The following is a 91,445-nucleotide window of genomic DNA, read 5'->3' as shown; positions in this document are numbered from 1 at the left end:
AGAATCCACACCACCCGACAGCCCGACCATGACGGTGGGCCGGTGGGCAATCGGGGCTTGGACATTCTGGGGCATAAGGTTCGGATCCTGATTCACGGTGGTCGAGCTGATACCTGCTTGGCACACAGGCGGTAATCTGCTATCAGTTAGCATGACGAGAAAACGGGGGCGCGATTCCCGATGACCACTGAGATCACAGACTCCGCACCAACCGCCTTGATCGACCGCTTCGGCCGCCGGATCACCTATCTACGGATCTCGGTCACCGACCGGTGCGACTTCCGTTGTGTCTACTGCGTGGAGCCGGACCAGCGCTTCGCTCCCCGTGACCAGCTGCTCAGTCTCGAGGAAATCGCGCAGGTGGCCCGGACCTTTGTAGGCCTCGGCGTGCGCAAGGTTCGCCTTACCGGCGGTGAGCCCCTGGTGCGCCGCAACGTCCTGTGGCTCATGCGCGAGGTCGCCTCCCTGTCCGGGCTCGACGAGCTGGTGATCACCACCAACGGCGCCCGGCTCGCGGAACTGGCCGCACAAATCCGGGCGGCGGGCGTCAGACGTATCAATATCAGCCTGGACAGCCTACGGCCTGAACGCTTCCGGCGCATCACCCGCAAGGGGGATCTGGCCGCCGTGCTGCGCGGCATCGACGCCGCCCTCGCCGCCGGCTTCGAGCGCATCAAGCTCAATGCCGTTATCCTCAAGCACCGCAACCACGACGAGATCCTGGACCTGGTGCAGTTCGCCGTCAACCAAGGGATCAACATCAGCTTCATCGAAGAGATGCCCGTAGGACAGATCGGCGAACATGACCGAGCGCAGGTCTTCTATTCGAGCGACCGCATCCGTTCCGACCTCCGGTCCCGTTTCCAGTTGGTCCCCACCACGGAGACCACCGGCGGACCGGCGCGTTATTACCGCGTCCCGGGGACCGAGACCCGGGTGGGATTCATATCCCCCCACAGCCACAACTTCTGCAGTGATTGCAACCGGGTCCGGGTCACCGCCCAGGGTCGGCTGTTGCCGTGCCTGGGGCAGGAACAGGCCCTGGACCTGCGCCATATCCTACGCGAACACCCAGAGGATGAAACCAAGCTGAGCCAGGCCATCCGCGATGCGATGCAGCACAAGCCCAAAGGCCACGAATTCGGCCGCGGGGCGGATTCCGTCCTCCTCCGCCACATGAACATAACGGGGGGGTGAGTGAGGACCGTTTGTCCAGTGGGTGGGCGGCGAGGGCGCGCAGCCGCCCACGGGACGGACAGGACGTCCGTCCCGGACCAGCAAGCGGAGCAGGGATAGCGTAGCGCAGATGGAACGCAGCCGAGCGAACGCCCTTCAGGGATGAAGGGCCGGGAGATGCACCAGGGATGGTGTTCTCAACCATGCTCCGGACCGTCGGTCCAATGGGTGAGCAGCGAGGGCGCGTAGCCGGTTATCAGCCACGCTTTCGGGGGGATACGCTACGCTTTCCCACCCTACTTTCCGGGGTGTGCTCTGCCTGAAGAAACAGCGGAGCCGCACTAAGAGGCTATCTAAAAACTAACCCATTGATTTTAAGCCGGTAGGCTGAGTTGAGGGACGAGACCTAAGCAAACCAGGCTGACGGCTCTTAGCCCGTAGGATGGTTCCCTTTGAAGCAACCCGGAGGTCTTTCATGGCACTGATGGAATGCAATTTCTTCTCCGACACGCTAGGGCTCTGCTGTTCGGCCAAGGTGATCCTGCCGCAGTGCACGGTGTCTCAGATCGGTCTCAAAGGCGTCGTCGGGAGCGGCGAGTTCCCCGTTCTCTATCTCCTCCACGGCCTGAGCGACGATCATACGACTTGGCTGCGGCGGACGTCGATCGAACGCTACGCTTCCGAACTGGGACTGGCCGTGGTGATGCCGGCCGTGCACCGCAGCTTCTATGCGGACATGGCGTCCGGCTATCCCTACTGGACCTTTGTCAGCGAGGAACTCCCGCAGATCTGCAGATCGTTCTTCCGTATCAGCAGCGCGCGCGAACACACATACGTGGCCGGTCTGTCGATGGGCGGCTACGGCGCGTTCAAGTTGGCGCTGCGCTGTCCGCAACGCTTTGCCGCGGCTGCCAGTCTGTCCGGTGCGCTGGACCTGTCGCCAAGCGTGATGGACTGGGACGATCTCGGCAGCGACCTGCGCCTGGTCTTCGGCGATCCGAAGGGCTTCGACGGCAGCGGGCACGATCTCATGCGTCTGGCGCGTCAGCTGGCCGCGAGCGACGGACCCAAGCCGAAGCTCTGGGCCTGCTGCGGCACGGAAGATTCCCTGATCGAAGCCAATCATCGCTTCCGCGACCAGGTGCAGGAATTGGGTCTCGACTTCCACTATGAAGAAGGTCCCGGCAGTCATGACTGGGGCTACTGGGACGAGCAAATCCAACGCGTCCTCGCTTGGCTGCCGCTGCCCGCTTAACAGGCCGGTTCGCGGGAAATCCCATACGACTTCCTCAACTCCGCTGCCTTGACTGTGCCGAGGACGCGATGTACCTCCGGGACAACCACGAACGTTTCGCCAAGATCTTCGACGCCTGGAAAGTGGCGAACCGCGACGATCTTTTCAGCGTGGTGGGACTTGACAACTATGAAGAAAGCAGCAAACAGCAAGCCCCGCAGTCACCGCTGGCTCGGCCAACTGGTCCTGATCCTGGCGATCTTCATGGTCCTGCACTGGTGGCGATCGGAGCCCCTCGCCAGCGGCGATGCCCCGGCCCTGACCGGCGACCTCGCGGGCGGGGGGAGGTTCGATCTCGACGGCTTGCAGGGCAAGCCGGTCCTGGTGCATTTCTGGGCCACCTGGTGCCCCGTGTGCCGATTCGGTGATGACACCATCGCCGCCATCGCGGAGGATTTCAACGTCATCACGGTGGCCATCCAGTCGGGAGGAGCCGCGGAGATCATGGGGCATCTGAGCCGCGCATCCCTCTCCTTCCCCGTCATCCCCGATTCCGATGGAGTGCTGGCGACCGCCTGGGGGGTATCCGGCGTACCCGCCAGCTTTGTGTTGGACGGCAGCGGTCGCATACGATTCGCTACGGTCGGCTATACCACCGGAATCGGGTTGCGGGGACGCCTGTGGGCAGCCGGCATGCTGGATTGATCGGCCGGAAAGACCGAGCCATGCTCACATCTTGCCTCGACCCGCGCCCTGAATATAATGCCGCAGACTTAAGAAACCATTGCCATTTCTCAGGAGAACCATCATGCCCACTTACGATTATCGCTGTGACGCCAACGGCCGGGTGTTGGAGGTCAACCACCGCATGAGCGAAAGCCTGTCCACCTGGGGCGAGCTCTGTAAGTACGCCGGCATCGAGCCGGCCGGCACCCCGACCGATGCCCCTGTCCACCGCCTGGCTACCGGCGGCAGCCCCATCTCCAGCACCAATCTCGGCAGCGGCACCGCTCCCGCCCCTGCCTGCAACACCGGGGCCTGCTGTCCTACCGGCATGTGCGGCCTCAATTGAGGCGATTTCCTCAAAAAGGTCGGTCGGGTTAGGCATGGTTCCGGTGTTCGGTTGTCCGATCAACCCGGGCTTGTCATAGCCCGACTGCCAAGAAAACGACGCATCACGCGGATCTTCACGGATCGATTCGTGCCGATCCGTGCGATAACATCCCAGCGGTCCGCACCGCGGACCCGACCAATAATCAGCTGGTCAGCGTAGGGTCCGCTGCGCGGACCTTCGGAAGCTCGCATAGGGTGGGAAAGGCCAGGCGCCGTCCCGCAGGGAGCCTGGCCGCATCCCACCGCAAGGCGGGATGCGCTGCGCTTTCCCGCCCTACGGTCCTCAACCGAACACCCAAGCACGCGCCTAACCCGGCCTACGGACTACGGCTCGTAGCGTCTCCGAGACACTCCGCGCCGCGGAGAACATCAGGCTGGTGTCCACCATTGCGTATACACGGGAACCGAACCTGCCGGCGGTCCGGCGTTATCCGGTGCGGCCCACAAGGCGTCTGCTCTGACCGTTGCCGACAGCTGGTCATTGGGTGGGTAAGCCGTCTGAAAGACGGCGGTCCCAGCGTCCCCGGAACCGCCGACACTTTGTCGGCCCCTGGGACCGCCGACATTCTGTCGGCTTCTGGGATCGCCGACATTTTCTCGTTCCTATGCGCTGCGTGGGAACCAGAGACCGGGAGAGGGGCTTTTACGACACCCTCCCCAGGGGGCGAGGGAGCCAACCGGGCAAGTTCTTAGACAGTCTCTAACGCAACCGACACCCCAAGTGAGGTCCGCCCGAACAGGCCGCGCGGGGGATCATGTGGGTGTCGATTGCGTTAAGACGCCGGCATGACCTAAGCAGACGATCAGCACGCCTTGGTGCGTCGAATGCAACACGTCAACTCTCTCATCGACCTCCCACTGACCACTAAAGAAGGTCGGCGGGGGAGATTGGCCTCCCACGGGGTCGCGCCGCGAACCCGCTAGCTGACTATTCCTACGCCGACTTAGCCGGTATACCCCGCAATGCCATTAAGTTAAACGTCACCGGCGCCGTTTGTGATTGATCGATCCCTGTTTTTCGTTCGCCCTCTCCCCAATCCCTCTCCCGGCGGGAGAGGGGCTTTTGCGACACCCTCGCCGGGAGAGGGGCTTTGAGGCTTAACTTAATGGCATTGGTATACCCCGAACCTCGTGATTTCCACTCCGAATCACGCGAATCGACACGAATCCGTTCGCGTTGATTCGCGTGATTCGTGGTTTTTTCGACCATGGATATCAGATTAATCCGATGTTATTTCATTGCCGAGGGGCAATACTTTAAATATTCGCTTGGATCATGAGCGTCGTAATCTATTTTTCCTTCGCAGGATTGCGTTCCGAGTAAAAACGCAATAGTTGTGTATAGGATTAGGTTTATAAGCTCGTAAGATTTATCGCACTCGATTCGGATCTTATCATGCCGAAGAAATCTTCTCGGATGCTGTTTTTTAGGGGGTAATCCTTATGGTTGTTTTCCGATTTCTTTTTCTATCTCTTTGTTAAAACTAGTTTTTTTATATTCAAACTGATAAATGACGGTTTTGTTAAAATTCTTTTTATCCTATTGACAATGCTTCTACAAGGGCTAAACTCTTTAATTATCTTGAATGGATGAACGGATGACCGTTTGGTCCATGAGGTCCATTATGGAATGACCATTATCGAATAGGATATGTGGTCCGGAGTGCGGTGTAGTGGAGACGACCGTGAGACGGGGGGTCCGTACTAGTTACGGTCGTAGTTAATGCACTGTGTCATTAACATTTCGGGAAGGAGGAACCAGTCGTGGCATTGAATAGCTGTTATCAGGATCTGACGGTGACGGGCTCCGTGGTGGGTATTGATCTCGACAAACCGTCATTTTCCGTCAAGGCCCGTTCGGGTGATGTGTTCGAGGCTATAGTAGGACCGACTACCTGGTACCAGATGCTCTCCAACCTGGACCAGCTGGAACGTGACCGGGTGCCTGAGCCGGAGGGTGAAAAGAGCGGAGACGGCGTTCGCGATGACCTAAAGCGATACATGCAGGTGAATCGCACTGTCACCGTGAACGGGGTGATTTACAAGGACGACGAGAGGCAGCGCTACGAGGCGCGGGCGGTGCACCTGTTCGGTTCCGAGCCGGACACCTATGTCTATGAGGAGACCCACTGGTGGCTGTCCCAGCTGAGCCTGATGTCGGACCGCTGGTTGGATCTGTTGTTCGAGCACCGGCGCAGCTATGCGATCGACGATTTCTCCCACTTCTACCGCACCAGTCTCAACATCACCGGTCAGCCGCTGAGCGAAGACCAGGAGTGTGCGACCCTCTCGAGGCTCATCTATGGCCTATCCTCGGCCTATCTCCTGACCGGCCAGAACCGTTACTACCTGGCCGCCAAGGCCGGTGTCGCCTACCAGCGCCAGGCCTTTCGCAGCCTCAGCCACGATGGCCGCCACTGTTTCTGGGCCTATGGGCGCCGGCGCGACGCTGCCGGGGAGCGCCTCATCATCCCGTCGCAGAACGGGGATGACCATGACACCATCCCGCTCTACGAGCAGATCTATGCCTTGGCGGGCCTGGCCCAATACTACCGGATCACCTTGGATTGGGAGGTGCTGGAGGACATTCAACGCACCGTCAATACCTTCCAGGACTTCTACTGGGACCCCGAGTCCGAGCGCAAGGATGCAGGTTTTGCCGGTACCGGCGGCTATTACTCCCACCTGGATTTCGCCACCATGCGCCCGGACAGCCCGGGGCTCGGGGACAACCGCTCGCAGAAGAACTGGAACTCGGTGGGCGACCATATCCCGGCCTACCTGATCAACTTGATCCTAGCCTTGGATCCCATACCGCGCGGGGCCGCCAAGCTCGAGTTGGGTAAATTCTTGGAGATTTGCCAGGGCATCCTGGACGAGACCTCGCGCATCATCGCCGAACACTTCGAGGACCCCGACTCGGACTTCGTGAACGAGCGCTTTACCGACCAGTGGAAGCCCATCCAGGACTGGCGCTGGCAGCAGAACCGGGCCGTGGTCGGCCACGACCTCAAGATCGCCTGGAACCTCACCCGTTGCGCCTTCTACTGTCAGAAACGGGCCCAGGATCGCGACTACTCCGCCGAGGAGCGGAGCCGGTTACGGAAGCAGGCCGATACCTTCCTGGCCTTTGCCCAACGGCTCGGCGACCGTATGGCCGAGGTGGGTCTGGACAAGGTGCGCGGCGGTGTTTTCGATCTCGTCGAGCGGCAGCCCACCAATGATATGCCGACCCAGTTCGCCTACGGTTGCACCAAGGATTTCTGGCAACAGGAGCAGGGTATCCTGGCCTATCTCATCCTGCACGGTGCGACCGTTAACGACCGTAAATATCTGGAGCTGGCGCGGGAGTGTATCGGCTTCTGGAACCTTTTTTTCCTCGACCGCGGTCGCCAGGGGGTCTATTTCCGGACCACGGCCAACGGCCTGCCCGTCATCGAGGGCGGCTATGCGCACAAGGGCGGGCACTCGATCTCCGGCTATCACGCCTTCGAGCTCAACTTCCTCGCCCACCTCTACACCCGGGCCTTCGTGACTACGGACAATGAGGCCGACAACAACTTCTGTGTCTACTTCAAGGTCACCAACAACAGTGACCAGGAATCCATCAATGTGTTGCCGGACTTCTTCCCGCCGGATCTGTTGGAGATCCGGAAGATCACCTTCAACGGCATCGACTATACCGATGATCGCAAGCCCGCCGCCCGCAACCACTATCAGATCCGCATCGACGATGTCCCCCGGGGCAGCGACGGTACGCTGGAGGTCGTGGTGGAGTTTCGTCGTCGCGATCGTTGAGTGGTGCAGGGTGTCGGGTCCGGGACTGGAAGAGGGACAGGAAGATGACACAGCCTTTAGCGGGAAAGAAGATCGCGGTAGTCGTTGAGAGTCAGTACATACCGGGCGAGATCCGGATCTACCAGGAACGGTTCGCCGCGCACGGGGCCGAGGTCGAGCTGGTCTCCCGCCTGTGGGGACAGTCCTCGCAACGCTTCTACAGCACGGTCGAGCCGGGGGTCGTGGACGCGCTCGAGTGGTTGGAGGTAACGACCGATTTCGATGACATCGACCTCGAGGACTATGCGGCGGTCATCGTGTCAGCCAACTACACCAGCGTGCGTCTGCGCTGGAGCGAGCGCGAAGACCTCAATACCGACAATGCCGCCGAGGTGGCGCGCAGTGTCCCGGCGGCCGACTTCCTGCGCCGCGCCATGGCGGATCCGCGCATCATCAAGGGCCTGGCCTGCCACGCCCTGTGGCTGTTGACCCCGTCACCGGATCTGCTGGCCGGGCGCAAGGTGATCTGTAACAAGGTGGGGCTCGCCGACGTGATCAATGCCGGTGCCCTCTATACCCCCTGTCCGCCCGGCACCCCGGCCGAGCAGCAGGTGGTGGTAGACCGGGATCTGGTTACCAACAACTCGTGGCACGCCAGCGCGGCCCTGGTGGACGCGGTCAAGGACCGCATCCTCGATCCCCCGCCGGCCCCGCGCTATGAGCCGGTCCCGGCGGTGCCGGTAACCCCGGATCAACGCCGGATCCTGATCCTGCTGTCGGAATGGGGCTACTGGGGCGAGGAGCTGGTGGGTCCCCTCGGAGAGTTCGACCGGGCCGGCTATCGGGTGGACTTCTGCACCCCTACGGGGAAAAGGCCCAACGCCATCCCCGTCAGCATGGACCCGGATTTCTTCGACCCGCCGCTGCAGCGGCCCGTGACCACGGCCCAGATGGCCGCCCTGGTACGGGAGATCGACGACCCCACCACCGAGCAGGGCCGGCGGCTCGACGGCCCCATCAGCCTGGCCGACTGGTTCCCCGAACGGCCCTATTTTGCCGCCCCCACCTTCGTGCGGGGACTCGAGGCCTACAATCGGCAGCTGGTGGAGGCCGAACGCGAGCTCGAATCCTTCGACGCCCTGCTCATCGTCGGCGGCTCCGGGCCCATCGTGGACCTGGCCAACAACCAGCGGGTGCACGACCTGATCCTGGCCTTCCTACGGGCCGACAAGCCGGTAGGGGCGGAGTGCTACGGGGTGACCTGCCTCGCCTTCGCCCGGGACATGAACCTGCGTGAGAGCATCATTTGGGGTAAGCATGTCACCGGCCACTGCCTGGAGTATGACTACCAGGACGGTACCGCTTTCGTGGCGTCCCGCGGCCGCTTCCTCGACTTCAACATGGGGCCGCCGCCCTATCCCCTGGAGTTCATCCTGCGCGACGCCACCGGGCCCGAGGGCGGCTATCACGGCAACTTCGGTCACCCGACCAGTGTCATCGTCGACTACCCCTTCATCACCGGACGCTCCACCCCGGACAGCATCTTGACGGGGCAGAAGATGATCGAGGTCCTGGACGGCGATCCGCCGCTGCGGCGCTGGGGCTGGTAGCCGGCCGTCGGTAGCGGGCATTCAACACGAGGAACCTGGCATGGCGAATCCCACTGGTCACCGCAAGCTGTTGGAACAGCTGCACGCGGACGGCATCCGGTACCTGTTCGGAAATCCGGGCAGCAGCGAAGAGGGGCTGTTGGACGAGATCACCCGCTTCCCGGAGATCCAATATATCCACGGCCTGCAGGAGGCAGCCATCGTCGGTGTGGCCGACGGCTACGCCCAGGCGACCCAGCGGCCCGCGGTGGTTCAGCTGCACAGTGGGGTGGGGCTCGGGAACGGCACCAGCGGTCTCTACCATGCCCTGCGCAAGCAGACGCCCATGCTGGTGCTGGCCGGTGAGGCCGGCGTCTCGGTGGATGCCATGGAGGCCCACATGGCCGTCGACCTGGTGGGGCTGGCGCGTCCGGTCACCAAGTACGCGACCCGGGCCATCCATCCCGGCAGCCTGCTGCGCCTGGTGCGACGGTGCCTGAAGGTGGCGGCGACCCCACCCTGGGGGCCGGTGTTCCTCGCCATTCCCCAAGACATCCTCGACCAACCCAACGACGAGCCCGTGATACCGACCCTGGTGCCGGAGACCCGGGTGGTGCCGGAGCCGGCGCTGATCGCCCGCTGTGCGGAGCTGGTGCAGGGGGCCACCAACCCGGTCATCCTCATGGGTGACGGCGTCGCTCACTCACAGGCCCACGGGGAGCTGGCGCAGCTGGCGGAGGTCCTGGGCGCGCGCGTGTACGGCCTCATGGCCTCGGAGATCAACATCCCCTGGACCCATCCCCTCTACTGTGGTCTGACCGGCCATATGTTCGGCGAAGGGAGTCAGGCGCGGGTGCAGGACGCGGACGTGGCGATCATCTGTGGGACCTATGTGTTCCCCGAGGTGTTTCCCCTCCTGGAGAGCCCCTTCCGCTCCGACGCGCGCATCATCCATATCGACCTGGATGCCTACGCCATCGCCAAGAACCACCCGGTAACCCTGGGCCTGGTCAGTGACCCCAAGCTCACCCTGCGGGCCCTGGCGGACTCCCTCACCGACCACATGACCGCCGAGCAGAAGGCGGCCGCCGCGGCACGGGCCGCAACGATCGGGGCCGAGAACGCGCGCAGCCGGGCCGACACATTGGAGCAGGATCGCAGCCGGCGCACGAAAGTACCTCTGTATATGTCCGCCTTCGCCGAGGAGCTGGCGCAACAGTTGCCCAAGGACGCCATCCTCTTTGATGAGTCCCTCACCCATCTCCCCGAGCTCAACCGCTGGCTGCCGCCCGCAACGCCGGGCACCTTCTTCCAGACCCCCGGCGGCACCCTGGGAGTGGGGATCCCCGGCGCCGTGGGTGCCAAGCTCGCCCATCCCGAGCGTACCGTGGTCGGATTCACCGGCGACGGCGGCGCTATGTATACGCTACAGGCCCTGTGGACCGCGGCCCGCTATCGGGTCGGCGCCAAGTTCGTGGTGTGCAACAACCACAGCTACCGGCTCCTGAAGCAGAACCTGGTGGACTACTGGAGTGACCTGGGAATCGACTCGGCGGCCTTCCCGCCGGCCTTCGATATCGGCACGCCCGACCTGGATTTCGTCGCCTTGGCGGAAGGCCACGGGGTGCCGGGACAGCGGGTGGCACGACCCGAACAGATCGCGCCGGCGATCAAGGCGATGCTGACGCATGAGGGACCGTACCTCATCGAGCTGGTGCTCGAAGGCAATGTGCAACGCCCGGACGACCCGGTACGCGGTGCCTGCACCGGCGAGGTGCCCTGCTCCTGATGTCTAAAGCCCCTCTCCCGCCGGGGAGAGGATCTGAGTTGCTGGGTTTCGTACCTCAACCCAGCCTACGGACTGCGCACAAAGACCGGAAACAGGAACCACGGATGGACACGGATGGACACGAATGTATGCATTGGCCCAACAAGCCCCTCTCCCGCCGGGAGAGAGCTTGCCCCGAGCGCAGCGAGGGGGCTTGGGGAGAGGGGATCAATAGGTGAGTTGCCGGGTTTCGTACCTCAACCCAGCCTACGAGTTGAAGGAATGAAAAAAGACACTGGAGTCGGGTGCCGATATGAACGAGATAACCATTACCGCTCCCCCCGAGGCCCTCACGCGGGAGGAAGTCGAGCGCTTCGCGCGGGACTGGTACCGCAAGCTGGATATCCATGCACCGCCGGAAGAGCTGGTAGCCATGGTCGCCACGGAGGGCTTAGCGTTCGATCTGCCGGAAGGTGCGCTGCATGGGGTTGCGGCCTTCCGGGACTGGTACGAGGGGGTCGTCCGCATCTTTTTCGATGAGGTCCACGTGCTCGACCGCGTCGAGGTTGCGTGGGAGGGGCCGCAGGCGCTCGTCAAGGTACGGGTCAACTGGCAGGCGCGCCGCTGGCAGGCGCCGGCCCCGCACAGTGAGTGGATCGGGTTCGATGTCGATCAGGATTGGGTCATGGAACGTTCGCCCGCGACGGGACAGCCGGTCATCCTGCGCTATGTCGTCAATGCGCTGCGTCCCATGCCCGGTTCGCCCCGCCTATAGGGCAATTTCAATACCACAGGAGAGGAAGGAGAGATGGCAAACACAACCAATCAGGAAGCCAACCTGGCCCTCGTGCAACGTATGTACGATTGCTTCAACAGTGACGATCTGGACACGATACGGCGGGAGGTCTTCGCGCCCGATCTGGTGTGGAACCTGCCGGGCCGTCATCCCCTGGCGGGCACCAAGTACGGGGCGGAGGAGGTGCTCGCCTTCTTCGCCGAGCTCAGGCAGGCGAATATCAAGGTCACCCTGGACCCCCAAAGCGACCCTGCCACCGGCATCGACAGCTTCGGCGAGACCACCGTGGTGGAGGTCCATCGCGGTCGCGGCACGACCAGTGTGAGCGATGCGGGCGGCAACCAGGTTCAGGTCACCCTCAATGCCCTCAATTGCACCCACTACCAGATCAAGGACGGCCGCATCGCCGAAGTGCAGGTATACATCAGCGACCAATACGCGGTGGACAACTTCTTCAACGCGGTCTACCAACTGGCGCCGATCCCGGACCGGTTGGCCCGGGACTGAAGGCAAGATGAGGATAAGGATATGGCGCTGATTACCGCAGAACAGGTTAAGGCCGCCTACGATGCCCTGGCTACGGGCGAACGGGACCGCATCGCCGAACACTGGGCCGAAGACATGCGTTGGCTGGTACCCGGACACAACCGCCTTTCCGGTTGGAAGGACGATCTGGACGCGTTCATCGGCTTCATGGCCGAGGTGGGCCGGCTGTCCGGCAACAGCTTTCGCATGGACCCCATCGCCGTCATGTTCGCCGACGACTTCTCGGCCGATGTGACCCATAACCGGGGGAGCCGGGCGGAGGAGCCGGATCGCGTCTTGAATATCGACGTCGTCCACTTTCTCAAGTGGCGGGACGGCAAGGTCATCGAAGGCCGCGGAGCCATCTTCGGTGATGGGACCACCCAGTACGACGCCTTCTGGGCCTGACCTGTCGGAAAACGCCTTGAAGGATTCAAGGTGCCCAAACGGGGCAGGGATGCCCCACCTAGTCGAATGACCTCTGGCTCCCACGCGCCTCTGGCTCCCACGCTCCAGCGTGGGAGCCAAATCCAGACGCTCCAGCGTCATAAAACCTTGTCCCGAGCGGAGCCAGGGATCTCGGCCGCTGGAGCGGCCACAACGGCAAAAAACACCTTGAAGGATTCAAGGTGCCCAAACGGGGCAGGGATGCCCCACCTAGCCGAATGACAGCGAATCGAAAGTGACGCCAAGGGAAAGGAACATGGATACCCAAAATATCATCGAGAAATACTATGACTGCGTTAATCGCGGGGCCTGGGAGGAGTGGCTGACCCTGTTCAGCGACGATGTGGTCGGTGACGAACAGCTGGCCGGACACTTCGCCGGCATCGACGTCCTGCGGGGCGCTATCGATGCCATCTCCACCGGCTACTCCAAGTTCAACATGTACCCCCAGCGCCTGGTCGTCGAGGGAGACGCCGCCTGCGTGATCTGGCGGTGCGAGGCAGCCAACGCCGCCGGCACGCCCATCGCCTATGCCGATACGCCGGAACGGCAGGTCATCGGCGCCAATTACTTCCAGGTGCAGAACGGCAAGATCGTCTATATGCGGACGATCCATGACAGCGTGCCGTTCCGGCCCTTTACCGATCAATAAATTCCGAGCAGCCGGAGCAAAGTCTATGGATACCTTCGATTACATCGTGGTCGGCGCCGGTTCGGCGGGCTGTGCGGTCGCCGCGCGTCTGAGCGAGGACATTGGGGTTCAGGTCGCCGTGGTGGAGGCCGGCAGTCGCGAGGTGCCACCCCAGGTGCAGGAAGACATCGCCACGCCCTGGCGCTGGGGCTTCGTCCAGAACTCGCCAGTGGACTGGGCCTACCAGAGTGTGCCCCAGCCGCACCTCAACGGGCGTCGGATACCGGAGCCGCGCGGCAGGCTGCCCGGCGGTACCAGCAATCTCTATATCCTCATGCACATCCGCGGCCACCGCTCGGACTATGACAATTGGGCCTATAACGGTTGTCCGGGCTGGGCCTACGACGACGTCCTGCCCTATTTCCAGAAGCTGGAGGATCAGGAAGACGATACCAGCCCCATCGCGGGCAAAGACGGCCCCTTGCGCCTGCAGGCGGCGCGCCTGCACGAGCCGAATCCGACCTCGGAGGCGTTTCTTACGGCCTGCGACGAGCTCGGCTTTGGGCGCACCGAGGACTTCAATGGCCCGCAGCTGGAAGGGGCGGGTTGGCACCATCTCAACATCAAGGACGGCAAGCGCCACGATATGGCGAATGCCTACCTATATCCGGCGCTGGAAAGCCGCCCCAACCTGACCCTCATCGACGAGGCGCAGACGACGCGGCTCACCTTCCAGGGGCGCCGCTGTACGGGTCTCGAGTACCGCCAGAGCAATGAGACCAAGCAGCTGGCCGCACGTGCGGAGGTGGTGGTCTGCGCCGGTGCCATCGACTCGCCGAAACTCTTGTTGCTGTCCGGCATCGGTGACGGCGAGCAGTTGGCCCGGTTGGGTATTCCGCTCCTGCACCATCTGCCCGGCGTCGGGGAGAACTTCCACAATCATATCCTGGTTCCGGTCATCGCCACGGCGAGCCGGCGCATCCCCGACCCGGTCCAAGGTATGAGCGAGGCGGCCCTGTTCCATAAATCCGATCCGGGTTGGCCCGGCCCCGATTTGCAGATGGCCTTCGTTCACGGCGACCCCCAACAAGCGGGCGAGCCGGACCGGGCGAGCGTCATGGTGATGTTGCCGGGGTTGGTGCGGCCGGTCTCGCGTGGTTGGCTGCGGCTCGCGAGCCCTGATCCGCTGGTGCCGCCGCTCATCGATCCGAACTACCTGGCGTGCGAATCCGACTTTAAGCGCCTCACCGATGCGGTAAGGCTATCCAGACGCCTGTACGGGACCCGGGCCTTGAGCGAGTGGGTACAGGCGGAGGTGCTGCCGGGGCCGGACTATCCCGACGAGCAGCTAGGAGACTATGTGCGCCGGTTCGCCGAGTCCTACCACCACCAGTGCGGCTCGTGCCGCATGGGCCTCGATGCACTGGCGGTGGTGGACCCGCGGCTGAAGGTGCACGGTATCGAGGGTCTGCGCGTCGCGGACGCCAGCGTCATGCCGGCGGTGCCGTCCGGTAACTGCCACGCCGGCATCGTCATGATCGGCGAGAAGGCCGCGGATCTGGTCAAGGCCGACGGGCGGCAATAGCGGATGTAGGGTGGGCTGTGCCCACCGTGTACTGTTGGCTCCCACGCTCCGGCGTGGGAGCAAACTTGTCCCGACGGAGGAGGGATCTTGACGCTCCAGCGTCGACCAGCGACCAGGTAGGTCGGCATCAGCCAATCCCCTGTCAGCCCAGAGAGGCACAGTCCGCTGGAGCGGACAAGACGACATTCCCACGCTGGAGCGTGGGAACGAGCGCGAACCGACTAGAGGGAGACAAACATGGCCGATTTGAGGTTCCACCATATCTCGCTCACCTGCCAGGACCCGATCGCGACCGAGCGTTTCTACACCGAGCACTTCGGCTTCACACGCGCGCGGGTCGTGCCCCTAGGTGAGGACAATCGGATCGTCTTTCTACGCGGCCCCGGCGTCTACCTGGAGCTGTTCCGCGCCACGCTCGGGAATCCGCTGAGGCCGCCGAGCAATGACGGCTACCCCTGGCCGGGGGTGCGTAACTTCTCGTTCGAGGTAGCGGACCTGGACGCCAAGCTGGCGGCCATGGGCGGGGATGCCGACCTGGCGTTCGGGCCCCTGAGCTTCGACGATTTCATTCCGGGCTGGCGCTCGGCGTGGCTGAGAGATCCCGACGGCAATCTGGTTCAGATCACCCAGGGCTACCGGGATCAGGAAGACCCGCCACCCTTGTGACCGGCGTGGGCCTGCAAGTTCCATTCGTTGAACCAGCAGGATCTTCATGGAAGATTTAGCCGCAAATGAACGCAACCAGATCAAGAGGTAATCGTTCAGCCCCCACCGCGTCATTCCGGCAGGGAATGCCGGAATCCAGGTGCCAGGGATGGCAAACCAGTGGGGGTCTGAATCATTACGACGTAAGGGTGTTGTTTGGGCATAAGATTTCTCGCTGCGCTCGAAATGACAAGCAAGGGGTTGCGTTCGCATTGAACTGAAATCCGGAGGGGGCTGAACGGTTACGTCGATGATAGTGAACCGATTACGACCGATTTGCGTTCATTGGCGTTCATTTGCGGCAAAAAATAATTCCCTTGTTATCGCTGCTTCGGTACGGCTGTGCCGGACCGATTTCGACAGGATAACTTCATCAATTCGGAGGATGCATCCATGGCACTCATTCCAGTCCATTTCGAATATCGTACCGGCCTTAAGCCGCAACTCTTCACCAATGCGCGCTTAGGCGGCACCTGGGACAGCTCCGGCCGCCTTGCCGAGGATTGGCGCTTTACCCCCATGCAGGAATTCACGGCCAACGACGGTTGCCCGGCCTTCCGGGTCACCGTCGAGCTGGACGACAGCCAGATCGGGCAGATATTTCGGTGGGGGGTCTCGGTCGACACGGCCACTACCCCGGACCGTTGGGGTATCCCCACGGAGGTGAGCGCGACCGATGCGGACGCGCGCGAACAGGTATTCACCCTGCAGGGCATCGACCAGACCGAATGCTATTACCTCACCCACTGCCGTCGCCTCGGCGCCAACAAGCTCTTTATCGAGGATCGCACCAAGCCTGCAATCCGCTTCGCCGTCTGGGCCCCCCATGCGCGGGAGGTGGAGCTGGTCTTCGGCGATCGGGAAAGCGGCTATATCTACCCCGATGGCCGCGGCATCAACGAGCGGTTTCCCAGGGTTGCCCTGCACAAGGAAGACGAAACCGGTATCTGGTTCACCGACGGCGCGGTAGAGCCCGCATTGGCGGATTTCGCCGCGTTCGACCACCAGCCCTATATGTACCGCATTACCCGCGATGACGGCTCGGTGGCCTACCGCACGGACCTCTATTCCCGCTGCCAGATCGGCACTGGTCGGGTGAATCCCGCGGACGATGCCCCCTGGAACGGCAACCGCTCCGAGGTGGACGGCACCAAGAGCTGCTCCGTGGTGGTGGACCCGGAGGGCGTGTGCCGGCCGTTTCGGCAACTGGACGCCCAGGGCCGGCCGGTATGGCCGGAGACGGACTGGGTAGAGGAAACCGACTTCTGGAAAGACGAGTTCGATCCCGAGAAGCCCCTACCGACCCGGTTGCAGGATCTGGTCATCTACGAGCTGCACGTGGACGGCTTGGGGTTCGGTCGGCGCGAGCGTGGGTTGCTGGAGGACGCCATCGACCTGCTGGACTATCTGGTGGAGCTCGGGGTCAACTGCGTGGAGCTGATGCCGACCTCGGAGTTCGAGGGCTGGTCCGGTTGGGGCTACGGCACCTCCCACTATCTGGCGGTGGAATACGCGGCGGGTGGACGCGACCAGTTCAAGCACTTCGTGCGCGCGTGCCACCGGCGCGGTATCGCCGTGCTGCTGGATGTGGTCTACAACCACTATACCCACGACGGTGAGCGCGCCCAGTGGGCCTATGATTCCACCGCTCCGGAGCGCAATATCTACTACTGGTACGAGGGTCGGCCCGACGACTATCCCAGCGCCGACGGCGGCTATATCGACAATATGTCGACGGGTTACGCACCGCGCTATTGGGAAGAAATGGTGCGCAAGCTGTTCATCTCCTCCGCCGCCCAGCTGGTGGCCGAGTTCCACCTGGACGGCTTCCGCGTCGACCAGACCACCTCCATTCACAGCTATGCCGTCGTGCATGCCGACGGACGGGCGGCGGACAATGCCCGCATCTTCGGGGCCAAGTTCCTGCGCGAATGGACCCGTACCCTTAAGCTCATCAAGCCCAACCTCTTTCTCACCGCTGAGGACCACTCGGGTTGGCCCCTGGTCACCGCGTCCAACGAGAACGGCGGTCTGGGCTTCGATGCCGTGTGGTTCGCCGATTATTACCATCACCTGATCGGCGACGCCCAGAATGACGCCAGTCGCGCCCGACTCTTGAAATTCGCCGGCTACGGCGACGATCGCAGCCTCAACATGAGCTGGTTCGCCGGGGTCTTGGCGGCGTCGGCGCAGCAGCGGGTCGTCTACCACGAGTCCCACGACGAAGCGGGTAATTCCTACTATCAGGAAGGCGGTCAGGAGGTGCATTCGGCCCGTACCCTGGTGGTCGCCGTCAACGGCGCTCAGTTGACGGGCGAGACGCGGCGCTATGCCGAGGCCCGCACCTGTTTCGCCGCCGGGGTCACACTGCTCGGCCCCGGCGTGCCCATGTTCCTCATGGGAGAGGAAGTCGGCGCCTCCGAGCCCTACCGCTACGACGACTTTCTGGCGCACCGGGAGGATTTTCAAGCGCTGCGGCAAGGGGTCGGTAGTCGGCTGTTTCGCTTCTACCAAGACGCCATCAGGCTGAGACTTAGGTCACCGGCCCTGCGGTCGGCCAATATCGAGGTCGTCTATGTGCACGATGCCGACCGCCTGCTGGTGTTTCGCCGTTGGGATGGTCCCGAGGATTTCTTAGTCGTCGCCAGTCTCAGCAATCGGGATTTCCCCGCTGGCTACGAGATACGCAACGGCAGCATCGCCGACGGCACCTGGCGGGAGCTATTGAACAGCGACGCCTCGGTATACGGGGGCAGTGGCCTGGGCAACGCGGGCGGAATCCGTTCCTTAGGTGGGGTGTTCACACCACGCCTGGCGGCCAACAGCGTACTGGTCTTCCAGCGGCAATAACCGCGGTTATCCGATTGCGCACAAAAACCGGAAACAAGGACCCCGAATGGACACGAATCGTTGCATTCTCTCGTTCCCACGCGCTGCGTGGGAACGCGGAAGCTCCGCGCCGCGGAGTGTCTCGGAGACGCTATGAGCCGTAGCTGCTGCCCTATTGTCGAGCCGCAAGCGCCGCATTTCATGATGGCTCGTTCCCACGCTTCAGCGCCTGCCTGTGCGTCCCTGCATGCAGACAGGTGGGAATGCCGTTGTGGCCGCTCCAGCGGCCGAGATCCCTGGCTCCGCTCGGGACCAGGTTTCATGACGCTGGAGCGTCTGGATTTGGCTCCCACGCTGGAGCGTGGGAGCCAACGGCAGGCCTGCGGGAACGCCCGGGGCCTGCCCTGTCCCTGGGCCTATCGAGTGAAACGGAGGGTGTCATGCGTATTGCAGGTGAATCGGTCGAGAGAGAAGTCCCGTCTCGAGAAGGTGCTGTATATATAACTACAAGGCACGTTTACAAAGTATTCGGGGGTAGGACCAATCCTTACAACGTATTGGGCATATACAAAATCGCCGAGGCCAAAGGAGTGCCGGTTCCGAATACGGCGAAATTTACCGCGCAATTACAGGACGGCACTCATACGAGAACCATTGGTGGACTGCGTTCTACGCGCGTATCCGGCCGTTTTTTTCAGCTGAGCAAACCGGGTGGAGAAAGAATATTAATCAATGAGATTAGAAAGATTACAAATCGCAAGTTACTGGAGACTGTTATCGAGGGTTTGAGGAATGCGAGCAGGCACGGTGTCGTGGACCCTCAGGGCTTTATCGATGTGAATAGAAATCCTCCTCTTACCTTTATCGATCTCCATAGCCGGGGGACGCCCAATACGGCTAGTTTTGAAGAAGTTTTGGAGGCAGCGGAAACACAATTGAATGAACTGGCGGGCACCCCGAGCAGATCGAGGACGCCTGGCCGGTAGTAGTAAATGTTCGGCTTTCGGCTCAACAACCAGTACGGCGTGTAATCGACTGACAGGAAATAGGCCTATGAAAATCGCAGTCATCGGAACCGGAATCGTCGGCAAGACACTGGCCGGCAAGCTCGCTACCCTGGGCCACCAGGTCACGCTGGGCACGCGTGATCCCAAGGCCACCCTGAAACGCACCGAGCCCGATCTGTTCGGGAAACCGCCGGTCGCGGTCTGGCGCAAGGACTATCCCGCGGTTGGTCTCGAGCCCTTCGCCCAGGCGGCAGGCGGCGCCGAGCTCGTCATCAATGCCACCCTGGGCATCGCCTGTCTGGAGGCTCTGGAGGCCACCGGGGCAGCCAATCTGGACGGCAAGCTCCTGATCGATGTCTCCAACCCCCTGGACTTCTCGCAGGGTATGCCCCCCTCACTGGCGATTTGCAATAAGGACTCCCTGGGTGAGCAGATCCAGCGCAAATTCCCACTTGCCAAGGTCGTCAAGACCCTGAACACCGTGAACGCGGCCTTGATGATCGAGCCGGGTCAGCTGCAGGGCGGCCAACACACCATGTTCGTAGCCGGCAACGACACCGAGGCCAGGACCGAGGTGAGTGGCTATCTCAAGGAATGGTTCGGCTGGCAGGATGTGCTTGATCTGGGGGACATCACCAATGCCCGCGGCATGGAGATGTTGCTGCCCTTGTGGATCCGGATCTACGGCGCTACGGGAAACCCGATGTTTGCGTACCGCATTGTGCGCTGAGGAAAGTGTCGCAAGCGAGAGGAAGAGGCTGCTTAACAAAAGGCTCCGGACTGCCTCAACTCTCATCACTTTTCACTAAGACAAGGAAGGAGCATGACCATGGCAAACAACGACACCATGATGCAGTACTTTCATTGGAATCTTCCCGCCGACGGGACCCTGTGGAACCAAATCGAGAGGGAGGCCGGCAATCTGGCGGCGGCCGGTATCACGGCACTCTGGTTGCCTCCGCCCACTAAGGGTACGAGTGGATCGGATGTCGGCTACGGCGCCTATGATCTGTGGGATTTGGGCGAATTCGACCAGAAGGGCTCGGTGCGTACCAAGTATGGGACGCGGGCCGAGCTGGAGGCCGGGGTGCGGGGGGCCCATGCCGCAGGGCTCCGGGTCTATATCGACGTGGTTTTCAACCATAAGGGAGGTGCGGACGCCACCGAGCGGGTGCGCGGCACCCCGGTCAATCCCGACAACCGCAACCAGACAGTGGGGGAGGAACGGGAGATCGAGACCTGGACCGTCTTCGACTTCCCCGGTCGCGGTGATCGGTATTCCAGCCTCAAGTGGCGCTGGTGGCATTTCGATGCCGTGGACTATGACCAGCTCACGCGCTCCATCGGTACCATCTATCGGCTGCGTGAGAAAGGCTTCGATACCCCCGTAGGCGGGGAGTTCGGCAACTACGACTACCTGCTGTTTGCCGACATCGACATGGATTCCGAGGAGGCGCGCGCGGATCTGCACGCCTGGGGCGAATGGATCGTGCGTACCCTGGATGTGGACGGCTTCCGCTTCGACGCGGTCAAGCATGTCCGGTCCTTCTTCTTCAATGAATGGCTCGATGCCTTGCGCAGACGTTTCCCCGCCAAGGCGTTCTTCTCCGTAGGTGAGCACTTCACCGGGGATCCGGCGACCCTCGGTCGCTTCCTGGAGCAGACCGGCCAGCGCATGTCCCTGTTCGATTTTCCGCTGTTCTTCAATCTGCGCGCGGTCTCCCACGGCAACGGCAGTTTCGATATGCGCAACCTGGTGCACAACACCCTGGTGGCGCAGAGCCCTGAGTGGGCGGTCACCTTCGTCAGCAACCACGACGTCTTCCGTAATCCGGACGAGGATGTGGCCGATTGGTTCAAGCCGCTGGCCTATGCCTTCATCCTGTTGCGGGATCAGGGCTACCCCTGTGTGTTCTACGGTGACTACTACGGAACACCGGGACGGACCTCGCACCGGGTGGTCCTGGATGCCCTGTTGGCGGCCCGTCGTGACCACGCCTACGGCCCGCAACAGGACTATTTCGATCACGAGAATGTGGTCGGCTGGACCCGCCTGGGGGACGAGGAACACCCCAAGGCCATGGCCGTGGTCATGAGCGATGGCCCCGGCGGTGACAAGACCATGTTGGTCGGTCGGCACAATGCCGCGTTTCGAGATATCACCGGCCATATCACCGACACCATCACCAGCGATGGGAACGGCAGTGGGGTGTTTCCCTGCAATGGCGGGTCGGTGTCGGTGTGGGTTGAGGTATGAGCCTGATCGCCGGGCTCGGATAGGTAAGGTAAAGAACCGACTAGGATGGACAACGAGAAGGATATCGAGAACAAGGGGAGTTAACTGAGATGAGTAACGAAAAGGGTCTTGAGGACAACAAGGAACTGGTGCGCCGCTGCGTCCAGGAGGTGTGGAACGGTGGTCGGGAGGAGGTGATCGGCGAGCTGATCCACCCGAACTTCCGCCGTCATCATCCGCGCAATTCCGACTTCGACACTTACGGGCAGGACGGTTGCACGGCCTGGGTGAACCGGGTCCGTTCCGCGCTTCCGGATCTCCACCTGGCCGTCGAGCACCTGTTTGCCGAAGGCGACCGGGTCGTGCTGCACCTGCTCGGAACCGGCACCCAGCGGGGTCCGCTCTATGGCGTGTCGGCTTCCGGAACGGCGCTCCGGTTTACGGTCACCGGCGTGGTGCGCGTCGCCGAGGGCAAGATCGCCGAAGGTTGGGCCATTCCCGATGAACTCGGCATCCGGCAACAGCTCGGCCTGGTAGCACCCCTCGGTTAAATCCAACTACTCGGCATGGAGGTGACAACTCATGAGTAGCGAAGACAACAAGCAAGTGGTACGGCGCTTTTACGATGAGGTGATGGGCGCAGGTCGGGTGGAAGTACTGGACGAGGTGATGGTGGAAGACTTCATCGATCACGGTGAGGCCTTGTTCGGTAGCCCCCGGGGCCGGGAGACCCTGCGCCAGAGCATTGGGGCGGTCCACGGCATCCTACCGGGTCTGTACGTGAGCCTGCACGAGATCATAGCCGAAGGAGATCTGGTCGGGGTACGGGGGACGATGCGTTGCCGACACGGAGGGAATTTCCTCGGCGTAGCGGGAACCGGCCACGAGCTGAGCTGGGAAGGCATCGCCATCTTTCGCCTCGCCGCAGGCCGGATCGCCGAGCGCTGGTTCAACTCCGACAGCATCAGCATCTTCCGGCAGCTTGGTCTCGCGCCGTCCGGCGCGGCGGTCGCCAGTGAACTCGGATAAGGAGGCAAGACCATGACATCCATGCTGCCGACTCTCAACGAAGGGTTCACCACGGCGAGCCTCGAGGGTGCCTACGCCGTGACCAGCGTAAGCACCGGCGGGCACGGTGAGAGTGCCGCCATCGGGGTGTTCCGTTTCTCCGGTACGGGCCGATTTACCGGCAATATCACGGTAAACGGCGTCGGGCAATTATTCGGTGAACGTCAAGTGATGCAGGCCTCACTGGAAGGTACTTACGTGGTGGACGAAAACGGCTCGGGCTACGGCTCCTCCCGTGCGACCGTGAGTTTCACGCAAGGTTTCACCCGCGAGGTCACGACCACCATCCTCATCACCAAAGCCGAGCTCGTGGGCGAAACCCTGGTTGCCCAAGAGCTTTCACTGATGGAGGACGGCTTCGAACCGGTGACAGGCGCCTTGAACATGGTGCAGGCAGTCCGCTATCCCGACGGCGGCGAGTTCTCGCTGGCGAGCTTCCAGGGGACCTACGGCGGACCTGGCATCGGCCGTGGTAGCCGGACGCCGGCCGCCGCCATCGGGATCGGCGCGGTCAACTTCGATGGCCAGGGCCGTTTCACGGCGGTCGACATCCAGAACCTGCCGGGCTCCGGCTTTCGCGAACGCCGCAATGCCACCTTCGACACCTCCGACGGTCGCTATACGGTCAATCCGGACGGAACCGGCATGATCATCGCCCCCGGCGGTCAAGCCCATCTGGTCATCAGCCGGGCCCGCGCCGACGGCGATCTCAAGGTCGCGCTGGAGTATTTCTTCATTACCAACGACCTGCATCCGCTGACCGGAGATCTGGTCATCACCAGGGTCTCCAAGCGACTGCCCGGTAAGCCGGCAAGATAGCCCTAGGATGCCCCTTATGGAGATAGGCATGCAGGGAGATTGATTAACCGCTTGAGACGCACAGGGCGCAGGGCGTTTGCGACCAGGCTGCGGTTGGGCTGTGGATAGGGGGTCGGCTGGGTTGAGGGACGAAACCCGGCATGGTCGCTGTGCCCGAGTGCGGAATCCTTTTTTCGGCTCGTTCCCACGCTTTAGCGTGGGAACGCAAGTGTGGCCGCTCCAGCGGCCAATCCCCCCTTCGTCGGGACAAGGGTTACATGACGCTGGAGCGTCAAGGATTCGCTCCCACGCTGGAGCGTGGGAGCCAGAGATCGCGTTCTCTGCGTCCTCAGCGTCTCTGCGGTTATACGCTCAGGTGTGCCGGCCGCAAGAATGGAGGAATCGAGGTGACTGATTATGTTTTCACAGCTGCGAGCCTGACCGGGACCTATGCGGTCGCAATGGAGGGAGAGGGTGGCTACGCGCCCTATGCGGCCCTTGGCCTGATCAGCTTCGATGGGACAGGCACTGTCAGTGGTTATTTCACGGAGAGTCGGGTCGGCCCGACCTTCGGCGAGCGGGAGCTTGTGAGACAACCCTACCGGGGACGCTACCGGGTAAACGCCAATGGATTGGGCACCCTTCACCCCGAGGACTCGGATGAGGTCGACTGCTACCTCGCGGTGCGGGAGGTCACCGACCACCCTTCCGGCCCCGGCGTCCGGGAGATCGCCCTCATCTTTCGGACCTTGGATCCGGCCAGCGGTAGCCTGCGGACCGGCGTCGGATGGCTGCGGCCCGCGGAGGCCCGGTACGGCAATGCCAGCCTGGACGGTCGTTACACCGGTTTTGCCGTCGGTCGCGGCGGCCAAACGCCGATGGCCGGTTTCGGTGTGCTGCGCTACGACGGCTCAGGGGAGTTCTCGGAGGAGAATGTGTCCAACGGACAAGGAGAGACGGTCGCTCTGCGGCAGTTCGTTCCGGGTACCGACGCCGGACGCTATACCATCGCTGATAACGGCACCGGGACCCTAGCCGGGGGTGGTGTGTTGCTGCTGATTACCCGCGTCAGCCTCAGCGCAGGCCAGGCCCGGGCCGAGGAGTACCGTTTCATGGTGCGCGCTCCGGTCCCGATCAACGGCGCGCACTTTACCGGCGTCGTGCGGCGGATTTCGGACTGAGACCAGGCCGGCTGGATCGGGATCGGTGCGCATTCCTGCATTGCATCGGCGAGTGAGCTCGAACGTGCCTTGGCCTGATCTACAGGGCCGGACCGTATCGGGTGTCGCCGTTTGCGATACCCGCCGATAGGCGGAAAGTTCGGATGAGGATGAACACGGAAAAAGCCGTAAGGTGAATATTTTGGAGGTTTGCTATGGTGAAGTCGGGAGCATTCAGTAATGCCAGTATCCGAGGCCTGTACGCGTTGACCAGCCTTGCCGAAAGAGGTCGGGTGCCGGGCGCCTCGATCGGCATGCTTCGGTTCGAAGGCCAAGGAAACATTTCGGGGCAGATCATTACCAATATGCCTGGGCGGACCTATCAGGAACGGCAGGTTCAGGAAGGTTCGGTGGAGGGAACCCTTACCGTCGATGAGTCCGGCTTGGGCTTTGGCCGGGCAGAAATCGTGTACCGTTATGGCGACGGCATAGTGTTGACCACCGCCGCCCGGTTCATGATTAATCAGGCCGAGACCTCGAGCACCGAGGCCATGGCGCAAAGCCTGACAGTAATGCAAGAAGGCCTTGATCCCGCGACAGGGGGCCTTGTCACGACGTTCCTGACGCGCTTGCCTGATGAGGGTGTGTTCGGGCTCGAGAGTCTGCGCGGCACTTACTCGGGCGTCGGGTTCGCCTACGGTGGCCTATCCCCTGTCTCAGGTACTGGGTATATCACTTTCGATGGTCAGGGCGGAACCAACGCATCCAATGTCCAGAACTTCCCTGGGGCGAACTTCGGTGAGCGGGTTTTCGTCACGTTCGACACCCCAGCGGGGCAGTATACGATCGGTGAAAACGGCATCGGCACCATTACCTCGGCACAGGAGTATGAAGTCGGAGCAGTCGCCGATCTGGTGGTCACTCGCGCGAAGGTGATCGGCGGCGTCAAAGTCGCCCAGGAGTATTTCTGGTTCCTGAGGGACCTATTACCCACGGGCGGTCTGGCAACCAGCCGCATCAGCAAACAATTCCCTGATTAAGCTCGCCGCGCCCGGAGGGAGCCCCCCAAATGTGCCGAGGCGGCGTTACAGCGCTTGGCGATAAGGAGAACGTCGCCAACGCACAAGGAGAGACGGTCACTCTGCGGCAGTTCGTTCCGGGTACCGACGCCGGACGCTATACCGTCGCTGATGACGGCACCGGGACCCTAGTAGGTAGGTTGGGCAAAGCCGCCAGGGACGGCGGCGTGCCCAACAAACATAGGTATTGGGTACAGGCCATAGAAGGAGAAATCAATGAGCAAACAGATTCTATTCGTATTGTCCGAATGGGGCTATTGGGGCGAGGAGCTGGTGGGACCCCTGGAGGCCTGTGATGCCGAAGGTTACGGGGTCAGCTTCGTCACCCCCACCGGCCAGCGGCCCTTGGCGCACCCGGTGAGCATGAGCCCCGGCTTCATCGACCCACCCCTCGGGCGCTCGGTCGTCTCGGAAGAAATGGCGGAGAAGACCCGTGCCATCGAGGCCTCCGACCGGCTTCACAACCCGCTGAACCTGGCGGAGTGGCTCCCGGTCCGGCCCTATCCCAGCTCGGCCACCTACCTACGGGACATGGAGGCCTACTATGCCCGCCGCGAGGAGATTCGCGAGCAGGATCTGGCCCGGTATGACGCCCTGGTGATCGTCGGCGGCAGCGGCGCTTTGGTGGATCTGGCCAACAACCAGCGCCTGCATGACCTCATCATCGGCTTCGTGCAGCTGGACAAGCTGGTGGTCTGCGAGTGTTACGGCGTCTCCTGCTTGCCCTTCGCCCGCGAGATCGACGATCGGGAATGCCTGATCCGGGGCAAACAGGTCACCGGCCATGTCATCGAGTACGACTATCTGGACGGTACCGCCTTCGCCGGACCCCATGATGTGGACGGCACCAACCGGGGCTTCGGCGACGGCTTCATCAACTTCGGCCCGCCCTTCTATCCGTTGGAATACATCCTGCGCGACGCGGTTGGCCCGGAGGGCGGCTTTCACGGCAATGTCGGGCGCCGTACCTCGGTCATCCTGGACTGGCCCTTCCTCACCAGCCGTTCGACCGCCTCTTCCGTAGAGTGCGGGCGCGTCCTGATCGAGGCCCTGGAACGGGGCCTGCGGCGACACGGGTGGTGAAGGGGATAATGCCATTGCAGGCACCGCGTGGTTGTCTGTCGGTAGGTGTTGCCGGAATCCCAAGTGCCATGGATAGGTACCATGGATGGCAAAACGATGGAGGTGTTGAACAATTACGGCAGAAAATTCGGATGCTGGGCAGAGACGGACTAGACTAGTGACTCGGGTGCCGACCTGAAGGGTCCGCCAATCACGCCAAGAAAGAAGATCGGATAAATGTCATGACCCAGCCCATGCTTACCGAAACCACCGTTCGCGACTTGATCCGTCAGGAACTGCCCGTTCTGTTACAGGAAGACCGGAAAATCTGCGACTCGATCACCGAGCTTGGCCGAGAACGGTTCGCCGATCGTGACCGCACCGACGGACGTATCGAACAGATGTTGGACGAACTGCGCCGCGATCGGGAACGGAGCGACCGCAAGTGGAAAGAGCAACAGGCGGAAGACAAGCGAAGATGGGAAGAGAATACCCGTAGGTGGGAAGAGCAACGGGCGGAAGACAAGCGAAGAGAGGAAGAAAATACCCGCAAGTGGGAAGAGAATGCCCGCAGGTGGAAAGAGCAACGAGCGGAAGACAAGCGAAGATGGGAGGAGAATACCCGCAAGTGGGAAGCGCACGTCCAGGAAAACAAGCGGGAATCCGAACGGCTGCATGAAGAAATCATGGCCGTTGTTGCCAAGGTCGACCGCAGCATCGGTGCCCTTGGAGCACGCTGGGGGCTCAATACCGAACGCTCCTTTCGTGATGCCTTGGCGGCGATCCTGGAAAAGAGTTTCGGGGTAGCGGTCATCAACGTCAACGAATTCGACGACGAAGGGACGGTGTTCGGGCGGCCCGAGCAGGTGGAGCTGGATGTGGTCATCCATAACGGCATCCTGATCCTCATCGAGATCAAATCATCCGTCAGTAAGGCCGATATGCATATCTTCGAGCGCAAGGCGCGCTTCTACGAGCGTCGCCACGAGCGCCAAGCGCAACGGCTCATCGTGATCTCACCCATGATCGACCCACGGGCCAAAGAGGTCGGTAAAGACTTGGGGATCGAGCTCTATGCCGATTCCATGGAGGTACCGGTCCGATGAGGACCCCCCACTACCTTGCGACTAATAGGATCTTCACGGAAGCGTTAGCCGCGAATAACGCAAATGAACACAATGGGGTAGTGGTTAAGGTTCAAATGGAAACAGTGCCACTCGCAGTGGGTTGGGCACGCCATACGTTACGCTCCCTCTCCCACCGAGGGTATCGTAAAAGGTGACGCCCGACGCGGTCATTCTCGTTCCCACGCGCTGCGTGGGAACCTGGAAGCTCCGCGCCGCGGAGCGCATCAGGCCGGTGTATACACGGGAATCAAACCTGCCGGCTGTGCGGCGTTATCCGGTGTGGCCCGGAAGGCGTCTGCTCTGAGCGTTGCCGACAGCTGGTCATGGGGTCCGTAAGCCGTCTGAAAGACAGCGGTCCCAGCCGGACTCGCGTCCCCGGAAGCGCCGACATCTTGTCGGCTCCTGGGACCGCCGACATCTTGTCGGCCCTTGGGACCGCCGACATTCTGTCGGCTCCCGGGACCACCGATATTTCGTTGGCCCTTCCGGCTATCGGGTAAAACCTGAATGCCGAGTTGCCGGTCCAACTGGTCATCAGTCAGGCTTAGTTTTATCGTTCCCAGGCGCCGCGTGGGAACCAGAGACCGGGAGCGGGGCTTTTGCGACGCCCTCGCCGGGAGAGGGGTTGGGGAGAGGGGATCAAATCAGACAATGGGGCATGATGAACCGCTCTACGCCAACCATTTAGAAATTTACCACTACCCACGAAGGGACGCTGTTCGGGCGGCCCGGGCAGGTGGAGCTGGATGTCGTCATCCATAATGGCACCCTGATCCTCATTGAGATTTTCACTGAAAATTGCCGGGAGGAAATTTTTCAAGCTTTCTTGAGAGGAGCGAGACGCCCACGCACCATGATCCGCACAGGTATCGTCCGTTGCGATACCTACCGGTAGGCAGGAAGTTCAAATCGGAATGAACCCGGCGGTGTTACCGCCGTGGCCACGCATCGAGGAGGATAGGAACATGTCACTCACTGTCCATTTCAAACGCCCCGTCGGTTGGGGTGAGGCCATCAACGTCCACCATTGGAATACGGCACCAGGGGATGCACCGACCACCTGGCCGGGGGTGCCCATGACGGCGGAGGGGAATGACTGGTTTGCATTTACATGGCAAGGCGCGGACGCCGCTGACATGGTTTTCAACGACGGCGCCGGCCGCCAGACCGGCAACCTGCGCCGGGAGCGGGACGGCTGGTTCTTCACCGGCAACACCTGGTACGACGAAAACCCGGAGCGGCCCCAGATCCCGGTAGTGCGGGCGAGCCTCCGCGGCGGACTCTACAACCGGGCCCAACAGGTCATCCTCGAAGGCTCGAACGACGACGACAGCTTCTTCTACACCCTGGATGGTACGGAACCCACGACCGCATCCCCACGCTATGCCGGACCCATTAGCGTCGATCGAACGGCAACCCTGGCAGTGATCGGCGTCAACAGCGCGGGCGAGCAGGGTCAGATCCGCACCTTCACCTACACCATCGACCCGAACGCCGACCTGGAGCGCCCGGTCATCACCTCGAGTCACGACAGTGGGACCCATGCGGACCCCATCGATGCGGTGTTTACCGTGCGCGACAACCGACCCGCGCCCATTACCGCCTACTTCACCCTCGACGGCAGCGAGCCTGGCCTATCCGCATCCGTCTATGTGGCAGGAAACGCCGCGGACGGATTGGCCGGCCCGGCCATACCCATCACCGCCACCACCAGCGTGCGGTTCCTGGTGGTGGACGGCGCCGGCAACCGGACCCGGCGCAGCTTCTACTTCAACATCGGTCCCAGCGTGGCCCCCGGTGATTTCCGCGCGGAGACCATCTATTTCCTCATCACCACCCGCTTCTACGACGGCGACCCGAGCAACAACTATTTCTGCCGCGACCGCATCCGCTTCAACCTACAAACCGGCGAGGCGGAAGACCCCCACTGGCGGGGCGACTTCCGCGGCCTCATCCAACGCCTGGATTACCTCCGGGATCTCGGCTTCACCGCCATCTGGATCACGCCGCCGGTAGAGAACCGCTCCGGGCTGGACTACCACGGCTACCACGCCTATGACTGGACCCGCATCGACCCGCGGTTGGAGTCCCCCGATGCCACCTATCAAGACCTCATCAACGAGGCCCACGCCCGCGGCATCAAGATCATCCAGGACGTGGTCATCAACCACTCCTCCCAGTACGGCATCCGCGGCCAGGTGTGGATCGACCACTTGCCCATCAAATACTACGTGCCCCAGGGCTCCCAGCAGGGGCGCATCGACAACGGGCCCTACCAGGGCAATCTCGGCGATTACACGCACCCCGCCCGGGCGGACAACGACAATCCCGTGGCCCCTGCCTGGTTCCGTGAGCGCCAGGAGCGGGACCCCCAGGGCACCGAACCCCTGACCGATCCCCTGACCGGCGCCCGCGTGCCCAACCCGGGTTACAACCCCAACCGCTTCTTCGGCATCGACGCCACGCGCCTGGACCCCACCTGGTACCACCAGGAAGGCTTCGTCATGGGTGGCGATTGGGAATCCCAATGGCCCCTGCAGAGCCGTCACATGGCCGGCGACTGCATCGACCTCAACACCGAGAACCAGGTGGTCAAGGACTATCTGATCGGCGCCATCAACCGCTATCTCGACATGGGCGTCGACGCCCTGCGCATCGACACCGTCAAACACATCGAGCGCGGCAACCTGCTCGAATACGTCAACGCCTGGAAGGCCCACAAGCCGGGGCTGTTCGTCTTCGGCGAGAACCTGGTCAAAGGCACCGGCTGGGGCGACCTGTTCGGCGATGACAATGGCCCCTCGACCATCCGCCCCTGGTGGTACACACGCCTGGGGGGCGACCCGCGCAATCCCAATTCGGGCGGGGACTCGGGTTTTTCGGTGCTCGACTTCGGACTCTTCTCCACCTTCCGCGACAATGTGAGTCGCGGCCACTACGGGGGCATCGGCGGCATCCTCGCAAACGACTGGGTCTACGGCGATGCTACCCAGCTTGTAACCTTCCTCCAGAACCACGACGTGGGTCCCGACAACGACTTCCGCTTCCGGTTCCAGGGCGATGACTGGATGGCGGCCGCCGCCTACAACCTACTCTGGACCATCCGCGGCATCCCCTGCCTCTATCAGGGCGAGGAGATTGCCTTCATGCGCGCCGCGCCCCAGGACATCATCAGCAACAATGACACCCTGGAGACCACCGGCCGCGCCTACTTCGGCGACCAGCTGACCGATGAGCGCCTCCCCGAGACCCAAAGCCATTCCCTGTACCGGCATATCCGGCGCCTCAATCAGATCCGCCGGGCGATCCCCGCCCTGCAGAAGGCCCCCATGAGCCGCGTGGGAGAGTGGGGCAGCGGCATGAGCTTCGTGCGCGACCACAACAACGGCGAGAGCTATTGCGTGGTCGGGCTCGCCGTCGGCTCGGATCAGAACATCAGCGTCGGCAACGTCCGCAACGGTACCTACCGGGACGCCGTCACCGGCAATGAGCTCCGGATCGGCGGTGGTACCATCTCCTTCCAGGTGCGTGCCAACTCCGCCGGTATCTATGTCCTCAACGGCCCGGGACGGATCGGCGAAGAAGGCCCGTACTTGCGTTAGGACTTCGAAAAAAAACGACGAATCACGCGAATCGGCGCGAATCCATTCGCGAGGATTTGCGTGATTCGCAGCGATCGATTTTCCGATTACCGGAATTTAGCCTGGTGGACACAGCCCACCCTGCGGGCTGCCACCCGGCGGGTGACGGCGCGCCCACCGCCGCTGCAATCACGGCGCCTGGCCCACGCGCCTGACCCGCCCTACGGGCTGGGTTTCGCTCCTCAACCCAGCCTACCACTTGTCATTCCGAGCGCAGCGAGGGATCTGATTGGGCACGCCGTCTGCCTGCCGGGAGGTACCCATCATCGATGGGCATGCGGCGCTTGGTGCATCCGATCAAGCCGTCGCGGCCGGGAAACTTCCGTGGCATAACCGCACCTTGAAATCACCCTGATCGGCGCTTGTTTTGCCCATCCTACGGGCTGCCATCCGGCGGGTGACGGCGCGCCCACCGCCGCCACAATCGCGGCGCCTGGCGCACGCGCCTGGCCCGCCCTACGGGCTCGATTGATGCGGTTCGCGCGGCTAGGGTTTACACTGGCCGGCAAGCCCAGAACCACCGTGCTCACCGCATCCTACGTTACTGGTTCTGAACCGCCGAAGCCGGTAGGATGGGGTGAGCCGCCGGGCGCGGGACGCACCCGGCGGCGAACCGCATCTTTGGACGGTGGAGGTGTCCAACACTCGTCCCGACCGTAGGGAGAGATCTCTGTGTCGGCACGGACTATCCAAAGATACGGTTCGCTACGTTCACCGCATCCCACAGGTTTTGCCCGATCCATGCTGCTACCTTAGGGGTGCAAAGAGGGTTTTCGGCATTCCGTGGGGAACGCATGACTACGCATAACGACTGCTCCGAGATATCCCGGTCACAGCTGTCCGTGGAGGAGGCCCTTGAGCTCCTGTTGGCCCAGTCCCGGCCCATCGCGGACAGCGAGCGGGTCCCCACCCGGTCCGGGCTCGGGCGGGTGCTGGCCGAGTCCGTGGTGAGCACTATCGACGTACCCGGCTGGGACAACAGCGCCATGGACGGTTACGCGGTCCGTAGCGCCGACCTTGCGGCCAGCGGCGGCCGGTTGCCCGTCTCCCAGCGCATTCCGGCCGGCGTCGTCGGGCCATCCCTGGAGTCCGGCACGGCGGCGCGCATCTTCACCGGCGCCCCCGTACCCGCGGGTGCCGATACGGTGGTCATCCAAGAGTCGTGCACCACCGATGGCGATTGGGTTCGGGTCCCCCCGGACGTCAAGGCCGGCGCCAACATCCGCCGTACCGGCGAGGATATCGCCGCCGGCTCCCAGGTCATCTCGGCCGGTATCCGTCTCAGGGCCCAACACCTGGGACTCGCCGCCTCGGTAGGCGCCGCCGAGCTGACCGTCCGCCGCCGCCTGCGGGTCACCGTCTTCTCCAGCGGCGACGAGCTGGTCATGCCCGGTACCCCTTTGGGACCTGGGCAGATCTACAACTCCAACCGCTTTACCCTGATCGGCTTGCTGGAAGAACTGGGCTGTGAGGTCCGAGATCTGGGTATCGTCCGGGACACACTGGACGCCACTATGGAGGCCCTGGCCGAGGCGGCCGAGCGCTCGGATCTGATTCTGGCCAGCGGCGGTGTCTCCGTGGGCGAGGAGGACCATGTCAAGCCGGCGGTGGAGCGCCTGGGTAGCCTGGACCTGTGGCAGATCGCCATGCGTCCCGGCAAGCCGTTGGCCTTCGGCCACATCGGTGGCCACAGCGGCACGGGGCGGACCCCCTTCATCGGCAGCCCTGGCAATCCCGTCTCCCTGTTCGTCACCTTCTGCCTGTTCGCCCGGCCCTTCATCCGACGCATGCAGGGTATCGCGGGCTCTGTCCGACCCGCTGCGGTGACGGCCGAGGTGGGCTTCACATGGCCGCGACCGGCCAAGCGCCGCGAGTTCCAGCGCGCGCGCCTGGAGCCAGATGAGGGTGGCCGACCCCGGGTAAGCCTCTACCCCAACCGCTCTTCCGCTGTGCTCTCCTCCGTGGCCTGGGCCAACGGTCTGGCCGTCATCCCCGAGGGTCGGGTCTTGCAGGCGGGAGATCCCATCGAGTTCATTCCCTTCAGCGAGCTCACCGGATGATCAAGATCCTCTACTTTGCCCGCTTGCGTGAACAACTGGGGACCGCCGGCGAGGAGCTCCCGGCCGCGGCCGAACTGACGACAGTCGGCGACCTTATGGCCTTACTGCGTGATCGCGGCGGCGCCTGGTCTGAGCATCTGGCGGAGGGCGAGACTATCCTGGCAGCGGTCAATCAAGAGATGGCCCGTCCTGAGACGCCAATCAAGGACGGCGACGAAGTGGCCTTCTTTCCGCCGGTTACCGGGGGATAGGCCTCAGGGCGACCGAACAAGGAATTATTCCGACATGGCACAGGGGTTGAGTTCGGCAGGGACCGGCCACCGATCGCCACTCGTAATGGCCGCCTTCCCGCCGTTGATCCTGCTATTCGCCGCAACCGCCGGCGCCGCAACCAGCGTCTATCGCTGCGTTGCTTCCAATGGCAATCTCGAGTTTCGCCAAACGCCCTGCACCAGTGGTGCCGAGGGGCAGGAGATGCGGATCGAGGACCGCAGGACAGGTTGGAAACCGGCACGGACCAAGATCGAGCGGAAACCCAAAGGCCCGCCCGCCGCCGCTACCCGCAAGCGCAGAACGGAGAAAAGAAACCCCCCGGCGCTCGCCCGACAAGCGGAAAAATGCTGGAAGAGGCGCCGGCTGGTGGAAGCGATCAATCGGCAGCTCAGACACGGCTACAAGCCCGCTACGGGTGAAAGGCTGCGGCACAAACGGCGGGTTCACGAGGACTACATCCGTCGGTTCTGTAACTGATCGAAGAGTTTGGTCGAGATTATGCGAGTTACTTTGCGATTTTGGAGCTCATTTTGAGTTTGGCTTTCAACCAGAGGTAGTGGTAAACCTATAAGTGAAAAAGTAGAGCGATTCATCTTTTTGATCCCCTCTCCCCAACCCCTCTCCCGGCGGGAGAGGGGATATAGTAGCCAGTACCGTTGGTCATGTTATCACTTATACATTAGCCATTACCCAACCAGAGATAGCAGCTGTGGGTAGGGGTTCGATCTTCGCGCCTTACGGCTCAATCGGCCGGCAGGATGGCGTCGGTGGTCTGGGACAGGGCCGTGACGACGCGGTCGGGGACCACACTGGCGCAGCACGGATCGTCCTCGCGTAGGCGCAGGGAACGGGCGTCACCGGCAAACAGGGCGGTACGGCAACCGGTCAGGGACGCCGGCCAGATGTCGTTGCGCAGATCGTTGCCGACATAGAGCACCTCGCTCGGTGCAATGCCGTGGACCCGATCCAGGCCGGTAAGGGCTACCTGGTAGATGCGGGTGGAGGGCTTGGCCTCCAGCAGGCGGTAGGACCAGGCGCAGCACTCGGTATCGAATCCCAGGTCGGCGAGCGGGGCGCCGAGAAAGCCCTCCAGCATCAGGGGGGTGTAGAACTGGGCGTTGGATACGATGCCTAGCACCAGGGGACGTCGGCGCAGGTCTGCCAGCAGCCGGGCCAGACCCGGCATGGGCCAGACCGGGTTCACACGACACTCATACTCCACCGCCAAGCGTGCGAGCTTGTCCTGCGACGCCGGCACCTCGCCCCCCAGTACTTCGGCCCAGACAGCCAGGATGTCCACCTCCGGGAACTCGGTGCCGGCGGCCTGGCGCTGCGTATGAGAGGCACGGATGGCCTGCTCGAGCCGGGCCGGACCGGCAGTGGCCGGGGCCCTTATGCCGGCGGCGTCCAGGGCCGCGGCGAAGGCGCTGGTGGTATCCCGCTCCCCGGCCAGCCCGATGTCCCCGGAGGCGGAGATGACGAGGGTGCCGTAGACATCGAACAGCACCGCTCGGATTCCAGGCAGGGGATCGAGCTGGGGGGCGACATCCGTCGGACAGGGTTCCAGGGGGGTGGATAGATACCGGATGCGACCGACCAGGTAGTCGGGTATGGGCTGGGACATAATGATTCGTCAGGTTCTCAGAAGCAACAGGCGCTCGGGGGCCAGGAACCGTTCGAGCAGGACCGTCCCATCGGCGGCGCCCAGATTGGAATCGAGGGTTGCGTCCAACAGCGACCGATAGATGCGCTCGAGGCGGCGGCCATAGCCGGCGATGGAATAGTCACGCTCGGCCCGGGTCCGGTTGTGTGTGATGCGGTCCGCGGGAGTGGTGTCGGGCAGGCGCGCGGGGCGCAGGGAGGCGCGGTCGTGGGGATTGGAGGCCAGGTGACGGATGACCTCCTCCTGGGCGGTTTCGTCCAGGCGCCCGAAATCGATGTGCCCGTCGCGCACGGCGCTCGCCCACAGACGCCCCAGGTCGTCGGGCGTCTGGGGGCGGCCATACGCAGCCGCCAGGTCTGTGAGGGCCTGGTCCATGGCTCCGCGCAGGCGGTCCCGGTCGAGCCAGTCCAGGGGGACCTCCAGGCGTTCGTAGAGCCCCCCGAGGTCGAGCCCGGCCGCTACGAAGTCGCGGGTGATCTCGGGCAGGTCGCGGCCGACCAGGGGACGTCCCGCCAGCCAGGGTTCGAGGAAGGCAAGACCGAAGCCCTCGGCGACGCTGGTGGTGACCAGGGCGTGGGCCGAGGCGAGGAGGGCGGGGAAATCATCGATGCGGTTTCCGAGCTCGAACTCCAGGCCGAGCCCCAACGCTTGCGCCAACGCCACCCAGCGCCGGTAGCGGGGCTGTTCGGCCGGGTTTTGGGGGGCCTGGGTGGTTGCGAACAGGTCCTGCTCCGGGGCCAGCGTCGCCCAGAGCAAGAGCTCGCCCAGGTTCTTGCGCCGGATGGCACGGGTGGGATAGAGCCAGAGTCTAAGGTCCGGAAACGGGTCGGCGGATCGATCCGCCGGCGGCGACAGGTTCACCGCATTCGGCAGCAAATGCAGCCGGTCGTGGGGTATGCCCGCGGCGGCCAGGAAGCCGCGATCACGGTCATTGAGGACCGCATAATGCAGGTGCGCGGCCTGGGGGTAGAGCAGAGCGGAGAGTCGCGCCCTATCTCTCCCACCGAGCTCCTCGATCAGCCTGGCATAGAGGCCCGGGCGACCGTCCTCGGCGAAGTCGTGGGGCTGCAGCAGTAGGCGCTGGCCCTGCCGTGCCAGCGTGCACAGGGCCTCGGGGAGGGCCAGGTTCTTGCCCAGGCAGTGATTGTGGATATGCCACAGATCCGGCACATCCCCCAGCCCCGCCCGGGCCGTCCGCACCAGCTCTGCCGCGAGCTCCGCGGGACCCACCGCGGGCCGGTGTTCCTCGTAGGCAAGCGCCGGTACCGGGGCGAAGCCCACGCCTTCCGGCAGGGGCTGTCGGGGCGGCTCCCCGGCCACGACCAGCACCCGATGACCCGCCGCCGCAAGGGCCGTAGAGGCGTGCTCGATCACCCGGCTGACGCCGCCGGTCTGCAGGTGGAAGTGACTGATGAGGATGCGCATTCGGGACCTGACAGATGGGACGCTATGAAATGGTTTTGCTCGACACTTGCGCCATTATTTGGGACGCTTTAGAGCCTTCCAAATTAACCCAAAAAGCTAAAAAAGCTATTAAAGCTGACCAAAATTTGAGGGATGCAACCTTAGTAGAAACTATTTGGTGAAGGGCATAACGGGCAATAGGGAGCGTGGGAGCCAGATACAGCGTCTTGTCAGGCTATCAAATCTCCGGTTATTGTGGATTCGCTTGTAGGGTATCGGCGAACATATCAGTCGCCCATTGGTTGATACTCTTTCCACTAACTTCAGCCGCCAGGGCAATCGCGGCGTGAACTTCTGGTGGAATGCGCAACATAAGATTTCCGGAATAGGGTTTTTGCGGCGGGCGATTCAGCTTTTCACAAGTTTCAAGATAATCATCAACTGCTTCTTCGAAAGCAGTACGCAGTTCTGCGACGGATTCGCCGTGAAAACCCACGACATCATTGATACCTGCAATATGACCGATAAAGCAGCCATCGTCGTCACTATAGTCGATTCGAGCTGCATATTCTCTATAAGTCATTGTGTTCATAGTGCTATTCCTACCTGCTGTAGAAAACGTCGGGCATCACGCACTTGGTATGGCTTTGCCTCTTTCTGAGGATGGGGACGGTGGAAAGTGGCGACAACATTATTCAGTTCAAACCGTACCCGCGAACCTCTCCCCTCAATGGATCTGGCGCCAAGTGCCATGAAAAGGGCTTCAATATCCCTCCATTCCAATGTGGTAGGAACTGGCGTTCTGAAAATATCGCTTAAAGTGTTCCGATGCCGTTTATTCATTCATTTTCTCTATGATAGCAAAATGTGCTATCATGTGTCAGTATTTTGTGATGATATTCGATTCGACACTTCTTGTGTTCCAGGATCTTTCATCGCAACACGCATATAATGCAACCGTGAAAATTTCTTAGGCAGGATCGCTGCAGGAAACTAGGGTCGATTATAGACTGCTAATGCACGACCATGAAAACGCCGGAAAACATCGGTTTTGTCTCGACCCGATTCGCGGGTACCGACGGCGTCTCCCTGGAGGCGGCGAAGTGGGCAGAGGTACTCTGGCAGGACCAGCACGTAAGCTACTGGTACGGAGGGGTGCTGGACCGGGATCCGGAGATGAGCCTATGTGTCCCCGAGGCCTTCTTCGGGCATTCGGAGAATCGCTGGATCAACGAGCGACTCTGGGACCGCACGAGTCGCGGTCAGGAGGCCAGCCGGCGCATCCGCGAGCTGGCCGAATATCTCAAGGGTACCCTTTACGAGTATCGGGAACGGTTCGAGCTGGACATCCTGATCCTGCAGAATGTACTCACCATCCCCATGCATATCCCGCTCGGGGTGGCCGTGACTGAGTTTCTGCTCGAGACCCGGATGCCTGCGATCGCCCATCACCACGACTTCCATTGGGAGCGCCAGCGGTTCCAGATCTCGGCCGTGGGGGACTATTTGGAGATGGCCTTCCCGCCGCGCATCCCGCATCTGCAGCACGTGGTGATCAATCAGGCGGCGAAGGATCAGCTCGGGTGGCGCAAGGGGATCTCCAGTCTGCTCATCCCCAACGTGCTGGACTACGAGAACCCACCCGATCCGATCGACGACTATGCCGCCGATGTCCGTGAGGAGATCGGGCTCGCTCCCGGCGATCTGCTGATCCTGCAACCGACCCGGGTGATTCCCCGCAAGGGCATCGAGCACGCCATCCACCTGCTGCGGCGGATCGAGGATTCGCGCTGCAAGCTGGTGGTGTCCCACGCGGCTGGGGACGAGGGGCTTATCTACTGCAAGGAACTCTGCGCGCTGGCACGGGATGAGAAGGTGGAATTGATCCTGTTCGAGGCCCGGGTCGCCGACCGCCGCCAGCTCAATGAAGACGGGCGTAAGATCTATGTCCTCAAGGACCTCTACCCCCATGCCGATCTGGTGACCTTTCCGAGCCTGTACGAGGGCTTCGGTAACGCCTTGCTGGAGGCCATCTACTTCCGCAAGCCGCTGGTGATCGGAAACTACTCGGTCTATAGCCGCGATATCGTACCCAAGGGGATCTCCCTGCCGACCGTCAAGGGCTTCATCGACCGTGATCTGGTGGAGGAAACCAGGCGCATCCTGGAGGACCCGGACTACCGGGAACAGCTGGTGGAGCACAACTACCGGGTTGCCGAACGCTATTTCAGCTACCGGGTGTTGCGGAACAGTCTGCGCCTGATCATCGCCAACATTCGTAACCTGACGGAGTGAGCCATGCTGGTCGTCGATCGCACCGTCTATCAACGCCTCAGGACGCACCTGTCAGCGCTTTACGGACAGGATGAACTGCCGCGAATGCTGAGCCGAATCCACCTGCTCGCCGGGCGTTACGGGGTCGGCACCTGCCCGGATGAGCCCTGCGGCCGCGTCCGCTGGGACCAGCGCGACGCCGTGCTCATTACCTACGGGGACATGGTGCGCGGCGAAGGGGAACCGCCCCTGCGCTCCCTGCTGCGTTTCCTGGAGAATCATCTGAGCGATACCCTGTCCGCGGTCCATGTGCTGCCCTTTTTTCCCTCCAGCTCGGACGACGGCTTTGCGGTCATCGACTATCGGCAGGTGGATCCGGCCCTCGGTGATTGGGAGGACATCGAGGCCCTGGGCGCGGACGACCGGTTTCGGTTGATGGTGGACCTGGTCATCAACCATGTCTCCAGCCAGAGCAATTGGTTCCGCAACTTCGCCAACGGGATTGCCCCGGAACGGCACTATTTCATCGAGGTGGAGCCGGATACGGACTTAAGCACCGTCACCCGTCCCCGCACCTCGCCGCTGCTGCGCCCGGTGCAGACGCCGTCCGGCGAGCGGCTGGTATGGGCGACCTTCAGCCACGACCAGATCGACGTGGACTTCAGCAACCCGGACGTGCTGTTTGAGTACCTGGATATCCTGTTGTTCTACGTGCGCAACGGCGCCCGCATCATTCGCCTGGATGCCGTCGCCTATCTGTGGAAGACGGTCGGTACCAACTGCATCCATCTGGAGCAGACCCACCTGGTGGTCAAGATCCTGCGCGATGTGCTGGATCTGCTGGCACCGGGGATCATCCTGCTCACGGAGACCAATGTCCCGCACCAGGAGAACATCGGCTATTTCGGTGCCGGGGACGAGGCCCACATGGTCTATCAGTTCAGCCTGCCGCCCTTGTTGCTGCATGCGCTGGAGACCGGAGAGTCCCGCTATCTCATGGACTGGGTCACGGGGCTCGAACCTCCGCCGCTGGGTTGCACCTTCTTCAACTTCACCGCCTCCCACGACGGTATTGGCCTGCGCCCCCTGGAAGGGCTGTTGCCGGACGCCGAGTTCGAGGCGCTGGTAGAGCGGATGCAACAGAAGGGCGGGCAGGTCTCCTGGCGGGAGAACCCGGATGGTTCCCGGACGCCCTATGAGCTGAACATCACCTACTTCGATGCCCTGAGCGCCCCCGGACGGAAGGACAGCGATGTCGGCATCGCCCGGTTCCTGTGCTCCCAGACCATCATGCTGAGCCTCCAGGGAGTACCGGGTATCTACTTCAACAGCCTGGTCGCGGCCCCGAACTGGCTGGCGGGGGTCGAAGAAACCGGCCGCGCCCGCACCATCAACCGCCGGAAATGGGGGTTGGCGGAGCTGGAGGACCTGCTCGGAGACGCGGTCCAACCGGCGAGTCGGGTCCTGGCCGAGTACCGGCGCCTGCTGGGGATCCGGCGCGCGCAGGCCGCATTTCATCCCGATGGTCCCCAGCGGGCCTTACAGCTACCGGCGGGGCTGTTCGGCATCGAGCGGACGGTACCCGACGGCTCCGAGCGGATTCGGGTCCTTGCCAACCTCACCGCCGAGCCGCTGGAGGTCCAGCCGCAGCAGATCGAGCACGACTTCGAGCAACGGCAGTGGAGCGAGCTCATCCAGGGTTGGTCCGGCGCGGGTGCCGAGCTCGGGCCGCTCCAGCTCGCACCTTATCAAGTCATGTGGCTGCGGGGATAAGCACCGGGAGGGGCGATTTGAAAACACCTGCGACCCCTATCTCCGTCACGCTGGGGGGATTGCCCCGGCATGCCTCGTGGTCGGTGCTACTCCTAATGGTTGCGCTCGGCCTCGGCGGGTGCGGCGGTGGTGGTGAGCGTTCGACGCGAAACAATTTCTTACCCGTGCATTGCCTGGACAAGCCGGACCCCGGACCCTGCAAAGCATCTGTTATCCGCTACTTTTACGATTACCGCTCCGACAGGTGCTATGGGTTCCGATATGGGGGCTGTGGGGGGTGGGTCCCGTTCGAGACCTTGGCGGCCTGCGAGGAGACCTGTAGCGCGGGCGGTCCGTAGCGATCCGCCTTGCAACAAGAGTTCATCGAACATTTAAAAAGCAAACCTAATCACCCGTTTTCTTTTGTGAAGACCGGGAAAATTCTGTTATTCTAAAACTCCCTTTCACCACCGAATTCCCGCGCATCGGGGCCCCCAATGTACCGGCTGATCGCACTGTTTTTACTGTTGCTGTCATTACCCCTCCAAGCGCAACAAGTGGATGTCCGTGGTGCCCGCATCTGGACGGCACCCGATCGCACCCGGTTGGTACTGGATACTGCGGCGCCGGTATCTCACAAGATCTTTCCCCTCGAGCATCCCTACCGTTTGGTCATCGATGTCCCGGATGCCCGGCTCAAGGACAAGCTGCCGACCATAAAGGCCAACGAGCCCCTGCTGATCGGTCTGCGCAGTGGGGTACGTGCAGGCGATGATCTGCGTCTGGTGCTGGACCTCAAGCAGCAGGTCCGCGCCAAGAGCTTCCTGCTGCAACCCAACGAGCAGTATGGTCATCGACTGGTGGTGGATCTGGTTCCGATCAGGAAGGGGACGGGGGGGAAGAAGGCCAAGGGCGGCAAGCCACGGCCTCCTGTCCGGACCCGGCTGAGGGATGTCACCATTGCCATCGACGCCGGGCATGGGGGCGAAGATCCGGGCGCCGTCGGTGCCAAGGGCACGCGGGAGAAGGACATTACCTTGCGGATTGCCCGCAGGCTGGCGCGGCTGGTGAAGAAAGAGCGGGGTATGCGGCCGGTGCTGATCCGCAATGGCGATTACTTTATTCGCTTGCGCAAGCGCATGGGGCTGGCGCGCAAGCATCGGGCGGACCTGTTCGTTTCGATCCATGCCGATGCCTTCCGCGATCGGCGGGTGCGCGGCTCGTCCGTCTATACCCTTTCCCACCGCGGGGCCAGTAGCGAGGCCGCCAAGTGGCTAGCGGACAAGGAAAACCGTGCCGACCTCATCGCCGGCGTCGATCTGAGCGAGAACGACAGCCTCTTGGCCACCGTACTCCTGGACATGACCCAGAACGCCACCCTGGAGCACAGCAACCTGGCGGCGGAGCGGGTGCTCACCAACCTCCAAAAGGTAGGGGCGGTTCACCAGGGCAAGGTTCAGAAGGCGGGCTTTGTGGTCCTCAAATCGCCGGATATACCTTCCATCCTGGTCGAGACTGCCTTCATCTCCAACCCGGAGGAGGAGAAGCGTCTGCGCAGCAACGAACATCAGGCGAAGCTTGCCGGTGCCATATTGGCCGGCATCAAGTCCTATTTCACCCGCCATCCACCGCCGGGAACCAAACTTGCCGGTAGAGGTAGAGGCAAGGGGCGTCGTCACGTGATCAACCACGGCGACACGCTCCTGGAGATTGCCAAACATTACGACGTGAGCCTGACTTCCCTGCGCAGCGCCAACAACCTCGAGGGTGACCGCATCCGCGTCGGTCAGGTGCTCACCATCCCTTAGATCTGTTGACATTTAGCGAACCGCATCCGCCAGGTAGCCAGAGCTCGTAGCTCGTAGGGCGGGTAAGACCAGGGATGGTCGCAACCCGCCGGAAGACTTTTGGCGGGATGCGCTGCGCTTTCCCGCCCTACGCGGACCAATGCTGGGGTTCGCAAGCTCACCCCAGCCTACAGGATTGATTCTTCTGATAAATTTTCTCAATTGAGAACGCTCCCTGGCGCAACGGATCAGTGAATCTCGATGAAGCGCCAAGCTGTACCGCAATTGGGTGTATGCTCCTTTAGGGCTTCCTCAAGTGCCGGCAGAAAGTCCTCGATGCGGTCCGGCTCGCCCAAGTGCTGCGGCAAGGTCACACCTCGGCACCAGAGGGCGAGTATAAGATCCGTTCCAGGTGCACTGGCCTCGTAGCCTGTTAGCCCCACTTCGGCGCCGACGTACAAGAGCCGATTAAACGCCTCGGGTGGTGCATAGACCTCGCCTGCGGAGCCGATATAGAAGGCGTACAGCCGCCCCGAAGCCTGGTCACTGTTGCGGAAGGCAACCCTGAAGTCGTCGCCGGTGGTGTAGTGGCCACTAGGATGGTTGGGCACGATGGCGAGTCGCCGCGCGGTGGAATAGGGGCCTATCAGCTTCAGTAGGGGGCACAGAGGGCGCGGTACCACCGATACGCCACTGATGTCGATCCTAGCCTGGGCGATTGCGCCCAACTCGGCATCCAGTCGCCTAAGATCGGTCTGACCGGCGACGTGACCGCTGATTGCGTAGTCGCCTTCCGCAAGCCTCTCTACTTGCAGTGGAGTGCAGTCGAAGCCCTCAAGCACATCGGCGATTGGTTGCGCCGGGGTAAGTGGTGCCGGAGATGGCTTGGAAGGTATCACCACTGTTGGTGGCGCGGCTACTTCCGCGTGTGGGCTGGGTTCCTGTCCCGGTGGTGGCGTTGAGTCATCCCTGGTCGCTGATGCGTCGGATTCCGGGCTTTGGGATGAAGGTGCCGGCACCGGATCTTGGTAAGACTGCTCGGGTGGTCGGGCTTGCCCGGGGATTACCCCGCCACCATTTCGTTCGACCCACAACCAGGCCAGCAGCGCCATGATTCCCGTTACCACCACAAGCGACAGGGCGCTCAGCCAATGGGTCCTCCACCAATCGGCACGCTTGGACCGCGACTCGTCTCCGGCCGGGTCGGAGCGGCCTGGATCTACGGCAAGTGACCGGCCTATGACTTCCGGGTCCGGGGGGGTGGATAGAACGACCGTGGGCGAATCCGCTTGCCCCTGCTGGTCAGGCCCCGGTTGCGGCATGACGATAGTTGCCTCCGAGTCACCGCTCGGGGTTCCATGTCGCGTCTCGAGCGGATCGGTCGTGCTCCGATCCGGCCCCAAGCCCAACGACGAACGCCACTCGGCGACGGATTGCGGTCGCTCTCGGTAATTCAGCTCCAGGGCCTCATCGAGGCCGCATAAGAAGCCGTCCGTGTACCGGCCCTGCAACTCGTCGGCGAGTCGAGGGCGCGCCGCTGCAACGGGGTCCGGCTTGCGACCGGTGAGCGCATAGAACAGGGTTGCGGCGAGGCTGTAGATGTCCGTCCACTTTCCATACTGACCATACTGTTGCTCCGGCGGTGCGAAGGCCGGCGTCAGCTGTACATATTTGGACAGGTCCTGGTCGCCGGAGACCCGACGTGCCGATCCGAAATCGATCAAAACGGGCGTGCCGTCAGGTCGGATCAGGATGTTGCTCGGCTTGATGTCCCGATGCAGCACATCCGCGTTGTGGACATGCTCCAACCCGGCGAGCAACGCATCCAGAAGCCTGCGCAGAGGTTCCTCGTCCCAGGGCGGCTCGCGCTTGAGGACGGCCTCCAGTGCTTCCCCCTCCTCCCACTTCATGACGAAATAGGAGGTACCGTTCTTCTCGATGACGTGCCGGACCTGGATGATGTTCGGATGCGGCTCCGGCTCGGCCAATCTGCGGAGCGTCTTCGCCTCGCTGACGAAGCGATCCAGCGCCCAGGCAAACTCCTCCGCGTGATCCTGCTTCGGCGTAACCTGCCCGGTGTCGACGCGATCGGCGATATCCCGCGGAAAAAACTCCTTGATGGCGACCGGGTCTTTGAGTACGTGTCCCTCGGCACGATAAACGATACCGAAGGTGCCGGATCCCAGGGTCTGGGTGATATCGTACCCGCCGATATCCGAGCCGTTGGGAAGGGGGGGGTGCTGAGATATGTTTGGGTCCATAGGTGACATTTTAGGTCCGGCAACGACTGCCTAGGAGTCAAACGGTCATCGGCTCGCGGTGGACACCGGTCGGTGGTAGTAGTTAAGGTTTAGGCTCTTTATGGATTCTGGACTGATCTCTCCTCCACCCCCCGGCATGGAGCCGTAGGATGTGGTGAGCGTCGGGCGCGGGAGCGACCGGCGCGAACCGCATCTTTGGCTTCCGGCTCATCGATGCGGTTCCCCGTGGGCGTCCATTGATGCGGTTCGCGCCTCCTGGTGATGCCATCCTGAACGACCAACCGCGCTCACCGCATCCTACACTCCCGCGCAAGACCGCGGTGCAACCAGGGGGTGTGGTGAAGGCAGTGAACGGTTCGGCAGCGCGAAACAATAGGACTCTGCGGCCAAGGCAAAGCAGTCTGGAATCCATAAAGAGCCTTTCCAAGTCCAACCTTTGCTCCTAACGTATTGGGGCTCTTTTTAGAGTCAACTTTAGAGTTCGAATCAAATTGTCCTAATACAGAAAGGGCATCCTTATAGTAACTACGCCACCGCGATCCGTAATTTGGTAGTGGTTAAATTCAAAGTGACATGGTTGTGCGACTTAACGATTCGACCCCCACTGCTTTTGCCATCCCTGGCGCCTGGATTCCGGCAATCCCTGCCGAAATGACGGGGTAAGGGTCGGCAGACTTCATCACTTAAAATTTAGCCACTACCCGTAATTTTAATCGTCGTGCAGCCCCCGAGTATCAGCACCGGCGAAACGGCAATCAGCGGTATCTTCATCTTCATAAGCTTGCTTGAGGGAAAAGGTCTACGCAGCGGATCCTGCGCCCACCATCTGAAAATGAATGCAAATCGGTCGAAATCGATCCGCTGTCGAGCACCTTGGAAAATACGGTTTTCGTCAAGGGAACGTCTCAATAATCAATAGGTTAGAGTCTTTTGATTGGTGAAAACATCTATTTTCAAGATGTCTTATCGTCATGGTTCTTGATCCATTTGCGTGTATTTGCGTTGATTTGCGGATAAATCTTCCGGTCTCGGTTCAAAGCTCGAAACTGGCCCACACCGGACAGTGGTCGGAGGGTTTCTCCATGCCGCGGATGTCGTAGTCGATATCGACATCCACCAGGCGCTCGCGCAGGGGGGCCGTGACCAGTATCAGGTCGATACGCAGGCCGCGCTTGGGATCGCGCTCGAACCCCCGGCTGCGGTAGTCGAACCAGCTGAAGCGGTCATCGGTTTGGGGGTGAAGTGCGCGGTAGGCATCCTGGAGTCCCCAGTCGGTCAGGGTCGTGAACCACTCCCGCTCCTCCGGCAGGAAGCTGCATTTGCCCGTGCGCAGCCAGCGCTTGGCGTTGTCGGCGCCGATGCCGATGTCGAGATCTAGGGGCGCCACGTTCATGTCGCCGAGGATCACCAGATTCTGGTCCGGCGTAAAGCTGGCGCGGACGAAGGCGGTCAGGTCGGCGTAGAACTTCTGTTTAGCGGGAAACTTGACTGGGTGATCGCGGTTCTCGCCCTGGGGGAAGTAGCCGTTGATCAGGGTGAGCTCGCGGCCCTCCGGTAAGGCGTAACGGCCCATGATGAAGCGGCGCTGGGCGTCTTCAGCCTCGTCGGGCAGGCCCTTGATGACCTCCAGCGGCGCCTGTTTACTCAGCAAGGCGACGCCGTAATGGGATTTCTGGCCGAAGTAGTGGGGTTGGTAGCCTAGGGCCTCGACCGCCTCCCGGGGAAAGGCGTCGTCGGCCACCTTGCTTTCCTGGAGACCGATGATATCCGGGTCGTGCCGGGCCTGCAGCGCCTCCAATTGGTGGTGCCGGGCGCGAATGCCGTTGATGTTGAAGGTGACAATCTTCATGGGTTAGCCGGTCTCCATGACGTCATAGGTCTCTTTCCGCCCCATTTCCCAGCCATGACGGTAGGCCCTGCCCCAGGGCAGGGCCTCATGGCCCGCGCTCGGGTCCTGCGCGTCCAGCTCCAGGGCCGCGGCCACATGGCGCGCGTAGCCCAGGCGTTGGAGGGCATGGATAACGCCGTTGGCATAGCCCCGGTTGTACCAGCGCTGGGCATCGTCGGTGCGGTCCAGAAAGCCCTGCGAGTCGTCGTAGAGGTCGCAGATCAGCTCCAAGAGCTGGGGCAGAATGGTGTCGGCGCTCATGAGGCTGGTGGGACGGGAAGCTGAAGAGCATGGGGCGGAGGCTAACACGACCTGCTCCGGCCTTCCAATCCAATGCCATTGAGTTGAGCGTTACGGTCGGCAAAAAAGAGGAGAAACGACGCATCACGCGAATCCTCGTGAATTGGCTTCCGGCGGGTGGCAACAATCCTGAATGATTTGGCGCTGTCTGGAAGATTTGACTTAGAGGGTGTCGCAAAAGTCCTTCCGGGGGCTCGATGAGAACCTGCGTTCGCCTTGATTTTGAACCACAGAGGACACGGAGAACACAGAGAATTGATCGGTTCCTTTCTTGGAGTCCTCTGTGTTCTTAACATTTAGCAGGTCCGCACAGCGGACCCTACAGTCAATCAAGTGGTTAGGGTAGGGTCCGCTGTGCGGACCGCTTGAGCATTGCGGTTACCTAACGTATGAAAAGCAAACGGTTAGGTTAAATGTCAACAGGACCTAGCCTCATTTGGGAGGGTCCGAGGGCGCAGTGTGCGCGGGCGGCGTCTGCCGTTCCCGTAACAGGCGGATAAAGTCGTCGCTGACGCTGTGGTCCTTGGTGTCGGCGGCGTATTGGATCAGCTGCTCGCGCAATCGCTCGGCGGCGTCCAGGGGTATCAGCTGGGCGAGCAGGAAGTAGACGCCGCGGAAACGGGCATCGCCCAGATACTTTTTCGGGCGTTCGTTATCGGCGCCGCGAAAGGCCTGGACGATGAAATAATCCCATATCTTGTCGTGGCGGAAGGACCACTGCTTGACCAGTTCGCCCTTGCCGTCCGAGGATTGGTGCACAACGGCCATCTTGTGGTCGGTCAGGGCCTTGACCTCGGCCGGGAACTCGGTCTCCGGCAGCGTCGATTCGTCGTCCACCCGCATCTGGTAGATACGCTCGGCAAAGACCTTCAATGGAAACTCGGTGCCGGCGTGCTTGGCCGCATAATCCCTGGCCATGGTGTCGTACCACTGCTGCTGGAGCCGGAACAGATCCGGCCTTTCGCTGCGTGCCAGCATAGCCGAGACCACAGTGGCATCCATGGGGTTGGACAGTATCCGCTGGTTGGCCGCGCGTTCCTCGGCGGGTTGCTCCTCGGAGAGGGTTGCGGCCAGGAAGCGGCGGCAGCGATCGGCATAGTCGGCACCCTCCGCAGCGCTTGGGTCCGACGGGGCGCGGGAGAGCAGGAATGCCTCGATCTGCGTCTCGGTCAAGGGCTCCAGGAACCAGGGCTGGGCGGTAGCCGGTAGCCGCCAGTCGATGGGCTGAACCCCGATGATAATGTTGCCCTTGAAGTGTTCCTCGACGAAAGAGCGGATCTGCTCACGGGTGTCCGGCGCCACCTCGTTGACGCCGTCGATACAGAGATCGACCGCACCGGCATAGATCAGGGTGCGCAGATAGTCGGGGTCCCGCGCCGGTCCGTGCAGCTTGGTCTGTATCGCCGCCAGCACCCCCTTATTGCACCTCCAGGCCGGCAGATAGACGGTTATCAGCCGCGCTTGGTGTATCAGGTGGCGCAGAAACATGGTCTTGCCGAGCCCGGATTCCCCGATCAGGACGATCTGACCAGCGATACGCGGGATCGCCTCCACCACGGATCGGGCCGATTCGACCCCATCCTGCTCACGCCGGGCCAGAGAGCTCGGATAGTAACGGTCGTCTTTGAAGGTATCCAAGGCCGCGTCGGCGAGCAGCGGCACACGAAAGGGCGCGAATAATAGCCGCCGCAGCCAGGGTATCCAGGCCAGCAGCAGACCCACATAGCCGAGCCCGGCAATACGCCGTATCCAAGGGTTCCAGAAGAACAACGCCTGCACCATCCGTACCCACGGGTAGAGCAGAATCAGAAGCGCCCAGAACAGGGCATGGGCGGCGAGGATCTTGCCGGAAATCGTCAGCCAAACGAAGGGATCGATCCTGATGATAGCCCAGTCGATATCGCCGGTCGGGAATCCGGCCTGTTGTAGGCCGCGCTTTAGCTCCTCCAGCAAAGGTTTGTCTCGGGTATTCCATTTACCCTGGCGGATATCCACCAGGCGCCGGATGCGGTCGGCCAGCTCCCGGCGGGTATTGGAGAAGTCGTCCGTAGCCTTCCAGGTTTCGGCAAACATCTTCAGCGTTTGGTGTGCGGCCTGGTTGTCATTACGGATCTCTTTCAGACGAGACTCCACCTGCTCAGGCTTGGGCCGACCGAGCCAGCTTAATCGGTCCTCCCAGTCCGACTTACCCCCACCCATCAGATGGGCAGCCAAACGCAACTCGCCACCGTGGTCGATCTTCCGGTGGCAGGCCTCCAGCAAGGGCGGTAATCCCGACAGATTCGGTGTGTCCAAGAGATGGACCAGATTCAGCATCCGCCGCCTGCGGTCCGAGTCGGGCGATAACAGAGCCTGGGCGACCAGGGATGGATCGAGCAACCCCGGCTGTTCCATGAACAGCGCCTGGGTGGCGTCTCGAACGTCCGAGTCCTCATCGCCCAATAGCTCGCTCAAATCGCGGGCGTGAAGACGTGCCAACGCTGAGTCAAGATCAGCAGCCCACACGGCACCGAGTCGTGTTCCCTTATCCCCACTTTGCAGCCAAACTGCCAGGGTCGTTGTGGGCAGATCCAGCAATTCCGGCTGTTCCTTGAACAGCGCGTGGGCAGCGTTGCTCACATCCGAGACCTTATAACTATTATCATAGAGATTCCGACCCCTATCGCCTAGTTGCTTGCTCAAAGCGCGGGCGTGAGGACGCGCCAGCTTCGGATCGAAGGTAGCTGCCCGCACCGCGCCGAGCCGTTTTGCCTCGTCGTCGCTCTGCAGCCAGGCTGTCAGGGTCTTCGCGGGCAGATCCAGCAATTCCGGCTGTTCCTTGAACAGCGCGTAAACGGCGTTTTGAACACGCCAGTCCTTATCACCTAACCGCTCGCTCAGTGTGCGGGCGTGGGCACGTGCTAGCTTTGGGTCGAGATTGGCTGCCCATATCGCGCCGCGCCGTTTTGCCTCATCCTTGCTCTGCAGCCAATCTGCCAGGGTCTCTGCTGGCAGATCCAGCAGCGCCGGCTGTTCCTTGAACAGCGCGTAGGCGGCGTCTTGCACCTCTGAGCCCGGCCTTTCCCACATGTCCACGTCCGGGTCCCCATAGCCCAGTAGCTCGCTCAGTGTGCGGGTGTGGGCATGTGCTAGCTTTGGGTCGAGCTTGGCTGCCCATATCGCGCCGAGCCGTTTCCACCCATCCTCGCTCTGCAGCCAATCTGCCAGGATCTCCGGGGGCAGATCCAGCAACCCCGGCTGGGCCTCGAACAGCTCGTAAGCGGCGTCTCGAACCTCCGAGTCCTGCTGCCTTCCCCATTTGTCCACGTACTGGTCCTCATCGCCTAGTAGCTCGCTCAAATCACGGGCGTGGGCACGTGCCAGCTTTGGGTCGAGATTGGCTGCCCGCACCGCGCCGAGCCGTTTTGCCTCATTCTCGCTCTGCAGCCAAGCTGCTAGGGTCTCCGTAGGCAGATCCAGCAATCCCGGTTGGGCCTCGAACAGCTCGTAAGCGGCGTCTCGAACCTCCGAGCCCTTCGGCGCATCCCCATACGCCCCCTCCCGTGTGTCCAGGTACCGGTCCTCATCGCCTAGTAGCTCGCTCAAGGCACGGGCGTGGGCGTGTGCTAGCTCTGGGTCGAGATTGGCTGCCCGTATTGCGCTGAGCCGTTTTGTCCAATCCTCGCTCTGCAACCAGTCCGCCAGGGTCTCTGCCGGCAGATCCAGCAACTCCGGCTGTTCCTTAAACAGTGTGTGGGCGGCATCTTGAACGTAGTTTTCTTCATCACCCAGTAGCTTGCTCAGATTACGGGCGTAGGGGCGTGCTAGCTCTGGGTCGAGATTGGCTGCCCGTATTGCGCCGAGCCGTTTTGTCCAATCCTCGCTCTGCAGCCAGGCTGCCAGGGTCTCCGTAGGCAGATCCAGTAACCCTGGTTGGGCCTCAAACAGAGCGTGGGCGGCATCTTGAACGTAGTTTTCTTCATCACCCAGTAGCTTGCTCAGATTACGGGCGTAGGGGCGTGCTAGCTCTGGGTCGAGATCGGCTGCCCATATCGCGCCGACCCGTTGCCCCAAACTCCGGCCTTTCAGCCAGTCCGCCAAGGTCTTCGTAGACAGATCCAGCAGCGCCGGTTGGGCCTTGAACAGTGCGTGGGTGGCGTCTCGAACGTTCAGGTCCTCATCGCCTAGTAGCTTGCTCAAGACACGGGCGTGGGCACGTGCCAGCTTTGGGTTGAGATCGGCTGCCCGTATCGCGCCGAGTCGTTTTGCCCGATTCTCCCGACCCTCGCTTTTCAGCCAGTCCGCCAGGGTCTCCGTAGGCAGATCCAGCAGCGCCGGCTGGGCCTTGATCAACGCTTGGGCGGCATCCCTCACGGCCGGGTGCCTATCGATCAGTAGCTTGGTCAAGGCACGGGCGTAGGGACGTAACAGTGCCGCCAATTCGGCGTTGATAGCGAGGGTTTGGATACCCGCAGGCGTCGGCTCCTCCATCCAGAGCTCGACAACCCGCTGGCGCTGGGCCAATTCCTTCGGCAGTACGGATGGTTGGGCCAGGATGATCTCTGCCCGCTCGATGTCTCGGGCGGCGATGACGACCGAGTCCAAGGGGTCTTCCAGGGCGGCACGATAACCCGCGATCTCGGCCGACGTGGGCGGTTTGGGTGGCTTGGGATCGGGATCAGGCTGGTCCGCCGCCCTCGCACCGGCGAACAGGCACAGTATCAGGCAACCGGCGAGGAGGATAGAGGCGAGCTTGCCACTTGCTGTTCGGTTGCTGACCATCGGCATCGCCTTTCGAACGTACTGCTCGTTCCCACGCTCCAGCGTGGGAACGCAGGTATGGCCGCTCCAGCGGCCAAGGTTTCATGACGCTGGAGCGTCCGGACTTGCTCCCACGCTGGAACGTGGGAGCCAGAGAGAAGGTTCTTATATTCGCCAACAACAAAATTACAACTACCGCCACTTGCTGTTCGGTTGCTGACTATCGGCATTGTCCTTCCGACGTATCGCCCCAAGGCTGGGGCGGATAAGGATTGGGATGATGCCATAATCGAGTACACCTACGTGCAAAACAACGGGTATACAATCCCAGCTCGACCAACACCCCTATCTTCCGGAGCTCACCATGCCACGCGTTACCATTATCGGATCGGGTTTTGCGGCGCTCACCGCCGTCCGGACCCTGCGAAAAGCCGCCACCGAGACGGCGCTCACCTTGGTGAGTCCCAGAGCGGAGCTCGTCTATTATCCGGGTCTCATCTGGGTCCCTACGGGTCTGCGTACCGGTGATGATCTGCGTATCCCGCTCGAGTCCTTCTTGCGACGCATGGGCGTAAAACACGTAGCCGCGGAAGTCACGGGGCTTGGTAACGGCGGTCGCGTCTTGGAGACCACGGCGGGAGAGATCGAGAACGACGGCCTCATCATCGGCTCCGGCGGTCGCTATATGAAGAAGCTGCCGGGCAGCGAGCACATGATCCTACCCTGCGAGGGCATCGCCGCCGCCCAGCGCATTCGAGATCGGCTGCAAGGCATGGATGGCGGGACCATCGCCATGGGCTTCGCGGGCAACCCGAAGGAGCCCGCGGCCATGCGCGGCGGTCCTCTGTTCGAGTTCCTGTTCGGGATCGACAGCTACCTGCGCCGGCAGAACCGCCGCGAGCGCTTCGAATTGATCTTCTTCACGCCGGCGGAGAAGCCGGGAAATCGCCTGGGTCCCAAGGCCGTCGCCGGGTTGCAGGCGGAGATGAATAAACGCGGGATCCGCACCCACCTCGGCCACCGGCTCAAGGGCTTTGCTCCGCAGCGGGTGATGACCGAGGGGGGGGAATTGGACGCCGATCTGATTCTGTTCATACCCGGCATGACGGGGAGCCAATGGTTCGACAACACGGACCTGCCGCGTTCGGAAGGCGGTTTCATCAAGGCCGACCGGCAGTGCCGCGTGGATGGTATGGAACGGGTCTATGTGGCCGGGGATTCCGGCAGCTTTCCGGGACCCGAGTGGATGCCGAAGCAGGCCCATATGGCGGACCTGCAGGCCAAGGCGGCAGCCGCAAACCTGGCGGACGAGCTGGCAGGAAGGCAACCCACCGCCACCTATCGGGTGGAACTCCTGTGTATCGTCGATGCCCACGACCGGGGGATGCTGGTGGCCCGCAACGAAAAACACAACCTGGTGCTGCCCGCCATGCGCCTGTTCCATTGGCTGAAGCGTGGCTTCGAGTGGCGATACCTACGCCAGTACCGCTGACCAGGTCAAACAGGTATCAAGCCGCTCGAAAACATGGCCTCGGCGGATCGGGGTTTTGAACCGCAAAGGGTGCAAAGATTTTTTTGATCCGCAGATTACGCAGATTTTCACAGATTATTTCTTTGATTTGATAGTCGGGTAGGTTGGGCAAAGGCGCGCTGCCGAGCCGGCGGTCGAACCGACGACCTCTCCTGCTCGTTCCCACGCTCCAGCGTGGGAACGCAGGTGTGGCCGCTCCAGCGGCCAAAGTTTCATGACGCTGGAGCGTCCGGACTTGCTCCCACGCTGGAGCGTGGGAGCCAGAGATGGATCGATGGGCACGCTTCGCTGGGTGCATCCTAACGAGCAGCCGCAATGCGGAAAGCTCCGCGGAACGACCGAAACCTTGGGGTCAGTTTGATGGATGCTTGCTTTGTCCAACCTACGGGCTGAGTCGCCATGGGCACCGCTCCGCGTGATCATATCTGCGGTCGGAACCGGCTGCGTGATACAATTTTCCCTTTTCCCAACCAGCACAATAGGCCGATTTTACTAACCGTATCGAAACCAAAGCCATTGGTCCCCCTCACCTCAGCCCGCTCCAACCCTCTCTCCTTAAGGGAGGCGAGGGAGCGAACCTGGCATTACTTTCGATCTTCTTAGTAAATCGGCCCCTCACCTCGGTTTCCCACATCCATGCCGGAGTTCGCCAAAGAAGTTCTGCCCGTCAATCTGGAAGACGAGATGCGCAAGTCCTACCTCGATTACGCCATGAGCGTGATCGTCGGCAGGGCCCTGCCGGACGTGCGCGACGGCCTCAAGCCGGTCCACCGCCGGGTGCTCTATGCCATGAGCGAGCTGAGCAACGACTGGAACAAACCCTACAAAAAGTCCGCGCGCGTGGTGGGCGATGTCATCGGTAAGTACCACCCCCATGGTGACACGGCGGTCTATGACACCATCGTGCGCATGGCCCAGCATTTCTCCATGCGCTACCTGCTGGTGGACGGGCAGGGCAACTTCGGCTCGGTGGACGGGGATGCCCCGGCGGCCATGCGTTACACCGAGATACGCATGGCGCGCATCGCCCACACCCTGCTCGATGACCTGGACAAGGAGACGGTCGACTTCATCCCCAACTACGACGGTTCCGAACAGGAACCGACCGTCCTGCCGGCCCGCTTTCCGAACCTGTTGGTCAACGGATCGGCGGGGATCGCGGTGGGCATGGCGACCAACATCCCGCCGCATAATCTCACCGAGATCGTCAACGCCTGTCTGGCCATTATCGACGACCCGGAGCTGGGCGTCGATGCGCTCATCGAGCATGTCCCCGGACCGGACTTCCCCACCGCCGGCATCATCAACGGGACGCGGGGCATCCGCTCCGCCTACCGCACGGGTCGCGGGCGCATCCATCTGCGGGCCCGCACCCACACCGAGACCGAGAAGCGGAGCGGCCGCGAGGCCATCATCATCACCGAGCTTCCCTACCAGGTGAACAAGGCCCGCATGCTGGAGCGCATGGGGGAGCTGGTGAAGGAAAAGAAGCTGGAAGGGATCGCCGAGCTGCGCGACGAATCCGACAAGGACGGCATGCGCGTGGTCATCGAGCTCAAGCGCGACCACTACCCGGACGTGGTGCTCAACAACCTCTACCAGCACACCCAGCTGCAAACGGTCTTCGGCATCAACATGGTGGCCCTGGTAGACGGCCAGCCGCGGCTGCTCAACCTCAAGCAGATGCTGGAGTATTTCCTGCGTCACCGCCGGGAGGTGGTGGTCAGGCGGACCCTGTTCGAGCTGCGCAAGGCCCGGAGGCGCGCCCATGTGTTGGAAGGGCTGGCGGTGGCGCTGGCCAACATCGACGCGGTCATCGCGCTCATCCGGGCCTCCGGCAACCCGGAGGAGGCCAAGGCGGGACTGCTGGCGCGCGTGTGGCGGCCGGGGGCCGTGTCCGCCATGCTGGAGCGGGCCGGTGCCGACCGGACCAAGCCGGACGATCTGGCCCAGGGCCTGGGTCTGAGCGCGGATGGTTACCGCCTGAGCGAGGCCCAGGCCCAGGCCATCCTGGACCTGCGTCTGCATCGCCTCACGGGTCTGGAGCAGGACAAGATCATCGGCGAGTTCGAGGAGATTCTGAACAAGATCGCCGATCTACTCGATATCCTATCCGACCCTGAACACCTGATGCAGGTCATCCGCGCGGAGCTAGAGGCCATCCGCGACCAATACGGGGACGCGCGCCGGACCGAGATCCTCACCGATCACCTGGATCTCACCCTGGAGGACCTGATCGCCCCGGAGGACGTAGTGGTCACCCTGTCCCATGCGGGGTATGCCAAGGCGCAGCCGGTGAGCCAATACCAGGCCCAGCGGCGGGGGGGCAAGGGTCGGTCCGCCGCCACCACCAAGGACGAAGACTTTATCGACAAGCTCTTCGTCGCCAATTCCCACGACACCGTGCTGTGCTTTTCCAGTCGCGGGAAGGTTTACTGGCTGAAGGTCTACGAGCTGCCCCAGGCCGGGCGCGCCGCGCGCGGTCGGCCCATGGTCAATCTGCTGCCGGCGCTGGAGCAGGGCGAACGCATCAGTGCCGTACTGCCCATCCGCGAGTACGAAGAAGGCTATTTCGTCTTCATGGCCACCAGTGCCGGCACCGTGAAGAAGACGCCACTCAGGGACTTTTCGCGCCCCTTGTCACGCGGCATCATCGCCATCGATCTGCGACAGGACGAGTACCTGGTAGGCGTGGCCGTTACCGACGGCGAACGGGACATCATGTTGTTCACCTCGGCGGGCAAGGCGGTACGGTTCAAGGAGCGCGCGGTCAGATCCATGGGCCGCACCGCCCACGGTGTGCGCGGGGTATCTCTGGAACCCGGACAGCGGGTCATCTCCATGCTGGTGGCAGAGCCGGGGACCGTGCTGACCGTTACGGAGAAGGGCTACGGCAAGCGGACCGCGCTCGAAGACTTCCCGACCAAGGGACGGGGCACCAAGGGCGTGGTCTCCATCAGTACCTCCGAACGCAACGGGGACCAGATCGGCGCCGTCCTGGTGCTCCCGGAGGACGAGATCATGCTGATCACCGAGGGCGGCACCCTGGTGCGCACCCTGGTGGAGGGGATCCCGGTGCTGGGCCGCAACACCCAGGGGGTGAAGCTGATCAGCCTGGCCGGCGGCGAGCGACTCGCCGGAGTGGAGCGCATCCTGGGGCTCAATGGGGATGCTAATGGCGACAGCAATGGCGGGGAAGGGGAGACTTCCGAGGGTTAGTGTAGCTGTGCCTATTGAAAGGGAACCTCGTGGCTTGGCCGGGGTGGGGTGAACCACGAATAGTCTCCGCATCTCTGGCCTACTGTTGAACCACAGAGACCCAGAGAGCATGGAATCTGGGGGTTGTATTGAAGGTTGCAAGCCCTCCCACCTGCCATCCCTGATAACTGGATTCCGGCATCCAAGCCGGAGTGACAGGCTTGGTGACTACCATAACGCGGGAGCCTGGGAATGGAATACCGGGCACCCACTCCACTGTCGTTCCGGGTAGGACCCCGGAACCTAGTCGTCCAGGGACGGCAACTCGAAGAATCCAAGCACTATCGCGCTTGCTCCTACGCCGAGCGTAGAGACGAGCGCGAAATTTAACTTAATGGCATTGACTTCCAGCTACCGGTCGCCGGCTTCCGGCAGGGGCAGGATCGTCGAGCCGCAGAAGCGCACAGCAAGCCGTTTTCGATGCAGGCGGGGAGAACACAAGAAATTGTGAGTGTGTTGAGCATAGGAAATCTCTCGCCTAATGCCACTCACAAGAGGCAGCCGGCAGAACCCGACAGCGCTGCCCGACGGACGGTTTGATGATCTTGTTATATCTTGCATCTGATGGCATATGTGCCATCATTCGGGCCATGATAGCTCGAATTGTTGTTGATACCAGCGTTTTCACGGCAGCTCTGATCGGCCACGAAGGGCCAAACCGGGAAATTCTGCGACGATGCCTTTTGGGTCAATACCAACCGTTATTGGGAAATGCCTTGTTCTCTGAATACGAAGCGGTGTCGATGAGGAAAGCTGTCTTAGATCGATGCCCTGTACCGAAACAAGACGTATTGGATTTGCTTGAGGCATTTTGCTCGGTTTGCGAATGGGTGCCGATTTACTACTTGTGGCGCCCGAATCTGCCGGACGAAGCCGACAACTGCCTGCTGGAGCTTGCTGTGGCGGGAAATGCGCAATGGATTGTCACGAACAATGTGCGGGACTTCAGAAATGCAGAACTGAACTTCCCGGGAATACGGATAATAACCCCTGAAGAAATTCTCACAGGAGAATGATATGGCAACCTTGACCGTGCGATTGCCTGATGACAAGCATATGCGATTAAAGGCATTGGCGAAACACAAGCACATCAGCATTAACAAACTCATGGAAGAACTCTCGACCCAAGCAATTGCTGAATTCGATGCCGAAACGCGGTTTCGCGCGATAGTTGCAAAAGGCTCTATTGAAAAGGGCCTGGCAGTTCTGGATAAGCTGGACAACTCATTACGTCCGCGCCGGGAGTGCAGGACGCGGTGAGCGTAGCGAACCGCATCGATCGAATGCCAAAACGAGAGCCGGAAGGGCGCGGTTTAGCACTGCAACAAGCCAAGGCTGGGAAGGTCGGGAACGATGAAGCGACAAGGGACCGGTGACGAGCAACGCGGAGAAATGTATGCTCGTTATCGTGATAAAATACACAAGCGTGATCTCTCGAATACCGAAAATTACGACAAGGCTCTCCTTACGCTTTCTTCTGCTACCCTAGGATTCTCCCTGACAGCGATACACTCTATAATTCCATTTAAAACATCTGATTACACGTGGCTTATAATAACCGGATGGGTACTTCTTCTTGTAAGCATTATCACATCATTAGCGGCCTTTCCGGTCAGTAACAAGGCGCTTTCCGTTCAGTTAAAAAGTGCTGAGGATTATTACATTGATGGCAAAGAAGATGCATTCCGCAGAAAAAATACCTTTGAAAATATAAACAAATATTTAAATTATATCGCAGGATTGTCATTTGGAATAGCAATAGTAGCAATCATGGCTTTTGTAATACTCAATGTGCTGTAAGCTCAACATCAGATTAGAGGTGAGATTATGAGTAAGAAAGACGAAGGAGAGAACGCAAACACCCCTACGATTCGCCGTGATATTGTCATAGAGCCATGCAGTGCAAACATCCCACCCATCGAGCGAGTGCCTGAACCTGTGCCGACGGCACAGAGTGGAGATGGTGGTGGTTCCGGGTCGGGTTCTGACGGTGGATCGGAACAACCAGGAGATAGCTCAGGGAAATCAGAGTGATTGGAGCAGGGTAGACGCCTTCTCGGACCGCACCAGATAATGCCGGACAGCCGGCGGGTTTAATTCCCTGTATACGCAATGGTGGACACCGGTCTGTTTCTCTCCGCGGCGCGGAGCTTCCGCGTTCCCACGCAGCGCATGGGAACGAGAAAACTAAGTATGACTGATGACCAGTTAACGAGAAAACTATGCCTGACTGATGACCAGTTGGAGCGGCAACTCGGCATCCAGGATCTACCCGGTAACCAGAAGAGCCGACAAGATGTCGGCGATCCCAGGGGCCGACAAGATGTCATCGGTTGCGGGGACGCTGGGACCGCCGTCTTTCAGACGGCTTACGGAGCCAATGACCAGCTGTCGGCAACGGTCAGAGCGGACGCCTTCTGGGCCGCACCAGATAATGCCGGACAGCCGGCGGGTTTAATTCCCTGTATACGCAATGGTGGACACCGGCCTGATGCGCTCCGCGGCGCGGAGCTTCCACGTTCCCACGCGCCGCGTGGGAACGAGAAAAACCGCGTCGGGCGTCATCTGTTACGACACCCTCCCGCCGGGAGAGCGCTTGCCCCGAGCGCAGCCAAGGGGCCGGGGAGAGGGGATCCAAAAAGAAACCGGGAGCGGTCGCTAAACTCCCCCACGCTACCACTTAAAAATTTACCACCACCAAGTTTCCAAGCTACCCCTTCTCAGTAACAGTGCTCCGCGGCAGGAAACCGACCGTCGCGCACCTCTTCGCGGAAGCTGGTCAGGGCGGTGCGAGTCACGTCCCCCACGTCCGCATAGAACTTGGCGAACTTAGGGGGGAAGTCGGAAAAGAGACGGAGTATGTCGTGGATGACCAACACCTGGCCGTCACAGCCGGGCCCGGCGCCGATACCGATGGTGGGGATATCCAGCTCGCGGGTAATGCGTTCCCCGAGCCGTGACGGAATGCCTTCGAGGACCACCGCGAAGGCCCCGCCCTCCTGGACCGCGACCGCATCCCGTAACACCTGTTCAGCGGCCTCCTGGGTTCGCCCCTGAACCTTGAATCCGCCAAAAGCATGGATGCTCTGAGGTGTCAGGCCCACGTGCCCCATGATCGGGATCTGGCAGTCCACGAGGGCCCGGATCTCCTCCCGGATCCGCACGCCACCCTCGAGCTTCACCGCCTCGGCGCCAGCCTCGCGGACCAGGCGTCCGGCATTACCGATGGTGTCCCGGACAGACACGCCGGCGGCCAGGAACGGCAGGTCGGCCACTACCAGGGCCTTGGGCCGCGCCCGGGCAACGGCGGCGGTGTGGTGCACCATGTCGTCCATGGTTACCCGCGTCGTATCCGGGTATCCCAGCACCACCATCCCAAGGCTATCGCCGACCAGGACGATATCGATACCGGCGCTGTCCACCAGCTTCGCCGTAGGGTAGTCGTAGGCCGTAACCGAAACGATCTTCTCACCCCGCTTGCGGGATAGAATATCCATCGCCGTGACCTTCTTGCGCTCGTCCCTAGTCGGTCCGTAGCTTGCACCGGGAGCACCCATAACTCGATTCCTCAAATTGCTGTCGGCAGCGGAGATGATATACAAAATGCCTAACCACCGACGAAGCGATATGCAACACCGCGTCGAGTCGCCGCCAGCCTCCAATCGCCGGCATTCGGCAGAATAGTGCCGGATTGGGTCTGCGAGATCGTCTCTCCCGGCCATGAGCACAAGGACACCTTGCAGCTGTTCCTACTGCTGCAGCGCCACCGGGTCCCCTTTTACTGGCTGATCTGGCCCGAAGACCGGGTACTGATCGCCCACCGGATCGAAGGCGACAGCTATCGGGTTATCGGGTAGTGGCTCAGTTCGCGAAAAAACGGAAATTGCGAAAAAACGCAATGACGCAAGGACGCCAAGACGCAGAGAAAGAACAAAGAAACTTTGCGTCTTGGCGCCATTGCGTCGTGGCGTTAAATGGGCCGGAAAGTGAGCGGCCAAGCATAAAATTTTTAAACTGAGCCTCTGCCGGTTATCGCGACGGCCTCGGGACAAAGCCGTGCGCGTATCCCGCCGTTTGACGGCATCGAGTTGGACCTGTCCTATATCCTGGGCGCCTAGCAGAGCGAGAAACGGGGGATGGCGCCAGGGCGCCGGCAGTGCGAAATCGTTAGAACCACCAAGACGCAAAGGTCTCCCGCGGCCGTGACCCTCGGGTCTATTTCCCGTCCCCGTAGTACGAACGATACCAGTCGACGAAACGGGACACGCCGACTGCGACAGGGGTGTTCGGTCGATAGCCCGTGTCCCGGACCAACTCGGTGACGTCCGCGTAGGTATCGGGTACATCTCCCGGCTGCAGGGGCAGCAGCCTTTTCTCCGCCGTTATCCCGAGGCAACGTTCGAGCACTTGGATATAGTCCATGAGCTCCACCGGCTGCTGGTTGCCGATGTTGTAGAGCCGGTAGGGGGCCAAGCTGGTGGCCGCATCCGGATGTTCCCCGGTCCAGGCGGGATCGGGCTCCGGGATGCGGTCTAAGACCTGGATCACGCCTTCCACGATGTCGTCGATATAGGTGAAATCCCGCCGGTGCTTACCATAGTTGAAGACCGGGATCGGCTCGCCTGCAAGGATGGCGCGGGTGAACTTGAAGAGGGCCATGTCCGGCCGGCCCCAGGGACCATAGACAGTGAAGAAGCGCAGTCCGGTGGTGGGCAGTCGGTACAGGTGGCTGTAGGTGTGGGCCATCAGCTCGTTGGCCTTTTTGCTGGCGGCATACAGGCTCAGCGGGTGGTCCACGTTGTGATGGACCGAAAAGGGTAGGTCGGTATTGGCACCATAGACCGAGCTGCTCGAGGCGTACACCAGGTGCTCGACCCCCTGGTGGCGGCAGCCCTCTAGGATGTTGGCAAAGCCGGTCAGGTTAGTGTCCACGTAGGCCATGGGGTTTTCGATGGAGTAACGGACCCCGGCCTGGGCGGCGAGGTTGATGACCCCTTGGGGTTGATGCCGGGCGAAGACCTGGGTGATGGCGGCCCGATCGTGGATGTCGATGCGTAGATCCCGGTAGCGGTCGTATTCGAGGGTGCGCGCGAGCCGCGCCTGCTTCAGCCCCACGTCGTAGTAGTCGTTGAGGTTATCGATCCCGATGACTTCGTCGCCGCGTGCCAGGAGTCGCAGCGAGAGTGCGGAACCGATGAACCCGGCGCTGCCGGTTACCAGGATCTTCATGATGCTTCTCAGGTCTACTTTATCACATTCAGGTTAACTCATTGATTTTCTTGATTTCAACATGCTCACAGGTTCCTTATAAATTCAGGGGCTTGCCGTGTAATGTGACAAAGATCGTTTGGGGCTAGTAGATCATTCTATCTAATTTTGCTGGTTGTCATTTCGACCGCAGGGAGAAATCTTGTGCGCTGGAAACCTTTGCCGTAGTGGTTTCAACAACGCATGTAAAGTCGTCGCCTCCGCGGATAGTGGTCGGAAGGGAATCGCATCAAAATCGTCCTGATGAAGTTCGGCCGCCACCGTGAAGGCTGCAAAGCGCGAATAAAGCTTTCCAGCCCCTACGCCTCCGTGTCTTCATCTGTTCCAGCGGAAGCCTGGCGTGCCGGGCGTCTGAACGAGTTTGAAAAGTTTCCAGATCCCTCCTCCGTCGGGACCAGGTCTGCTCCCACGCCGGAGCCTGGGGAGCCAGCCGAAACTCGTCCTTGAGGGTGCTGAAATCGAAGCTGTGGAGTGTCGCGCTGACTGTGAGGATAGGAAACCGCGAGCCCGTAGCCAGGGCGGCATACGCGCGGACAGCGGAATCGGCAAGCAAGCCGGGCGTCAGCAGAAATACCAGGACGGCATTTTCATGGGCCTCCGGCAGGGACCTGGGTAGGGTTCCAGGGGCCACCCAAATCTCCTCCTGGCCCGCCGGCTCCGAGCGGAGCAGCTCCGACCGGAGTGTATCGGCCATGGTCCCACCATCCGCGGCGGCGATGATTTGAACAGTACCGGCGGTAGTCATTCAGGGTTCAATCTCCCGCGGCCGAAACTTCTCGCACAATCGTCGCCGGGGCCTGAGCGCGATCTTTCTCCTGAGTAGGGCAAGCGTCTATGATCTCAATCCCTCCGCCGACGTAGTCCTTGATTCTCTTGCGTTCACCCTTGGATAAGCATTCGGTTTTCAGCTCCTCGGCTACCGCTTCCGTCGATGTATGCCAAACAAATACCCGATCCTCAGCGCCAGCAAGCACGAATTTCCCGTCCGGCGAGAATGCCAACGAATATATCGGATGCTCCATGTCGAGCAAGGTCAGGGGCTCCTGAGCGGAGATCGCGTCTCGGTGGTCGCGCCAATCCCGGATATCCCAGAGGCGGACGACTCGATCGCTGCCGCCCGACGCGAGTAGTTTTCGATCGGACGACACCGCCACGGCCCGGATAGGACCCTGGTGTCCTATGAGCCGGAGACTTTGCTTCTCTAGCCGATCCTTATCAAGATCGCTCAGATCCCACAGCCGGACAGTGCCATCCTCGGAGGCCGAGACCAACTGCCTGGTATCACCGAGGAACCGCAGCACCGTGACAGACGCAAGATGCGCCGGCCACTTGAAGAAAGGTTTCCTTTTCGGCGTAGCGTCCTCACCGGCCGGTCGGCGCGAGTCCGTGGGACTGAACAACTCGGGATCCCAAAGCTCGATCCGGCCATCGTCCCGACCCGCCGCCACATAGGCCCCATAAGCAATGGAGAAATTACCCCCATCGGCAGGACGCATCACCGGCGGCTTGTAGCTCTCTTTTTTTTCGCGAACCTGGTCTAGGTTCCAGAGATGGATCTCGCCATTGTCTCCTCGCGTGACTAATCTGCTTCCATTCGGAGCGAAAGCCACTCCGCGTATCTTCTTGGGTTCTTTGGATACCGGGATCTCTATATTGCAGGGAGTATCAGAGGACAGACAAATCAAGGCCACGGTACCAGTTCGGTGCCCAACCGCCATCTGGTCGCCCCCCGGTCGAAATGCCAGGGAAAGCACATTATTGGCCGATACCTTGTCGTACTTCGGCCGTGAGCCTTCGACACACCCGGCGGCGCGGTCAGGTCCTTCCAGGCAATCGATTGAGGGTGTTGTCCAGCCTTGCGTATCGAGACGCCACCAGCGGAGGGGACCTTGATTGCTGGTGATAACCAGATCGTGACTATCGGGATCGGGGTTATCGGGACGGTAGGCCATCGCGTAGGGATAGCGGACTTGGGGTAGTTCGTACCGCGCGTGTGAAGGCCGCGCGGTCAAAGTCCATTGCCGCGTCGAGGCCAAGGCGTCCACGGAGAATATGGACAGTCCATCCTCCGAGATCCGTACCGACTGTAGGCTGCTGCGGTGACCCTGGTGGAGACGTAGGACCTTGTCCGGCTTTTCCAGTCGTTTCTCATCCAGTCGGAATTTCTCATTCCGGTCGAAGGATCCGAACAGTTGCCAAATACCCAGGTCCCCCTTTTCGCCTCCGGTGACCAGCAAGGCGCTGCGTTTGCTCGCATCGACTCCCATCTCGCCCGGCCATCTGGCACGCCCCGGGGCCCGATCATCCAGATCAACCGAATGCCAGATCTGGGTGTGGTCATCCTTTCCCCGTAAGCCCAAGCTGAAGGGCTTCTCGGGGATCCAGGTCTTGCCATTCCGGCTGCGCCTCCATAGGTTGACGATACCCCTGCGTTCTTCCTTCTTCTTTAAGAAGGAACCTGCCGCGACGATCCGATTGCCTGTCGAGCTGTATGCAATTGCGTTGAACGCCAAGTTCCTAACAGAGGAATCTCCTTTGTATTCTGCAACGGACGGCCCTTTGTCACCGTCCATGCATATTTCGATGAATTCCCCCTTATCGAGCGCCACGGCGAAGTGCAAGCCGGTCGCTGCGTCTTCATCCCGGTCGGGCGGAAACGCGATGGCAACCGGCTGACCATTCAACGCCAGTGGCTCCACTGTGCTCCAGTCCTCGGAGCCGCAATGGGATTGAACCAGATCACAGATCCGTATCTTGCCTGTCTCCGTGGCGGCTACCAGGTAAGCACCGTTACGGGAGAACCCGAATACCGAGATTCTCTCAAAACGGACGTCCGTCTCGGGGGCCATAGCCTGTTCCCCTGCCCGATTCGTTTTGTTCCACAGCAAGAGGTTGGTCGAGGTGGCAATAGCGAAACGGCCTTTGGTCTCGTCATACGCGAACAAGCGTGGTATGCCTATGCCTTCCGGCATCTGTAGCACATAGCGCTCTGCGTCCGGCTGCCCAATGGGTAATAGCTCGATCCGCCGATTCCGGTGTGGACAAGCGAGAAACAAGGCTCGGTCGTCCGTAATGGCATCATTGGAACAACTCCGGTTATCACCCTCGAAGACACGCCGGTAGATCGGGCGATTGACAGCGGCTCGCAGCGATCGATCTATCCAGGTCCGAACGGAATCATCGGCGACCTCCCAAAACTCTTTACGTCGGAGCTTTTCTTCCAACCACAGGGCCTGGCTCGATAGAAGTGCCGCAAGTCGATCATTGGCTTCAAGCTGCTGCAATTCTTGAGCACGGCCTGGAAGTGCTTGGGAAATCGCTTGTTTCCGGGAGACTTTCGTCTTGATTAACCTTGAGTTCAAATCCAGGAGGTATTGTGCCTTTCTTTCATTCTCTTCATTGGATTCGGTCAATGCCTCATTTTTATCGGTTAATTCCTTGTTAACATCTATCAATTTCGTATTATAGTTTATGTAGACTAAGGCTACGGGAACGAAGCCCACTAATGTGACTAGAATACCGAATAACAGCAACCGACGACGCCAGCGCTCACGAGATTTCTTCACAAAGTCTCGAATTTCCAGGTCTGAAACGCTCGATGGCTTCGGGGTTCTACGCAACTCGTTCCGACTGAGTAGGAGCTTATCCGGCTTGCCTTTCTCGTGCCATTGTTTTGCACGCAGCTCCCAAAGCTCGTACCAGGCCGCATTGGCCGTCAATACGGCGGGGACCAAGCGGTCATGAGCGAGCTCGATCCAATGGGTTTCACGTAGCTGATGAATCTGGAGTAGATACAGCTCCCGCAAACGATTCGTAACTTCCCTCCCAGTTGTTTCCTCACCAAACCCCTTGCGGGCCTCGTCCATGGATACCGGGCGGCGGCCTTGCCCTTGGATTAGCTGCGAATCGAGATATTTTCGGATCCGATATTGATGATCTCGGCTTAATCTCAGTTCCTTGACGGTCTCACCGATGGCGTCATCGACATACCCACGGAGTGCGTCTTCTAGTCTTCCGACCTTCTTGACGTCCTCGGTGGAAATAGCACGCCTACCTTGTGTCTCTTTCCATAGCCGCGCACACACGATTTGGAGGTGCATCGGCTCCACATGACCAGTGGGTGATTCCGTATCCTCGACTTCCGACCTTAGATCCCGCTTCGTCAGCTCTGCGAGAATAGTCTTTACGGTCTTCTCATCAATGGGCGCTGTGTCGGCTTTACTCCTATCAGCATTGCGACGGATCACCTCATGCGCGGATTCGTATTTCAACAGCCCGAGGCGGTAACGGGCGGTGAGCCGGTGGGGAAGCCATTTCAGGTAAGGATCGAGCGCCGGGACATGCTCTTCGCGCATGGCGATCAGGAACCAGATGTGATCCTGCTCCCGCATGGCCTCACCCAACTGCCGAAAGAATTCCCCTTTGGCCGCCCAGTCAGTGGGGTCGGTGGTCAGGATCTCCTCGAACTGATCGATGACCAGGAACCAGTAGCAGGGCTTAGTGGAACCCGCTAGCCCTCTGTCGGGGGACCTGGAATGGGTCTCGGGATTCCCGGCCTTGTCGAATTTCGGGCAACGCCGTTTCAAGAATGCGTTTATGGAGGACCAATCCGGCTCTTGTTCTGGGGCCCAGTCATCCGCAAGTCCCTGGAGCATGCTCCAGACATAGCGATTTCCGGCCGCTTTTCCACCAGCCGCTATGTCCGGCTCAAGACCGACCCGGACTATAGGCAGGAGACGAAATCCGGTCTCGCGCATCCTGGCTTGCAGGCCCCTATGGTCTTCTCCCAGATCTTCGAGCTCCCGTCCGGCGCGGATAAAGGAGCTCTTACCCGCCGCCGACGGCGAATACAGCAGGACCATCCGTTCCGTAACGAGTAGATCCTGGACCGCGGCAAGCGATTTGGACCGCCCGAAGAGCGGATTCTCCGGACCCAGTGGCTGAGGTCCGACAAAGGGGTTCGTCGCATCCTTGTTCGGCAGGGTGTGCTCAGGGGATATCGAGTTCATTCAGGAAATCCTCCGGCTTGCCCCAATAGATCATCACGTCCTTTTCGTCGAGGAAGCGTTGGAGAAATGCGGTCGTCCCGTTCGGGTCGATGATAAAGTCGTCGTCGGGATCGATTTGCACCGCAACCTGGGTGTAGGATCTCCTGAGGTTTTCGCCCGGCAACTTCTGCAGGCTGTGCAACAAGGTGAGAAAGCTCCAGTCATAGTGTTTGAAGCCGAGAAATGCGACGTCGTTTCTAAAAAAACGGGAGCTAAGCGTTTTGAGAGAGGGGCTCGTGCGAAATCTTGCGAAATCGATCAAGAAATTGAAATACTCGTCCTGGGTGAGTATGGTGCCGTCAAGATCGTCCAGATGGCCGAACAGGTGATACACCAAGGGTTCCTTCGGCGTCGGTGGATCTTCGGCACGTACCTCAGAGTCAGGGCGACCCGATTCCTCCGGTCGGATGATCTGCTGCATGGTCAGGATTCGGGGGGAGCGACCGACAGATTCCAAGGTATCGACTAGAACCCGATTCAGGGCACCGACCACATACACAGGGCACTGTAGACGGGCAAGGATGCTGTACGGATTCTCCCTTGGGCATCCCTCCGCCCTCGGTTTGCCTGGGTTAGCCTTGCACCAGGCTTCATGGCGTGCATCCTGTTCTTCGCGTAGCTTGCTTGCAATTGCCGTGAAAAGCTTCGACAGACTGAGTTGATCGGCATTGTCTGGGAGGAGATCCGCATTACGCCTCTTCAGCCGCTCCTTAAAGGTAGCCTTGAAGGCCCTCAGGAGGGCGTTGTCGCCGAGATTGAGCTTCAGGAATTGTGCTACTCGCAACAGATCGGCGCGTTCGTGATAGCCCAGGGCGAATCCCTTGCTGAAGGCCCAGCCCTGGGCGATCTCCCGGTGAGAGCCCGCAATGTCCTCGGTCAGACCAGGTCCGATCACCGGCAGCAGTTTGCCCTCATGGGCATTTCGTTTAAGTTCATCCCAGGCGACCGCAACCTCGCGGGCATCGCCGGAGAGACGGGCCCTATACCAGATTTGTCCGGATTTCGAGCGAGTGACCAGGGCCGGGCGCCACCAACTCGCCTCCCGTCCCCTTATGCCTTGCCCTAACTCCTGGTCTCGAAGCTTGCTGCGTGCGACGGCGACCGCGGTATCGATGGACCAGAATTGCCGCAGACCCTGGAACAGGTCTGTCAAGAACAGTCGGCAGGCATCCTCCACCATCGGCAGCTGTGCGGCCAGTACGGCGGGGATACCGGCCTGGGTCAGGATGGCCGCGGCGACTACGGCTGCGCGCTCGGTATCGGATCTCGCGTCGGTCGCGGATTGGGCGCTACAGAGTATGACAAGCCGCGGCAACGTACGGACCTCCGCCAACCTGCGGGCAAGCGTTTCGACCGGGATCTCCGCCGTCAAGTCGTCCAGCCCCCCTAAGCGCAGACGACAGGATGCAGCCCTCGGATGGACCGGGGAATCCGCGTGCGGCGAGGACTCTTCGGAGCCGAAATAGCACCGACAGGCAATGTACAGGACATCGACAGTATCCTGTTTCAACCGGTCAATGAGTGGTTCGAGGCCATCCTCTTTGTGCCTCGGCATTGCGTCCGTCAGCGCCGCTGGTTGGATACATGAGGCCGCGTTCCGACACACCTCTTCGGCTCGCCGCTTTTGGTCCGGGTCCGAGTACTCGGGCAGCAGGATGAGTGTCCGCAACGGCTCCTGGGGTCCGGGCTTGTGCCTCAGCTGCACTTCTCGCCAACTCTGCTCGTAGCCGAGGACATGGCGCGAAAAGGCGACAAAAGGAGTGACGCTAAAATATTCCCCTGTGAGCGGGTTGACCAGCCGCTCCCAGCGAATGCGATGCAACTCCTGAGCATTCGGTGCCACAGTGATGCGCAGGTGAAGCAGCGCCCTCTTCTCGGTTACGCAATCGAGCGCATCCTTAAGCTCTCGACGAGGCGAGCGTTCGATCCGGCGATCGTCGCAGTCGGTCTCAAGATTCTCCGGGAAAATCGCTTCCCCGAGTCGCTCACCGAGACTCAAGGCCGACTGGTCCGTATCCGTCGGGGACGCGCATTTAGGTGTATCGAAATGGGCGGGTATACGGAACTCGTACGCCAGGGCGTAGTTGCGTGTAGGGTTACTACGGTAGGTGATCTGTAGCTCTGCGCGGTAGAATCCGCGGTCACGGTGGTATAGCGTAATGTCGAAATCCACGTGATTCTTTATTGACTCCACCGTTTCCTCGGATCCGGTAAACAACTCTTCCTCGGTTGGAATCATGGTCTCACGAATGATCTCCTTGATTTCTTCCTGAATGCGCTCCCTCTCTTGTTGATACTGCTGCTGGCTCAAGCTGTGGAGTGACTGATCGAGCTTCGGTCTGACCTGGCGCGTCGGGATCCAGTTCGGAAGAGGCTCGCGCAGCGCTCGCATCAAGATCGGATAGATACGTTTCGAGTTATCGCGCACCCCGGCTTCGATAATCGGGAATTCGTCATCGCGCACATAGTCCGTGGTAAGAAATTCGTCACTGAGCAACAGAACCACAAGCTCTGCATCCCCGAGCCGCTTTTGTATCTCCTTATCCCAGCAGTCACCCCCGCGCAGATCGACATCACTCCAGACATCGGGCCGCAGGTATTCCGGCAATTCCTTGATAGCGTTTTTGATGTCCTCCTTGAGTGCCCTATCCTGTCTGCTGTAGCTGATGAAGACGTTCATAGGTATCTATTCACCATCGGCTTGATTGATGAAACGGCGGAATCTCCGCACATGCGCACAATAAGGGAAGATCGCTCCCTTCGGTCGAGATGACAGACCGGAATCTCCGAGTGTGCAAAAGACCCGGCAGAGTCGGACTGGAACCAATAAAGGTTACCGGTCGGCAAAACAGAGGAGGCTCGTTATGGATTCCGGACTGCTTTGGAGTGCGCCGGCAAAGCGGCGCGACCGCATCGAACCTCAGCGACGGGGGATACCAGCGGCGCTTGCCAAGAACCTGGGTATCGGGCTCCACACACGCGCCGCGGCGACGGCGCTTTCCCCTGACCGCAACGCCTTTGCCGGGGATAGCTGCGTCGCCAAATCCAAAGCGGCGGCGGGTTTGCAGTATACATACCAGCACCCCAGGTTATATCAGGTACCGCGGGTTTCTACCAATGTCGGGATAAGGTCGCCGCCGCACTCCAAAGTTTCCGCTGGACCGCTCCGACTCGCCGCTTGCCTGTGCGTCCCTGCACGCAGACAGGTTGCTCACCACACTCAACGGTCGTGCCGGGGAGGGAGGATAGAACAGTCTGGAATCCATAAAGAGCCACGGAGGAAGCACGCCGAATCATGCAAATCTTCGCGAAAAAGATCCCTCCCTTCGGTTCGGGATGACACTTTCGCGAAGATTCGCGCGATCCGTCGTTTTCTCTTATCAAATCGGTTGTCGGGCCAGGGCGCGTCCGGACTCGTTTGTACATTGCAACGCCAAGGCACATGCCTAAGAGGCTATCTAAAAACTAACACATTGGGTAGTGGTTAAATTTAAATGCGACCTAATGCTTTGAACTCCACCGTTTTGCCATCCCTGGCCCTGGATTCCGGCAATCCCTGCCGGAATGACGAGGGAGGGGTTGGCAGACTTCAGCATTTAGAATTTATCCACTACCACACATTGATATTCGGCTGGCTCCCCACGCCCCAGCGTGGGAGCAGACCTTGTCCCGACGGAGGAGGGATCTGATGCTCCAGCGTCGATTAAGCGCTTCAGTCGGCTGACAACCAACGCCTATTAGCACAGAGGAGCTGAGTCCGCGAGAGCGGACAAGCTGGCGTTCCCACGCTGGAGCGTGGGAACGAGCGCGAAATTTACAGATTTTATGCTTTAAAAATCAGTATTTTAATTTTTAGACAGCCTCTAACCCGACCGACCACGACCCAGCGGCCGGCAGCTATACTGCCACACGGCACAATCCGAGCTTTTGAATTTCCCCCTCACCCCCGCCCTCTCCCGGAGGGAGAGGGAGTGAAATGCGCAGATTGTTCCGTGTGGAAGTATAACTTAACGACATTGGGCGAAGCCGCCCGTGTCCCGGCGATCAAATAGGATGGCTTCGTTCAAAGCACGCCGGTAGAGCGATGCGGAAGAAGCGAGACAAGCCGTCACGCATCTTCATGCCCCTCCTGCTGCTGAATCCCGGCGATGAGCCAATCGCCTGCGCTGCTCTCCCAGGCGTGCTGCACGTGCCAGAGCTCGCGGAAGGGGTCGGCGGTCGCGTTCTGTTCTTCGCGGATCAGCCCGGAGAAGAGGATGCTTGCCACTACTTGGTCGCCGTCGCGTTGGACTCCGACGAGTTCTGCGTCCAGGGTCACGACCTCGGTGTGTTGGGTCTCCTCTCCCAAGCGGTTGCGCTCGCGCTCCAGCTCGGCGAAGAGCTCGGGGGTGGTGTAGTCGCGGATATCCCGGAAATCGGCCTGGTCCCAGGCGGTCTGGAGTCGAATGAAGTGGTCCTTGGCGCCGTCCAGGAACCCTGGAGCATCGAACCAGGCCGGGGCCTCGTCGTCGCCCGCGGCGGGTTCGACACGGGTCGGATCGCCGAGCTCCGGCGGCATCATGTCCGGAACCGATCCTCCGCCCCCGGCCACCGATCCGCCGTATGCGCCGGCCCCGGTCCCGGCCGCCGCGGGACGGTTGCGGCGCATGGCCTTGAACAGCATCAGGCCGCCGAAGATCAGGGCCGCGACCAGGAGGATGTCCATGATCTGGAGGCCCTCGAAGGCGTCGCCGAAGAACAGCGATGCAAGCAAGCCACCGGCGGCCAGTCCGGCCAGGGGACCGAGCCAACGGCCCATCCCGCTGGTCCGGCCAGCAGCTCCGGTTGCTGCCTGGGAACGATTAGGTACAGCCCGTTGAGTCTGACGCGGCGGGGTACGCGGCGTGCTCCGGTACTGCTTGCCCAGACTCATGCCTCTACCGAACCGTTTGGCCTCGGCAGCATCCGGCAGGATCATGGGCGCGGCGACGAACAGGGCAAGCACAAATACGAATAGGGTCTTCATGGCGAATCTTGGACCTCGAATGGTAGTTTGGAATGGAAGCTGTGAACCGGAATGGGCTTTATGGAAGATTTAGTTGCTACCAGCAGTAGGTTGGGCAACGGCGTAGGATGCGGTGAGCGGTGGCCCCAGGGACGGGGCCACGGCGAACCGCATCAATGGATGGCCCGTGCCCAACATTCGGTGTTCCGTGTCAGGCACGCCGCCTACCTGCCGGGAGATACCCATTATTGATGGGCACGCTTCGCTATGTGCATCCTAAATCAGCGCACCTCCGCTTTACCGATCCCGCGCGGATCGCTCACCGCCCGGACCTGGTTTTGTAGCCGATCCCAGTAGATAGCCTGCATGTTGCCGTAGCCGTCCCGGATCTCATGTAGGCGATGTCCCTTGGCTTCGAGACGGTGGCGCTCGGTGGCGCTGAAGGCCTCCGGCTCGTATTGGATCCGGTCCGGCAGGTATTGGTGATGGAACCTCGGCTCGGCAACCCAGGCTGCAGGCGGGTCCCCGGCATCCAATGAGAGGAGACCCTGGAGGACCATGGTGATGATGCGGCTGCCCCCCGGGGTGCCCAGGACGGCCAGGCCCCGTTCCGACTCCGCGAAGGTGGGCGTCATGCTGGAGAGCATCCGTTTCCCCGGCGCAATGGCGTTGGCCTCACCGCCGATCAATCCGTATACATTGGGTACCCCCGGCTGCGCGGAGAAATCGTCCATCTCGTCGTTCAGCAGCACGCCGGTGCCCGGCGGCACGAATCCGGAACCGAAGGGATAGTTGATACTGAGGGTAGCGGCCACCCGGTTACCCTCTTGGTCCAGGATGGAGAAATGGGTGGTGTCGGCGCCCCGCGCCCGCATCGCCGCGGGCCGGCTGGGCGTGGCTCGGTCCGGATCGATGTCCCGTGCCAGTCCGGCGGCATAGAAGGGATGGGTGAGGCGCTCGACCGGGACCTCGACGGCGTCCGGGTCCCCCAGGTACAGGGCCCGGTCACGGTAGGCGCGGCGCATGACCTCTACCAGCAGGTGGGCCCGGTCAGCGTCCGTGAGCTCCGTCAGGTCGAAGCCCGAGAGCATGTTGAGCATCTGTACCAGAAGCACACCGCCGGAGGACGGCGGCGCGGCACTGACTACCCGCCAGCCGCGGTAATGGCCGACGATAGGGGTACGCTCCACGACCCGATAAGAGGCCAGGTCCTCGGGGGTCCAGATGCCGCCGGCCGCGCGCACGCCGGCGATCAACAAGCGGGCGGTACGGCCGGCGTAGAAACCTTTCCGACCCGCGTTTGCGAGGCGCTCCAGGGTATCCGCCAGATCCGGTTGCACGATCAGGGTCCCTACCGGCGGTATCTCGCCGTCCCGGAGGAATTGCTCGGCAGCGGCAGGGGATTGCAAGAGCACTGCCAGTCGCTGCTGCGCAAGGCGCCGGTACCGTTCGTCCACGGCAAAGCCGGCGTGGGCGAGACGGATCGCCGGCGTGAGCGACTGCGCCAGGGGAAGACGACCGTAATGCTCCGTCAAGTGGACCAGCGCCGCCGGTTCCCCGGGGATGCCGGCGGCCAGGGGGCCGTTCAGGGACCGCCCCGGCACGAAGCGGCCGGCCGCGTCCAGATACATGTCGCGGTGGGCCGCCAGCGGCGCCCGCTCGCGGCCATCGAGCATCAGTTCGCGCCCGTCCTCGGCCCGATGCAGGAGCCAGAAGCCACCGCCGCCCAGTCCCGAGCTGTAGGGCTCCACCACCGCCAGCGCGGCGCTGACCGCCACCGCCGCATCAAAGGCATTGCCGCCAGCGGTCAGGATCTCGAATCCCGCCTCAGTGGCCAGGGGATGGGCACTGGCAATCGCTGCCTGGGGCGGGCTGGTCGCCGCCCACGGCACCCCGGCGGTGAGCAATAGCAGGGCGTAGACGACGGAAAAGAAGCTCCACCGCCGAGTTCGTGAAGTAATGCGCATGGGATCGGTCAGGCCGCTTCGCCGGTGATCTTCCGGTATTTTTCCATCAGCTGATCTTCGGTTTCCTCATACCCCGGGTCTTTGAGGATACAGTCCACGGGGCACACCTCGACACATTGAGAGGTCTCGTAGTGACCTACGCACTCGGTGCAGAGATTGGGATCGATCTCGTAGATCTCGTCCCCCTGAGAGATGGCGCCGTTCGGGCACTCCGGCTCGCACACGTCGCAGTTGATGCACTCGTCGGTGATATAAAGTGCCATATCGTTACTCCTTGATTGATATATCCGTGGGGTCGGTTTTCAACCCATTGGCCCGGATAGAAGACAAGGCTCCATCAGGCAAAATCAATGGGTTGGTTTTTAGACAGCCTCTAACCAAAGCGTTCCCGTAATGCAGCCTGCACCACGGGGGCCACGAAGGCCGACACGTCCCCGCCCAGGCGGGCGATCTCGCGCACCAGGGACGAGGATATATAGCCGTACTGCTCTGCGGGGGTAAGGAAAAGGGTCTCAATGTCCGGGGCCATGCGGCGGTTCATACTTGCAAGCTGGAATTCGTACTCAAAATCGGAAACGGCCCGCAGACCGCGGATGATCACCGAGGTCCCATGCTTACGGGCGAATGCGACCAGGAGACCGGAAAAGCGCGCGATCTCCACTTGGGGGATGTCCCGCAACGCCTGCTCCGCGAGCTCGACGCGGCGCTCGATATCGAACGCCGGGTCCTTGCCGGTATCCACCGCCACCGCCACCACCACCCGATCGAACAGGAAAGCGGCGCGCTGGATCAGATCTATGTGACCGTTGGTGATCGGGTCGAAGGTCCCCGGATAGACCACACTGCGCACTGGACTCTCCCATCTCGATGGATTCGTATGCTAAGGATAGCAGATGTCGTCTAACGGCCGTCTACGCTTGGGTCATGACTCAAGGGTCGGCGTGGACAAATTTCCGGTAGTGGCTCAGTTCGCGAAAAAACGGAAATTGCAAAAAAACGCAAGGACGCAAAGAAAGAACAAAGAAACTTTGCGTCTTGGCGCATTGCGTCCTGGCGTTAAATGGGCCGGAAAGTGAGCGGCCAAGCATAAAATTTTCAAACTGAGCCACTGCCAAATTTCCTCCCTGGTTTACACAGGTAGGCAGATTCATATATTCTCCTTAGCCTGCAACCGCTTTATCCAGCACCGCGCAATCGGCAATCATGTCGACCGCAAGACCTCCAATCTCCCGGAGAGGTGTCCGAGTGGCTGAAGGAGCACGCCTGGAAAGTGTGTGTACGTTAATAGCGTACCGAGGGTTCGAATCCCTCCCTCTCCGCCAATTCTGTCCGTGATTGGCCGACGAAGTGGGCCGCCGTGCGGGCAGGAGCCAATCGCGGGGGATGTCGGATGGTCCGGTATCCCTCATTTGTCCTACGGTGTAGCAGGCCGGATGTGCGTGTAGCGGTGCCTCGCCGGCGCGTGGCCTCGCGCTTGCTGCGGGTGCGGGTAGCCGCTTGAGTGCTTGTCCTTCCGTCGGCCTGGGTGTAACGACTCGCAAACAGCCCTGCCACAGACGACGCTTAGTTTTCTCTTTTGATTGACCGGTCAACCAACAGATGACAATGAAAATCAGATAGTTAGTTGAGCGTGATGGAGACCTTTATGTGGCAATGAGCCTTGAGTTCGGCCTAGCCGCGCAGGCAAACACATTAGCGGAAGCGAAAACTAAGCTGGAATCCCAAATTGCCGAATATATCGAAGACCTCAATGCGGAAGAAGACAACTTGAAAAAACATATCTATTAAACCGGAAAGGACCATGGCAATGCTTTCTCCCTTATTATGTTGTGTGTCTTTTAAATAAAGTACACTTGAGTGCGTCAAAGGTAGTAGAGGTTCTCTCGTTTCAGGACATAAATGGTACGATAAAACATGCCTGATATGAGCATCGGTAGAAGTGGATCGCTGGGTTAGAAACGACGGAGGCGGTCAGCGAGAGGGACGCAATGGTTGATGAAGGGGGGGCGGCCGAATGACCGGCGGGCCAGCCGCAGTTCGCGGAGATGGCAAACGGGACCTGAGGGTGCTGCGTCATGGATAACCCCTTCTTCGAGCGGCCGATCCTCAACTCACCCTACGAGTATCCGTCCCGGCACTGGGAGCTGGATGAGACCGGGCAGCCGACCCGGAAGATCCTCGACAGCCGCCGGCGCGCCGAATTCATCACCCCCATCCCGAAGCCGCGCAAGCGCAAAGGATCGGCCGAGCAGACCTCGCTGTTATTCGACGAAGGCAAGGGCCTCTCGACTGAGGCACAAGAGTACGACCACACCGCCATCATCGATGGTGTGCGCCAACAGGTCGACCGGTGGCGGAAGTTGCCGAATCCCAGCCAATGGCAAGTCACGCCCGAGACCGCCCGCCTGCTCCGACACTGGCGGCACCATCGATTCAGCAGCATCCGCCCGTTCTTTTGCCAGATCGAGGCGGTCGAGACCGCCATCTGGTTCACGGAAGTGGCGCCTCAGGCCGGCAATGCGGGGAAACGATTCCCGGAACACCTGGCGAATGCCGCCGCTGAGGCCAATCCGGGGCTGATCCGCTTGGCGCTCAAGCTCGCCACCGGGGCCGGCAAGACCACCGTCATGGCCATGTTGATCGCTTGGCAGACGGTCAACGCCGTCCGCCATCCCCGCAGCAAACGCTTCACCCGTGGCTTCCTGGTGGTGGCGCCGGGTCTGACCATCCGCGATCGCCTGCGGGTCCTCCAACCCAATGATCCGGACAGCTACTACCGGAGCCGCGAGCTGGTCCCCGGCGACATGCTGGCGGACCTCGAGCGCGCCAAGATCGTGATCACCAACTATCACGCCTTCAAGTTGCGGGAGCGTATCGACCTGTCGAAAGGCGGGCGCTCCCTGCTCCAGGGTCGCGGCGCAGCGCTGAACACCCTGGAAACCGAGGGCCAGATGCTGCAGCGGGTCATGCCCGGTCTCATGGGCATGCAGAACATCCTGGCGATCAACGACGAAGCGCACCACTGCTACCGCGAGAAACCGGGCGAAGCGCTGGAAGGGGAGCTGAAGGGAGACGAGAAGAAAGCGGCCGAGAAGAACAAGGAAGCCGCGCGGCTGTGGATCTCCGGCCTCGAGGCCGTCAATCGCAAGCTCGGTCTGGCCCGCGTCATGGACCTCTCCGCCACGCCGTTCTTTTTGAGTGGCTCGGGCTACGCCGAGGGCACCCTGTTTCCTTGGACCATGAGCGACTTCTCCCTGATGGACGCCATCGAGTGCGGCATCGTCAAGCTGCCGCGGGTGCCGGTTGCGGACAATATCCCGGGCGGGGAGATGCCCAAGTTCCGCAACCTGTGGGAACACATCCGCACTCGCATGCCGAAAAAAGGACGCGGCAAATCCAAGACCCTCGATCCGCTCAGCCTGCCCGTCGAGCTGCAAACGGCACTCGAAGCGCTCTACGGGCACTATAAAAAGACGTTTGACCTCTGGGAATCCGCCGGTATCCGCGTACCGCCCTGCTTTATCGTTGTCTGCAACAACACCTCCACATCGAAGCTGGTCTACGACTTCATCTCGGGATTCCGCCGCGAGAACGAGCATGGCACGACCACGCCGGAAAATGGCCGGCTGCCGCTGTTTCGTAACTTCGACGCGCACGGCAACCGGCTCCCGCGCCCGCGCACGCTACTGATCGACAGCGAGCAACTCGAATCAGGGGATGTGCTGGACAAGCACTTCCGGGACATGGCCGCCGATGAGATCGAGCGCTTCCGGCGCGAGATCATCGAACGCACCGGCGACCGCCGCCAGGCCGAGCGCATCAGCGACCAAGACCTCCTGCGCGAGGTCATGAACACCGTCGGCAAGCCCGACCGGCTTGGCGATTCCATCCGCTGCGTCGTATCCGTCTCCATGCTCACCGAAGGCTGGGATACGAATACCGTCACCCATGTCCTGGGCGTCCGCGCCTTCGGCACCCAACTCCTGTGCGAACAGGTCATCGGCCGGGCGCTCCGCCGGCAGTCCTACGTGTTGAACGAGGATGGTCCGAACCCAGGCCTGTTCAACGTCGAGTACGCGGACGTGCTCGGCATCCCCTTCGATTTCACGGCCAAGCCGGTCGTAGCACCGCCGCAGCCGCCACGCGAAACGATTCAGGTCAAGGCCGTGCGGCCGGAGCGCGACGCGCTCGAAATCCGCTTCCCGCGCGTCGCCGGCTATCGCGTCGAGCTGCCGCAAGAGCGGCTAACGGCCGAGTTCACGGACGATTCCGTACTAGTACGTAGTTTCGCTCGATATTGCTAGTCCACGCACTGGAGCGTGTGAACCAAGCGTGTGAGCCAGCAGATACTATGAACTTGCAACATCGGTCGAAACTAGGTACTAGAGCTCACGCCGGACTTGGTCGGCCCGTCCATCACCAAGAACGCCGGCATTATCGGCGAAGACGTCGACCTCAGCCTGGAGCACCTGCAAGCCATGCGGCGCTCGACGCTCCTGTTTCAAATCACCCAGCGGTTGCTGTACACCAAATGGCGCGATCCGGGCGAGGAGCCCAAGCTGCACCTCTTCGGTCAGCTCAAGCGCATCACCAAGCAGTGGCTCGATACCTGCCTGGTGTGCAAAGGCGGCACCTACCCGGCGCAGCTCATGTATCAAGAGCTGGCGAACATGGCCTGTGAGCGCATCACGGCGGGCATCACCCGGGCACTGGTGGGGGAGAAACCCGTCAAGGCGGTGCTCGATCCCTACAACCCGGTCGGCTCCACGGCGCACGTCAACTTCCACACCGCCAAGGCCGACCGTTACCAGACCGACCCCCGCCGCTGCCACCTCAACTGGGTCATCCTCGATAGCGATTGGGAAGCCGAATTCTGCCGCGTCACCGAGGCGCATCCGCGCGTGCTCGCCTACGTCAAGAACCACAACCTCGGGCTCGAGGTGCCCTACCGCTATGGCTCCGAGATGCGCACCTACCTCCCCGACTTCATCGTCCTCGTCGAGGACGGCCACGGCGAAGATGACCCACTACACCTCATCGTCGAGATCAAAGGCTACCGGCGCGAGGATGCCAAAGAGAAGAAAAACACCATGGAGGTCTATTGGGTGCCCGGCGTCAATAACCACGATCACTACGGACGCTGGGCCTTTACCGAGTTTACCGACCTCTACGCGATCGAGCCAGAGCTCGAAAACAAGATCAAGGCAGCATTCGACGATATGGTCGAATCCGCGACCGGCTTTGGAGTGCGGCGGCAAGTTTACCCCGACACCGATCGGAACCCGCGGCGCCTCGTGTAACCGAGATGTCGGCCGGATAGCACAAGCCTGCCGCCGCTTTGGATTCGGCGCCGCACTCAAAAGAACGGAGATAACACCATGCCCATTTCCCTCCCCCTGCAAGCCATGTCCGTCGAGGAAAAACCGCAGGTGATGGAAACCATATCTCACACGCGATCATGAGCAGAAGGCAGGAATGAAAATGACGACAATGATTTCAGAAGTATACAGCGCCTTCCGTAAGGCTGGAGTACCGGAAGACGACGCCCGGCAGGCAGCGGAAGCACTGTCCGCGGAAAATTTGGCTACTAAAGCCGATATTGTCGAGATCAAGCGCGAGCTATCCGTGGTGAAATGGATGCTGGGGGTTGTAATTGCGGCTCAAGTCTTACCATTACTGCGTGCGATCGGGGCACTATGAATACCCCTGACTGGTAACTGATGAGACGAGACATGGCCGGAAGAACAAGCAAACAGAACCGGAAATCGGTCGCAGCCCTGACCCACGAGGAGGCGAGGCGCAAGAACATCCCGACGGCCGAATACCAGTCGGTGATGCACAAAGAGGAGCAAGACCCCGTTTCCGTGGCCTACCCGCGCGGCGCAGCCGGGCTCGAGCAGGAAAGGCAAGACCGCAACCGGGATCTGGACCCCCAGCTCGTGTGGCGCGGCAAGGACGAGCGGGACTGGTCGGAACTGATCGTGCAGGCGCCGCCGCTTTACATCCAGGAGAAGATCCACCCCAAGGTACTGATCGACGATTTGCTCCGGCGCACCCGGACCGACCAACCGGCCAGCGACCGCCAACCGGATCTGTTCGCCGATTTCAACGGCCTGCCCGACGACAGCGCTAGGACCGAGTTCTACCGGCACGACGCCAACTGGTCGAACCGCATGATCCTGGGCGATAGCCTCCAGGTCATGGCCTCACTGGCCGAGCGCGAAGGTCTGCGTGGGCAGATTCAGTGCATCTATCTGGATCCACCCTACGGCATCAAATTCAACTCCAACTTCCAATGGTCGACGACCAGTCGGGACGTGAAAGACGGCAACCTGGGACATATCACCCGCGAGCCGGAACAGGTGAAGGCGTTTCGGGATACCTGGCGGGACGGCATCCACTCCTATCTCACCTATCTGCGCGACCGGCTGACCGTGGCGCGGGATCTCTTGACCGACTCCGGCTCTATCTTTGTCCAGATTGGTGATGAGAATGTTCATCGTGTGCGATCAATGATGGATGAGGTTTTCGGAGATGAAAACTTGGTTGACCAAATAGTCTTCCAAACCTCAAGCGGCCGGGTGTCAGCAGGGCTAGACGGCGTTTATGATGTGATAGTTTGGTACGCAAAAGACCGCTCTCTAGCAAAGTTCAGACGGCTGAAAAAAGGGAGGACAACAGAGCAGCTGGATACAGCCTACACATACTTACAAATGAAAGATGGAACTTTTCGTCCCATGACTAAGGGTGAGCGTCAGGGCACCGATTTGCTCCCAGAGGGGTCTAGGCGATTTCGACCCGGCCAGACGCAAAGCCAGACAGGCGGTAAGTCGTCTTCCTTCGTAATTGAATTTGAGGATAAGAGCTTCTACCCCCCAAAGTCGGGTGGTTGGAGAACAACCCAGGTTGGCTTCGAGAGAGCTTCTAAGGCTTCTCGACTGATGGCGCGTGGGACTTCTGTCGCGTACCGCCTATGTGACGCTGACAATCCCTCGATACAGATGACGAACATCTGGACGGACACGGTCTTTACCGCGTTCGGTTCGGACAAGACATACATCGTCCAAACCAATCCGAAAGTTATTGATCGCTGCGTTCTAATGACAACCGACCCCGGCGATCTGGTCCTCGACCCAACCTGCGGCTCCGGCACTACGGCCTATGTAGCCGAGCAATGGGGTCGTCGCTGGATCACGATTGATACTTCCCGAGTCTCCCTAGCACTCGCGCGCGCCCGGATCATGGGCGCCCGTTATCCCTACTATCTGCTCGCGGATAGTCCTGAAGGGCAGCAGAAGGAGGCGGAGATCACCCGTACTGTTCCTTCGAGCCAGTCGACGCATGGCGATATTCGCCATGGCTTCGTCTATGAGCGGGTGCCTCACATTACGCTGAAATCCATCGCCAACAATGCGGAGATCGATGTCATCTGGGACAAATTCCAGGAGTCCCTGGAACCCCTGCGCGGGCAGCTCAACGAGGCATTGGAGCAAAGCTGGGAGGAGTGGGAGATCCCCCGTGAGGCCGAGGCAACCTGGCCCGCCGAGGCCAAGCGGCTGCATGAGCAGTGGTGGGAGCAACGTATCGCCCGTCAGAAGGAGATCGACGCCTCCATTTCCGCCCAAGCGGATTTTGAGTATCTGTATGGCAAGCCCTACGAAGACAAGGGCGTGGTGCGGGTGGCGGGACCCTTCACGGTAGAGAGCCTGTCGCCGCACCGGATGCTGGGTGTGGATGAGAACGACGAGCTGATCGACAGGGTCGCCGAAGGGCAAGCCGGTTACAGCGACGAGGCCGATTTCGTCCGCATGATTCTTGAGAACCTGAAGACCGCCGGCGTCCAGCAGGCCCACAAGGAAGACAAGATTGCGTTCACTTCGCTCACGCCCTGGCCGGGCGATCTGATCTGCGCGGAAGGCCGCTACATGGAGACGAGTGCCCATGATGAGGTGGGTGCTCTCGGTCCCGAGAAGCGCGCCGCCGTCTTCATCGGCCCCGAGTTCGGAACCGTTTCCCGCCCTGATCTGGTCGCCGCGGCCCGCGAGGCGGGTGACGCCGACTTCGATGTGCTAGTCGCCTGCGCCTTCAACTATGACGCGCACTCGTCGGAGTTCGACAAGCTGGGCCGTATCCCGGTGCTCAAGGCACGCATGAACGCGGATCTGCACATGGCGGATGACCTCAAGAACACCGGCCAGGGCAACCTGTTTGTCATCTTCGGCGAGCCGGACATTGATATCCTGGACCCCGATGACGGGCAGATCCAGGTCAAGGTCAAGGGCGTCGACGTCTTCCACCCCCAGACCGGCGAGGTCCGCTCCGACGGCCCGGACGGGATCGCCTGCTGGTTCATCGATACCGACTATAACGAGGAGAGCTTCTTCGTCCGCCACGCCTATTTCCTCGGCGCCAACAATCCCTATAAGGCGCTAAGGACCACGTTGAAGGCGGAGATCAGCGAAGACGCCTGGGCCACGCTGCACAGCGACATGTCGCGTCCGTTCGCCAAGCCGCAGTCGGGTCGAATCGCCGTCAAGGTCATCAATCACTTGGGCGACGAGGTCATGAAGGTGTTTCGAGTATGAGGCGTCGCACGGAGGGGGGAGGGACAAATGGCTGGTGAACAATAATCCGTTCACCGACTGCATGGAGCGCCGACGGGTTCCAACCGGGCATAGGCCACCACTAGCCACTTGGCGCCTACGGCCTTGAAGTTGACCTGGATGCGGGCGCTGGTCCCTTTCCCCTCGCTGTTGATGATGGTTCCCTCGCCGAACTTGGGGTGCGAGACCCGTTGGCCGAGCTGAAATCCGCCCGCGGCGGGACCGGATGTGTTTGCTCCCGGCGCGCCCGGTGCGATGGCCGGCCGCATAATCCCGCTGGCGCGGACCTCCTCGATCAATTCCGCTGGGACCTCGCGCAGAAAGCGGGACGCAAAGGGATAGCTCTCGCTGCCGTGCAGGCGTCGGCTCTCGGCGTGGGTGAGGTACAGGTGACGCATGGCCCGGGTCATGCCCACATAGCACAGGCGGCGCTCTTCCTCCAGGCGCTCCGGGTCGTCCGCGGACATGCTGTGGGGAAAGAGGCCCTCTTCCATCCCCGCGATGAAGACGCTGGGGAACTCCAGTCCCTTGGCGCTGTGCAGGGTCATGAGCTGCACCTTGTCCTCGAACGGGTCTGCCTGGGCTTCTCCTGCTTCCAGGGCCGCGTGGGATAGGAAGGTGCCGAGGATATCGCCCTCATCGTCCTCCATCTCGTGGGCGAAACGACGGGTAGCATTGACCAGCTCCTCCAGGTTCTCGATCCGGTCCACTCCCCGGCCGTCCTTGGCCTTTTCATAGTGTGCGGGCAGGCCGCTGGCCTCGATGACTTGCGCCGTCAGATCCGGGAGCGCCATATCCCGCGTCGCTTCCCGCCGGGTATCGATGAGTGCGCGAAATCGGTTGAGCGCTCCCGTGGCCCGAGGGGGGAGGGAGCCTACCGTTCCCATGTCCGCGGCGGCCTGCCACAGGGAGCAATGCGCTTCGCGGGCCTGGGTGCGCAGGATGTCCAGGGTCTTGGCGCCGATCCCCCGGGGCGGGGTGTTGACCGCGCGCTCGAAGGAGGCGTCGTCCTCCGGGTTGGCCAGCAGCCGCAGATAGGCCAGGGCGTCCTTGATCTCGGCGCGTTCGAAGAAGCGCAATCCACCATAGACCCGGTAGGGGATCTGGGCCTGGATCAGGACCTCCTCGAACAGCCGGGACTGGGCGGTGGTGCGGTAGAGGATGGCGCACTCGGAGCGGCGGTAGCCTTCTTCCTGAGTAAGCTTGCGGATGCCTTCCACCACGAACCGGGCCTCGTCCACCTCGTTGAAGGCGGCATAGCGGCGGATGGGCGCCCCGGCGGTGTCTTCGGTCCACAGGTTTTTACCGAGCCGGGTCGCGTTGTTTTCGATCAGGGCGTTGGCGGCGCTCAGGATGTTGCCCGTGGAGCGGTAGTTCTGTTCCAGCCGCACCACCTTGGTCCCCGGGTAGTCCCGCTGGAAGCTCTGGATATTTTCGACCTTGGCCCCGCGCCAACCATAGATGGATTGGTCGTCATCGCCGACCAGGAACAGCTTGTCCTGACCGCCGGCGAGCAGGCGCAGCCAGGCGTACTGGATGGCATTGGTGTCCTGGAACTCGTCCACCAGGATGTGAGCGAAGCGCTCGCGGTAGTGATGGAGGATGTCCTGGCGGTCGCGCAGCAGCTCATGGGTACGCAGCAGCAGCTCGGCGAAATCCACCATACCGCCGCGCTTGCAGGCGCCCTCATATTCCGCGTAGAGATCGCGCATGCGGCCGAGGTAGAAGTCGTCGCCGCTGTCGATGTGCTCGGGCCGCAGGCCCTCGTCCTTCTGCTTGTTGATGAAGCCCTGACACTGGCGCGGCGGCCAGCGGGCCTCGTCCAGATCCATGGCCTTGAGGGTGCGCCGGATCAGCCGGTACTGATCGTCGGAATCCAGGATCTGGAACTGCTGGGGCAGCTCGGCGTCTTGCCAATGGGCGCGCAGAAAACGGTGGGCCAGGCCGTGAAAGGTGCCGACCCACATCCCCATCACCGGCCCTTGGAGGATCTCCTCGATGCGGGCCCGCATCTCCCGGGCGGCCTTATTAGTAAAGGTGACGGCGAGGATCGTCCAGGGTCGCGCCTGCTCCACCTGGAGCAGCCAGGCGATGCGGTGCACCAGGACCCGGGTCTTGCCGCTCCCGGCCCCCGCCAGCACCAACAGATTGCCGGGTTGGGCGGTGACCGCCTCGCGTTGCGCGTCGTTGAGCTGGTCGAGGATGTGGGAGACGTCCATCCGGGCATTCTACCAAAGCCTCGGGAGGGATTCGGATATTGGGGGAAATCTGTGGCCGGCTACCAGCTACCCGTCGCTGGCTGCCAGCCGCTGGAAGCTGGTGACTGGTAGCTGGCGACTGATGAACCGCAAAGGCGCAAAGGGCACAAAGAATTTTGTAGGGGCACCTCTTGCAGGTGCCCAACATTCAACCCATTCAAGTCACGGATTCATGTTTGCGATTTCCATGACTTCCAATGTCCATCTTGATTTAGCCCAACCTGTATCACAATTTGATTTTTTGTACCGATCATTACCAGGACGTGGACCTACCCACACTTTTATTGTGTGGTTACCTTTTGGAAGATTTTCGCAGTATCCGATAACATGATTGCTGGTACGTACATTAGAATTATTTCCATCATGTCTGTCGTATACCAACTTCCCAGATGGGCATGATTTACCATCGACCTTGATCTCCCAACGACACGCTTTGCGTTCCCCGATTACCCTAAAATTATCTGTATAGCCAATACGGATAACTGAGTCTTTTTTGTGCTTATTAAATGTCAATTTTCTACCTTCCAAAGCACCTGACTCTTTTCCATCTTCTGGCCCCAATTTGCTGGTATAGGTTATGTTGATTATTTTTATAGCATGAACGAAGTTCTTCATCTTTTCTTCTAATTGGCCGATGCGTAGAATAATATCTGCAATTTCCTTATTAGCTCGTAACGCACGCAGGAATTCTGCTACCCCATTCAGTTCGCCGCTTTCAATTTCAGCTATATCTGCCTTTACGGATTTAAACTGCTCGTTGGTCTCTTTCAATCCTTGATCTAGAGCTTTTAGCCTCTCCTTTGATCCCCGAATTTAACTAAATTGGTATTGGCTTGTTCGGAAAGATTCGTTATTGCTTGCGAGATTTTTCTTTCTATTCTATTAGTCGCCTCTGTAATCGCTTCTCCTGGCAAAATGAAAAATATGTAAACAATAGCACCTCCAAGCACTGCCAAGTTTGCTATACCTATCCAAGTTAGCCACCCTTTAATAAGTGAACCAACGTAAGATCCTATTTCCAGCTTTTGTTCTGCGCTGAGATTTGATGATGAATTTTCTGCCATAAGAATGTCCTCAGTTAATTCGTATGCTCTAACAAATAAGGCTCTTTATGGATTCCGGACTGCTAACGATCATAGAAGGGTACCACCGGACGTTTTGGAGTGCGGCGGCAACCTTACCCCAATGCCTACCAGAACCTCCAGCCCTAAGCATAAGCCGGGGGTCGGCCAAGTGGCACAATCTTGCCGCCGCTTTGGATGTGGCAACGTATCCGTCCCCAGCAAAGGTGTTGCGGCTAGGGGAAAGCGCCGTCGCCGCGGCGCGGGTGGAACCTAGGTGCCCGGATTCCCGGCCAACGCCGCTGGTATCCCCCGTGGCTGAGGTTAGGTGCAGCCGCGCCGCTTGCCGGCGCACTCCAAAGCAGTCCAGAATCCATAAAGAGCCACAAATAATTCTCCAGCTTTCGGATAATTACTATATGTCGGGTCCATACCATTATCCTACGCCTGCTGGGTTACGGCGCGTTTGACCTTGCTGGCACACGCCAACATCGTAACACGCGCCTAACCCAGCCTACTCTACTTGGTTGGTAGCCGACGACTGGTAGCAGGTAGCAGCTGGCATGTGCCGAGGATAACCCACTGTAGTATCCTGCAACCCAAAAACCAACGACCTACCGCAACTCGCTCTGGAATGCACTGGTGAAGGAACTCAAGAACGATACCTTGCTGCGCGCCCTGCTGCGCCGGCGCGTGGATTACACGCCGGTGTGGATCATGCGTCAGGCGGGGCGTTATCTGCCCGAGTATCGGGCCACGCGCGCCCGTGCCGGCAGCTTTTTGGCGCTGTGCCGAAACCCGGAGCTGGCCTGCGAGGTGACCCTGCAGCCCCTGGAGCGGTTTCCCTTGGACGCGGCCATCCTGTTCTCCGACATCTTGACGATCCCGGACGCCATGGGGCTCGGGCTCTACTTCAGCGAGGGGGAGGGTCCCGGTTTCGAGCGCCCGGTTCGTGACGCCGCCGAGGTGCAACGCTTGGCGGTCCCCGACATGGAGGACGCGCTGGGCTATGTGATGGATGCGGTGGGTATGATTCGGCGTGAGTTGGATGGCCGGGTACCCCTGATCGGCTTCTCGGGCAGCCCTTGGACCCTGGCGGTCTATATGGTGGAAGGTGGCGGCACCAAGGGTTTTGCCCGCTCCAAAGCCATGCTGTTCGATCGTCCCGAGCTGATGCACGTCTTGCTGACTAAGCTCTCCGAGGCGGTTACCACCTATCTCAATGCCCAGGTGGCGCGCGGCGCCCAGGCCCTGATGATCTTCGACACTTGGGGGGGGGTGCTGACCCCGCGTGCCTACCGGGAATTCTCGCTCGCTTACATGACTCGCATCATCGCCGGGCTCACCCGCGAGGCGGAAGGGCGGCGGGTCCCGATCATCCTCTTTACCAAGGGTGGCGGCCACTGGCTGGACCGGATGGCGGAAAGTGGCTGCGACGCCCTCGGGGTGGACTGGACCCTGGATCTGGCCGACGCCCGGCAACTGGTAGGGGAGCGGGTGGCCCTGCAGGGCAATCTGGACCCCAGTATCCTCTATGCCTCACCGGGACGTATCCGGGAAGAAGTCGGGCGGGTGCTCGCGAGCTACGGCCAGGGCCTCGGGCATGTCTTTAACCTCGGCCACGGAATCCACCCGGACGTAGATCCCGACCAGGTCGCCATCATGGTGGATGCGGTCCATACGCTCAGCCCCCGGTTTCATGGGGCTGCTATCCGCGACTTGCGGACTAATCCCGGCAAATCCCCTTCTTGATCGGTGGATTACGCGAATTTCACGGATTATCCTGGTGCGGCTCGCTGCGTTGCCACACCATCGATGCGGTTCGCCGCGGGCGTCCCTGCCCGCCGGCTCACCACATCCTACATTCCCGGTGCGGCCGTAGGTGCGGCGAGCGCGGCGAACCGTATCGATTAGCCTGAAATGTCGATGTTTCGCTGTCTCCTGGTATCCATGTCCGTGCTCGCAAGCCCGGCCTTTGGCGCTACCGCCACCGAGGTCTTCCATCGGGGGGCCGGGTTCGATGTCTACCGGTTGGATAGCGGGGAAGAGCAGCGACTGGAGTTTTTCTGGAAACGCAAGGACGGTACGCCTTACGGCAGCATCCACGCCCTGCGCCGTGCCTTGGCGACCGCGGGTCGCAAGTTGGTCTTCGCGGTCAACGGCGGGATCTATTCGGAGCAGTTCACGCCACTCGGTTTGTATATCGAGAACGGAAAACGCTACTACCAGCTCACGCGAGGCGGGGGTGGGGGGAATTTTTTTCTGCTGCCCAACGGCGTCTTCTACATCACTGAGAAGGGGGCACGCGTCGTCGAGACTAAGGATTACCAACCCCAAGACCGGATTATCAACGCCATCCAGTCAGGGCCTATGTTGGTAATCAACGGACGCCTGCATCCCCGTTTCATCGAGGGCTACCACAGCAAGTACATTCGCAATGGGGTGGGTATCGACCGGGAAGGTCGTGTGATCTTCGCTATCTCCGACGAGCCGGTGAATTTCCACGCTTTCGGCACCCTGTTCAAGGACCGGCTCCAGTGCCCCAATGCCCTCTATTTGGACGGAAACATCTCCGCGATGTATGCGCCCGAACTCCACCGTTACGGCGGCTGGCTATGGCGCCGGTTCGTGACCATGATCGGGATAACCTCCGAGGCATCCGATCCGGTGGAGCCTTAGGTAGAGTTGACATTCCGGGCCTCTACCCTGAGTCTGAAGACAATGCCATTAAGTTAAGGGTTACCGATCAGCAAAGTAAGAGAAAAAACTACGAATCACGCGAATCCTCACGAATGGATTCGTGCCGATTCGTGCGCTTCGTAGTTTTCTCTTTCGTATTCCGACCTGCTACGACATTATTTCAGAGTATGATCACCATCATTGAATCGCCGATATTTACAAGGCTATGGCCAGACTATTGGTGCGAGGATGAACGCGGTGAGTTTTCTGCGTGGTTGGCTGAAAATCCGGATGCGGGAGATGTGGTCCCTGGTTCTGGAGGTATACGTAAGGTCAGATGGTCACGAAAAGACCAAGGGAAAAGAGGCGGTGTGCGGGTCATCTATTTCACCGTCCCCACAAAGGGGCTGATTTGGCTACTCACCATCTATGCCAAGTCAGACCAAGAAAACATTCCGGCCCATATCCTCAAGGTATTGAAAGAGGAGCTTGTCGATGGTTATGAATGAAAAAGAACTCACTGAACGGGATTCCGAGCGTGATATTTGGCAAGAAACGCTGAATGCCGTTCGTGACATCAAGGCTGGAAATGTAGGTCATGTTGAAACTGTCGAACCGCTCCCTATAGTCGAAGCTCGCCAGAAGTCCGGCTTGTCTCAATCTCAGTTTGCGGAGCTATTAGGCGTGTCAGTTCGCACTCTCCGGGATTGGGAGCAAGGGCGTCGTAAACCAAGTAAAGCTGCTACGTCACTTATTCAGATCGCAAGACAGCGTCCAGATATATTACATGAAGTATTCGGATAAGAACTTGGCTAACTGTTGGGTCCCGGACGATTGCATAGGCTCTAAAATAGGGTCATTGTTGCGTGCCAGAGAGATCATGGAGCGGCTGGTGTCCACCTCCATAGCGGAGCAAACGCCGGTAACCGAGGCGATTCACGTTCGGTCAGGCCGCATTTCGCCGCTTGATCTCTTGGTCCAAATCCCAGGTTATCTGGAGGTTCATCCAGAGGCGGGTGGACGTATGCAAGGCATCAGCCAAATCCAACGCGGCCTCGGCTGACACCCCCTGTTTGCCGCGGATCAATTCGTTCAGGCGCGTTTCGGTCCAACCGATTCGGCGGGCGAACTCCGCCTGGCTGATGGCTGCGGGTTCGAGGAACTCCTCGAGTAGGTATTCGCCGGGATGGAAGGGATTCTCCGGTTGCTGTGGCATGGGATTTAGAAGCTGTACCCTGGCCCTGGCCGAGATCTACGACAAGGTGAAGCTCACAGCCGCCTGAAGAAGATCCTTTGGCGCGGTTCGCTACGCTCACTGATGTCCTACGAACCTCGGCGTCGAGGTTCTGATCCTCGGCGTCGAGGTTCTGATCCTCGGTGGTGAGGTTCTGATCCTCGGCGTTGAGGTTCTGAGCCTCGGTGGTGAGGTTCTGATCCTCGGCGTCGAGGTTCTGAGCCTCGGCGGTGAGCTTCCGAGCCTCGGCGTTGAGGTTCTGAGCCTCGGCGGTGAGGTTCTGAGCCTCGGCGGTGAGCTTCCGAGCCTCGGCAGTGAGGTTCTGATCCTCGGCATTGAGGTTCTGATCCTCGACGGTGAGGTTCCGAACCCCGATGGAGAGGTCCGGAGCGCGTGGAACCGAACATCCTTCGATAGCCGCCGTTTCTACGCACCGGCGTCAGCTGGAAAGCCTCCGGTATCTGATGCGATGGGGCTGGTCCGCCGCGTCCCCCAGTCGGCGGCGGCGATCTGTCTCATAGTCCGCGTAGTTGCCTTCGAACCAAGTCACCTGGGAGTCGCCCTCGAAGGCCAGGATATGGGTGGCGATGCGATCCAGGAACCAGCGGTCATGGCTGATGACAAGGGCGCAGCCAGGGAAGGCGAGCAAGGCCTCTTCGAGGGCCCGCAGCGTCTCCACGTCCAGGTCGTTGGTCGGCTCGTCGAGCAGCAGCAGGTTGCCGCCGCTTTTGAGCAGCTTTGCTAAGTGCACCCGGTTGCGCTCGCCGCCGGAGAGGTCACCAACGCGCTGCTGCTGGTCCGTACCCTTGAAGTTGAAGCGGCTACAGTAGGCCCGTGAGGGCATCTCGTACCGTCCGACGACGATGTTGTCCGCACCGTCGGATATTTCTTCCCACAGGGTCTTGGAACCGTCCAGGGCATCGCGGCTCTGGTCCACGTAGGCGATCCGGACCGTATCGCCGATCCGCAGCTCGCCCGCGTCCGGTTGCGCTTGGCCGGTGAGGATGCGAAACAGGGTGGTCTTGCCGGCGCCATTGGGCCCGATGATGCCGACGATGCCGCCCTTGGGCAGGTTGAAGGACAGGTCCTCATAGAGCAAGCGGTCCGCGTAGGCCTTACGCAGCCCCTTGGCCTCGACCACCAGGTCACCCAGGCGCGGACCTGGTGGGATATAGAGCGCGTTGGTCTCGTTACGGCTTTGAAAATCAGTGGACTGTAGCTCCTCGAAGCGGGCCAGGCGCGCCTTGCTCTTGGCATGGCGACCCTTGGGATTGGAGCGCACCCATTCCAGCTCGTGCCGCATGGTGCGGATGCGCGCGGCCTCTTGCTTCTGCTCCAGCTCCAGGCGTTGCTCCTTCTGCTCCAGCCAGGAGGAATAGTTGCCCTCCCAGGGGATACCGTGACCCCGGTCCAGCTCCAGGATCCAGCCGGCTACGTTATCCAAGAAGTAACGGTCGTGGGTCACTGCCACCACGGTGCCCGGATACTCGTATAGAAAACGCTCCAACCAGGCCACGGACTCCGCGTCCAGGTGGTTGGTGGGCTCGTCCAGCAGCAGCATGTCGGGCTTTTCCAACAGCAGCCGACACAGGGCCACGCGCCGGCGCTCGCCCCCGGAGAGTCTGCTCACCTCCGCCTCCCAGGGGGGCAGTCGCAGGGCGTCGGCGGCCACCTCCAGGGTCCGCTCCAGGTTGTGACCATCGGTGGCCTGGATCAGGTCTTCGAGCTCCGCTTGCTCCTTGGCCAGAGCATCGAAGTCCGCGTCGGCATCCGCATAGGCGGCATAGACGGCGTCCAAT

At 61.0% G+C, this 91,445-nt stretch carries 71 protein-coding genes, 1 tRNA gene and 1 pseudogene (1 of these 73 only partly in view); 50 read left to right on the top strand and 23 right to left on the bottom strand.

The features are described from left to right. Positions 1–180 precede the first annotated feature (180 nt). The 29 genes from moaA (at position 181) to E1958_RS05570 (ending at position 34,163) form a co-directional block, all read left to right on the top strand. Entirely contained in the window at positions 181–1,197 is a 1,017-nt protein-coding gene (moaA, locus tag E1958_RS05720) for a GTP 3',8-cyclase MoaA (RefSeq protein WP_133511017.1), read from the top strand. Positions 1,198–1,651: 454 nt separating this feature from the next. Beyond that, entirely contained in the window at positions 1,652–2,431 is a 780-nt protein-coding gene (locus E1958_RS05715) for an alpha/beta hydrolase (protein WP_133511016.1), read from the top strand. A 168-nt stretch (positions 2,432–2,599) separates the two neighbouring features. Then, positions 2,600–3,115 (top strand): protein disulfide oxidoreductase, encoded by a 516-nt coding sequence (locus E1958_RS05705; RefSeq protein WP_133511015.1) that lies wholly within the window; start codon positions 2,600–2,602, stop codon positions 3,113–3,115. A gap of 103 nt (positions 3,116–3,218) precedes the next feature. Beyond that, positions 3,219–3,482 carry an FmdB family zinc ribbon protein gene (locus E1958_RS05700; RefSeq protein WP_089728896.1) on the top strand — a complete coding sequence of 88 codons (264 nt, stop codon included), beginning with the start codon at positions 3,219–3,221 and terminating at the stop codon, positions 3,480–3,482. 1,805 nt (positions 3,483–5,287) lie between these two features. Continuing rightward, positions 5,288–7,321 carry an AGE family epimerase/isomerase gene (locus E1958_RS05695; protein WP_207787592.1) on the top strand — a complete coding sequence of 678 codons (2,034 nt, stop codon included), beginning with the start codon at positions 5,288–5,290 and terminating at the stop codon, positions 7,319–7,321. Between the two features lie 44 nt (positions 7,322–7,365). Continuing rightward, positions 7,366–8,910, top strand: coding sequence for a type 1 glutamine amidotransferase domain-containing protein (locus E1958_RS05690; RefSeq protein WP_133511014.1), 1,545 nt, complete (start codon positions 7,366–7,368; stop codon positions 8,908–8,910). Positions 8,911–8,950: 40 nt separating this feature from the next. Further along, entirely contained in the window at positions 8,951–10,678 is a 1,728-nt protein-coding gene (locus tag E1958_RS05685) for a thiamine pyrophosphate-binding protein (protein WP_133511013.1), read from the top strand. A 292-nt stretch (positions 10,679–10,970) separates the two neighbouring features. After that, positions 10,971–11,432: a nuclear transport factor 2 family protein gene (locus E1958_RS05680; protein WP_133511012.1), complete on the top strand. Its 462-nt coding sequence runs from the start codon at positions 10,971–10,973 to the stop codon at positions 11,430–11,432. A 33-nt stretch (positions 11,433–11,465) separates the two neighbouring features. Further along, on the top strand, positions 11,466–11,960 hold the full coding sequence (locus E1958_RS05675) for a nuclear transport factor 2 family protein (RefSeq protein WP_133511011.1): 495 nt from the start codon (positions 11,466–11,468) through the stop codon (positions 11,958–11,960). A 21-nt stretch (positions 11,961–11,981) separates the two neighbouring features. Further along, the gene (locus tag E1958_RS05670; protein ID WP_133511010.1) at positions 11,982–12,386 is read left to right on the top strand and encodes a nuclear transport factor 2 family protein; all 405 of its coding nucleotides are present in this window, start codon (positions 11,982–11,984) and stop codon (positions 12,384–12,386) included. A gap of 295 nt (positions 12,387–12,681) precedes the next feature. Beyond that, positions 12,682–13,077 (top strand): nuclear transport factor 2 family protein, encoded by a 396-nt coding sequence (locus E1958_RS05665; protein ID WP_133511009.1) that lies wholly within the window; start codon positions 12,682–12,684, stop codon positions 13,075–13,077. 25 nt (positions 13,078–13,102) lie between these two features. Then, on the top strand, positions 13,103–14,641 hold the full coding sequence (locus E1958_RS05660; protein WP_133511008.1) for a GMC family oxidoreductase: 1,539 nt from the start codon (positions 13,103–13,105) through the stop codon (positions 14,639–14,641). 237 nt (positions 14,642–14,878) lie between these two features. Then, positions 14,879–15,307, top strand: a complete 429-nt coding sequence (locus E1958_RS05655) for a VOC family protein (RefSeq protein ID WP_133511007.1) — start codon at positions 14,879–14,881, stop codon at positions 15,305–15,307. 432 nt (positions 15,308–15,739) lie between these two features. Continuing rightward, positions 15,740–18,196 carry an alpha-amylase family glycosyl hydrolase gene (locus E1958_RS05650; protein ID WP_133511006.1) on the top strand — a complete coding sequence of 819 codons (2,457 nt, stop codon included), beginning with the start codon at positions 15,740–15,742 and terminating at the stop codon, positions 18,194–18,196. Between the two features lie 419 nt (positions 18,197–18,615). Beyond that, on the top strand, positions 18,616–19,161 hold the full coding sequence (locus E1958_RS05645; protein ID WP_133511005.1) for a hypothetical protein: 546 nt from the start codon (positions 18,616–18,618) through the stop codon (positions 19,159–19,161). Between the two features lie 67 nt (positions 19,162–19,228). Further along, entirely contained in the window at positions 19,229–19,912 is a 684-nt protein-coding gene (locus tag E1958_RS05640; protein WP_133511004.1) for an NADPH-dependent F420 reductase, read from the top strand. A 99-nt stretch (positions 19,913–20,011) separates the two neighbouring features. Next, the gene (locus tag E1958_RS05635; protein ID WP_133511003.1) at positions 20,012–21,439 is read left to right on the top strand and encodes an alpha-amylase; all 1,428 of its coding nucleotides are present in this window, start codon (positions 20,012–20,014) and stop codon (positions 21,437–21,439) included. A gap of 89 nt (positions 21,440–21,528) precedes the next feature. After that, positions 21,529–21,969, top strand: a complete 441-nt coding sequence (locus E1958_RS05630; protein ID WP_133511002.1) for an ester cyclase — start codon at positions 21,529–21,531, stop codon at positions 21,967–21,969. Positions 21,970–22,000: 31 nt separating this feature from the next. Beyond that, the gene (locus tag E1958_RS05625) at positions 22,001–22,447 is read left to right on the top strand and encodes an ester cyclase (protein WP_133511001.1); all 447 of its coding nucleotides are present in this window, start codon (positions 22,001–22,003) and stop codon (positions 22,445–22,447) included. 12 nt (positions 22,448–22,459) lie between these two features. After that, positions 22,460–23,305 (top strand): hypothetical protein, encoded by an 846-nt coding sequence (locus tag E1958_RS05620; protein WP_089726785.1) that lies wholly within the window; start codon positions 22,460–22,462, stop codon positions 23,303–23,305. A 386-nt stretch (positions 23,306–23,691) separates the two neighbouring features. Beyond that, positions 23,692–24,465, top strand: coding sequence for a hypothetical protein (locus E1958_RS05615; protein ID WP_133511000.1), 774 nt, complete (start codon positions 23,692–23,694; stop codon positions 24,463–24,465). 194 nt (positions 24,466–24,659) lie between these two features. Continuing rightward, positions 24,660–25,484 carry a hypothetical protein gene (locus tag E1958_RS05610; RefSeq protein ID WP_133510999.1) on the top strand — a complete coding sequence of 275 codons (825 nt, stop codon included), beginning with the start codon at positions 24,660–24,662 and terminating at the stop codon, positions 25,482–25,484. A gap of 255 nt (positions 25,485–25,739) precedes the next feature. Continuing rightward, positions 25,740–26,606 (top strand): type 1 glutamine amidotransferase domain-containing protein, encoded by an 867-nt coding sequence (locus E1958_RS05605; protein WP_133510998.1) that lies wholly within the window; start codon positions 25,740–25,742, stop codon positions 26,604–26,606. Between the two features lie 221 nt (positions 26,607–26,827). Then, positions 26,828–27,691 (top strand): PD-(D/E)XK nuclease family protein, encoded by an 864-nt coding sequence (locus tag E1958_RS05600; RefSeq protein ID WP_243448313.1) that lies wholly within the window; start codon positions 26,828–26,830, stop codon positions 27,689–27,691. A gap of 757 nt (positions 27,692–28,448) precedes the next feature. Continuing rightward, entirely contained in the window at positions 28,449–28,607 is a 159-nt protein-coding gene (locus E1958_RS21890) for a hypothetical protein (protein WP_165741599.1), read from the top strand. A gap of 70 nt (positions 28,608–28,677) precedes the next feature. Then, entirely contained in the window at positions 28,678–31,314 is a 2,637-nt protein-coding gene (locus E1958_RS05585; RefSeq protein WP_133510996.1) for an alpha-amylase family glycosyl hydrolase, read from the top strand. Between the two features lie 833 nt (positions 31,315–32,147). Then, a complete protein-coding gene (locus tag E1958_RS05580) occupies positions 32,148–33,413 on the top strand; it encodes a molybdopterin molybdotransferase MoeA (protein WP_133510995.1) in 1,266 nt (421 codons plus the stop codon). Further along, entirely contained in the window at positions 33,410–33,664 is a 255-nt protein-coding gene (gene moaD, locus E1958_RS05575; protein WP_133510994.1) for a molybdopterin converting factor subunit 1, read from the top strand. Before E1958_RS05580 ends, moaD begins: the two co-directional genes overlap by 4 nt. Before the next feature lie 34 nt (positions 33,665–33,698). Beyond that, positions 33,699–34,163: a DUF4124 domain-containing protein gene (locus E1958_RS05570; protein ID WP_133510993.1), complete on the top strand. Its 465-nt coding sequence runs from the start codon at positions 33,699–33,701 to the stop codon at positions 34,161–34,163. 265 nt (positions 34,164–34,428) lie between these two features. Here E1958_RS05570 and E1958_RS05565 read toward each other — a convergent pair whose 3' ends face one another. Both E1958_RS05565 and E1958_RS05560 read right to left on the bottom strand, forming a co-directional pair. Beyond that, the gene (locus tag E1958_RS05565; RefSeq protein WP_133510992.1) at positions 34,429–35,310 is read right to left on the bottom strand and encodes an HAD family hydrolase; all 882 of its coding nucleotides are present in this window, start codon (positions 35,308–35,310) and stop codon (positions 34,429–34,431) included. A 9-nt stretch (positions 35,311–35,319) separates the two neighbouring features. Next, positions 35,320–36,774: a glycosyltransferase family 4 protein gene (locus E1958_RS05560; protein ID WP_133510991.1), complete on the bottom strand. Its 1,455-nt coding sequence runs from the start codon at positions 36,772–36,774 to the stop codon at positions 35,320–35,322. Between the two features lie 14 nt (positions 36,775–36,788). Between E1958_RS05560 and E1958_RS20160 the strand changes: the two genes are divergently transcribed. Continuing rightward, positions 36,789–36,935, top strand: a complete 147-nt coding sequence (locus E1958_RS20160) for a type II toxin-antitoxin system VapC family toxin (protein ID WP_165741598.1) — start codon at positions 36,789–36,791, stop codon at positions 36,933–36,935. A gap of 68 nt (positions 36,936–37,003) precedes the next feature. On the opposite strand, the gene E1958_RS05555 is transcribed toward E1958_RS20160, so the two are convergent. After that, positions 37,004–37,345 (bottom strand): type II toxin-antitoxin system HicB family antitoxin, encoded by a 342-nt coding sequence (locus E1958_RS05555; RefSeq protein WP_133510990.1) that lies wholly within the window; start codon positions 37,343–37,345, stop codon positions 37,004–37,006. After that, positions 37,342–37,596, bottom strand: coding sequence for a type II toxin-antitoxin system HicA family toxin (locus E1958_RS21615; protein WP_089725473.1), 255 nt, complete (start codon positions 37,594–37,596; stop codon positions 37,342–37,344). Before E1958_RS21615 ends, E1958_RS05555 begins: the two co-directional genes overlap by 4 nt. Positions 37,597–37,779: 183 nt before the next feature. Here E1958_RS21615 and E1958_RS05545 point away from each other — a divergent pair, with 183 nt between their 5' ends. The 4 genes from E1958_RS05545 to E1958_RS05530 all read left to right on the top strand — a co-directional run bounded on the left by E1958_RS05545 (position 37,780) and on the right by E1958_RS05530 (position 42,587). Continuing rightward, the gene (locus tag E1958_RS05545) at positions 37,780–39,048 is read left to right on the top strand and encodes a glycosyltransferase family 4 protein (protein ID WP_133510989.1); all 1,269 of its coding nucleotides are present in this window, start codon (positions 37,780–37,782) and stop codon (positions 39,046–39,048) included. A gap of 3 nt (positions 39,049–39,051) precedes the next feature. Then, positions 39,052–40,800: a sugar phosphorylase gene (locus E1958_RS05540; RefSeq protein ID WP_133510988.1), complete on the top strand. Its 1,749-nt coding sequence runs from the start codon at positions 39,052–39,054 to the stop codon at positions 40,798–40,800. Positions 40,801–40,895: 95 nt separating this feature from the next. Further along, positions 40,896–41,138: a BPTI/Kunitz domain-containing protein gene (locus E1958_RS05535; protein WP_089725467.1), complete on the top strand. Its 243-nt coding sequence runs from the start codon at positions 40,896–40,898 to the stop codon at positions 41,136–41,138. Positions 41,139–41,276: 138 nt separating this feature from the next. Beyond that, positions 41,277–42,587 carry an N-acetylmuramoyl-L-alanine amidase gene (locus tag E1958_RS05530; protein WP_133510987.1) on the top strand — a complete coding sequence of 437 codons (1,311 nt, stop codon included), beginning with the start codon at positions 41,277–41,279 and terminating at the stop codon, positions 42,585–42,587. A 227-nt stretch (positions 42,588–42,814) separates the two neighbouring features. Here E1958_RS05530 and E1958_RS05525 read toward each other — a convergent pair whose 3' ends face one another. The 4 genes from E1958_RS05525 to E1958_RS05510 form a co-directional block, all read right to left on the bottom strand. Then, complete coding sequence (locus tag E1958_RS05525) at positions 42,815–44,827, bottom strand: serine/threonine protein kinase (protein WP_165741596.1); 2,013 nt, start codon at positions 44,825–44,827, stop codon at positions 42,815–42,817. A gap of 1,033 nt (positions 44,828–45,860) precedes the next feature. Further along, positions 45,861–46,676, bottom strand: a complete 816-nt coding sequence (gene xthA / locus E1958_RS05520; protein WP_133510985.1) for an exodeoxyribonuclease III — start codon at positions 46,674–46,676, stop codon at positions 45,861–45,863. 3 nt (positions 46,677–46,679) lie between these two features. Further along, the gene (locus tag E1958_RS05515; RefSeq protein ID WP_133510984.1) at positions 46,680–46,976 is read right to left on the bottom strand and encodes a hypothetical protein; all 297 of its coding nucleotides are present in this window, start codon (positions 46,974–46,976) and stop codon (positions 46,680–46,682) included. 471 nt (positions 46,977–47,447) lie between these two features. After that, positions 47,448–51,776 (bottom strand): ATP-binding protein, encoded by a 4,329-nt coding sequence (locus E1958_RS05510; RefSeq protein WP_133510983.1) that lies wholly within the window; start codon positions 51,774–51,776, stop codon positions 47,448–47,450. Positions 51,777–52,119: 343 nt separating this feature from the next. Here E1958_RS05510 and E1958_RS05505 point away from each other — a divergent pair, with 343 nt between their 5' ends. From E1958_RS05505 to E1958_RS05485, 5 genes are all read left to right on the top strand, one after another. After that, positions 52,120–53,247 carry an NAD(P)/FAD-dependent oxidoreductase gene (locus E1958_RS05505; RefSeq protein ID WP_133510982.1) on the top strand — a complete coding sequence of 376 codons (1,128 nt, stop codon included), beginning with the start codon at positions 52,120–52,122 and terminating at the stop codon, positions 53,245–53,247. A gap of 675 nt (positions 53,248–53,922) precedes the next feature. Continuing rightward, on the top strand, positions 53,923–56,505 hold the full coding sequence (gene gyrA, locus E1958_RS05500) for a DNA gyrase subunit A (protein ID WP_133510981.1): 2,583 nt from the start codon (positions 53,923–53,925) through the stop codon (positions 56,503–56,505). Between the two features lie 578 nt (positions 56,506–57,083). Continuing rightward, the gene (locus tag E1958_RS05495) at positions 57,084–57,560 is read left to right on the top strand and encodes a putative toxin-antitoxin system toxin component, PIN family (protein WP_243448541.1); all 477 of its coding nucleotides are present in this window, start codon (positions 57,084–57,086) and stop codon (positions 57,558–57,560) included. Between the two features lies 1 nt (position 57,561). Continuing rightward, the gene (locus E1958_RS05490; protein ID WP_133510980.1) at positions 57,562–57,804 is read left to right on the top strand and encodes a toxin-antitoxin system HicB family antitoxin; all 243 of its coding nucleotides are present in this window, start codon (positions 57,562–57,564) and stop codon (positions 57,802–57,804) included. Positions 57,805–57,897: 93 nt separating this feature from the next. Then, positions 57,898–58,344, top strand: coding sequence for a hypothetical protein (locus tag E1958_RS05485; protein WP_133510979.1), 447 nt, complete (start codon positions 57,898–57,900; stop codon positions 58,342–58,344). 920 nt (positions 58,345–59,264) lie between these two features. On the opposite strand, the gene panB is transcribed toward E1958_RS05485, so the two are convergent. Then, positions 59,265–60,101 carry a 3-methyl-2-oxobutanoate hydroxymethyltransferase gene (panB, locus tag E1958_RS05480; RefSeq protein ID WP_165742320.1) on the bottom strand — a complete coding sequence of 279 codons (837 nt, stop codon included), beginning with the start codon at positions 60,099–60,101 and terminating at the stop codon, positions 59,265–59,267. A gap of 126 nt (positions 60,102–60,227) precedes the next feature. Here panB and E1958_RS05475 point away from each other — a divergent pair, with 126 nt between their 5' ends. Further along, entirely contained in the window at positions 60,228–60,401 is a 174-nt protein-coding gene (locus E1958_RS05475) for a Uma2 family endonuclease (RefSeq protein ID WP_424945069.1), read from the top strand. A 358-nt stretch (positions 60,402–60,759) separates the two neighbouring features. On the opposite strand, the gene E1958_RS05470 is transcribed toward E1958_RS05475, so the two are convergent. From E1958_RS05470 to E1958_RS05450, 5 genes are all read right to left on the bottom strand, one after another. Next, positions 60,760–61,773 carry an NAD-dependent epimerase gene (locus tag E1958_RS05470; protein ID WP_133510977.1) on the bottom strand — a complete coding sequence of 338 codons (1,014 nt, stop codon included), beginning with the start codon at positions 61,771–61,773 and terminating at the stop codon, positions 60,760–60,762. 268 nt (positions 61,774–62,041) lie between these two features. Beyond that, a complete protein-coding gene (locus E1958_RS05465; RefSeq protein ID WP_133510976.1) occupies positions 62,042–62,557 on the bottom strand; it encodes a hypothetical protein in 516 nt (171 codons plus the stop codon). Between the two features lie 7 nt (positions 62,558–62,564). Continuing rightward, positions 62,565–66,821, bottom strand: a complete 4,257-nt coding sequence (locus E1958_RS05460; protein ID WP_133510975.1) for a WD40 repeat domain-containing protein — start codon at positions 66,819–66,821, stop codon at positions 62,565–62,567. Further along, a complete protein-coding gene (locus E1958_RS05455; RefSeq protein WP_133510974.1) occupies positions 66,802–69,540 on the bottom strand; it encodes a CHAT domain-containing protein in 2,739 nt (912 codons plus the stop codon). Before E1958_RS05455 ends, E1958_RS05460 begins: the two co-directional genes overlap by 20 nt. 1,428 nt (positions 69,541–70,968) lie before the next feature. Continuing rightward, the gene (locus E1958_RS05450; protein WP_133510973.1) at positions 70,969–71,865 is read right to left on the bottom strand and encodes a Tim44 domain-containing protein; all 897 of its coding nucleotides are present in this window, start codon (positions 71,863–71,865) and stop codon (positions 70,969–70,971) included. Positions 71,866–71,925: 60 nt separating this feature from the next. Between E1958_RS05450 and E1958_RS20155 the strand changes: the two genes are divergently transcribed. Continuing rightward, positions 71,926–72,096 carry a hypothetical protein gene (locus E1958_RS20155; RefSeq protein WP_165741647.1) on the top strand — a complete coding sequence of 57 codons (171 nt, stop codon included), beginning with the start codon at positions 71,926–71,928 and terminating at the stop codon, positions 72,094–72,096. A 29-nt stretch (positions 72,097–72,125) separates the two neighbouring features. On the opposite strand, the gene ggt is transcribed toward E1958_RS20155, so the two are convergent. The 4 genes from ggt to E1958_RS05430 form a co-directional block, all read right to left on the bottom strand. Next, positions 72,126–73,811 (bottom strand): gamma-glutamyltransferase, encoded by a 1,686-nt coding sequence (ggt, locus tag E1958_RS05445; protein ID WP_133510972.1) that lies wholly within the window; start codon positions 73,809–73,811, stop codon positions 72,126–72,128. A gap of 8 nt (positions 73,812–73,819) precedes the next feature. Then, positions 73,820–74,074 carry a YfhL family 4Fe-4S dicluster ferredoxin gene (locus E1958_RS05440; protein WP_133510971.1) on the bottom strand — a complete coding sequence of 85 codons (255 nt, stop codon included), beginning with the start codon at positions 74,072–74,074 and terminating at the stop codon, positions 73,820–73,822. 110 nt (positions 74,075–74,184) lie between these two features. Further along, entirely contained in the window at positions 74,185–74,661 is a 477-nt protein-coding gene (gene coaD, locus E1958_RS05435) for a pantetheine-phosphate adenylyltransferase (protein ID WP_133510970.1), read from the bottom strand. 79 nt (positions 74,662–74,740) lie between these two features. Continuing rightward, positions 74,741–74,962: a hypothetical protein gene (locus E1958_RS05430; RefSeq protein WP_133510969.1), complete on the bottom strand. Its 222-nt coding sequence runs from the start codon at positions 74,960–74,962 to the stop codon at positions 74,741–74,743. An 80-nt stretch (positions 74,963–75,042) separates the two neighbouring features. Between E1958_RS05430 and E1958_RS05425 the strand changes: the two genes are divergently transcribed. The 5 genes and pseudogenes from E1958_RS05425 (at position 75,043) to E1958_RS05405 (ending at position 82,396) form a co-directional block, all read left to right on the top strand. Further along, positions 75,043–75,133 (top strand) — tRNA-Ser (locus E1958_RS05425). A gap of 325 nt (positions 75,134–75,458) precedes the next feature. Next, a complete protein-coding gene (locus E1958_RS20150) occupies positions 75,459–75,599 on the top strand; it encodes a hypothetical protein (RefSeq protein WP_165741649.1) in 141 nt (46 codons plus the stop codon). Positions 75,600–75,886: 287 nt separating this feature from the next. After that, positions 75,887–79,111: pseudogene (locus E1958_RS05420) on the top strand (BPTD_3080 family restriction endonuclease). Between the two features lie 175 nt (positions 79,112–79,286). Beyond that, on the top strand, positions 79,287–79,511 hold the full coding sequence (locus E1958_RS05410; RefSeq protein WP_207787623.1) for a hypothetical protein: 225 nt from the start codon (positions 79,287–79,289) through the stop codon (positions 79,509–79,511). A 32-nt stretch (positions 79,512–79,543) separates the two neighbouring features. After that, positions 79,544–82,396, top strand: coding sequence for a site-specific DNA-methyltransferase (locus E1958_RS05405; RefSeq protein ID WP_133510968.1), 2,853 nt, complete (start codon positions 79,544–79,546; stop codon positions 82,394–82,396). 50 nt (positions 82,397–82,446) lie between these two features. Here the strand turns inward: E1958_RS05405 and uvrD are convergent, their stop codons facing one another. The 3 genes from uvrD to E1958_RS05390 all read right to left on the bottom strand — a co-directional run bounded on the left by uvrD (position 82,447) and on the right by E1958_RS05390 (position 85,736). Continuing rightward, positions 82,447–84,633, bottom strand: a complete 2,187-nt coding sequence (gene uvrD / locus E1958_RS05400) for a DNA helicase II (protein ID WP_133510967.1) — start codon at positions 84,631–84,633, stop codon at positions 82,447–82,449. Between the two features lie 201 nt (positions 84,634–84,834). Then, entirely contained in the window at positions 84,835–85,443 is a 609-nt protein-coding gene (locus E1958_RS05395) for a hypothetical protein (RefSeq protein ID WP_133510966.1), read from the bottom strand. A gap of 17 nt (positions 85,444–85,460) precedes the next feature. Beyond that, positions 85,461–85,736: a hypothetical protein gene (locus tag E1958_RS05390; RefSeq protein WP_133510965.1), complete on the bottom strand. Its 276-nt coding sequence runs from the start codon at positions 85,734–85,736 to the stop codon at positions 85,461–85,463. Positions 85,737–86,375: 639 nt separating this feature from the next. Between E1958_RS05390 and hemE the strand changes: the two genes are divergently transcribed. From hemE to E1958_RS05370, 4 genes are all read left to right on the top strand, one after another. After that, a complete protein-coding gene (gene hemE, locus E1958_RS05385; RefSeq protein ID WP_133510964.1) occupies positions 86,376–87,485 on the top strand; it encodes a uroporphyrinogen decarboxylase in 1,110 nt (369 codons plus the stop codon). Positions 87,486–87,653: 168 nt separating this feature from the next. Continuing rightward, positions 87,654–88,412 carry a phosphodiester glycosidase family protein gene (locus E1958_RS05380; RefSeq protein WP_133510963.1) on the top strand — a complete coding sequence of 253 codons (759 nt, stop codon included), beginning with the start codon at positions 87,654–87,656 and terminating at the stop codon, positions 88,410–88,412. Between the two features lie 188 nt (positions 88,413–88,600). Beyond that, positions 88,601–88,921, top strand: coding sequence for a type II toxin-antitoxin system RelE/ParE family toxin (locus E1958_RS05375; protein ID WP_133510962.1), 321 nt, complete (start codon positions 88,601–88,603; stop codon positions 88,919–88,921). After that, complete coding sequence (locus E1958_RS05370; RefSeq protein WP_133510961.1) at positions 88,908–89,216, top strand: helix-turn-helix domain-containing protein; 309 nt, start codon at positions 88,908–88,910, stop codon at positions 89,214–89,216. Before E1958_RS05375 ends, E1958_RS05370 begins: the two co-directional genes overlap by 14 nt. Before the next feature lie 142 nt (positions 89,217–89,358). Here E1958_RS05370 and E1958_RS05365 read toward each other — a convergent pair whose 3' ends face one another. Then, entirely contained in the window at positions 89,359–89,628 is a 270-nt protein-coding gene (locus tag E1958_RS05365) for a HigA family addiction module antitoxin (protein ID WP_089727714.1), read from the bottom strand. A 457-nt stretch (positions 89,629–90,085) separates the two neighbouring features. Further along, on the bottom strand, positions 90,086–91,445 hold the 3' portion of the coding sequence (gene ettA / locus E1958_RS05360; RefSeq protein ID WP_133510960.1) for an energy-dependent translational throttle protein EttA. The gene runs 308 nt beyond the window's last position; the window shows 1,360 of its 1,668 coding nt (coding positions 309–1,668); its start codon lies off the right edge, out of view; the stop codon is at positions 90,086–90,088.

Source organism: Candidatus Thiosymbion oneisti (genome assembly GCF_004359955.1).
GTDB classification, from domain to species: Bacteria; Pseudomonadota; Gammaproteobacteria; order Chromatiales; family Chromatiaceae; genus Thiosymbion; species Thiosymbion oneisti.
The sequence above is the reverse complement of the archived record's forward strand: the minus strand, read 5'-3'. Positions and strand labels throughout refer to the sequence as shown.

Bases quoted from the DNA above. Each gene is read 5' to 3' on its own strand.
- E1958_RS05515 (WP_133510984.1), bottom strand. From the start codon at position 46,976: ATGAGCGCCGACACCATTCTGCCCCAGCTCTTGGAGCTGATCTGCGAC.
- ggt (WP_133510972.1), bottom strand. From the start codon at position 73,811: ATGCGCATTACTTCACGAACTCGGCGGTGGAGCTTCTTTTCCGTCGTC.
- E1958_RS05525 (WP_165741596.1), bottom strand. From the start codon at position 44,827: ATGGACCCAAACATATCTCAGCACCCCCCCCTTCCCAACGGCTCGGAT.
- E1958_RS05655 (WP_133511007.1), top strand. From the start codon at position 14,879: ATGGCCGATTTGAGGTTCCACCATATCTCGCTCACCTGCCAGGACCCG.
- E1958_RS05685 (WP_133511013.1), top strand. From the start codon at position 8,951: ATGGCGAATCCCACTGGTCACCGCAAGCTGTTGGAACAGCTGCACGCG.
- E1958_RS05510 (WP_133510983.1), bottom strand. From the start codon at position 51,776: ATGGTCAGCAACCGAACAGCAAGTGGCAAGCTCGCCTCTATCCTCCTC.
- E1958_RS05625 (WP_133511001.1), top strand. From the start codon at position 22,001: ATGAGTAGCGAAGACAACAAGCAAGTGGTACGGCGCTTTTACGATGAG.
- E1958_RS05470 (WP_133510977.1), bottom strand. From the start codon at position 61,773: ATGAAGATCCTGGTAACCGGCAGCGCCGGGTTCATCGGTTCCGCACTC.
- E1958_RS05665 (WP_133511009.1), top strand. From the start codon at position 12,682: ATGGATACCCAAAATATCATCGAGAAATACTATGACTGCGTTAATCGC.
- E1958_RS05620 (WP_089726785.1), top strand. From the start codon at position 22,460: ATGACATCCATGCTGCCGACTCTCAACGAAGGGTTCACCACGGCGAGC.
- E1958_RS05490 (WP_133510980.1), top strand. From the start codon at position 57,562: ATGGCAACCTTGACCGTGCGATTGCCTGATGACAAGCATATGCGATTA.
- E1958_RS05555 (WP_133510990.1), bottom strand. From the start codon at position 37,345: ATGAACACAATGACTTATAGAGAATATGCAGCTCGAATCGACTATAGT.
- E1958_RS05560 (WP_133510991.1), bottom strand. From the start codon at position 36,774: ATGCGCATCCTCATCAGTCACTTCCACCTGCAGACCGGCGGCGTCAGC.
- E1958_RS05370 (WP_133510961.1), top strand. From the start codon at position 88,908: ATGGTTATGAATGAAAAAGAACTCACTGAACGGGATTCCGAGCGTGAT.
- E1958_RS05390 (WP_133510965.1), bottom strand. From the start codon at position 85,736: ATGGCAGAAAATTCATCATCAAATCTCAGCGCAGAACAAAAGCTGGAA.
- E1958_RS05675 (WP_133511011.1), top strand. From the start codon at position 11,466: ATGGCAAACACAACCAATCAGGAAGCCAACCTGGCCCTCGTGCAACGT.
- E1958_RS05715 (WP_133511016.1), top strand. From the start codon at position 1,652: ATGGCACTGATGGAATGCAATTTCTTCTCCGACACGCTAGGGCTCTGC.
- E1958_RS05405 (WP_133510968.1), top strand. From the start codon at position 79,544: ATGGCCGGAAGAACAAGCAAACAGAACCGGAAATCGGTCGCAGCCCTG.
- E1958_RS05430 (WP_133510969.1), bottom strand. From the start codon at position 74,962: ATGAATCTGCCTACCTGTGTAAACCAGGGAGGAAATTTGGCAGTGGCT.
- E1958_RS05700 (WP_089728896.1), top strand. From the start codon at position 3,219: ATGCCCACTTACGATTATCGCTGTGACGCCAACGGCCGGGTGTTGGAG.
- E1958_RS20155 (WP_165741647.1), top strand. From the start codon at position 71,926: ATGGAAGATTTAGTTGCTACCAGCAGTAGGTTGGGCAACGGCGTAGGA.
- E1958_RS05565 (WP_133510992.1), bottom strand. From the start codon at position 35,310: ATGTCCCAGCCCATACCCGACTACCTGGTCGGTCGCATCCGGTATCTA.
- E1958_RS05610 (WP_133510999.1), top strand. From the start codon at position 24,660: ATGGTGAAGTCGGGAGCATTCAGTAATGCCAGTATCCGAGGCCTGTAC.
- uvrD (WP_133510967.1), bottom strand. From the start codon at position 84,633: ATGGACGTCTCCCACATCCTCGACCAGCTCAACGACGCGCAACGCGAG.
- E1958_RS05660 (WP_133511008.1), top strand. From the start codon at position 13,103: ATGGATACCTTCGATTACATCGTGGTCGGCGCCGGTTCGGCGGGCTGT.
- xthA (WP_133510985.1), bottom strand. From the start codon at position 46,676: ATGAAGATTGTCACCTTCAACATCAACGGCATTCGCGCCCGGCACCAC.
- E1958_RS05450 (WP_133510973.1), bottom strand. From the start codon at position 71,865: ATGAAGACCCTATTCGTATTTGTGCTTGCCCTGTTCGTCGCCGCGCCC.
- E1958_RS05670 (WP_133511010.1), top strand. From the start codon at position 11,982: ATGGCGCTGATTACCGCAGAACAGGTTAAGGCCGCCTACGATGCCCTG.
- E1958_RS05645 (WP_133511005.1), top strand. From the start codon at position 18,616: ATGCGTATTGCAGGTGAATCGGTCGAGAGAGAAGTCCCGTCTCGAGAA.
- E1958_RS05495 (WP_243448541.1), top strand. From the start codon at position 57,084: ATGATCTTGTTATATCTTGCATCTGATGGCATATGTGCCATCATTCGG.
- E1958_RS05580 (WP_133510995.1), top strand. From the start codon at position 32,148: ATGACTACGCATAACGACTGCTCCGAGATATCCCGGTCACAGCTGTCC.
- E1958_RS05535 (WP_089725467.1), top strand. From the start codon at position 40,896: ATGGTTGCGCTCGGCCTCGGCGGGTGCGGCGGTGGTGGTGAGCGTTCG.
- E1958_RS05485 (WP_133510979.1), top strand. From the start codon at position 57,898: ATGAAGCGACAAGGGACCGGTGACGAGCAACGCGGAGAAATGTATGCT.
- moaD (WP_133510994.1), top strand. From the start codon at position 33,410: ATGATCAAGATCCTCTACTTTGCCCGCTTGCGTGAACAACTGGGGACC.
- E1958_RS05650 (WP_133511006.1), top strand. From the start codon at position 15,740: ATGGCACTCATTCCAGTCCATTTCGAATATCGTACCGGCCTTAAGCCG.
- E1958_RS05680 (WP_133511012.1), top strand. From the start codon at position 10,971: ATGAACGAGATAACCATTACCGCTCCCCCCGAGGCCCTCACGCGGGAG.
- E1958_RS05410 (WP_207787623.1), top strand. From the start codon at position 79,287: ATGAAAATGACGACAATGATTTCAGAAGTATACAGCGCCTTCCGTAAG.
- moaA (WP_133511017.1), top strand. From the start codon at position 181: ATGACCACTGAGATCACAGACTCCGCACCAACCGCCTTGATCGACCGC.
- E1958_RS05505 (WP_133510982.1), top strand. From the start codon at position 52,120: ATGCCACGCGTTACCATTATCGGATCGGGTTTTGCGGCGCTCACCGCC.
- E1958_RS05380 (WP_133510963.1), top strand. From the start codon at position 87,654: ATGTCGATGTTTCGCTGTCTCCTGGTATCCATGTCCGTGCTCGCAAGC.
- E1958_RS21615 (WP_089725473.1), bottom strand. From the start codon at position 37,596: ATGAATAAACGGCATCGGAACACTTTAAGCGATATTTTCAGAACGCCA.
- E1958_RS05545 (WP_133510989.1), top strand. From the start codon at position 37,780: ATGAAAACGCCGGAAAACATCGGTTTTGTCTCGACCCGATTCGCGGGT.
- E1958_RS20160 (WP_165741598.1), top strand. From the start codon at position 36,789: ATGGGACGCTATGAAATGGTTTTGCTCGACACTTGCGCCATTATTTGG.
- E1958_RS05630 (WP_133511002.1), top strand. From the start codon at position 21,529: ATGAGTAACGAAAAGGGTCTTGAGGACAACAAGGAACTGGTGCGCCGC.
- E1958_RS05455 (WP_133510974.1), bottom strand. From the start codon at position 69,540: ATGAACGTCTTCATCAGCTACAGCAGACAGGATAGGGCACTCAAGGAG.
- E1958_RS05365 (WP_089727714.1), bottom strand. From the start codon at position 89,628: ATGCCACAGCAACCGGAGAATCCCTTCCATCCCGGCGAATACCTACTC.
- E1958_RS05600 (WP_243448313.1), top strand. From the start codon at position 26,828: ATGACCCAGCCCATGCTTACCGAAACCACCGTTCGCGACTTGATCCGT.
- E1958_RS05635 (WP_133511003.1), top strand. From the start codon at position 20,012: ATGGCAAACAACGACACCATGATGCAGTACTTTCATTGGAATCTTCCC.
- E1958_RS05375 (WP_133510962.1), top strand. From the start codon at position 88,601: ATGATCACCATCATTGAATCGCCGATATTTACAAGGCTATGGCCAGAC.
- E1958_RS05540 (WP_133510988.1), top strand. From the start codon at position 39,052: ATGCTGGTCGTCGATCGCACCGTCTATCAACGCCTCAGGACGCACCTG.
- E1958_RS05465 (WP_133510976.1), bottom strand. From the start codon at position 62,557: ATGACTACCGCCGGTACTGTTCAAATCATCGCCGCCGCGGATGGTGGG.
- E1958_RS05570 (WP_133510993.1), top strand. From the start codon at position 33,699: ATGGCACAGGGGTTGAGTTCGGCAGGGACCGGCCACCGATCGCCACTC.
- panB (WP_165742320.1), bottom strand. From the start codon at position 60,101: ATGGGTGCTCCCGGTGCAAGCTACGGACCGACTAGGGACGAGCGCAAG.
- E1958_RS05605 (WP_133510998.1), top strand. From the start codon at position 25,740: ATGAGCAAACAGATTCTATTCGTATTGTCCGAATGGGGCTATTGGGGC.
- E1958_RS05460 (WP_133510975.1), bottom strand. From the start codon at position 66,821: ATGAACTCGATATCCCCTGAGCACACCCTGCCGAACAAGGATGCGACG.
- E1958_RS05640 (WP_133511004.1), top strand. From the start codon at position 19,229: ATGAAAATCGCAGTCATCGGAACCGGAATCGTCGGCAAGACACTGGCC.
- E1958_RS05690 (WP_133511014.1), top strand. From the start codon at position 7,366: ATGACACAGCCTTTAGCGGGAAAGAAGATCGCGGTAGTCGTTGAGAGT.
- E1958_RS05705 (WP_133511015.1), top strand. From the start codon at position 2,600: ATGAAGAAAGCAGCAAACAGCAAGCCCCGCAGTCACCGCTGGCTCGGC.
- gyrA (WP_133510981.1), top strand. From the start codon at position 53,923: ATGCCGGAGTTCGCCAAAGAAGTTCTGCCCGTCAATCTGGAAGACGAG.
- E1958_RS05530 (WP_133510987.1), top strand. From the start codon at position 41,277: ATGTACCGGCTGATCGCACTGTTTTTACTGTTGCTGTCATTACCCCTC.
- E1958_RS05585 (WP_133510996.1), top strand. From the start codon at position 28,678: ATGTCACTCACTGTCCATTTCAAACGCCCCGTCGGTTGGGGTGAGGCC.
- E1958_RS05440 (WP_133510971.1), bottom strand. From the start codon at position 74,074: ATGGCACTTTATATCACCGACGAGTGCATCAACTGCGACGTGTGCGAG.